Source organism: Nitrincola tibetensis (assembly GCF_003284585.1).
In the GTDB taxonomy this organism is placed as follows: Bacteria; Pseudomonadota; Gammaproteobacteria; order Pseudomonadales; family Balneatricaceae; genus Nitrincola; species Nitrincola tibetensis.
Genome location: NZ_QKRX01000005.1, coordinates 115,344 through 230,177 on the forward strand (window position 1 = coordinate 115,344; position 114,834 = coordinate 230,177).

Sequence of the window (114,834 nt, forward strand, 5' to 3'; positions counted from 1 at the left end):
ATTACGCGACGCGCATGTGCGTGCGCCAGCGGCTTCGGCCCATGAATTTACGGCTGCTTGTCCATTACTTGCAGCCACCACGCTATCCCCATCGCCATGGATCACCAGCAAGGACGGCCAATACTCAGCCATGGTTGTCGGTGTGGCCTCCAGACGTCCCGCCTCCAGCAGTCCATACATCGCACCGATCGCTGTCAGAGTCGAACGCGCAGTACCGATAGGGATGCCGGAATGCATCACCACCGCCTTGAAGCGCTTCGGGTTACGCGAAACCAGCAGTGCCGCCATGCTCGCCCCGGCGGACAGGCCCGCTACCGCGACTCGATCAGAATCCACTGGATAAAGCAGGTTGACCTGATTGATCGCATTCATGATCAAATCAACTTCACCAAACGCACACCCGATGACCGTCGTATCAAACCAGTTCCAGCAGCCCTGTGGATTGGACAAGCGATCCTGTTCAGGGTAAAGCACTAAAAAACGCTCACGATCCGCAATTTGATTCATGCGAGTACTTACCGCAAAGCTGCGGGCATCCTGACCACAGCCGTGGAGCATAACCAGCAGAGGTACGCGTTCATTCGCACGGATGCCTAGCGGTCGATACACATGGAAGCTGCGTGCGCCAGCTGTCCCTACAGCAAGTCCGCTAATCCAGCTGCCAGCACCTGGTGGTGGTTTTTTCGCGTCCACGCGCCGCTTGATCGCCTTGGTAACTGTGTTACTGCTCGCTCGCTTGACTGCTCGAGTTCCTGCGCGTAGCGCCTTTTTCGTAGCCGTCGAGAGTCCGCGTGACATGATCTTGTTCCAGCTTGGTGCGCGATAATCTTTAGGCATAGTTTGTACTCCAGTACTTGAACGAGCCAAGCTCGCCCGATTGGCAGTCGATCAGACTCAAGTCCTACGGCTTGCCTCCTACTCGCCGATTTCATGACCGATGATGCCACCAATGGCTGCACCACCCACGGTTCCAGTCGCACTGCCGCCAGTCAATACTGAACCGCCAACTGCACCAATACCTGCACCCGCTGCAGTACTCTTGTCTTGACTAGACATTCCGGCACAACCACCGAGTCCAAGCAGCACCACAAGGGTAGCAACGCCGAACAGAAGATTGCGCGATGAATTGATCGAACGATTGTTGAAAATGCTCATGATAATACCTCGATGGTGATACTTGGAAAGCATGTCGCGACGAATGTCTGCGATAACAAAGTATGAAGGACGGACGCAATATGATCTGTCTATTACCACACATATAGGGTACTCACGCGGGGTGACTCACGTACAAAACTACCTGTGTATGAGCTCCAAAGGCAAAAATCACTGTTTGTTCTAGAGTAAGGCTGGTTGTGTACGGTAGCCAGTACACAGAGCCTTAGACCAGAAATAAAACTGAATTAATGCAACTTCAAACGTGGCCGTATCACACGATTAATACGATCCACCAAGGTCACTAAAGCGGTTTTAAAGAACCCATAGAGTGCCAATTGATGAAGTCGATACAAGGACACATAGACAATACGCGCAATGCGTCCTTCGACCATCATGCTGCCTTTGCTCAGGTTCCCCATCAAGCTTCCTACCGTAGAGTATTGACTAAGTGAGACCATCGACCCGTAATCTTTGTATTGATAGGCTGGAACCTCGGTGCCCTCAAGCACTTTTCGAAAGTGTTTATAGACAAAACTGGCCATTTGATGTGCCGCTTGAGCACGAGGGGGGACGAGGCTTTTTCCATCAGGCATCAAGCAGGCGGCGCAATCACCGATGGCGAAAATGCAGGGGTCAAGTGTTGTTCTCAGATCCGGGTGGACAACCAATTGATTGCGACCATTCACCTCTAATCCATCAAGTGTTTTTAATAGGTCAGGTGCCTTGATGCCAGCTGCCCAGACCTTTAAGTCGGCTTGAATTTCCTCACCGGATTGCGTAATAAGGTGAGTGGCCGTGACCGAGGCGACTTGTGTGCTGGTTTTGATTTTGACTCCCAGTTTTTCCAACTCAAAATGCGCAGCGCTTGAAAGACGTTCAGGCAATGCAACAAGAATTCGAGGCCCAGCTTCAATGAGCGTGACTTCTAGTTGGCTGCGATTCAGCTTGGATAAACCATAGGCGCTCAGTTCTTTGGCCGTGTTGAAAATCTCGGCAGAAAGCTCCACACCTGTTGCACCTGCACCCACGATGGCGATGCGCAAATGTCCCTCAGATACAGAACTCGCTCGAAGCCAAGCTTCGAGCAGGTGGTGATGAAAGCGCTCAGCTTGATAGCGATTGTCCAAGAACGCACAGTGATTACGAACCCCTTCGATACCAAAGTCATGGGTTTGACTGCCCACGGCAAGCACTAGGTAGTCATAATTAAGGGTACGAACGGGGAGTACAACTTCGCCATCGATGCCTTTTACGGCGGCTAAGTTGAGTGTTTTTTGGGTGCGGTCAATGCTTTCTAAGCGACCTATCTGAAATTTGAAGCGTGCACTGCGCGCTTGGGCTCGATAGCTGAGTTCATCAATTCCCGGGTCAAGGGAGCCTGTAGCCACCTCATGCAGTAAGGGTTTCCAAATATGGGTGGGGTCTTCATCAACAAGTGTAACCAGTAATCCCTTGCGGGAGTATTTACGGCCCAAGCGGGTGGCAAGTTCCAAACCACCCGCACCACCGCCGACAATCACAACATGTTTATCGAAGATTTTGCGATCAGACATAGCTAACCTCTCTTCAAAAATAAAAGCATTATCCTCTTCTTTATAAGGAATAACACTGCCGATCAGTATTCATTTAATGCGACTTGCGGTTAATTTTTTGCGACTGCGGGATAACACGCATCGACTCAAACATTGTTAATGTTATATCATACCAATTATTAATGATTCTTGTTTCTTTAAATAAGGAAAGCTGCATGAAAACTCAACGCTTTTTTTTGAAAAGCTGTCTTGCGTTGCTCTTGTCTGGAGTGGTTTGCGTATCGACACAAACCTTCGCACAAGGTCCAACGAAAGCGAACACCCTATCGATCGGTGGTCCATTTGAATTTACCAGCCAAGATCCTTCACAACAGGGTTACTTATTTACAAGAATGCAAGTCGCAGAAACCCTAGTGGATGTCGCGCCGGATGGACGCTTATTGCCAGGACTCGCCGAGGCTTGGCAGGTGGACGATACCGGTTTGATTTGGCAATTTGCGCTGCGTGAGGGAGTGGCGTTTCACGATGGACATTTGCTAGATGCACATGCCGTGTTAAACAGTATTGAGCAGGCGCTGAATAAGCATGGACCTTTAGCGCAGGTTCCAATCGCATCCTTAGCGGTGCTATCGGATCAAACGCTGCAGATAACCTTGGAGCAGCCTTACACCCTGCTTCCGGCCGTATTGGCACATTACTCCACGGTGATCATATCACCCAAGACGTATAACCCTGAGGGGCAGGTTGATCAATTGCATGCAACGGGCCCTTATCAAATTGAAACCATCCAACCTCCACATAAACTACTTGTGAAGCGCTTTGATGGCTATTGGGGGCAGGCGGCGTCGATTGAGTATGCGGAGTATTTGACGGGGCATCGCGGTGAAAGCCGCACCTTACAAGCGCGCAGTGGCCAAGCCGATATCACACTCACACTAGACCCTGCGAGTATGAATAGCTTAAAGCGCGAGCGTTATTTAAACCTACACTCTGATCTTATTCCTCGCAGTATTCTGATTAAACTGAACAACGGCCATCCGTTTCTTGATCATATAGATGCTCGTCAGGCATTAAGTTTAGCCTTAGATCGAACAGGCATCGCCAATGCGATTTTACGTGTCCCTGGCTCAGAGGCCAATCAGCTGGTGCCCTCATCACTTGCCGCTTGGCATCGCCAAGACTTACCGCCAGCGGTACGCGACTTACAGAGGGCAAAAGCATTATTGGCCGAGTTAGGTTGGCAGGCAGGTGCGGATGGCGTGTTGGTTCGCGAGGGAGAGCGCTTTAGTCTTAAGCTCATTACCTATGCCGATCGTCCTGAGTTGACTACAGTGGCAACCGCTATTCAGGCGCAGTTAGCTGAGCTGGGCGTAGAAGTGAACGTTGAGGTCACTAATTCCAGTGCGATCCCTTCCGGCCATCAAGATGGCAGTTTAGAAATGGCATTGATAGCGCGTAACTACGGGTTTATTGCTGACCCTTTGGGCGTGATGATTGCAGATTTTGGTCAGCTCGGTGGCGGTGATTGGGGGGCGATGAATTGGCAGCATCCTGAAGTGGTTGAGTTGATTTCTGAGTTAAAAGTTGAACAGGATGCCGATGCGTATTTTCAGAAGTCGCAACGCGTTGCCGAAGTCTTGGCTCAGGAGTTACCTCTGATCCCTGTGACGTTTTACACTCAGCAGACAGCGGTGAATACGCGAGTTAAACACTTTCGCTTTGATCCCTTTGAGCGTAATTATTACTTGAATGAGATGGAGCTTTCTAAGTAATGAAGTCAATTCTCCTCAACCGTCTAATGCAGGCGGTTATGGTGGCTTGGGGTGTGGGTACCCTAACCTTTATTTTTATGCGAACGCTACCGGGCGATATGGCGTATCGTATTGCGGCGGGCCGCTATGGTCAGGACAATGTGACAGCGGAGGCGGCCGAGTTGGTTCGGCAAGAGCTTAATTTAGATGTATCGCCTTGGTTGGCCTATTTGAATTGGCTATGGGATTTGGTGCAGTTGAATTTCGGAACTTCTCTGATCAGTGGCGCCCCAGTGATACATGAAGTGCAGCATCAGCTTGGACATTCGTTAGGCCTTGCTTTCGTCGCGATTCTACTCTCAGCGATCATCGCTTTCCCTCTAGGAGTATTATCTGGCATGAGGGTAGGGGGGCTGTTTGATCGATGTTTACTGATCATATCCGCTTTATTACGTGCACAACCTGTGTTTGTCATAGGCTTGTTGTTAATCTTGCTCTTTGCGGTTAATTGGCGAATTTTTCCAGTTGCTGGCTTTGGAACCCCCGCTCACATTGTCTTGCCGGCTCTGGCGTTGGCCTTGGTTTTAGCGTCTGTTTCCAGTCGTGTGATCCGCGACAGTACGCATCGTGTTATTCATTCCTCTTTTTATACCTTCGCTCGGGTAAAAGGTTTATCAGCCTCTCAAACCTTTGCTCGGCATGGTTTGCGTAACCTGTCTGTCCCTGTAGTTGCGTTTATGGGGATTCAGTTGGTGGGGCTGATTGAAGGAATTGTCATGGTCGAGTCTTTGTTTTCTTGGCCTGGTATTGGGCATGGCTTGGCACATGCTATTTTTTCGCGCGATGTACCGATGATTCAAGGTACTGCGTTAATGATGGGATTAATCTTTGTTTGTTTAAATACGGTGATTGATATTGCCTGTTATCAATTGGATCCAAGAGGGCGTTTACAATGAGCCTTGTCACTCTTCGTTTGCGTCCCTCTCAATGGGTCGGGGCTGCAATGATTTTAAGCCTATTGATATTTGCCCTATTAGAAGCTTGGTTGCATTCAGGTCATTATGCGAAACAAAATCTTGCCAATTATTTGATGATGCCAAACGTTCAAGAATGGTTGGGCACGGATCAGTTTGGGCGCAGTATGATGGCTCGTATGGGTTCTGCGATACGTTTGTCCTTTTTGCTGAGCTTCTTTTGTGTGCTGACATCGGTGTTGCTCGGCTCTTTTCTGGGGGTGATGGCGGGCTGGTACGGCGGTTGGATTGATAGAGTATTAAACTGGGTTGTGAATATTTTGATGGCATTGCCCGGGTTGATTCTGGTGCTGCTTTTGGCTGCGATCCTGCCAGGGTCCTTTTTGATGCTGTATTTTGCCATTTCGTTGGTGCTATGGCTCGAATACTACCGAGTGGTGAGAGCGCTTACCCAAGTCGCAGTGAGCAGCCCACAAATGGAAGCCTCGCGCCAGCTGGGCTTTGGGCGTTTTTATCTGTTCAAACGCCACATTTGGCCAAGCTTGCAATCTTCTGTTCTAACCCTTGCCGCGTTTGGGGCGGCCAATTCGATTCTTGCCTTGGCATCCCTCGGTTTTATTTATGTTGGTTTACAGCCGCCTGTGGCTGAGTTGGGCTTGATGGTGGTTGAGCTCCTCCCTTACTTCGATGAAGCGCCTTGGATTCTTATGCAGCCCCTTGTTGCGATTTTTATGTTGGTGCTTGGGTTTAACTTGTTGGCAGGAAAAGCGAAATGACGCCCAGTATAGAAGTAAATGAGCTTTCGATCTTTGTTGGTCAACAGTGTTTGGTTGAGTCACTTTCTCTGCGTTTAATGCAAGGCACTCCGCTCACGATTTTAGGGCAAACGGGGTCTGGGAAAAGTTTATTGGCACAAGCGATCATGGGGCTTTTGCCGGAAGAAATGTCGTTGCAAGGTGAAATTCTGTATGAAGGACAACCCTTGTTAACCTTGCCGAAAGCAAAGCGCCAAGCACTTTGGGGGCGAGCCTTGGCCATGCTGCCGCAAGAGCCTTGGCATGCGTTAGATCCTGTGATGAAAAGTCAGCAACAAGTGGCAGAGGTCTTTGAACTGGTGGGAGGCTTAGAAGAGGAGCAAGCCCAAGACAAGGCAGGTCAAGCACTGGCTGAGATGGGGCTTGCACCTGCGAAGGATAAAATTCCCAGTCAGTTGTCGGGTGGGATGGCACAGCGCTTGGCATTTTTAGCCGCCACGGCGGCCGGTGGCGATCTCATTCTTGCGGATGAGCCGACCAAGGGTTTAGATTATTCGCGTCGTGATCAGATCGTGGCCTTGTTGCAATCGCGGCTCGTCAACGGCAGTTTGCTCACCATCACTCACGATGTTGATGTCGCACGTCAACTCGGTGGTGAGCTGATTGTTATGTGCCAAGGGCAGGTGGTTGAGCAGGGCGATGCCGCCACGATTTTGGCCCATCCGCAAGCGGACTATACACGGCAGTTACTCGCCGCTGAGCCCAGCAGCTGGAACAAAGTATCGGCACGAACTCAATCCAGCGCAGAGCCAATTGTGACGCTGGATAAAGTGGCATTGAGTCGAGGTGGAAATCGTTTGTTTAGTGATCTTTCCTTTCAACTTCATGCCGGAGAAATCCTTGGCATTGCCGGAGACAGTGGCACGGGTAAAAGCTCGTTAGGCGATCTTTTACTGGGCCATTTGCAACCCGATCAAGGTCGTATTCGCTACGCAGAGACATACAAACGCCATCAATTACTGAAGCTTTATCAAGACCCGCCCGCTGCATTTTCACCTCATATTCCGCTGGGGCGTTTATTGCAAGAAGTGATTGATTTACATGGTTTAGATGCGGCCCAGATTCCACGTCTGATGACACGTTTAAAGTTGTCCGAAGGATTGTTGTCTAGAACCGCTCTCGAAGTCTCTGGAGGCGAGTTGCAGCGCATCGCTTTACTGCGCATCTTACTGTTAAAGCCTGTGTTGCTCTTTGCAGATGAGCCCACCTCACGCTTGGACTTGATCAGTGCTCAACGAATCATGGAATTACTGGTTGAGGTAGCACGTGAAGAAGGATGCGCGTTGGTGCTGGTCAGCCATGACCCGATTCTGGTTGAAAAGGTGTGTGATCAGGTGATTCGGATTGCCTAGGCAATATAGTACTAAAGATTGGGTCGTAACGCTTACTGATGAGACGGATTAACACTTAAGCTGAATAAGCAAAAGGCAATGGAATTAACGACTTGGGTTGAATGTTACCTAAGTTAAAAGCCCTTGATAATCACACAGCGTTGAATTCTAGACGAGTGATTTATCCAGCTATCGAGGGCTTTTATGAAAAATAAGAACATACTTAAAGCGTTACTTCCCACCTTAATTTCAGCGGTTTGTGTTGGCCATGCCAATGCTGGTATTACGCTGTATGATCAAGACGGCACGACTTTCTCAGCCGATGGTTTTTTGAACGCTTTTTATACCTATCAAGATCAAGGGGATAAAGAGACCTCTCGTGTACGCATGGGTTTTTTGCCGAACTATATCGGGTTTAATGCCGGAAAAGAGTTGGATGGGCTGACACTAGGCGCACGCTCTTCTTTCTGGGTCACCATTAATGATGTGAACAGTGACAATAACAAAACGGACAACGGCATCGATGTTCGTCAGTTCTATGCCACGGTGGATGGTGATTTTGGTCAAGTTTTGTTTGGTAAAGATTTTGGTCTTTATGCACGCAGCAATATTTTTAATGATGAGTTGCTGATGGGGGTTGGTTTAGCCCCTCAGGGTACGAGCGGGACGACCTTTGGCAATATCACAACGGGCTATCCTTATGCGAATCCGAACGCTCAGATTACTTACCGCACCCCTGATTTTAATGGCTTTAAACTGGCTGCCGGTATTCTGGACCCCAATAATGAGTCAGGCCGCAACAGCTCCAAACCACGATTTGAAACAGAGCTGACCTATGCGCTGGACATGAATGGTCTGGGCTTAATGACCTGGTTGAGTGCAGCGGCAGGCAAGACCGATGACGTGAGTTCACGTGGTGTTGCCTACGGCGCACGAATCTCCTACGAGGGACTTGCCTTAACCGCATCTGGATTTAACCAGAAAGGCATTAGTGCGGCGTTTGCCAGTGACAATCTGACGTCAGCTGATAAGACATCAGGTTACCTAACACAAGTCTCTTATGAATACGGCAAAGCCAAGGGCGTGTTGTCGTATGGCTTAACCGACAACAAAAACGGCACCAAGAATAACCTTCGCGGTGGCGCACTGTTTTACAGTTTAAATAGCAACTTGAAGCTAGTCGGTGAGTACACAGTGCATAAGGCCAAAGGCACTCAAACAGACAACACGGATACCTTTGCAGTGGGTGCGGTGTTTAGCTGGTAGCTTTATCTAAACGCGTAAGGGCAACACACATAACTTCCCCCTTCATTATGTGAGTTGCCTTTATCACTTTACTACTAAAGTACCGATTTTTGATCCGCAAGTAGAATTACGATTCATTTAGCTGCCTAATATAATTACAGTATCTACTAATATATCTGCTGAATTATGACGGCTCAGAAATTTACGTGTATCTTAAAGGTAAAACTGTCAGAGTCAGCTAGGGAGCTGTATACATGAACGCGCCCTTTAGGTTACAACCCATTCAAACGGCCATGTCCGATTCGTCCAATGCTCAGGCGGCGGCACAGGAATTAGCGACTCAATTACGTCATCCGGACTTAGGGTTTGTGCTCTTCTTTTGCTCAGCTGAATACGATCTTACTCTTTTAGGTGATGCGTTAGATCAGGTCTTTCAAGGCGTTCAGGTTGCAGGATGTACAACGGCGGGCGAAATCACTCCTTTTGGGTATGCAAGAGGAACCGTGACGGCTATCGGCTTTGACCGACACTATTTTTCAATCGAAACAGCCTTAATTGAAGATCTTCAAAGTTTTGGTTTGCAAAAAGCACAACATTTAGTGGACGATCTTATTTTGCGTGGGCGTCGTCAGCATATCGCGCCAACAAAAGGCCATACCTTCAGCCTGACCCTTCTGGATGGGCTGTCGAGTCAAGAAGAAATGGTGCTGGTCGCCTTGGATTCGGCTTTGGGCAGTATTCCTCATTTTGGTGGCTCGGCAGGTGACGATATTCAGTTAGCCAATACACATATCTATGTGAATGGACGTTTTAGAACCGAAGCCGCCGTTGTGATTCTAATCAATACGCCCTTGGACTTTGAAGTGTTTACGACGCATCACATGCGCAGTCGTGGCCAGAAATTGATCGTAACGGAAGCCGACCCTGCGACACGGACCGTGTTAGAACTCAATGCGAGCCCAGCGGCGATTGAATATGCGGAAATGGTTGGGTTAACGCCAGAGGAATTAAATCCAGACGTGTTTGCACTCAATCCTTTAGCGGTTCGGATTGGGAGTGAATATTATGTTCGGTCAATCCAACGCGTGAATGCCGATATGAGTCTGACGTTTTATTGCGCAGTGGGTAAAGGCATTGTATTAACCTCGATGGAACCTCAGCCGATCTTGCCTGATCTTGAACGGCGTTTTCGAGACATAGAACAACGTATAGGAGCGCCGCTTATCACCATTGGTTGTGACTGTTTCTTAAGACGCCTAGAAACAGAGCATTTAGGTGCTTTGGATGAAGCGTCAGCCTTTTTGGTGAAACATAAGGTTGTCGGCTTTAATACCTACGGTGAGCACTTTGATGGAGTGCATATCAATCAAACATTTACAGGTGTTGTGATCGGTGGAGCGCGTTAATGAACAATTTAACGGATGCGTCGGCTGCTACTATACGGATTGCGCAGTTAGAACAGGAAAATCAAAAGTTAAAGCGGATCAATCAGGCCTTAATCGAGCGTGTCGAAGCAGGCAGCTCCATGAGCGCGGCGCCTTATGCGGCGTTTGAACACTCAGCCGCCTTAGCCGAACAGGTTCGAGATCGAACGGAGGCCTTGTCGATCGCCTTGTCTGAGTTAAAGCGCAGCAATCAGGCGCTAAAGCAAGCGAACCAAGAAGCGGCTACGGCTCATCAGCGTTTGATCGACGCCATTGAAAGTATTTCAGATGCCTTTGTGTTGTTTGATCAAGATCGACGTATTCTTCTCTTTAACAGTCGTTTTAGTGAGTACTGGGAGCAGACGGGTGTTCAAATTGGGCGAGGCACATCGATCAGTGACTTAAGGCGTTTGACCCGTGAAAAAGGGCTGATTCTTGAAGAGTACTGTGATGAAGGCAGTGTCGCCACGATTTTTCGTTTATCCAATGGTCGCTGGGTTCAGGTCTCTGAGCGACTGACGGGTGACGGCGGTTTGGTGATTTTGTATACCGACATCACCGAACTTAAAGCCAGTGAAGCCGTGAGACGTGAAAAAGCCCTTGAGCAGAAATCCAAGCTCCTGCAGCGAACCGTTGATAACTTGTCTCAAGGCGTTGCTCTGGTTAACCATGAAGGGCGTTTAGAGGTTTGGAATCAGCGCTTTTTAGAGCTCACCTCATTATCGCCATTAGACTTGACCAGCTCCTCTCAGTTCTCCGATCTTATGCAACTGTCAGAAGTGGTGCTGTTAACCCCTCAATCTGAGCAGGACAATGCTGAACCGCTGTTAGAGCTTGAGCAACGCTTAAAAGATGGCCGTGTATTGGAAATTAAAACGCATCCTATGCCTTCCGGTGGTTTTGTTAACACCTATACGGATATTACCGAGCATTACCGATACGCTGAGAACCTTCGAGAAAGTGAGCGCTGGATACGCTTAATCACTGACCATGTGCCAGCGTTGATTGCCTATCTTGGCAGTGATATGTGCTATCGCTTTACGAATCAGGTCTACGATGATTTTTATGGTTGGCCGCGCGGTTCATTATTGGGCGAAAGCATTGGTCGGGCACATGGCGAGGCGTCCTTCACTAAACTCTTACCCTATGTTGAGCGTGCCTTAACTGGCGAAAGTGTGACCTTCGAAATTGAGGAGCAAAATGCGGCGGGTGAAGACCGTCATATGCTCAAATCCTATGTTCCCAACCTGGATGCAACGGGTGTGGCGGTTGGCTTCTTCGTGTTGATTCGTGATATTACGGACAGAAAACGCACGTCTGAAGCACTTAAACAGGCGTATCAAAACCTCGAGTTGCGTGTTAGAGAGCGTACTTCAGAGTTAACGGAATTAAATCAGCAATTGCGTTTAGAAATTAACGAGCGCAAAACCATAGAAGCACGTTTACGAGAAGCCAAGCAAGAAGCGGAACAAGCGAACCTATCTAAAACCAAATTTTTGGCGGCGGTTAGCCATGATTTGCTGCAACCTTTGAACGCAGCACGCTTGTTTACAGGTGCCCTGCTGGATCAAAAGGTACCGGAGCGAATTTTTTCGTTAATTAACTCTGTCAGTCATTCGTTAGAGGATGTCGAAAGCTTATTGGGAACCCTTGTGGATATCTCTAAGCTCGATGCTGGGGTCATTAAGCCCGATATTTCATCGTTTCGCTTGAGCGACTTGTTGGACAATTTAGCGTCTGAATATCGCCATGTTGCCGCCGCCGAGGGCATTGAATTTAGGTATGTGGGCAGTCAGTCAGTGGTGGCCTCGGATGCGACACTCTTGGCACGTATTCTAAGGAATTTACTTACCAATGCCATGCGCTATACGGAGCCAGGTGGGCGCGTTTTACTGGGGTGTCGGCGTATTGGTGGCCATGTGTTCTTACAAGTGCATGACACGGGAAGAGGGATTCCTTCGGATAAACTCCTTGAAATTTTTGAGGAATTTAAACGCGTTGATGCCAATAAAAATCGGCAAGATAAGGGCTTAGGTCTTGGCTTGGCAATTGTTGATAAAATATCACGAATGCTTGCTCATCCTGTGTCTGTCATTTCGCGTGAAGGCGTTGGGTCCATTTTCAGTGTTCAACTACCCTTAGGTGAATTGGTGCCACATAGCTTGATTCCGGTGTGTGAACGAGAAGGATATGACCAGAATTTATTGGGTGCCCAAATCTGGATGATTGATAACGATGCGGCCATTTGCAATGCAATGAGTGTCTTATTGGAGGGGTGGGGGTGTGAGCTGTTAACGGCGCAAAGCTTAGATGAGCTGAATGAAAAAGTTAGTGTAGGTAGTGATCCTGTTGACTTGCTCATCGCCGATTACCACCTGGATAATGGCGTTGTTGGCACAGATGTTGTCAATGAAATTCTTGGGCGTCGTCGGGAGGTGCCACCGGTGTTAATGATCACCGCCAACTACACCAACGAGTTGAAGCAGCAAATTCGTGAATCTGGGTACTTGTTGATGAATAAACCCGTCAAACCCATGAAGTTAAAGGCGACACTGACCCACTTGCTAAGAACGAGATCCACCGAATAGGAAGATCTCGTGCTTGTTAGCGACGAAGGTAGTTGGAAAAATCGATATCACTTGCCGCTAAGATGGCTTGTACGCGATTGTGTACGCCAAGCTTAGATAATATAGCGGAGACATGGGCCTTCACCGTTGTTTCTGCAATATTAAGGTTGTACGCAATCTGCTTATTGGATTCGCCTTTCACCATCCGCTCAAGAACCAAGAGTTGACGTCGTGTTAGTGACTGCAATAACTCGGTTGGAACATCTTTTTGCATAAGTTGGCGGCGGTTGCGACGACTGTCCTGTTCGCTGCTTTGTCGGATAATATCGGGGGGGAGGTAAACATTGCCATTCAAAATCTGTTGCAATGCTTCTGTCATTTGAGCGCGGGGCGATGACTTGGAGATAAAGCCGACGGCTCCACAGGTAATGGCCTGTAATACAACTTGTTTTTCATCTTCTGCCGAAACGATAACGACTGGGATCGTTGGGGCTTCGTTGCGAATTGAAATGAGGCCATTGAGTCCATTCATGCCTGGCATATTCAGATCTAACAGGACTAAGTCCAGTTCATCATCTTGCTTTGCGATTTCAAGGGCATTGTCGAGATTCTCGGTTTCGATGATTTCAGCCCCTTCAAAGGCAGACTGAATTACGCCGCAGATGGCATCTCGAAATAATGGGTGATCATCGGCTATTAATATTTTATACACAATTATACCTGTTTATGATTATTATCAGGGTTATTTACAGTCAACTCTACTCGGCGATATTAAGGAACCTCGCCTGTAGCGTATAAAAGTGCGTCCACTGCTAAGGGTTCTGGATGAGCGTCTTTTAAAGCATACCCTGCCTCAAGCCATCCGTCACTGCCTTCGGCATACCACAATAGTTGTGTATACCCCCAAGAATGTGCGCGTTTCACCGCATTCCACGACATCCAACAGTCGGCGGTGCAAAAAAGGGCGATTGGATGGTTTCGATTGCCTTGGCTTAATTCGAACAAATGCTTGGCAAAGTACTCGATCCAATGATCCTCCAATTCTCCCCAACCAACATTCGGAAGCCAGATGCTGTTTGGGAGTGTTTGTCTTGGTGTGTCATAAATAAATATGCCATTTCGCCAAGTGACAGGCTGCACGTCGATGAGCCGCGTTTCAGGATGTTTTAGTAACTGGAGACTGAGCTCTTCGGTTGTGAGTGTGACTCCACCCTCAACCTCAAGAGGTGTGGCACTGCGATAGTAGCTGATGCGATAACCATCTGGTGAGAAGTGTGCATTTTGAGTGTCTAGGATTGTTGCCAACCCCGAAATGCTATATAGCATGAGTATTGCACCGATTGATCTGCGCCGTCTCATACCTCAGTACTCGTCTTGAAGGTTTATATTTCATATAAACCATTACACTCCTGTTGCGTAAATGGCATAAGTAGACGTTCGAATAAAAAAAATACGACCTAAGTACTGTTTTGCAGGTTTGTATAAGAGTTTAGCAGTCTTTGACCTATTTTAAGGTAAAATAAGCATTTGTTAATGCAATAAGGATGGAAGGGGTATGATGTATCTTTGGGTTAAACTATTACACATCGTGGCAATGACCAGTTGGATGGCTGGCATTTTTTACTTGCCCCGTATTTATGTTCATTACGTGGAAGGGCGCGCTGCGGGACAGGATGTTGCACGTTTGGCAATTATGGCGCGTAAGCTGTTTGGATTTATGAGCATTATGGCTGTTTTTACACTGATTTTTGGTGTGGTGTTATGGCTGGGCTTTGGTTTCAGTGGGGGGTGGATACACGCTAAACTGTTATTCGTCGCATTTTTGATTGGATATCACGGGTGGTGCTTTGCTTATTTGAAAAGGCTACAAAGAGGGGAGTTGAATCAAAGCGGTCGTTATTTCAGATTATTTAACGAGCTGCCGTTATTGATCTTTATCCCGATATTGTATTTTGTTTTATTTAAACCTTTTTAACATTGGAATCACGCCACGGCTCAGATCCAGCTAGATTTGAGCCGAATTTAGGTGGCTCTAGCCAATAAACGCTGGATACGCGCTTCAAGCCGGGCGACATCGTCTCTTAAACTCTCAACCTCGCATGTAAAGCCTTCGACTTCAGCGGGTGGCGGTAATATACGAGACTCTTCTTGAAAAAACTCTTTGGTGTTGAGCGCAAAACTGGATGCGCTTTGTTTAAGGTAGCGTGACTGTGCGGCAAAAACCTCGGCGACTGGATGGGCCAAGGTGTCGCCTAGCAGTTCGGCTAACCCAGCTTCCCAATCAATTGAGAAATCCCTCAACAGCACTTTAAGTGCCTGCGCTAAATTAAGGTCACCTTCAAGATCGATCCCCTGGCCAAAGAGTTTTCCTTGCGATTGTTCAGATTGTGCCATGATCAGTAAGTCGGCCGCAGAGCCAGTTAATGTCAAGTCAGCAGGCGTTTCGCTGTGGTGCAGTAAATCAATCCCTTGCTCATGCATAAGCACAAAGAAAGAGTAGTGAGGAGCCGTTAGCGTGATATGGATCGATTTGCCCGCTAATGACTTAACTTGCCTTAAGGCTGGAGTATTATGCTTCAACAATAGATTGAGACTGCTTTCGGCACTACTCAGTAGTGCTGCCTCTAACATGGCCTGCATACAAAATACTCCTTACGTAGAGTCGTTTAAGGTTTGATGCCTGTGTGAAGTGCGACGACACCACCGGTCATATTTTCATAATGACAGTTTACTAATCCGGCCATTTCCATCATTTCCTTAAGCGTTTCTTGGTCCGGATGCATGCGAATGGACTCTGCTAAATAACGGTAGCTCTCGGCATCATTAGCAATCAGTTTGCCCATTTGCGGTAATATATTAAAGGAATAAACGTCGTACAGTTTTGATAAAACTGGGTTATTGGTCTTAGAGAATTCTAACACCATAAGTTTTCCGCCCGGCTTGAGCACACGGTGCATCGACTTGAGGGCCGCATCTTTATCGGTAACATTGCGCAGGCCAAATGCGATGGTGATAATATCAAAGGTATTGTCAGCGAAGGGGAGGCATTCGGCATTGGCCTGAATGTACTCAACATTGCCTGCTGTACCTGAGTCAATCAGCTTGTCGCGCCCAACCTTGAGCATCGAGTCATTAATGTCGGCCAGAATAACTTTGCCGTCGCGGCCAACAATTCGAGAAAACTTTTTGGTGAGATCGCCAGTACCGCCTGCGATATCAAGAATCTTATGGCCAGGACGTGCACCGCTGCGCTCAATAGTGATTCGTTTCCAAAGACGATGAACCCCACCCGACATTAAATCATTCATCAGGTCATACTTCCCCGCCACTGAATGAAAGACATCAGCAACACGTTTGACTTTTTCATCAACAGGAACTTCGGAAAAACCGAAATGGGTGGTGTTGTCTTTATTGGATTCGCTCATAGTACTCGATCTGCCTGATGGATAAGGTTCAAGATGAAGAATAGATTGTAACCTCAGTGAGACGCAATGTCCTGCATCAATGTGATGTCTTAACAATCAAACCTTCATCACGCGATGCGCCAGCGTCTTCCAAGGCTTTTAAGTACAGTGTCCAGTAAGTCTCTGCATTATGGGTTAAATCATGCAGATACTCCCAAGTATAGAGCCCTGAGTCATGCCCATCATCAAACACGATTTTCAAGGCATAATTTCCGCTTGGGATAATCTCTTTGATGGCGACCCATTTTTTACCTGTTTGTAACGTGCCTTGACCGACACCATGGCCTCTCACCTCTGCAGATGGGGAGTGCACCCTTAAAAACTCTGCGGTTAGTTCAAAGCTTCCATCTGGGTAGATCAACTCAAGGGTCCTGGACTTCAAATGAAGACGTATATCGGTCGGTAATGGAATCTGAAGCATATACAAAAACCCCTTGCGTTGGTTTGAATCTTAGGGCCGAGAAGGTGGCCCTAAGAAAAGGTCTTTTTAGAGGATATAATGACTTAAATCTTCATTGCCACTGAGTTCAGCCAACTGCTCATTTACAAAGGCTTCGTCAATGGTAATGAGTTCACCGTTTTTGTCCGATGCCGAGAAGGATAGCTCATCCAGCAAGCGCTCCATCATAGTGTGCAGACGGCGTGCACCGATGTTCTCAGTTTTTTCATTGACCTGGAAGGCCAGCTCTGCAATGCGACGGATACCATCATCGGTAAAATCAATGATTAAACCTTCCGTTGCAAGCAAGGCTTTGTACTGTTCGGTTAGGGATGCCGTTGGCTCAGTTAGGATACGCCTAAAGTCATCGGGCGTGAGGGCTTGCAACTCAACGCGGATCGGCAAACGACCTTGTAGTTCAGGAATCAGGTCAGACGGTTTCGCTAAATGGAAAGCGCCAGAGGCGATAAATAAGATATGGTCGGTTTTGACCATGCCGTATTTGGTCGTGACGGTTGAGCCTTCGATGAGTGGAAGCAAGTCACGCTGTACTCCTTCGCGAGACACATCACCGCCGCCACCGCTGTCGCTACGCTTACAGACCTTATCGATTTCATCTAAAAAGACTATTCCGTTTTGCTCAACCAGATCAACCGCTTGCTGTTTGATATCGTCTTCTTTAACAAGATTGGCTGCTTCTTCATCGATTAAAAGCTTGAATGCGTCTTTGACTTTTAAACGACGAGATTGTTTTTTCGCCTGGCCAAGGCTAGAGAACATGCTTTGCAATTGGTTGGTCATTTCCTCCATGCCTGGAGGCGCCATAATTTCAACGCCAACTTTGGGTTGCGCCACTTCGATTTCAATTTCTTTATCGTCGAGTTGGCCTTCACGTAGTTTTTTACGGAAGATCTGACGTGTGGCCGTGTCTGTTTTAGCGGGTTCGTCGTAGCCTGTACTGCGCGCAGGTGGCAGTAAAGCATCTAGAATGCGGTCTTCAGCAGCGTCTTCTGCACGCGTGCGCATCTTGACCATGGCTTGTTCGCGTACCATCTTAACCGACATTTCGACCAAATCACGAATAATAGTCTCGACATCACGACCGACGTAGCCGACTTCTGTAAACTTGGTGGCCTCAACTTTAATGAAGGGCGCATTGGCGAGTTTAGCCAATCGACGTGCAATTTCGGTTTTACCGACACCCGTTGGACCGATCATTAAAATATTTTTAGGCGTGACTTCTGGGCGTAATGCATCACTCAGTTGCATACGACGCCAGCGATTACGCAGAGCAATCGCAACTGAGCGTTTAGCCTGATCTTGACCGACAATATGACGGTTGAGTTCGTGGACAATTTCTCTGGGGGTCATTTCGGACATCAGGCTTCTCCTTGATTGACAGATTCGAGTTGCTCAATGGTTAGGTTATGGTTTGTAAATACGCAAATATCGCCGGCAATGTGCAAACTTTTCTCGACGATTTCTCTAGCACTCAGTTCGGTGTTCTCAACGAGTGCACGTGCGGCGGCTAGTGCATAATTACCACCTGAGCCAATGGCAACCACTCCGTCTTCAGGGTCAATGACATCGCCATTGCCTGAAATTAAAAAGGTTCGGTCTTTATTGGCGACAAGCATCAAGGCTTCAAGTCGTCTTAGAACGCGATCGCTGCGCCATTCACGTGCTAGGTAGATAACCGCATTGACGATATTGCCTTGATGTTTGTCGAGCTGTTGCTCGAATAAATCTCTAAGGGTGATGGCGTCGGCCGTTCCGCCAGCAAATCCGGTGATGACTTGGTGTTTAGCAAGGACATTTACTTTTTTAGCTGTCCCTTTCATAACGGTGTTGCCCAGTGAAACTTGGCCATCACCCCCAACTACCACTTGGTTGCCACGACGTACCGAAACGATTGTTGTCATATTAAAAAATCCCATTGCGCTTCAATTCATCATGATATGGATGCGTAATGGGATTTTTCAAGGGTTAGGCGCCTGAGCGTTACGAAAAAACGCTCAAACGGTCGATTAGTTGAGTGGAATGGGCATGGGGGTGATGCCGAGGCTTGTTAACTGGTTGCGAGCACTGTTGAGCTCCGAGCGATTATTGAAGGGGCCGGTGCGTACTCGATACCAGATGCCGTTCTCACCATCAACACGTGATGTATGAACATTCGGTAGACCTGATAGCAGTAACTGTGCACGCATGCGCTCAGCATCAGTTTCTGAACGGAAGGAGCCTGCTTGTAATAGAAAGCGTTCCTGAATAGCGCCTGGTGCATTGGCATTACGAGGTGTTGACCGATACACATTCTGCGGCGCTTGAACTTCACTTCTGGGTAGAATGTCATAAAAATCAAATCGATTTTCACGAACATCAGGTATAGGGTCAGCTTCCGGCTCTGCTGGCTCAGGCAGAACTGCAACGGGTGCGGTCGTTGCAGGTGCAGCCTGAGTGGGGGTAGGAAGCGCAGAGACAGGCGGTTGCTTTGGCGCTGGCTGTTTAATTCTAGCGTCAGGATGTTCGGCTTGAAGCAACACGTAAAGCAGAGTGCCAAGTCCACCTAGCGCCAGCAGAGTCAATAAGGGACGTTTGTACGACCCTTTTGCTGACGGCGCTGACGGTTTTTTTTTGCTCGGCTTAGTGGCCGCCATGGGAGGGGGGCTTTTGGGACGAGCGGGTGCACGACTGGCCGAGCTATTACTGCGACGCTTTTGAGCGAAATCCTGCCTAGCCATAATTTACATTTGCTCCGGAGCCGAAACACCCAGTAAGTTAAGACCGTTTGCCAATACCTGTCGAACGGCGACACTTAGGGTGAGTCGAGCATTTCTCAATGCAACATCGTCAATGATCATTTTGTGGCCATTATACCAAGTATGGTAATCGCTGGCTAAATCGCGCAAATAGTTGGCGAGAACATGAGGCTCAAAGTTTAACGCTGCGTTGCGAAGCACTTCTGGATATTTGGTCAGTTGTGTAATCAGATCTTTTTCTGTTTCGCTATCAAGACGACTAAGCTCAGCTACGCCTTGCGCCTGATCCCAACTCATACTTTCGTCTTCTAGTTTTCTGAGTACGGAGCAAACACGCGCATGCGCATATTGGATGTAGTACACAGGGTTATCTTTTGACTCTGATTTTGCCAACTCTAAATCAAAGTCCATGTGCTGTTCGGCCTTGCGAGTGACGTAGAAAAAGCGGCAGGCATCGCTGCCAACTTCATCGCGTAATTCGCGTAATGTAACAAATGATCCTGAACGTGTGGACATTTGTACGCGCTCTTCACCGCGGTAGAGAATAGCAAACTGGACGAGGCGAACCACTAAATTGTCTGGGTTGTAGCCAAGCGCTTGAATCGCTGCTTTCACACGTGTGATGTAACCATGGTGGTCGGCACCCCAAATGTTGACGACTTGATCGAAACCACGATCAAATTTATTCATGTGGTACGCAATATCAGACGCGAAATAGGTGGTTTGACCGTTGGCACGTTTTACAACGCGATCTTTATCATCGCCAAAGGCGGTTGATCTAAACCAAATATTGCCTTCAGCTTCATAAAGGTGGCCTTTTTCCTGAAGAATGTTTAAAGCAACATCGACATCGCCGCTGTGGGTTAACGAACGCTCTGAGAACCAGACTTGGTAATTAATGCCAAACTCACTCAGGTCTTCACGAATATCACCAAGAATCGACTCTAAGCCCGCACGGAAAATGACTTCGTAGCCCTCATCGCCTAGCAGTTCCTTAGCGCGATCAATCAGGGCATCGATATAGATGTCTTTATCGCCACCCTCAGGCTCATCAGCAGGAAGGTTGTCAAACACTTGCGCGTGGGTGCGTAAAAAGCGATTGCCATGCTCTTGCTGCAATACATGCGCTATATCACGAATATAGTGTCCCTGGTAGGCATTGGTCGGGAAGACCAAATCCATGTCAAGGTCTTCTAAATAGCGTAACCATACGCTGGCCGCTAAGATATTCATCTGGCGACCGGCATCGTTGACGTAATACTCACGCTCAACTTCAAGGCCCGCGGCTTCAAGCAAATCAGCAACGCTGGCACCATACGCTGCCCCACGTCCATGACCGACGTGCAAGGGTCCCGTTGGGTTTGCTGAGACAAACTCTACTTGTACACGTGTGCCAGAATTGGCGGGTGCACGTCCAAATTCAGTGCCTTCGGCTAGGATTTTTTCAACGACCGAATAAATAGAGGACTGATTGATGAAAAAGTTAATAAAACCAGGGCCTGCGATCTCGGTTCGAACGACCTGATCTGATTGAGGGAGCGCCGCGCAGATTTTTTCAGCCAGTTGTCGAGGGTTGCATCGCGCCGCTTTTGCCAGAGTTAATGCAACATTGCTGGCGAGATCGCCATGGGCTTTGTCGCGTGTATTTTCAATATGAATACTGGCGCTGGTGTCGGCGGGTAAGGTCCCCTCTGAGATCAGGTTTGTCAACGCTGATTGAATAAGATCTGCTATATGCTCTTTCATTAGATTACCGTTGGGTGAAAAAGATGCGCTTGCCGGCGCGACCGGAATACTTACTAACCCGCTATTATAATTCGTCTAGGCCCTAGAATGCCAATCTCATCAATAACTATCGATAGGATCTACATCAATTGACCATCTGACTTTATTTTTCATGGGGTTATGTTCAACTTCTTGCATGATCATGCGCAATAGTGTGTGTAAATGTCGACGCTCTCGACCCTGAATCAGCATTTGCGAGCGAAAAAGCCCCGCACGCTTTTCCATAGGTGATGGAAAAGGTCCCGACCAGTGGTTACCAGGAGGGAGCGATAAGTGTGTCTCAATGGCTTCCCGAATCGAGCGTAAAAAAGCTTCGGCCCAGCCTTGACGACTGGCTTCTGCACGAATCAGAGCATGATGATGAAAAGGTGGGAGTCCTGCCCCTTGGCGTAAAACGAGCTCGCTTTTCGCAAAGGCCTCATAACCCTGAGTGACAAGTGCGGCCAACATTGGATGATCAGGGTGGTGGGTTTGCAGGAGTACCTCGCCGGAAAGTTCGGCGCGTCCCGCCCGTCCGGCTACTTGCAGAATCAACTGGGCTGTTTTCTCCATGCCACGAAAATCAGCACTGAAGAGCCCGGCATCCGCATCGAGTACGGCCACCAGCGTAACTCTAGGAAAATGATGCCCCTTTGCCAACATCTGTGTCCCAATCATGATGCAGGGTTGGCCTGTGTGAATTTGCTTCATCATGTTTTCTAAGGCGTGTTTGCGTGAAGTGCTGTCGCGGTCAATTCGCAGCACAGGTATGTTCGGGAAAAGGGATTTTAGTTGCTCTTCTGTGCGTTCAGTTCCGGCACCTGATGGCCTTAAATCCTCGCTGTGGCACTGATGGCAGCGCTTGGGAATAGGGGTTTGACGGTCACAATGATGACAATGCATATGGGCTGGTGAGCGATGCAATGTCATGCGAGCATCACAGCGGGTGCATTCATTTACTGCACCACAATCATGGCAAATCAGGGATGGTGAAAAGCCACGGCGGTTAAGAAAAATCAGGACTTGCGTCTGCGCCGATAAATGCTGGCGTATATGATGGATTAACTCAGGAGCCATTCCGGCCTGCAATGCCTCACCGCGAATATCTAAAAATTTGAACTTAGGGGCACTGGCATTGCCCGCACGTTGGCGAAGATGCAAATGCTGGTAGCGACCATCAAGAGCATTGTGCAGGCTTTCAAGAGAAGGCGTAGCGGTTGTGAGCAGCAGTGGAATGTCCTCTTTCTTCGCCCTTAATACCGCTAGATCACGGGCATGATAACGAAACCCCTCTTGTTGCTTAAAAGAAGGGTCATGTTCTTCATCGACGATGATGATACCGGGGTTCTTCATCGGTGTGAAAATCGCGGATCGAGTGCCGATTAAAATGCGTGCGCTCCCATCCCTGGCCATTAACCAAGCGTCCAGTCGTTGTCGATCCGTGAGCCCTGAATGAAGTGCCATAACAGGCACCTGAAAGCGCGCTTTAAAACGACTCAACGTTTGAGGGGTTAAGCCGATCTCAGGCACCAAAATGAGCGCTTGTTTCCCAACTTTTAAAATGGCCTCTATCGCTTGTAAATAGACCTCTGTTTTACCGGACCCAGTAATTCCTTCTAACAACAGGGTATGAAAATGAGAAGGGTTGAGAAGGCTGTAGAGAGCAGAGGCTTGTTCTTCATTGAGCGTTAAGGGCGCTTCCTTAAGAATCGTTTCGGAGCCTGTTGCAAATTGATAGGGTCTTGGATGGCTGGCAAAGGATTCAGCCAAGTGTTTATCCGCAAGGGCTTTAAGCAGAGGTGTGGAAAATCCCTCAATTTTTATGGCTTCGGTACTAACCCCTTGTGGGTTACGCAGCAGGAGTTCTAAGAGTTCTCGCTGACGTTTGGCACTGGTGGCCAATGAGCTGAGTGTCGCATGGGCTGTGGCACGCCACAGTGTTGCATGGGCAAAGGTTGGCTCCTGTCCTTTTCGTAATAAAACTGGGAGTGCTTGCTGCAGGGCTTCACCCTCGGGGTAAAAGTAGTAATGCGCTGCCCAGCGAGCTAGCCAGAACTGAGTGGCATCCAAAACAGGGTCTGCATCTAAGAGCATCAAGGCGGTTTTAAGCTGTTTGCTGGAATAGTCTGAATGCACATCGGTATCGATAACAATGCCGATAATTTCCCTAGATCCAAACGGAACTTTGATGCGCATGCCTGGCTTGGCTAACCCTTCTAGCTCGACTGGACACAGATAGTCAAAAAGCTTGTGAAGGGGAGATGGAATAGCAACTCGTAGAATCACGTAAAAAACCATTAAGATCGATAATTGCATTACAGTCTAGAGGCTTTTGAAAAAGGGATAAACCCTGATTTTTTGCTTGCGAGAAAATAGGGGAGTCCGTATAATTTGCGGCCTTGCTGAATATGTGGCTAGCGAAAGTCAATACTTTATGCTATCCGACCCCGTTAGTGCGGTGCCTGGCAACAACGATTATGACCAGGTGGCGGCACACCCATAACTCTATTGAGGTTTTTTGAAATGAAAGCTGGTATCCACCCAAATTATGTCGATATAACTATCACCTGTTCTTGCGGTAACGTAATGCAGACCAAATCTACGTTAGGCCAGAGCGCTATGCTTGTCGACGTATGCAGCCAGTGTCACCCTTTCTACACTGGTAAGCAAAAAGAAGCTACCAGCGGTGGTCGTGTGGATCGCTTTAACAAGCGTTTCGGTGGCCGCTCTATCAGCAAATAAGCTAAGTATTAGGCTTGATTTGCTAAAAAAGCACTCTGTTGAGTGCTTTTTTTATGGAAAATTTTTCTAAGTTTTTGCTGTTTTCAAAGAAAGCCTTTCTTGTTTCTTTGCTAAATCTAGCGTTTCGTTAGGCGTATTAGCCTAAAGGCGTATTTTCTCTTAATGTCTTCTTAAATGAGCGGTTGTCGCATACAGGTGTTTTGGTTATGATGCATGACCGTATAACTTCAACCTTTAGTTGGAAAAGCAACCATGTCTCAAGATTTTAAACAAGCTGCTCTTGATTACCACGAGTTTCCTCGTCCAGGTAAGATCAGTATTGAACTCTCAACTTCGGCTGAGACCGCTAAAGATCTTGCACTGGCATACTCTCCGGGTGTGGCAGAGCCTGTACGTGCGATCGCAGCCGATCCTGAAGCCGCGTATCGTTACACAGCAAAGGGTAACTTGGTTGCCGTCATTTCCAATGGTACTGCTATTTTGGGCCTAGGTGACTTAGGTCCTTTAGCATCTAAACCTGTCATGGAAGGCAAAGCATTGCTGTTTAAGCGTTTCGCCAATATCGATTCTATCGATATTGAAGTTGACGCTGAAAGCCCACAAGCCTTTATCGATACAGTTGCACGTATTGCTGAAACCTTCGGCGGAATTAACTTGGAAGATATCAAAGCGCCTGAGTGCTTTGAAATTGAACGTACCTTGATTGAGCGTTGCAATATTCCTGTTTTCCACGATGATCAGCATGGTACTGCGATTGTAACGGCTGCAGGCATGATTAATGCGCTTGAACTAGCAGGCAAGAAGCTTGAAGAAGCTTCAATTGTGTGTCTAGGTGCAGGCGCAGCAGCAAGTGCATGTATGAAGTTGCTCATCAACATGGGCGCGAAAGTCGAGAATATTTACATGATCGATCGTAAGGGTGTGATCCACTCCGGTCGTGATGACCTGACTGCCGAAAAAGCGGCATTCGCAACTGAAACGGATAAGCGTACCCTTGATGATGCCATTGATGGCGCTGATGTTTTCCTAGGTCTGTCTGGTCCAGACCTGCTGTCACCTGAACAGCTTAAGAAAATGGCGGCTAACCCCGTCGTATTCGCCTGTGCGAACCCAGATCCTGAAATCAGACCGGAAGTTGCGAATGCAGTCCGTGATGATGTGATTATGGCGACAGGTCGCTCTGACTTCCCGAACCAAGTAAATAACGTGTTGGGCTTCCCATTCATTTTCCGCGGTGCACTCGATGTTCGTGCGTCTGCGATTAATGAAGAGATGAAAGCAGCTGCAGTAAAAGCTTTAGCTGAATTGGCGCGTGAGCCAGTGACGCAAGAGGTTTTAATCGCTTATGGTTTAGAATCATTGGAATTCGGTCGTGAGTATATCCTGCCTAAAGCAACTGATTCGCGTTTGTTAGGCCGTATTTCTTATGCGGTTGCTCAAGCGGCGATTGACAGTGGTGTGGCGCGTTTACCTATGCCAGAGCATTACCCGATTCGTAGCAGCGCTGAACTAGCGAACTAATACAATTGTGTATCTAGCTAGATGTTCCTAGCTTTGAATATTATCGCTAGGAACGTCTGAAGCCGCTGTAACCCCAATAAAGTATTGAACTTTTATGTGGGTTACAGCGGCTTTTTTATTGTATGTAGCTTATTCGGGCGTTAGCCCGAATAGTGCTTATCCAAGTAAAGGCTTGAGAAAACGCCCTGTGTGAGATAGCTTAACTTCTGCTACTTCTTCAGGTGTTCCTGCGGCAATGATTTGCCCTCCGCCCGTACCGCCCTCCGGTCCTAGGTCAACAATCCAATCTGCCGTTTTAATGACATCAAGGTTGTGTTCAATCACCACGATGGTGTTGCCATGGTCGCGCAGTCGATACAAAACATTTAACAGCTGTTGAATATCGTAAAAGTGCAGGCCCGTTGTAGGTTCATCTAGAATATACAGAGTATTGCCGGTATCGCGTTTAGAGAGTTCTTTGGCAAGCTTTACGCGCTGGGCTTCACCGCCAGATAAGGTCGTTGCACTTTGTCCTAGCCGAATATAGCTCAACCCCACATCGATTAGGGTTTGTAACTTACGAGCAAGCGCTGGGATCGCGTCAAAGAACTCTCGTGCATCCTCCACGGTCATGTTCAATACTTCATCAATGGTTTTGCCTTTATAACGAACTTCAAGTGTTTCGCGGTTGTAGCGTTTTCCGTGGCAGACATCGCAGGGCACGAAAATATCGGGTAAGAAATGCATTTCGACCTTAATCACCCCATCGCCTTGACAGGCTTCGCAGCGACCGCCTTTGACGTTAAAACTAAAGCGTCCGGGTTTATAGCCACGTGATCGAGCTTCTTGAGTGCCTGCAAACAGGTCGCGAATGGTGGTGAAAATTCCCGTATAGGTTGCTGGGTTTGAACGCGGAGTACGGCCTATCGGACTTTGGTCAATATCGATGACTTTATCAAAGTGTGAAAGGCCCTCAATGGAGTCGTATTCAGATGCTTCTAGAGTCGTGGCGTGATTTAATTCAGTCGCTGTGATTGGGTAAAGCGTACTGTTAATCAACGTTGATTTGCCAGAGCCCGATACGCCGGTAACACAGGTCATCAAGCCGACTGGAATTTCCAAGGTCACATTTTTGAGGTTATTGCCACGCGCGCCTGATAGCCTAAGCACCTTATCAGGATTGAATGCGCCTCTTTCTGTTGGAACCGCGATTTTGCGAGTGCCCGAGAGGTATTGTCCGGTCATGGACTCTGCACATTGCATCACATCGGCTGGTGTTCCGGACGCAATGACTTGGCCACCATGGACACCTGCGCCAGGACCTATATCAATCACGTGATCGGCTAAGCGTATTGCATCTTCATCATGCTCGACGACAATGACGGTATTTCCTAAATCACGTAAATGCCGAAGGGTATCCAAAAGGCGGTCATTGTCGCGCTGATGCAGGCCAATCGAGGGTTCGTCCAGAATATACATAACACCGACAAGGCCAGCGCCAATCTGGCTGGCCAAACGAATACGTTGAGCCTCGCCACCGGATAGGGTTTCTGCACTGCGATCAAGCGATAGATAATCCAACCCGACATTCACTAAAAACGCCAGACGCAAGCGGATTTCTTTTAAGATCTTATCTGCGATTTCGCCTTGTTTACCAGAAAGGGTCAGTTGGTCAAAATAGGCTTTGCTGTCGCCAATGGCAAGCTTAACAATATCCGGCAGCGTGCGTTCATCAATATAGACGTGCCGTGCTTCTTTTCGTAAGCGCGTACCCTGGCAACTAGGGCAGGGCTGCATGTTTAAATAGCGTGCCAAATCTTCGCGCACAACATCCGACTCAGTTTCTTTATATCGACGTTCGAGATTGTTTAAGACGCCTTCAAAGGGATGCTGTTTGCTAACAACGGTGCCGCGATCATTGGTGTAGCGAAATTCGATATTTTCCTGTCCGCTGCCATGCAAAATCACTTGTTGATGCTGTGCCGATAACGCTTCGAAGGGCGTGTCCATATCGAAACCATAGTGCTGTGCAACGGCTTGCAGTTGTTGAAAGTAATACAAGCTGCGCCTATCCCAGCCACGTATGGCTCCTTGAGATAAGTTAAGTGTCGCATCCTGAACCACTTTTGCTGGATCGAAAAACTGTTTAACCCCTAAGCCATCGCAGCTCGGACAAGCACCATGAGGGTTGTTGAAGGAGAACATGCGCGGTTCAAGTTCTTGAATACTGTAACCACATTCAGGGCAGGCAAAGCGAGCCGAGAAAATCAGTTCTTCTTTTCCTTCTTCATCCATCCAAGCAATACGTGCGATACCATCTGTTAGCTGAATAGCCGTTTCAAAGGATTCGGCAAGGCGTGTTTGCAGATCTGCACGTACTTTGAAGCGATCAATGACCACCTCAATCGTATGTTTTTTGTTTTTTTCTAAATCAGGGGCTGTGTCTAAATCGACGACGATACCGTTAATTCGTGCCCTGACAAACCCTTGGGCTTTAAGCTCGCTGAGCGTATGTAGATGTTCACCTTTACGTCCCTGAACAACAGGCGCAAGTAACATTAGCTTGCTGCCTTCAGGAAGGGTTAATACTTGATCCACCATTTGTGAAATGGTTTGAGCGGCCAATGGCAAATCATGATCGGGGCAGCGAGGCTCGCCAGCACGGGCAAAGAGTAGGCGTAAATAGTCGTAAATTTCCGTGATGGTGCCCACCGTTGAGCGTGGGTTATGAGACGTGGACTTTTGCTCAATCGAAATAGCAGGCGACAGCCCTTCGATATGATCCACATCTGGTTTTTCCATCATGGATAGGAATTGGCGGGCGTAGGTTGAAAGTGATTCGACATAACGCCGCTGCCCTTCTGCATACAGGGTATCGAAGGCTAATGAGGATTTTCCTGAACCAGATAATCCTGTGATGACGATGAGCTTGTCACGCGGAATGTCTAGGTCGATATTCTTCAGGTTATGCGTGCGCGCGCCTCTGACCAGTATTTTATCCATTACCGCTCCGTGTGGGTGATGTAAAAAAGACATATTATAAGCCTTAACTTGTTCAGCCTAAACCTAAGCTTGTGTTATTCTCATGTTTCTACGCAAGGTTGGGTGCAGGGAGCACTGATCTGTAGCAAATTATTTGATTTGGAGAGAACAATGGCACGCGGTATTAATAAAGTAATCCTGGTGGGCAACCTAGGACAAGATCCTGAGGTTAAATACATGCCGTCAGGCAATGCAGTCACGAATGTAACCCTGGCAACCAGCGACACATGGAAAGATAAGCAAACAGGGCAAGCGCAAGAGCGTACCGAGTGGCACCGTGTCGTATTTTTTAACCGTTTAGCCGAGATTGCTGGTGAGTATCTGCGTAAAGGCTCTAAAGTTTACGTAGAAGGCGCGTTGAGAACGCGTAAGTGGCAAGATCAGGCGGGTCAGGATCGTTATACAACGGAAATCGTTGCTAGCGAAATGCAAATGCTAGATGGCCGTGGCAGCGATAGTGGCATGGGTGGCGGTATGGGCGCAAATGCAGGTGGATATTCACAGCAGCCAGATCCAATGGGCTATGGTCAGCCACCTCAGCAAGCGGCTCCGCAGCAGCGTCCGCAACAAGCGCCACGTCAGCAGCCGCAACAATCACCACCGCCAGCACCTCCAGCTGGGTTTGATGATTTTGATGACGATATCCCCTTCTGACCTAAGACAAAAATAAATTAAGCGACCATTGGTCGCTTTTTTTATAAGAAGGTTATGATGGTGCTTGTTCATTAACAGAGATGCACAGTTATAATGCACTGTGAAACCATTGCTAGGAGATATAGCATGTATAAACTGGCTTTTTATGTTCCCGTAGCAGATGCTGAAAGCGTTAAGCGAGCTGTTTTTGAGGCGGGTGCGGGGTGTGTTGGAGCCTATGAGCATGTCTGTTTTCAAACCCGTGGTGTCGGCCAGTTTCGTCCTTTAGAAGGTGCTCGCCCACATATCGGTTCAGTCGGTGAATTGGAGCGCGTTGAAGAGTTTAAAGTTGAAATGGTGTGCGATGATTTACATATTTACCGCGCGATTTCGGCCTTAAAATTGGCTCATCCCTACGAAGAGGTTGCTTACGAAGTCTGGCGACTGGCAGATTTATAGTGGTAATGGGACGTTTTTTGATTGTAAGTAAGCTTTTAGTCGTAGCAGTAAAAAATATACGCTTAACGCCAGCCTCATACTTGACTCTAAAAAGGTGAGCTGACTTAATGTAAGCAACTCACCACTACTCTGTTTAATTAACACAGGGACGTCAAGATGTCACAGTCGTTTCAGTTGCAAAAGAATCTAGACGTAAGTCCTTCCGTTAACGAACTTATCAGTGTGTACGACAGTATCACTGGGCGGATGAATGGATTTTTGTATCGCTGCATGAATGATCCTAATTACACGATGGAATTAATGTCGGGTCAGGTAAAAAAACTCACGGGGTATGAGTCGCAGGATCTTGTTCAAAATCGACGTGCCTCATATATTTCGTTAATTTATCAAGATGACGTTGAGAAAGTTGATCATGCGGTTGGTAAGGCGTTAGAAGCTCACCAAAACTGGGATGTCGATTACCGTTTAGTCCGTCCAGATAAAAGTCTACAGTGGGTTAACGAGCATGGTGGCGGTGTTTTTGATGGGCAAGGCGAGTTGAAGTTTCTAGAGGGTGTTGTTGTCGATATATCTCATCGGATGCAATCTGAAACATCGCGTTTAGAGCGTATGTCCAAAGTAGAGTCGGTCAGTGGCGAGATCATTACGGAAACTCAAAAAATCCTACAAATGTTAAAGTCACTGCGTCTATTGAGCCTAAATGCCAGCATCGAGGCCGCACGTGCAGGAGAGGCCGGCAGAGGGTTTGCCGTGGTTGCTGAGCATGTAAAGGAGTTGGCCGAAAATACAGGTAAGTCTGCTGAAAGTATTAATAAGCTTATTAAGGAACTTGAGTCTCAACTAGAGTGAAAATTTGAGTTTTTACCTCCGAAAACAATAAGAGCTAAAACCTCCCACTTCCTATATCTTATATCTCTTATATTAAATGTATATTTGAAATACAAGATTTACGTAATTTTCCAAAGAAGTGTTTCATTTTTTATTCAAATGTTTCATTTCCCTTCAAATGTTAGGTCTTTAAAGACAAGACGTCTGTCCAGTAATACCGCCTTTTAGTTAATGTGTCTTATCTCCTATGTTTAAGGTACATAATAATGAGAATCAACACTCCTGTTACCAATCGTGATTTTCCAGTTCGTTCTGACTGTGCAATTATCTCGCATACAAATGATAAAGGTATGATTACCTACGTTAATGATGAGTTTGTGGAGTATGCTGGGTTTTCACGTGAAGAGTTAATAGGTCAGCCTCATAACATCATTCGCCACCCTGATATGCCATCAGAAGCTTATCGTGACATGTGGAATACATTGAAGTCCGGTAGAGCTTGGCAGGGAATTGTTAAAAATCGTAGAAAAAATGGCGATCATTATTGGGTGAAAGCCACCGCGACGCCTCTTGCAGAAGGTGGGTATATGAGCGTTCGCCTTAAAGCAACCGATGAAGAAATTAAAGCAGCTCAAATTTTGTATCGTGAGATGAAGGAGGGCAGTGGGCATCGTTTGGACGGTGGTTATATTATTGAACCGGGCATTAAAAGTTATCTGAGTAAGCCTAAACGCATTTTTCAATCTCTAAGTTTTTCATGGAAATTAATTTTCCCTACCTGTTTAGTTTGCTTAGTTTTAATTGGCGTTATGACGGATGGTTTGCGCCGTTTGCATTCAGAAACCCTAGATAGAGCTGGTTTTCAAAATGCAAACGATTTAATTGTGATGGCTTTTAACGCTAGACGATTTTACAGTGAGCAAATACTTCCAAAGGCTCAAGCGGCTGGTTTGACGATCTCACATGACCATGCCAATACGCCTATGACACTTCCACTTCCTGCTACTGTTATGCGTTCCTTAGGCGATATGACGAGCGGTGATGATGGTTCAACCTTCCGTTTATACAGTGATCAGCCATTTAAGTTTCGTGAAGGTGGAGAGGCAAGTCTTGATTCTTTCGAGCGAGATGCCATTGCATTTCTTAAGCAAAATCCACAAGAGAGTTATGGGCGTCGTATTGAAATTAATGGTCAGCCTTTTTATCGAGTCGCCAAAGCAGACATTATGAATCAATCAAGCTGTTTAGCTTGCCATAATAATCATCCAGACAGTCCAAAGCGAGATTGGCAAATAGGTGATGTCAGAGGTGTCGCACAAGCAACAGTGCCCTTAGAGGCTTTAAATAATGCATTTATGCATCCAGTAAAACAATTAGGTGTGTCAGTCATTACGATGGTTAGCGTATTAATTCTAATTATTGTGCTACTTACAAAAGGATTGCTCAAGCGTCTATTGAAATTAAAAGCGGCAACACGTGAAATTGCAGCGGGCAATCTAGTCGCCTCTATTCCTCTAGGACGTAAAGATGAGATTGGATCCCTATTTAATTCTGTTGTGATTATGCGTAATCGATTATATGAAATTCTTTTTCAAATTAATGTATCAACACGTGCACTAAGCGGTGCTGTTAGTGAGATGGCAAGTGCCAGCCAAGAAACCTCCCGAGGGGCATTGGAACAATCCAGTGCTTCTTCGAGTATGGCGGCAGCATTAGAAGAATTAAGTGCTTCGGTGTCCCACATAAGGGACAACTCCGATGCAGCCTTTCAGTCGTCTTTACAGGCTGGAAATGTGGCTCGTGAAGGTGCTCAAGCTGTGTATGCCAATAGCAATGAAATGACTAATATTGCCGATGCAGTCCAGCATGCTGCTGACCGTCTTAAATCCCTTGAGAGTCTTTCTGAAAGTATTGGTAAGATTGTTTCCACGATTCGCGGAATTGCCGAACAAACAAATTTACTTGCTCTCAATGCAGCTATTGAAGCTGCGCGCGCTGGCGAACATGGGCGAGGATTTGCAGTGGTTGCAGATGAGGTGCGAAGTCTTGCTGAACGTACAGCAATCTCCACCGTCGAGATTTCGAACATGGTGCAGCAGATCCAAAAAGAAACTGAAGCGGCTGTCATCGAAATGAACTCTGGCGTTACCCGCGTTGTTGACGGAGTTAAGAAAGCGAATGTGGCTGGTCAGTCTGTTGCTGAGATTGAAAAGCAAACTCAGAGCGTTGTTAAGGCTACGCAAGAAATTCAGCAAGTGCTTGATGAGCAGGCGCAGGCATCAAGAGAAGTTGCGAATACGGTAGAAAATATAGCTCAACTTGCTGAAAACAATGCAGTACAAGCAGAGCAAGCATTGCAAGCATGTGTCCAAGTACAAAGAGTGACTCAAGTGCTAGATGGTCTTGGAAAAGAATTTAGGATTTATAAAGACTAGTGCAGTGTTTAAAGGTCAGGGTTGTATTCCAACATATAACCCTGACGATATTGGTTGATAATCTTAAAGGGAGTAGGATCGAATTGATTAAGTTTGGCACGAAGTCGACAGATCATTAGATCTAATGCTCGACTATTGTCGTGTGTGTTCGTGTTGCTCCACAGAGCATCGATTAAATCTGCTCGACTAAAAACCGTGTTTGCATTCGAATGTAAAAATAGAGACAAAAACTGGTATTCTTTTTTTGAAAGTCGAAGGCTCTGCTGTTGGAAGTGCAGCATGGGTTTTGTCTGGTCAAGATGCACTGAGTCATTGAATTGATGCGTCACATGACCATAACGTCTGAGTAACGCCCAGGTTTTTGCAATTAAGACAGTTTTACTTAAGGGTTTGCTGATAAAGTCATCTGCACCTGCATGAAGTGCGGAGGCCAATTCAAACTCTTTATTTTTAAGCGTCACAAAGATGGTAGGAGGAAGTGAAAAATGGGATGAAACCGCTTTGATTAAGCTTAAACCGTCCATACCGGGTAAAACCCAGTCAACCAACAAAAGATCAAATTTGACACCTGCTTGGATTGACTCAAGAAACAACTCTGCACTAATAAACAAACATGGTTCAAATCCGTACGGCCTTAACCAATAGGCAATGAGTCGAGCCTGATCCATGTCATCTTCTACGATTGCAATTTTCTTTATCATTGTGCTTTATAAGTTGGTAGAAAACTAAGTAAAGATATTAGCATGGTGGAGGTTTAAGTACTATGTTTGCATACTCTTGTTTGATTTTTTAATCTACCTTAGTTCAAGTTAACGATGGAGTGCATAATGAAAGAGTTAATGCCAGCAGATGACTTTGTATCGCTTCGCAGTGCGTTTTTGACTCGAGTTGAGCTGAGATTGCAATGTATGAATAGCCAGTATGAAGAGTGGATAGGCTCACCCAGTTCACGAGAATCAATCCCACTACGTGACCTTTATTACGAAGCCCATAAATTATCTGGAGCTGCCTCTTGTTATCAGGTACATGATCTAGCTATAGCGGCTCAACAACTTGAAGAGTTCGTTTATTCTATCAGCCAGGTAATGTTATTAGCGCCTGAAAAGGCGCATAAGGCCGATGAAGTGAGAAGGCAGCTCGATAGCATAGACAGTGTATACAGAAATTATCAGAGATAGGGTCTAACCTAGAACGAATAGTATTTAAGGGTTGAGTGCCCCCAACTGGTTAAATTTTAAGTAGTGACAACTATCCTGCCAGAGGGGGTAACTCCCCCGATAACTGAATTGATTTAATTCTACTGGCTTCTTGATGAACATCAATATGAAGATGCCCAATGCGTCTCGGCTCAATACTGCTTGAAAAACTATGAAAATTGAACATCCGGTAGGCACTGAAATCCAGGCTTCGCAAAGTAGTAGCCTTGCATTAACTCAACATTCAGTGATTTGAAGTAGAGCATCTCTGCTTCTGTCTCGATGCCTTCAGCCAGCACCGTAATCGAGAGTTGCTGGCAGATATCAATCAGCCCTTTAACCAGTATTTGTTTGACTGAGTTTGTATCGATATTACGTACTAACTCCATATCAATTTTTAAAATTTTGGGGATAAAGTTGGCCAGCATATTGAAGCCTGCGTGCCCGGCCCCAAAATCATCGATAGCCGTAATGAAACCTTGCTTTTCATAGTGTTCGAATATGTTACGTAAGTGTGCTGGATCTAATACGACCTCTGACTCTGTGATTTCAAACATGAGTTTATGGATCGGAAATCCAGTATCTGTTGCCGCCTGTAAGGTGCTCTGGATACAGTGTTCAGGCTCATACACAGCATTGGGTAAAAAGTTAATACTTAATACTTTGTCTAAGCCTAGGTGGCTGGCCAGAGTAATGGCTTTGACTCGGCAGGCTTGGTCAAAGGCATAGCGGTTTTCATCGTTGACACGAGAAAGGACACTGTAAGCCGACTCCCCCGCAATACCTCGAACAAGGGCTTCATAACCGAAGATGGATTGTTCACGGACATTGACGATGGGCTGAAAGGCAAAGCTGAACTCAAAATCGAGAGGTGTTTGACAGTCTTTACAACCTTTTTGCTTCGCTCTGTTTGAAATCATGTACAAAATCACCTTCAGGTCGAGAAAATTCCAAGCTACCAATACAGCGTCTTGTTTAATAATATAGATTAGTCAATTTTGAAGTAAACCGCTATGTCTGTGAGACCTGACGGTCCACTATTTATTGATGATCATGTGTTTAGAGTGCGCTAGAAGATCCTCTATTCGTGAGATACGTCTGTGTTATGATCCATTAGTCTAATTCTGTCAACTTGAGTCGAGATGAACCTGAACTGTGTCGAATATTAACCTCATCTTTTTAATTGTATCTGTGTTGTTGTGCCTGAGCATCTTGGCCACGATTATCTCTGCGCGTGTCGGAATGCCGTTGCTTTTGGTGTTTTTAGGCATTGGCATGTTAGCAGGAGAAGACGGCATAGGTGGGTTGAACTTTCAGGATTTTGAGGTTGCTTACCTGATAGGGCATTTAGCCTTGGCGATTATTCTGTTAGACGGCGGCATGCGAACTCGAATGAAAACCTTTCGAGTGGGGCTTAAACCCGCGTTGTCTTTAGCAACCTTAGGGGTTGTTGTCACCAGCGGTCTAACAGGGTTGTTGGCCATGCTCATTTTTGAACTGTCGTTGCTGCAAGGCATGCTGATTGGTGCAATCGTGGGCTCGACGGATGCGGCGGCCGTTTTCTCGATGTTGGGTGGCAAGGGGGTTCATTTGAACGAGAGGGTCAGCGCAACACTTGAGATTGAGTCAGGTACCAACGACCCAATGGCGATCTTTTTAACCATTACCTTTATTACCTTATTAATGAATCCAGGTGATGACTGGTACAGCAGTCTTATCCTGTTTGCCGAGCAGTTTGGGATAGGGTTACCGATTGGAATACTCGGTGGATGGTTATTTGCGCATACCTTGAAGCGCCTAGATCTGGCAACCGGTCTTTATCCCTTGTTGGTAACAGGTGTTGGACTGTGTATTTTCGCAGGTGCCAATATGTTGGGCGGCAGTGGGTTTTTAGCCATTTATCTTGCGGGATTAATGATTGGTAACAGTGGCAGTCGCCATCTTTTGCATATCCTACCGGTACACGATGGTTTAGCCTGGTTGAGCCAAATCGGTTTGTTCTTGATTTTAGGGTTGTTAGTGACACCCCATGAAATGCTCGCCATTGCTTGGCCGGCTACCTTCTTGGCATTGGGGCTGATTTTTGTGGCACGACCGATTGCCGTGGTCTTGTGCCTTAAGCCTTTCTTTCATTTTTCTTGGCGAGAACTCGGTTTCATTTCCTGGGTTGGCTTACGGGGTGCGGTGCCGATTGTATTGGCAATTTTCCCGATCATAGCAGGTGTTGAGTCCGCCAGCTTGTTGTTTAATATGGCATTTTACGTCGTTTTGATTTCACTGTTGATTCAAGGCAGCAGCTTGCCTTGGGTGGCCAAATGGTTAAAGGTCGAAGTGCCGATGGCGACAGCACCTTGTCATCGTATGCCTTTAGGAATCTTCCCTGAAAATGACTATGAAGCATTTATGTACACGGTGAAAGAGGATACGGTGCAGGGGGTAGAGCTCAGAAGGCTGCATTTTCCATCCGGTGCCCGTGTGGGTGCATTATTTAGAGACCATCAATTGATTCATCCATCAGGCAGTACGCGTTTGCAGGTGAATGATGTGCTTTGCATTATTGGCCGCGATGCAGATGTTCCGATTCTAAATAAGCTCTTTAATCAGGAGCCCTTGCCCTTTAAACAACAAGCGCGAAGCTTCTTTGGTTACTTCACCCTAGATGGCAGTGCCCCCCTGAAAGATGTGGCTGCACTCTATGGGCTCGTGATTAGCCCTGATCAAACGCATTTAACCCTTGATCAATTTTTGAGTCAGCGTTTTGGTGGCCATCCCGTTGTTGGTGATCGAATGGAGTGGAATGGGATTCAATGGGTCGTTAATGAGGTGGAAGGCGATAGAATCACTAAAGTGGGCTTGCGCCTGATTTAATCAACACCAGTTGTACTCTCAAAACGATATTTTCATGATTAAGGGGAAGGAGGGCGTTGTTTACGGCGCTCTCTCAGTTCGTTGAGTTTAAGCCCTTCTTCTGTAGGCTGATGCTTTCCATCGCCTATGCGCTGTGAGCCATAAATACCTGAATGCCCCGAAAAAAGGTAACTGACAATACAAGCAGTGGCTGCAAAAACGCCAATCTCTGCACCAAACAGCTCCATCGCCATTAAAGTGGAGGCTAGAGGAGTATTGGCCGCCCCCGCAAATACAGCCACAAAGCCGATACCTGCCAGAAACGCAAAAGGCATATCAAATAAGGGTGAAAGTGCATTGCCAAGGGTTGCACCAATGAAAAATAAGGGAGTGACTTCTCCACCTTTGAATCCAGCTCCTAAGGACAGGACTGTGAAAAAGAATTTACCGATACTGTCCGTGATGGAGAGGGGGGCATCAAAGGCTTCTAAAATGACGGGTATGCCTAAACCTAAATAACGATCCGCTTCAAAGAATCCCAAGCCAACCAATAACGCGATGATCAAGCCGCCAATAAAAGGTCGTAAGGGGCTGTAGTGTATTCGGCGCTTCATAAAGCTGCTGATGGAGTGAATGACCTCAGCAAAGGCGCGCGCCGTAAGGCCGAAAATGGCACCACAGACAATCATGACACCAAGGCTCCATGCGGATATGGATGGAAAAAGAGTGATGGTGAAATAGTCATGATGCACGCCCCACATGAGTGCGACTTGATCACCAACAATTGCGGCAATAATACAGGGCAGTAAGGCTTCATAGCGAAGTCGGCCCGTTGCTAAGACTTCGAGGCCAAATACGGCGGCACCGATGGGTGTGCCGAAGACCGAAGCAAAGCCTGCACTAATACCCGCCATTAGTAAGATACGCCGATCATCATTCGAGAGTTGAAAAACACGGGTGAGTTGATCCGCAAGCGCCCCCCCCATTTGCACGGCAGTGCCTTCTCGGCCAACCGAAGCCCCGAAAAGGTGGGAAATGAGCGTGCCACCAAGTACCAGTGGCACCATGCGCAATGGAATGACACGTTTAGTGTCGTGAATTTCATCCAGCAGTAGATTGTTACCCGCTTCAACACTTTGGCCAAAGCGAAGATACATCCAGCCCACAAAAAAGCCCGCAAAGGGCAGAAGCCATAGTAGCCAAGGGTGGCTAGAAAAGGTGCTCGAAACCCAGCTCAACGAGAATAAAAAGAGAGCCGCTGCACTGCCCGCCAAGACAGCAACCCCACAGGCCAGAGCCAGCCATTTAGCAAGGTGCTTGAATAATCCGAAAGGGATTGGCGAGCGATGCATGGTGGTATTCTCAGTCGAAAGGTGGTTTATGGGAGTCTATCACTATTATCCTCCCCCAGAAAACCGCCGGATTGCCGCGCCCAAAGTTGAGCGTACAAACCCGGTTGGGCCACCAGCTCATCATGTGTGCCCATTTGAATAATCTGCCCCTTATCCATCACAATTAAACGATCCATGGCCGCGATTGTCGATAAACGATGGGCAATCGCAATCACGGTTTTGCCTTCCATAAGTTTGTACAGGTTTTCTTGAATGGCAGATTCCACCTCGGAATCCAGTGCAGAGGTGGCCTCATCAAGAATAAGAATCGGTGCATCCTTCAGCATGACCCGCGCAATCGCAACCCGTTGTCGTTGGCCGCCAGAGAGTTTGACTCCGCGCTCACCCACTTGCGCGTCATAGCCAGTGCGTCCCTTGATATCTTTTAAGCCGAGAATGAAGTCATGGGCTTTTGCACGTTTGGCGGCTTCTATTACGTCCTCGTCTGATGCATCAGGGCGGCCGTAGGCAATATTGTCTCGGACGGATCGGTGCAGTAACGAAGTGTCTTGACTCACCATGCCGATATTGGCGCGTAAAGACTCTTGCTGCACTTCATGGATGGCTTGTCCGTCGATCAGGATTCGACCTTTTTCAACATCGTAGAATCGCAGAAGTAGGTTAACAAGCGTTGATTTCCCCGCACCAGAACGCCCGACAATACCGACCTTTTCACCCGATTTGATCGACAATTTAAGTCCTTCGATAACACCAGAGGTTTGGCCATAATGAAAATCAATATGATCAAATTCTATTGCACCTTTTGATGCGTGTAACACCGGAGCATTGGGTTGATCTTGCACCTCATGCGCGACAGAAATCGAGCCGATGCCATCTTTGACAGTGCCAATATTTTCAAATAAAGACGATACTTCCCACATAATCCATTGCGACATACCTGAAAGGCGAAGGACTAAGCCGAGCGCAACAGCGACAGCACCAATGCTGATCAAGTCTGATAACCAAAGATAGATGCTGAGGCTAGCAACCGATAGCAGCAACAACGAATTCAACAGATACAGGCAAGTATTAAACAACGTGACTAAGCGCATTTGCTTATGAACCGTGCCTAAAAAGCCCTGCATGCTTTCTTGGGCATAGTCGGATTCTCGTTGAGAGTGAGAAAAGAGCATAACGGTTTGAATGTTCGTGTAGGCGTCCACAATGCGCCCAGTCATGATCGAACGTGCATCCGCTTGGAGTTGCGAAACTTTTCCCATTAACGGCACAAAAAAACGTAACATGACAATATAGGCAACTATCCATACTAGCAAGGGTAGCATCAGACGTCGATCAGCACTGCCAAGAATAAACAGGGTGCCAATGAAGTAGACCGTGACATAGTTGAGTACATCAATCATTTTGATCACGCACTCGCGTACGGCAAGAGCGGTTTGCATGAGCTTGGTTGCGATACGTCCTGCAAATTCTTCTTGGTAAAAGCTCATGGATTGTTTGAGCAAGTAACGGTGAACCAGCCAGCGGATGCGCATGGGGTAGTTGCCCATCAGCACTTGGAAGTTCAGTAAGGAGTGAATGAACACCAATAATGGCAGCCCCATAATGACAGCGGCCATTCCGATCAGTTTCCAGCCCTCGGTGGCTAAAAAACTCTCTTTGTCTTGCTCAGACAACCAATTCACAATATTGCCAAGGAAGCTAAATAACCAGACTTCGACTAAGGCAACGCATGCCATCAAAACAGCTGCGCAGGCGATCCAAGGCCACATTCCGCGAGAGTAGTGCAGGCAGAAGCGGACAAGGCTTTTGGGAGGTTGACCTAATTGTTCATCGGGAAAGGGGTTAAGTCGGCTTTCGAACCAGCGAAACATGTGAGCTCTCTGTTTTTGTGTCTGTTGAGTTGTGCAGGAAATTACATCAAGGCTGGGCTAGCCATGATTTTGATAGGCATTGAGCGAACGATTTAACACTAATTTAGACTGAATAGTCCAGTTTTTGTGCGAAAGAAAATCATTTAATGCGCGCACTACATCAAAAACCACACTCATGATTCAAGGCCTCATTCCACTCAAGTTTTTACTCAGAGTGAATGAGGCTTTGGGTTTCTAAGCAGCGAACTTAATAGTACTTCAAACCATCTGCCTTACCCCGGAAAGCGTAGTAAGCGACGGCGGTGTAGGCCGCAATAATCGGGATTACGATCACCGCGCCAAAGAAGATAATCGTTAAGGATTCTTTTGAGCTGGCGGCTTCATACAAGGTCATTTGGTTTGGAACGACAAAGGGGTAAAAGCTCAGTGCTAATCCTGCAAAGCTGCAGACGAAGATCACCTTGCAAATGAAAAAGGGTATCCAAGCGCCTTGATCATTCGGTAAGGGCAGCCGCTTAAGTGCCAGATACCCCAATGCAAACATGGCAAAGCACAAGAGAGGAATGGCGGCGAATAAATACGCCAAAGGCGGTTCTGTCCATACTTGATACACGTTGGCATTTACCAGCGGGTTAATCGCGCTGACCGTTAAAATACCCGCGAATGTCCAGACGCCCGCTCGTTTGCATTGACGAATCGCGTGAAGCTGTAAATCACCAGTCGTTTTCCCGATCAACCATGCGTTGCCGATCATTGCATAAGCAGCGGTAACACAGAGACCGCTAAAGCAGGCAAAGATCACACTGCCTAAGTGGTACTCTAGACCCATGACATAGATACCCAGCATAAAACCCTGGCTAAAGGTTGCGAGTAAGGATCCACACTTAAAGGTCCAGTCCCAGTGGATTTTACGCTCGGGTTTGACTTTAGCACGAAAATCGAACGCCACCCCTCGAAGAATAAGTCCAATTAACAGCAATGCTGCAGGCAGGTAAAGTGCATGAAGAATGGCACTGTGTGCCGCAGGAAAGGCCACCAGCAGTAAACCTACAGCCAATACAAGCCATGTTTCGTTGGCATCCCAGAAGGGGCCAATCGATGCAATTGATGTATCGCGCCAAGCTTCTTGTTTCATGGGTAATGTAATGCCCACACCCAAATCGTATCCATCCAGAATGGCATATAAAAGCACGGCCAGAGCCGTTAGGGCGGCAAATACCAACGCCAAATTCTCCGCTGTTAATAGGCTCATACACTGGCTCCTTCTGTTGCAATTTGCGTTTTCTTTTCGGGTAAACCGGGAAGAGATAAGTCGTACTCCTCTACATCAATCGCTCGTTTGGCCAACCAGAATAGAGTTTTGATATAGGCCACCAACAACACGGCATAAAGTAAGAGATACATAATTAAGGTGAGTGCAACCTGCTCACTGGCGACAGTTGTCACCGCTTCGTTGGTGCGTAATACGCCATAGACTAAGTAGGGTTGACGCCCAATTTCGGTGACATACCAGCCTGCTAGCGTAGCGAGCCAACCTGAAAATGACATACCTATTAACACCTTGTACTGCAGGGGTGTGAGCTCATTTTTACGATAGAGCCGCAGACTGCACCACCAAGCCACTAATAACATGGCTATGCCAGTTGCCACCATGATGCGGAAGCTATAAAAAACGGGCGCAACGGGGGGGTGGGCATCTTCGAAGTCACTGATCCCTTTTAGTTCACCCTCTAATTCATGTGTGAGGATCAAACTCGCCAGTTTTGGAATTTCAATCGCAAAGCGGTTCGTTTGGGTTTCAGCATCCGGTATACCAAACAGCACTAAAGGTGCGCCATTTTGGGTGTGCCAAAGTCCTTCCATGGCGGCTACTTTCTGAGGTTGATGCTCTAAAGTGTTTAAACCATGCAAATCCCCTATAAATGCTTGGGTAGGGGCCAACACTGCCGCACTAAACAGAGCGGTTTTGAGCGTTAGGCGAGGTGCCTTTTTATTGTCGCCTCGGTACAAGCGATAGGCAGAAATACCTGCAACTAAAAAACACACGGTTAATGCGGAGGCGAATAGCATATGTGTGAAGCGGTAGGGGAAAGATGGGTTGAAAATGATCGCCAACCAATCCGTTGCATGGGCCACGCCATCGCGCATTTCGAACCCGACCGGTGTTTGCATCCATGAGTTCAGTACTAGAATCCAGAAGGCTGATAGGGTCGTGCCGAGCGCAACCAGTAACGTGGCTGAGGTATGCAGCCAGCGAGGGACTTTATTAAACCCAAACAACATAATGCCTAGCATCGTGGCTTCTAGGAAAAAAGCCGTCAGAATCTCATAGGCCAGCAAGGGGCCCGCTATATTTCCAACCGTTTCCATAAAGCCAGGCCAGTTGGTACCAAACTGGAACGACATGGTAATGCCACTGACCACGCCTAAGGCAAAGGTCAGGGCAAAAACTTTCACCCAAAAACGGTAGGCTCGCATCCAAACGGGATGTTGAGACAAATCAAAACGAACTTTGAAGTACACCAGCAACCAGCCAAGGGCGATGGTAATTGTGGGAAATAAAATATGAAAGCTGATATTGGCCGCGAACTGGATACGCGAAAGTAACAGTGTGTCTAACATAAGTACCTCACAGGTAGATAAGAGCCTATCAACGCACTAGGTTTTTTTTGCGGGCTCTTTTTTACTTAAGAACGTATCCGTAAACTCCAGCACTTTGCCGACCCCAGAGCCTAATTTCATTAAAGTATTTAGCTTATCGGGTGAAAGCGATTGTAGGCTTTGAGTCCACTCCGTAATGTTTTCCAACAGATCATGAATTTCGGTGATGCGTTTCTGAGCGTAAATTTCTTCTTGGTTAGCGGCTTCATCCATCATGATGTCGCGCAGCAAACTGAGGGTGGGGTCCATTTCACGTTTGCGCCGCTCTTCAAATACCCTGTTGGCCATGTCCCAGATGCTGCCTCGGCTTTGATAAAATTCGCGTCGCTCGCCTTGTTTGTGAATAACCTGAACCAGTTGCCAACTTCCTAGCTCTTTTAAGCCCATACTAACGTTGCCTCGGGAAATACCGAGTAGATCCCCGATTTCGTTAGCACATAAGGGCTCTTCGCTGATGACCAGTAAGGCGTAAATCTGACCCACGGTGCGGTTGAAGCCCCAGCGGCTGCCCATTTCGCCAAAGTGGTAAACAAAGGATTCAATCATTGGTGTTAATTGCATTGTTGTGCCTTTATTGAACTTTCAGAATTTTCTGAAAGAATAATACGCTCATGAATTGATCTAGATCAACGCTTTTAAAAAAAATTTGTGATGGGTGTTTTTGTGGTGTCGAAGAAGTCTATATACCTATGCAGGATATAGACGGGTAGCGATCTAAGAATTCGCTCCTATAATAAATATACATTTCAAAAAAAGGGGGCCACATGCGTATCGGTGTTTTGGGGGTTGGGGCATTAACAGAGGCAATTGTTACGGGTGTGCAGAAATCAAAATCCCCTTACAGTTGGTGCTTATCACCTCGTTCGGCGTTTCGGGTTGAGCGCTTACTGAGTTTGCCACAGGTATCCGTTGCTCAAGACAATCAATCAGTTGTGGATCAGTGCTCGACAGTGATTATTGGCGTTAGACCCGACGATTTGCAGTCTTTGGCGACGCAGATCAAGTTGACTTCAGATCATCATCTACTGTGTTTGGCGGCAGGTGTACATTTAGAAACCCTGCAGAAAATGTTTTACCCCGCAAAAGTGACTCGTATGATGGCAAGTATTGCAGCGGAATATCCAGGAGCGAGTGTTTTTTTCTTTCCAAAAGACCTGCAACTGTCCACTTGTTTTTCGAATGCAGGCTTTGGAGTTCAGAGCTTTACGACAGAGTTGCAGTTCGAAGCATCAATGCTTAGTGTTTGTGTGAATGCATGGTGGTTAGATCAAGTTCACGCATTGGCGCAGACCTTTGCGGATGAAACGGGTATGCCTTTGGCGGAAGCTGTTGAATTGCTGGCCAGAGCTCAGCAAGAGTCAGTGACCTTACTAAAGGAGCGCAGGCAGACGACGCCCACCGTTTTAGCGCGAGAAATTGGCACCCCCGGCACCTTTACAGCTCGGGGCCTTTACCATCTTAAAGAACGGCAAGCCGAAAAACCCTGGGTGGATATTTTGAGTCAATTGCTGAAAGAGTTAAAGTCTAAGGAATGATTCACGAGTAAACTGAACTAGCGATCTCAACCTGTCTTTAAAACAGAAAAAGGCACTAAAGGGGGATTATCAAAAATATCTAGCGTTTTCCTTGCAAGGAGGAGCAAATACATCTCGTTTTCGACAATTGATCTTGTTCACAAAGCTTTTATAGATATCGCTTTATCTAGAAAAGCTTTTCGGGTAGATTTTCAGATATATTCGCATCAAATACCTTCCGTTAGGAGATGTTCATGGGCTGCTTTCGAAAATCATTGGCTTCGGCTGTCGCTGTCTCGTGTTTAAGTTTGGCAGCCTTTGCTGTTCAAGCAAAAGATTTTCGCTTAGGGTTAATTACCCCTCCGTCTCATCATTGGACGCAAGCCGCTCAAGCCTTTGCTGATGAACTCAAGCAGGCATCAGACGGAAAGCACAGTGTTGCAATTTTCCCAGCTCAGCAGTTGGGTAACGAAGCCCAGATGGTGCAGCAGTTACAAGCGGGCTCTTTGGATATGGCTTTTTTGACCATTGCTGAGGTATCGAATCGTGTTCCAGAATTCGGTGCGCTATATGCGCCTTACTTGGTGGATAATGTTGATGAAGCAGCAGGTCTGCTAAAAACCGATGAAGCGAAGCGTTTATTCGATCTGCTGCCTCAACAAGCGGGTTTAATTGGTATCGGCTACGGCATGGCGGGCATGAGGCAAGTCATGAGCCGAGTGCCAGTTGAAAGTCCCGCAGACCTTCGGGGTAAAAAGCTCCGGATCACCCCTTTTGAACCCATACGTGATTTTTACAACGCGCTAGGTGCCGCGCCAACACCCTTGCCTTTGCCTGCTGTCTATGACGCCTTAGCCAACCGCCAAATTGATGCCATCGACATGGATTACGATTCAATATTAATCTTTAAGTTCTATGAGCGTGCCGAACACTTAATGATTTCTAACCATATGATGTTTCCGATGGTGGGAGTTGTTTCGGCTCGCGTTTGGAGAACCTTAGATGAAGAAGACAAGGTGTTAATTACCGAGTTGATGCAAGCGCAGCTAGATGGCGTATTAGAAACCTTTAGGCTGCAAGAAAAAGATCAAGAAGCCGAGCTAAGGGCATTGAACATAACGATTACGGAAGCCAATCGTGAAGATTTTGCTGAAAGCGTCGCCGCGTGGGAAGCGATTTGGTCAGAAAAAGCGCCATCATTAAGTATATTAAGAGATGCAGTGAATAGGCTGCGTACCCCCTAAATCGCAGCCTGTTTGCGAGATATTTAAGACCCTAATCAATATTAGGGTCGGTATTCAACAATGCAGTTATTACGACAACTCTCACATTGGATCGCTAAGTTTGAAATGGCTTTAGCGGCTATGATGGCACTATTAATTAGTGTGCTGATCTTAGTGAACGTGGTCAGCCGGGCGCTGGGAATGGCGATTTACTGGATTGACGAACTGGCTATCTATGCCATGATTTGGATGACCTTTTTGGCAACGTCTGTTGTGATTAAACAGCGCCAAACCCTTGCTGTGACTTTCTTAGTGGATAAATTACCTGCTAAAGGACGTTATTTTTTAGCCGTGTTTAGTGATTTGACGATTTGGGGGTTTGCGCTTTTATTATGCATCTTGTGTTACCGATGGTACGACCCTTGGCACTTCTTTCAAGCGGGATTTAATGTATTGGAGTACCAATCGCAAACCTTCAATTTTATTTATTCAGAAAACACCAACACCTTGGGGATAAAAAAAGTCTGGGTGTGGATGTGTCTACCCTTAGTTGCTCTCACACTGATGATTCACAGCAGTGTTAATTTGCTTGATCGACTTTCTTATTGGAAAACGCCTGAAACATTTGAGCAAAAGGGAACGTCTGCATGATTTTAGCTGTCTTTTTGATCTTATTGTTTGCCGCTGTGCCGATTGCGCTCGTGTTGACCTTGACGTCTGCAAGCTATATTGCAAGTTCGGGCAATCATCTTTTGTTTGACTCATTTGCTCAGCAGCTCTTTGGTGCAATTGAAAATTACGGATTGTTGGCCATCCCTTTGTTTATGCTTGCAGGCGAGTTGATGAATGAGGGTGGGCTTACGTCTCGCTTAATTAATATGGCTCGCATTCTTGTTGGCGGTTTTAGAGGCGGGCTAGCCTATATCAACCTAGTGGCAAATATGATGATGGCGGCGATTATGGGTTCGGCCGCTTCGCAGATTGCGATTATGTCGAGAGCGATGGTTCCTGCGATGGAGAAAGAAGGCTATTCTCCGGCCTATGCGGCGGCAATTACGTCTGCTGGGGGGCTTCTATCGCCTATTATTCCACCCTCAATGCTATTTGTGTTGTTTGGGGTGTTGGCCCAAGTGCCAATTGCGGATATGTTTATAGCTGGCATTTTACCGGGCTTACTCATGTCGGCGTTGTTTTTTCTGACCATAGCGCTGATGGGGTTAGTGCACGAATACCCCAAGGGCGAGTGGTTAACGGCAGCGCAGGCTAAAAAAGCCTTTTGGATGGGACTCCCTGCCTGTTTGATTCCGGTCTTGATAATAGGGGGGATTCTGACAGGACTGGTGACCCCAACTGAGTCGGCGGCCTTGGCATCCTTAGGGGCTTTGCTAATTGGTACCTGTGTTTATAAAGAATTAAAACTCAGTCATTTGCCTGAAATTATGAAGCGAACAGCCTTGAACTCAGGCATGGTGATTATTTTGATCTCAGCTGCGGGAGTCTTTGGCTGGGTGTTAATCTACGAACAAATTCCGCAAGCGGTTGCTGCTTGGATCGTGCAGCAAACATCAGATCCATTTGTCTTTTTGTTGATGGTGGTTGCTGCGTTGATTTTAGTGGGTATGCTTTTGGATGGTATTGCCGCTTTAATCTTGGTTGTGCCAATACTGTTACCCGTTGCGCAAGCCGATTTTGGCATCAGCCCGTATCAGTTTGGTGTGGTGGTATGTCTGACTCTAGTGATGGGGCTTTTGACACCGCCAGTGGGAGCCGGCTTGTTCATTGGTTCGGCCATGACCGGTGTGCCGCCAATGAAGATCTTTAGAGCGCTGTTACCCTTTTTGATGATGACGTTACTCTCACTGATCATTATTAGTGGTATCCCGAGTATTGTCTTGATTTTGCTTTGAATCCATCTATTTATGACTTTTCGTTACTCGGGATTGTCTGTAAAGTAGAGTGAGATTTTAGTGGCAACACACCTCGAGGTTGAGCACGAATGGCTAATCGCTTAGGAGTAAAATGATTGTTCGCTGATCCAGTTAAAGTGCTAATTACAGGTGCCGATGGGCAGGCTGGCTATGCTATCACGCATTTGGCTAAGTCAGATCCCTTTTTTGCCGTTACGGCGCTTAGCCGTAAACAGCTCGATATCACTCAGCCTGAAAAAGTGATAGAGCAATTGGATGCGTGTCTTCCTGATTATGTCATTAACTGTGCTGGATTAAACAGCGCTGATCGTGCTGAGCGAGAACCAGAGCGTGCCCATAAGCTCAATGCCGAGGGTGTAAAAAATCTGGCGCATGCCTGTGCGGGTTTGTCGATCCCAGTCATTCATTTATCCACGGATTATGTTTTCGATGGGCACTATGCCACGGGGTACAGCGAAAAAGATCAAACAGCGCCTCTTGGGGTGTATGGCTTAAGTAAGTTTCAGGGTGAAGAGTATCTACGAGCAGGTTGGCCACAGCATATTATACTGAGAGTGAGTTGGTTATTCAGTGAACGGGGCGATAACTTCATGTTGCGCTTACTTGACGAAGCGCGTCATCAGGAAGAAATTTGCGCCGTGGATGATCGACGAGGTTGCCCGACGAGTGCCTATGATCTCGCCCGAGTAGTGGTGGCGATTCTTAAGCAGATCAGTAATGGTGCGGATGCGTGGGGAACCTATCACTATTGCGGTGCTGAGGTAACCACTCGATATGGTTTCAGTGAAGCGGTGATTGCCGCTGCGCGACAGTATGAAAATTTGAAAGCCACCCATCTTCTCCCCGTTTCAACCAAAGATTATCCCTCCGAAACTCAGCGTCCCTCCACCTCTGTTTTAAAATGTCAGAAAATTCTGAATGTCTTTGGTATTCGACAACGTCCGTGGCGCAGTGAACTGCAGCGGTTAATTCGCATTTATTATGATCAAGTGGAAACCTGAATTTGGCGTGACTCCAGTGAGGGTCACGCCTTTATCAAGCAGATGGGGTTAGAACAGTCCTAGCGTCGCTGAACGTGCTAAGGCAACTTTGGCAATGTAAATTAAGGCTGTGCCAGCTAAGGCCAAGCCAAGAATCTTTTCTCCCAATGAGTTAGCCTTTTTGAACGCGTAGACAGCAAAGGCGATATACAGGAGGAGTCCAACGATTTTTGCCAACACCCAGCCAACGTGCAAAGGGTTCATCTGCATGGCGACCAAAAGGCCTATGGCTGATAGAATCAATAGTGTATCAACTACGTGGGGTAGGATTTTAAATAGCTTTTTCTGAAGTCCTTTTGGCCATGCCAGCAACATCACTGCACGAATCAAAAAGAGTAAAATCGTGATAGCAACCATCGTGAGATGAAGGTGTTTAAACGCCATGTACATAAGACAGGATTCTCATATTATTAATCAAGGAAAGTAGACTTTGGCACAAGCTCGATCTGCTAGCAACTGCTGGATTCAGTTGAAGTGAAAATGAAAAGTGGAATAGAAGCAGCAGAATTTCGTTTTTACTTAGTGCCTGTGACCTTTTCAGGGCGAAAGCCTATGATCGCCATTCCGCCAAAGAACAAGGTTGTCGCCAGCGTCACCCATAAGGCTTCGAGGTTTAGCTGCGAGTACATGGCGAAGCGAACCAATTCAACGGCATAGGTAAATGGATTTAGGCTGCACACCCAGTAGAGCCATTCACTGCTTTCGCGCATGCGCCACAGAGGATAAAGCGCGGACGACATAAAAAACATCGGGAAAATTACAAAGTTCATGACCCCTGCAAAGTTTTCCAACTGCCGGATTTTAGACGATAAAAACAAACCGATTGCGCCTAGTTCAAGGGCTGTGAGCAATAAGGCAGGCAGTGCATAAAGAAGCCCAATCAAGGGTAAACGTATGTCGAGCGCTAAGGTAATCCCATAAAAGGCATACACCTGAATCAGTGAAATCAGAGCAATGGCAAAGAGTTTACAAAAGAGCAACCAGCTGCGCGGGAGAGGGCTCATTAACAATACGCGCATACTGCCCATCTCTCGATCATAGACCATTGACAGAGCACTTTGCATGCCATTAAACAAAAGAATCATGCAGGCTAGGCCTGGAATGATATAGGTTTCATAGGTGATGTAGGTTTGGTATGGGGGCGTAATCGACAAGCCGAGCGCCGCACGAAACCCCGCCGCAAATACAATCAGCCAAAGCAAGGGGCGAACCAGCGAACTAAAAAAGCGTGAACGTTGGTGAATAAAACGTAAAAACTCTCGCTTTAAAACGCCCAAAAAACTGTAGGCATAGACAGAAAGGTTCATGTGACTGTTTCCCTAAGGCCTGTGATCTGTTCAAACGCATCGGATAGAAGATGCGTATTGGTGAGCGATAATAATGCGGCTCCGGAGTTTGCAAACAGCAAATGACCTTTATTCAACACAAGAAGATGATCCTCAGGACGAATTTCATCCATCAAGTGAGTGGTCCAGAGTAGGGTGAGCCCATGTGTTTCGCATAAGCTTCGAACATATTCATTGAGTTCTAGGCGTGTGCGAGTGTCCAACCCCACGCTGGGTTCGTCAAGGAGTAAGACTTTAGGTCGGTGCAATAGAGCTCGTGCAATTTCGACACGGCGCCGATGCCCTCCGTTTAAGCTGCGCACCTTGTCATTGAGCCGATCCGAGAGACTCATGCGTGCCAATTCTTCTAGCGCCCGGTTCTTGACTTGTTGTCGTGATAAACCATGAAGGGCACCGTGATATTCAAGATTTTGTAAGACACTGAGATCTAAATCGAGTGTGCTTTGTTGGAAGACGACGCCAAGTGATGCCATGATCCGTCTGGGCGCTTGGCGCAGGTCGTCTTCTTGGATTTTGATGGAACCTGACTGTAAGGCGAGAAGACGTGTCAGAAGTGAAATAAGTGTGGTTTTTCCCGCACCATTAGGGCCAAGCAGGGCGTTGAATCCTCCGGCTGTGAGGGAAAACGTCAGGTCGTGAAGGACCTGACGTTTTCCATACCGGAAGTTGACGGCATTGAGTTCAATGCTCATTTACGGAGCTGCCACGACGCCCCAAGGGTAACGGCCCACCTTGAGGGTTTTAATCACTTCGCGCTTCTCAACATCAATGACCGACACATCACCGCTCACACCATTGGTCGAGATCACGTATTTGTCATCAGGTGTTAGCCCCACTCCCCACACACGACGCCCTACCAAGAAATACTCAAGGACCTCATAGGTTTGCTGATCGATCATGGCTACGTGATTGGCAGGTCCCAAGGCGACAAAGGCGTAGCGACCGTCTTGAGTTAACTGAATACCAACGGGTTGGATTCGATCCGGGTGAACTCCTTTGATTTCGAAATTAATTTTGTGAATTTCGTCGCGGCTATCGACATCGTAAATGGTGACAGTTCCACCAATTTCTGCAGAGGCCCACAGGCGTTGACTGTCATGGGTGAATTCAACGTGTCGAGGACGTTGGTCAATCACCGTGTTGTCGACGAGTTCAAGCGTTTCAGTATCGATCCAGTGTAACATGTTGGTCGTTTCACTGGTATTTACGGCCCATTTTCCGTCAGGACTAACGCCCATGCCTTCAGGCTCAATGCCTACTTCAATTTGCGCGAGGACTTGGTGTGTTTCCGTATCGACAACTGAGACAATATCGTCATCTTCATTGGCAATAAACAGCAAACGATCATTGGGGTGTAGGGCAAATTGTTCTGGGTCATCACCCGATGGGAGGTCGGTTATAAACTCAAAGGTTTTCGCATCATAAATTTCAACCCGATCTGAGTCACTTGCACAGATATAGAGTTTTGAATAGTCGCTACTTAAGAGAATACCTCTGGGGCGCATGCCTACATCAAAGGTTTTGACGACTTCCCAGCTGTTAGTATCAATCACCGAAATGGTGTTATCTCGCTCATTGGAGATAAAAGCAGTCCCTGCAAACAGAGGTGTACTAAATAATGCCCCTGCGATTAAGCCTGTTAGTAGACGTTTTTTAAACATAGTTATTCTCCACTTTATTTATTATTTTACGTGGCATTGACTTTCGGGAGCGTCAAAACCAAGTGTATCCAAGTCGGTTACCGGATGTAAAAAGCCTTCCTGAGGCGATTGTGAAACAAGTGCTCGCGGGTGTACCAATGGAATGGGCTGTTTTAACTGCCCACTCCAAGGCCGGTATTCCAAGCGTCGACCCTTAAAGCCTGCTAGTTGAAAATCATCCGATAAAATAAACGCTCGAACATCCTTTAACTCAGTTGTCTTGATGGCGGCGACGGCCTCACCAACGGTACGAACTCCTGCCCAAGAGGCATAGTCCAATTCGTTCATCCAGCGGTCTGCATGTCGTTCAAAGCGGCTATGCAATTGCGCAGCACCCCAGGCTTCAACCGCTTTGTGCCAGCCAGTTGGCATTAAACCCTGCGTACCTGCAACAGGGCGGGGCAGCCAAGTGTTGTACAGTAGATATTCGCCAAAATCACCACGTTCATCAGCAACAATCACGACATCATAATCGCTGGCACGCGTAAACATAGGCAGCTCTTGTTGTGCCGTGCGACGCAGGTCTGTGTCAAAGTCCCATTCTTTTTCGGCCACGATACGGCCACCGAAACGGTCCGCTGCACGCCTAATGGCAGCCGCATAGGCTTTATCATCTTCCGTTTGCCCTGTGACGAGCAGCCATTTATTCCAGCGCCGTGCAGCTAACCACTGCCCAAGTGCATCGGCGAGCATCGCACGGGATGGCAGAGTATGCAGAAGTCCAGGGATGCATTCATTGACTCTTAAGGCATCGTCTTTGCTACCGGCATTAAACAATAAGGCATCATCGCCGAAGGTTTCGTGCAGGCGTCGTATTTGTTCGGCAGGTAAGTTAGCAACGAAAAACCGAACACCGTCCGCATGTAGCTGCGTGGCAAACTCATAGAGTTCGTCTGCATCATCCGTGTGTAAGGCATCTAAATGATAGGTTTGCTTTAAAAAGCGTCCCGTACTGTTGTTGTCTCGCAATGCCACCTCAGCGCCTTTCAGTCCTGAGTCTTCGGGGTCTGGAAATGAGTTAGACAGCAGTGGGCCTTTGTCTTCTTCAAACCCCAAATAAGCAATGCGTACCTCTAGCCCTTCACTGTGAGCCGATGTTGAAAAGGCAATTGCACTGGCAAGAAGGCAAGTTGCAACGGGAGCAGTTATCAGTTTTTTTATCTTTTTCATGGCTGATTCTTCTGCATTTATAAACTTGGCATTCAGCTTAGAGCCTTGGCGTATAAATCTGAATGTTTAGAAAGTAGTAATTATTTAGTTCTTAAGTAGCATTTTTTTTGAGCGGTCCTGAGATAGTCTAGAAAAGAGCATACTTACAAAAATAAATGAGGTGATAAAAATGCTATCTAAAAAACACCTAGGTGTTAAATCGCTATTAGCCGCTATGGCTATATCTGTATCGGGTTTAGCTTGGTCTGCTGGTGACTTGACTCAACGCCCAGAAAGATTAGAGCCTATACAGCTTGGTAAGTTAACCGATACCGAGTTGCTGGATTATTTCATGGAACCTAAGGAGTTTACTTTTGAGACGGGTAAGTCCTATCGCTTGAAAATACAAGCCTCTGGGTTAAAAGAATACGCATTTCAGGCACCTAAGTTTTTTGAATCTATCTATATCCGTAAAGTTGAAGCAGGTGGCGTTGAAATAAAAGGGGTTGGGCTATCAGAGCTTGAGTTTGAGGATAAAGGCGAAGCTGAAATATTCTTTGTGCCTATCCGTCCTGGCGAGTTTCCATTCTATATCAAAGGTCACGAAGAGCGTGGCATGACTGGCGTCTTTAAGGTTGAGTAAAGTTTCTATTTATATTGTTATTGAGCACTTAGTACTTAAGTATCAAAAAAAACAGTCTAATGACGAATCTTAAAATAATTTAAAAGACAGCACTATCTACCCATAAAAACATTTTTAAGTTTAATAAATCTAATAATGGGTGATTAAAAATGAAAACCAAGCAAAAAGCATTCAGCCTTATCGCTGCGTCAATGATCACAATGGGTCTTTCTACTTTAGCAATTGGACATGGTGACGTGACGCCGCAAGCCGTCGATACCAAAGGATTGTCACCGCTCGGTTCCGATTGGTTGGAGGAAAACCCCTACCGTCCAGGTCATGCTGAATATGACACAGCCGTGCGCATTGGTGCATCTGCATACAATCAAAACTGCGCCCGCTGCCATGGCTTAGAAGGCATTTCCGGCGGTATCGCCCCCGATCTTCGTGAAATGGAAGACGGGCTAGAGGGTGACGAGTGGTATATCTACCGTGTTCGAGAAGGTGCGGTGAGAGATGGCCGTGTTTACATGCCGCGTATGGCTGATCATATGGATCAAGAAGCTGTGTGGGCAATTCGTGCTTGGCTGGAGACTGTGAGTCATGGGCATTAACCAACGAATTTTTCTTCCTTTTCTAATTGTCCTGACCCTGCTTAGTGCAGGGCAGGCGTTTTCTCGTCCCTATGATGAACTCTTGGCATCTGGATATTTACGCGTAGGTGTTTACGAAAATTTCCCTCCTTACTCGTTTAAAAATGTAGAAGGTGAAGCAGTCGGTATTGATGTTGATATTGCACAGCATATTGCCGACGAAATGGGACTTGAACTCGACCTGTTCTGGATGCTTCCCGATGAAGATCTTGCCGATGATTTAAGAAATTATCTGTGGCGTGGGCATGTGCTTGATCATGAACACAAACATGAACGCTTATCGGGTAAGAAAGTGGCGGATGTTATGTTGCGTGTTCCATACGATCGAAACTTTAACTATGCACGAGGCTATATCGGTGAGGGCGTCTTCGCATACGAGAATGACTTGATCGTGATGATGATGCCCTACCAGCGCGAGACTTGGAAATTGGCTCTCAATACGGATCGCCTTGAGGCCGCCAGAACCTTAGCGGTTTTCCAATATCACCCGATTGGTGTTGAAATGGAAACCGTGCCGGCATTTATGCTGACGTCCGTTTTTAACGGGAACTTACGTAGCCAAGTGCATCATTTCCGGTCACCTGCGCAAGCGTTTCAAGCGATGGTCGAAGGAGAGGTTTCTGCCATGATGGCGATCAGGGGAGAGCTTGAGTGGCTTCTAGCTCAAGAGGCATCTGAGTCATTAAAAATGGGAGAAACAACCTTTCCAGCCATGGGAAAACAACATTGGGACATTGGCATTGCGGTTAGAGAAGCGGACCGTCAACTGGGTTATCACATCGAGGGGATTTTAGAGCCCCTGGTGATGAGCGGTGATATTGCCAGCATTTTTGAACGCTATGGCGTCACTTGGGAAGTGCCCGCTTTTTACGATTTCTAGACAGTCATGCGGGTACTGATGATCAACATAACAATAAAAGATACTGCCCATGAAAAGACTACTCATACTCTACTGCTCAATGTGTTGCTGGATGTTACCTAACCTTGTCGTTGCTCAAGCGCACGACAGTGTGATGTGGGATTACACTCGTAAGATGTTCTTAGGCGATGCGCTTTATCAATTTGATGATCGCATACGTGTGTCCTTGCCTGAGTTTGCTGAAGACTCGATGCAAGTCCCCGTGTCGGTGGATGCTAGTGCCATCGATGAGTCCATTGTAAAAATGATTACCTGGGCGGATTACAACCCTATTCAACATATCTTCACTTACCATCCAGAGCCTGGAATGCTGCCACAAGTATCCATTACGTTTAAGGTCCAGCAAAGCACGCCTGTGCGAGCGGCGGTGTTGACTGAATCAGGACAGTGGTTAGTGGGGTCTGGCTATGTGAGTGCGGCGGGTGGGGGTTGTACACTGCCAAGCGAGTCGCGCATGAATGACGATTGGCAGTCCAGTCTTGGGCAGATCCGTGCAGGTCGATTTTCAAGTACTGATCAGCCAGGTGCTGACCGTTATAAGTTCCGCATCATGCATCCGATGGACTCAGGCCTCGTTGCAAATATTCCCAGCTTTTATTTAGAGCAAGTGGAATTAAGAAGTGCCAATGGCGACCTTCAGGTGCGTTTGGAGTTATCGCCTGCCGTTTCCGAGAACCCCAGTATTAGTTTTGATCTGCTGAGCTCTGATCAGAATTATCAATTATGGGTCAGGGATAACGATGGCAATGAATTCCAACGAGCACTTTGAGGGGGTTGCCATGGTTTTTAAACACCTGCGTTATGCACTGATGGGGTTGGTCTTTTGTGGCAGTTGGGTACAGGCCAATCCTTTAGACTATGCCCTTACGCCAAAAGAAATAGCTCCAAATACTTGGGTTGTGACAGGTTTAACGGAAGACTTTACCACGCAAAATGGCGGCAATATCGTTAATACCGCCTTTATCGTTACGCAAGAGGGGGTACTTGTATTGGATACTGGACCGTCTAAACGCTATGGCGAGGCGTTGCGGCAGGTCATTAGTGAAGTAACGGAACAGCCAATTGCTCGTGTCTATAACAGCCATCACCATCCTGATCATTTCTTAGGCAATCAAGCGTTTGCGGATGTCGATATTTATGCCTTAGCGACAACCATCGACTTAATTAAAAGCCGAGGGGAAGCCTACACCGAGAATATGTATAGGATGGTCGGAGATTGGATGCGTGGCACGGATGTTTTGTTGCCCAACCAGATACAAACGTCAGGCCAAGAGATAATTGGTGGACATTCACTTAGATTCATGGCGTTTTCGGGACACAGCGGAGCTCAGGCCGACCTAGTCATACTGGATGAAACCACAGGCGTACTATTTGCTTTTGATTTGGTTTTTTATGACCGAGCACTCACCACTCCAGACACACCAGGCCTCATGCAATGGCTTGAGGATATCGAGGCCCTATCTCTACTTGATTTTAAAACCCTTGTGCCTGGGCATGGAGAAGTGACGTCTTCAACTAAACCTTTAGAACAGATGCGCGAGTACCTCAAGTGGTTGGATCAGGTGTTAACCGACTCTGCCGCGCAAGGGCTCGTGGCGACGGAGGTGATGAGGGTGGGCATTCCTGAGCGTTTTTCTTCAGTGGCTTTAGCTGCTCAGGAGCTTCAACGCACAGTGAGCCATTTGTACCCCAACTACGAAGACGCCTTCTTTGCAGAGAGTTTTTAGAGGTAGTACGACTAATGTACCGCTAATACAAGACGAGCGGTCAATGGTTGATATTGAGTAACTGGCCAAAATAAAAGCATTCCTAAGTACACCGGGAAAACAGCCCAGTCTATACCGGGAAAACAACAATAATCCGTAAAGGTGATCAACATGAAACCAAGCCATGGTAAATATTTTGCAATCAGCGCTTTGGTCGCTGCTATGTCTTTGAGCTGGCAAGCTCACGCGGTAACCAATGACGATTTATTGCAAGACCATCTGACCACAGACCGCATTGTGACAGATGGTATGGGGCTCCAAAAACAGCGCTATAGCCCTTTAACAAAATTAAATGCGGATAATGTTAAAGATTTACGTCCGGTTTGGGCGTTTTCGTTCGGTGGTGAAAAACAACGTGGACAAGAAGCGCAACCCATTATTGTTGATGGGGTGATGTATGTGTCGGCGTCTTACTCGCGCGTCTTCGCAGTTGATGCGAGAACGGGTGAGGAGCTTTGGGAATACAATGCTCGTTTACCGGATGGCATCATGCCGTGCTGTGACGTGATTAACCGTGGTGTGGGCGTGTACGACAATCTGGTGATATTCGGCACCTTGGATGCACGTCTGGTGGCTCTGGATAAAGATACGGGTCGTGTTGTATGGCGCAAAACCGTTGGTGACTATCAAGAGGGCTATTCAATCACAGCGGCTCCGCTGATCGTTAATGACAAAATCATCACAGGGGTAGCCGGTGGTGAGTTTGGTATTGTCGGTAAAGTGGAAGCCTATGATGCCAAAACAGGCAATTTGCTTTGGACGCGTCCAACGGTAGAAGGGCACATGGGCTACATCTGGAAGGATGGCCAGCAGGTTGAAAATGGCATCACCGGTGGCGAGGCTGGAAAAACCTGGCCAGGCGACCTATGGAAAACAGGTGGAGCGGCCACTTGGTTGGGCGGAAGTTATGATCCAGACACCAATCTGCTGTTCTTTGGAACAGGTAACCCGGCTCCTTGGAACTCACATTTACGTCCGGGCGACAACCTGTATTCTGCCTCTCGTTTAGCGCTTAATCCTGATACGGGTGAAATTGTTTGGTCCTTCCAAACCACACCAAATGACGGTTGGGATTACGATGGTGTGAACGAGGTGATCTCATTCGATTACGAAGAAGACGGTAAGACGGTTAAAGCGGTTGCAACGGCGGATCGTAACGGCTTCTTCTACGTGTTAGAGCGTGAATCCGGTGACTTTATTCGTGGTTTCCCCTTTGTCGATAAAATCACTTGGGCATCTGGCCTAGATGAAAATGGACGCCCTATCTTTAACGATGATAACCGTCCTGGCAATCCTGCCAAAACGGAAGGTACTCAGGGTGAAACGGTTACAACAGCGCCCTCTTTCTTAGGCGGTAAAAACTGGATGCCGATGGCCTATAGCCAAGAGACAGGTCTTTTCTATGTGCCATCCAATGAGTGGGAAATGGATATCTGGAACGAAGATGTAACCTACCGTAAGGGGGCTGCGTATCTGGGTGCTGGTTTCACGATTCGTCCAATTAATGAAGACTATATCGGTGTTCTCCGTGCCATGGACCCAAAAACGGGTGAAGAGGTATGGCGTTACAACAACTATGCGCCTTTATGGGGCGGCGTTATGACGACCAAATCAAACCTAGTGTTCACGGGTAACCCTGAAGGCTACTTGATGGCGTTCGATGCTAAGACAGGTGAAATGCTCTATCGCTTCAATACAGGCTCTGGCATTGTTGGAACACCTGTTACTTGGGAAATGGATGACGAGCAGTATGTGTCGGTTGTCTCTGGATGGGGTGGAGCTGTTCCTTTGTGGGGCGGCGAGGTGGCTCAGCGCGTCAGCAATTTCAACCAAGGCGGCTCAATCTTTACCTTTAAACTTCCTAAAGCCTACGAATAAAAGCTGAACGGATTTTTCGTACACTAAACACCCCCTTCTTTTGTAAACGAAGAAGGGGGTGTTTTTTACTAGACAGCGCTAATCAGTGTTTGAACGAGGTGCTGCTTGTTCGAAGGACATTAATCTTCCCATGTCTTCGTTATACCAAGTCCAATAAGGCCCCTCAAGACTGACATAAGTGGCTTGTTCGAGCTTTTGCAAAAATTGGGTTTCCAAATCGGCCGTTTGCATGCAGAACATGCGCGTGGTGGCCACAGGGCCTAGCGTTAATCGATTGTTTTCCAAGGTGATTGAGCCTGCGAGCGTGTTACAGCCAGTATGTCCGGATAGCTGTTGACCGCTGACCTTGATAAAGGGTTTACTCTCTTCGGGCAAGTCTTGGTTAAATGTCCCCGCCAACTCTCGGATGCGCCATTCATGATGCTCGATCTTGTCCAGGGAGGTGCCGCAAGTCGTTGCAGGTGTGAAGGATGTCAGATTGTGAAAGGCTAAGTAGTAATTTGCAGGTCCTTCCTCAGGTGTTTTCCAGTTGAGCGCTACGTCGGCATTAATTTGTAAATAGCTGCCAGGGGCGCTAATAGAGGATAAGTAGGTGCGTTCTATATCAAGCCAAGCGTCTGTCATTTCGACAGGAAAGCGAGTTCCGGTAGAGCAGTCGACGACACTCGCGGCATCTGCGTAATAGATCAGCATTCCCGTAATGTTCATTGCTAAGGGCTTAGGTGCCCACTGAGTGGGGCGTATTTCGTAGTTTAAGTTTGACTGAATAGGGCGGCCTTCAGTATCGGCTTGCAGCCAGCCACCACTGTCCGTCGCAAAAAAGACCAGACTGCTATCCTCATGCTGCAGTAATAAGCGTGTTTCGTCTATTTCCCAATATCCAGCCCGCGTAAAAGTCGCATTGGGTCGATCTTGATAGGTTTCAGTTAAGAAGTAGCGACCATCAGGAAGCAGATCAAGCTGAGTTTCAATGCCTGGACAACTGGCGCATGGCAACAGCCCAGAAAAAGATTGAGGCTCTAAAGGAGAGCTGACTTGATCAGACGTGGCAAGGGCTGAGGGGGCAACTGTGTTTTGGCTGCTGCACCCAGCAAGCATCAATAAACAGGTGGATAAGGCTAAGGTACTACTTGTATGAATACGCATTGTTTACAATTCCTATTGTATAGTCATTCTGCATTTTACTCGTTGAAGTGCCTGGATGTCAGACACTTACACAAAGACGCCTTCCGAGTCGATTGCTTAGTGTTCAGCTTCTTTTTGGATCTTGATCCTGAATGTTAGGAAACAATATTTTCAGACGATTAATTGCATGAAACAATCGAAACAATTAGATTAATACCATCGAAGTCTATGATGATCGGTTTTAGCTGATTATCCAAGAATTCCGTTCCCTATTTCTCATCTTATTCTCAATAAACCTGTCATTTTGTATGGAGTCAGTTGTATGCGAGGCTTTTGGCTAGCGTTGGCCGCCTATGTCATATGGGGATGCTTTCCACTGTATTTTAATTTGCTGAAAGAGATACCCGCGATAGAGGTGTTATCCAATCGCGTGATTTGGTCGCTAGTGGCAACGATGACGATTGTATTGGTGATGGGACGTTTTCAATCCTTCTGGCAGTTGTTTCAGCAACGAGCGATGATGCCTTGGTTAATCCTTAGCTCGCTTTTGATCGGTGCGAATTGGTTAATTTACATTTGGGCGGTGGGTCAAGGGCGTGTTCTTGAAGCAAGTTTAGGCTATTACATGACCCCCTTGGTAAGCTTGTTTTTGGCTCGCGTGCTGCTAAAAGAGAAACTGCACCCCTTACAGGCGATTGCAGGGGGGATTGCGGCCATTGCCGTGGCGTGGGAGTTGTATAGTTTGGGTTCACTCCCTTGGATTCCTTTAACCTTGGCGCTGTCCTTTGGTTTTTACGGATTGGTCAGAAAGCACTTTCCGGTTGATAGTCTCAATGGTCTAACCGTTGAAACGCTATGGTTGTTCCCTCTGGCCTTACTTTGGATGGGATGGCAATTTGTTCAGGTGGACGTCGACCTGGCTTTTGGTGAAGACTTAACGACGAGTTTGCTTTTGTTTGCCTCGGGAATTTTGACCGCTATTCCCTTGCTATTGTTTGCAGCGGCTGCCAAACGACTGGATTTATCGATTGTTGGCTTTATTATGTACATTAACCCGACTTTGCAGTTTTTGATTGCCGTATTGATTCTACAAGAGGACTACCCACCGCAACGTTTAGTGACGTTTGGACTTGTGTGGGCAGCCTTGTTGGTGTTTATGCTGGGTCTTTGGCTGGGTCGTAACCAAAGAGGTACAGTTGTCAGCGTTGAACGATAACCGTCACCGAGTTGGCCATTCGATGTGTTCAGGGCTGAACCACTCTGTATTGATATGTGATTGGCAGTTGTCAGTCAGGAACATTTGGCCTTGTGAAGGAGAATGTCGATATTGGTAGTGTATCGAGTTGAACTCAAAACTTAAGCAATAGGCATGTAGATAACCTCTATCCGCTTCACCACCTCCATAGCGTTGATCGCCAAGGATGGGGGTTCCTAGGCTGGCCAGTGCGACACGTAACTGGTGAGTTTTGCCTGTTTCGGGCTTTAATAAGTAAAGACGTAAACCATCCTGTAATGCATGTGAGTAGAAGCGCGTAATTGCTGGGTTGTCTTGGCTGCGCATCAGTTTGTATTGGCCACGTCGTGATTTGGCCATGTCGCCTTGTATCTTTCCTTGCTTTTTAGTGGGTTTGCCTTTCGCAATCGCTAAGTAGAACTTTTGGATGCGTCGCTCTGAAAAGCGCTTGGAAAGCTGGTGTGCACTTTCTGAGGATTTGGCAAACAGAAGTAAGCCCGACGTCAGTGTGTCGAGCCGATGAACGGCAAACAATGGATAACCAAGATCCTGTTGCAGCTGTGCCGCCAATCCAGCATTTCCAGACTGGCTGTGAAAGTCGACTCCTGGGTATTTAGCAACAACTAAGAAATCCGTTTCGTTCGCGACAAGGTCATACATATTTAAATCTCTTAAAGAAGTTTTGCGTTGAGTCTGTGGGCATTTTATCCTGTTGTAGGCGGAACTGCCTTAAGTGAATTGTGTTTGATAATAAGTGAGAGAAAGCGACATGAACCGCTGGGACTGTATTGATGCGTTTGTAGAAGTGGTAAAGCTCGGTAGTTTTTCAGCAGCGGCTAAGCATCTTAAAGTATCGGGCTCGCATGTCAGTCGTTTGGTCGCTCGCTTGGAGGAACAACTCGGGACGCAGCTTTTGTATCGAACCACTCGGCACATACGCTTAACGGATGCTGGCCAAGTGTATTTTGAGCATTGTCGTCACATGTTGGATGGCTTTTTGGAAGCGGAAGCGGCCATCAATGATTTGCAAAGCAGCCCTAAAGGTATTTTACGCCTGACGGCTGGAACCACTTTTGGTGAGCATTTTATTGCGCCCATTGTGAATGATTTCATGTTGAAGTACCCCCTGTTGGAAGTGCGTATGCACTTTACGAATCGTTGCGTTGAATTGGTTGAAGAGGGGTATGATGTCGCAATTCGCATGGGCGTTCTGGATGATTCTTCTTTAATTGCACGACGAATCCTAGATCGTAATGAACGCTTAGTGGCATCTCCGGAGTATCTCCAGCACCATGCTACACCTGAGTGTTTACAGGATTTATATCAACACCAGTGTTTAGTGGGTACGAAAGATCGCTGGTTATTTTCCGTTGATGGCCAGCGTCGCGAGATACGCATCAGTGGGCGCTACCATGCCAATTCAGGATTGGCGCTAGTGGATGCCGCTTTGAAGGGAATGGGGATTACCCAGCTTCCTGGTTATTACATTGATGAATACATTGAGACGGGACGGTTAGTACCCGTGCTAGATGAATACCGTTTTCGTGAATCAGCGGTATGGATTATGTACCCTCATCATCGCTATCTCTCGCCTAAAGTTAGATTGTTCATTGATTTTTTGGTTGAGCGTACGCAACAGCCTGATATTTTGCGCTTATTTGCTCAGGTATAAGTGCATTATTTCTCAGTAACAAAAGTCATTTGCTGACCAACCCCTAATACCGAGTCACTTAATCTCTATAATGGTTAGCTATTAAGATAATTTGTTATGCTAAGAAAATCAGGAGTTAAGATGGACATGATCAAAACAAGAGCAGCCGTTGCCTGGGGGCCAGGTCAACCTTTAAGCATTGAAGAAGTGGACTTGATGCCGCCTCAAAAAGGCGAAGTGTTGGTGCGCATTGTTGCTACGGGTGTCTGTCATACTGATGCCTTTACGTTGTCAGGTGATGACCCAGAAGGTATTTTCCCTGCAATTCTCGGCCACGAGGGTGCAGGCATAGTTGAAGCGGTTGGCGAAGGTGTTACCAGCCTTGCGGTGGGTGACCATGTGATTCCGCTCTACACCGCTGAATGTGGCGTTTGTAAATTCTGTAAATCAGGAAAAACCAACCTATGTCAAGCGGTCCGTGCGACGCAAGGTAAGGGCTTGATGCCGGATGGCACGACGCGTTTTTATAAAGATGGTCAACCTATTTATCACTACATGGGAACGTCTACGTTTTCTGAGTACACCGTGGTTCCCGAAATATCGCTAGCAAAAATAAACAAAGAGGCACCCTTAGAAAAAGTTTGTTTGCTAGGCTGTGGTGTGACCACAGGAATGGGGGCTGTGCACAATACCGCCAAAGTAAAAGAGGGCGATACGGTAGCGGTCTTTGGCTTAGGGGGAATAGGTTTAGCGGTCATTATTGGCGCGGTTCAAGCAAAAGCCAGCCGAATTATTGCCATCGATCTAAATGAAGATAAGTTTGAAATAGCAAAAAAACTAGGTGCAACAGACTTCATTAATCCAAGCAAGTATGACCGCCCTGTTCAAGAGGTCATCGTTGAGCTCACAGATGGTGGTGTCGACTTCTCATTTGAATGTATCGGCAATGTGAATGTCATGCGAGCGGCCTTAGAGTGCTGTCATAAAGGCTGGGGTGAGTCCGTCATTATAGGCGTTGCCGGAGCTGGACAGGAAATCTCGACACGTCCGTTCCAATTGGTGACAGGGCGCGTATGGCGTGGCAGTGCATTCGGTGGTGTTAAGGGCCGTTCGGAGCTACCAGGCTATGTTGAGCGTTTTATGCAAGGTGAATATGAGTTGGATACTTTTATTACCCATACACTGCCTCTCGAACAAATCAACGAAGCCTTTGATTTGATGCATGAAGGCAAATCGATTCGAACCGTTATTCATTATTAACAGGGAGCTGGCATGTCAACATCCTTTGTTCTGAAGAGCTCTGTTCGGTGTTTTGGTGGGCAGCAAAACCAATATGAACACTATTCAGACACGCTGAATTGCACGATGCAGTTCAGCGTCTATTTACCGCCTCAGTCCTGCGTTGGAACGCCAGTGCCCGCTGTGTATTGGCTATCGGGTTTGACCTGCAATGATCAGAACTTTACAACAAAAGCGGGTGCTCAACGTGTGGCCGCTGAGTTGGGAATTGCCCTGATTATACCCGACACTAGCCCAAGAGGTGATCAGGTTCCGGATGATGCCGAGGGTGCCTATGATTTTGGTTTGGGTGCAGGCTTTTATGTCAATGCAACCGAAGCACCCTGGTCTGAGCATTATCGGATGTATGATTACATTGTTGCTGAGCTGCCAGCCTTGGTTGAAAAAGAGTTGCCTGTGACCCAGGTGCGCTCGATTTCAGGACACTCCATGGGGGGCCATGGAGCCATCATGATTGCTCTGCGAAATGCGGGGCGTTATCAAAGCGTCTCGGCATTTTCGCCGATTGTGAATCCAAGCGATTGCCCTTGGGGACAAAAAGCCTTTTCGGGGTATTTAGGGTCCCATGTTGAGTCTTGGAAAGACTATGATAGTGTTGAGTTGATCCGTCATGGTGCGGCTCAGATCCCACTGCTAGTTGATCAAGGCTTATCGGATACCTTTTTATCTGAGCAGTTAAAAACATCGGTGCTAGAGACTGTTTGCCAAGAAATGAACTTCGAAGCAGCGATTCGCTATCAAGATGGCTATGACCATAGCTATTACTTTATTGCGAGCTTCATTGAAGAGCATTTACGCTTTCATGCTCAGCATTTGTTTGACTGACACTGTTGCTTTTATGCTAAAAGGTGTGCGCTTGCGCACCTTTTGGTGACGTTAAAAAGTCTTTTTGGCACCTAGTTAGGGCGTATAAAGTCCAAATTGCTCGGCCTAATATCAATTTTCTCCCCTTTTTTCTTTCCTGACTGCTATTTATCACAATTGGTATGTATTATGCAGCCTCTTCTTCGCAGTCTTTGCAAACATTCTGCTTCCACAAGAAGCACTTTTATTAATCTCTATACCCGACCAGCCATAAGCTGAGGTGAATAGTGAGGATTTGTTATGAGTACTACCCATCGTTGGCTCTCAATTTTTGAGGGCTGCTTGTTAGTTGCGCTTGGCGTACATCTACTTAATGCTTCCGGCTTGTTAATCAGTGGCACCGCAGGCATGGGCATGATTTTAACACGCTTAACTGAACTGTCATTTGGACAGCTTTTCTTTCTTATAAACCTTCCTTTTTACGTGCTGGCTGTCCGGACATTGGGTTGGGCCTTTACTCTGCGAACATTTTGCAGCATTAGTCTCTTGTCGGTGATGTCCGAGCTTATGCATCGTTATATCCATATCGAAATTGATCCATTGATGGCGGCTGTTTTAGGTGGAATGTTAGTGGGATTTGGGCTGATTATCCTTTTCCGTCACAATGCGTCCTTGGGCGGATTAAATATTCTTGCTGTGTATCTTGAGCGACGCTTTTCGATACATGCAGGTAAGACGACGTTAGTCGGTGATTGTTGTGTTTTAATTTGTGCGTTGGTGTTTTTTGAATTAGTGCAGGTGGGGTATTCGCTGATAGCATTTTTACTATTGAGTTCGGTAGTGGGGCGATATCATCGGCCACCCGTTTGGGCGATCGTTAAACCTGTATCCTGAGATAGAAAACGCCAGTATTGACTGGCGTTTTTTACAGAAAGATGAGTCTTGGAGCCTTTGCGGTTGCTGCTTTCTTAACGTTTAAAGCGAACAACGAGTTCATGAAGTTCATCAGATGTCTTCTGCAGCTGCTCTACAGAGCCATAGGCACTGCCAGCGCTGGATTGGCTGCTCTGAGCTAAGGTAGAGATATTGACCACTTGTCGATTAATATCCTCGGCAACATGGGCTTGCTCTTCAACAGCGGCGGCCATTTGTGTGGCCATGTTATCAATCACGCTAATGGCTTCTGAAATACCGTTTAACACCTCTGAGGTTTCAGCAACGCGTTGCATGCCTGTGTCTGCATCTTCACGGCCTGAATCTGCGACTCGAACGGCATCTTCAGCAGCGGTGGTTAGCTGTTTGATAATGATATAAATCTCTTTTGTTGACTCTTGTGTGCGGCTGGCTAAGGATCTTACTTCATCGGCAACAACCGCAAATCCACGGCCTTGTTCGCCTGCACGAGCCGCTTCAATGGCTGCATTTAATGCAAGAAGGTTGGTTTGCTCTGCAATTTTTTCAATGATTTGTGCCGCCTCGGAAATGAGTTTTGTTTGCTCCGCAACATCAAGAACAGACTGGCTGATATTGGCGACAGTGTCGCGCAGTTCTTGTATGGCTTTTAACGTCGTTTGAGCAACACTGCGCCCCTCATTGGCCAGTCGGTTGGCTGTTTCAGCTTCAGAAGCTGTGCTTTGTAAGTGATTTGAGACTTCGGCAATCGTCATGGTCATTTCATTCATGGCCGTTGCAACAAGTTCTGTTTCATTATGTTGGCGATTAATCTCGGCATGGGTATGTGCCATGAGCTTTAGACCATTTTTGGACTCTTTAGACACCAGTTGCGCTGCATTTTCAATCCTCGTGAGCACGGTGGTTAAGTGAGCCTTTTCACTTTTTATCGCAACCGAAAGCGCGCCTAAATCGGCATGATGGTCTGAATAGCTTTGCACGGCCAGCGGGTGTTTAAAGGAGCTGGCAGTTAACTCATTTAAATAACGTAACATTTGTTTTTGACGATAAGTGACCCAGATACCATAAATAATGACAGATGTTGATAGAATAATCTGAGTGACTTCTTTATAGCCGTAAACAAATAATAGTCCGGTGATGAGTAACGCTAAGGCTATGAATAAGGTTTCAGGCTTAAAAGGAAGCGTGAATTTAGTCCCTTTGCCTGCATTGATACGTTGATACAAGGCATCCGCTCGTTCAACATCTTGTCGAGACGGGCAGGAGCGTACAGATTCGTAGCCAACCACTTTTCCATGTTCTGTGATTGGGGTGATGTAGGCATCGACCCAATAAAAGTCACCGTTTTTGCAGCGATTTTTGACCAGCCCCATCCAAGGCTTGCCTTGTTTTAAATGCTCCCACATGATTTGGTAGGCCAACGGCGGCATGTCTGGGTGACGAACCAAGTTATGAGGCTGACCGATAAGTTCCTCTTTAGAGTAACCACTGATCTCAACGAAGGCGTCATTGCAATGTAAAATAGTGCCATTAAGATCGGTTGCCGAAATGAGCCTGATATCCTGAGGAAAGGTCTTCTCTGTACGCGTTGTGGGGCCGTTGTTTCTCATCACTTGATCCTTCAAAAAATTGCAGATGTATAAAGCATAGAAGATATAGGGTTATTATGTGTCATGTTGTATAGGAAAGGTCACAATAAAGTTGTATATAAAAGATAAAGAGCATTTTTATCAGTTATTTATAGGTGGAGTTACTTAGATTAGAGCATTATAGAATGAATAGGAGCAACTTACTAAGGTTGCTGTCATTTTAGAGTCAATTAATACTGAGGTTGCTGTTTCTGCTATGCGGAACAATGTTTGATTTTTTGACGTTTAATAGATAAAGTTTTTTATTTAAGTTATTGAAATTTAATAAAAAATCCGTTCTCATTTTGAGTTCGAAAACGGATTGTCAAAAATCTTAATGTAATTTGGTCAGACCATTTTACTTGTCTTTATACTTATCAAATGCCTTATCTTCATGGTGTTTAATTGAGGCAATAACCCCTATGATTATTGTGGCTACTCCGATTGAAAATAAAACCAGTGCTAGAGGATTATCGGCAAACGTAAAATAGGCCGCCGCATTTTCCCACTCTGTTATTGATGCGCCCATGATTGTTTTCTCCAGTTATTAATTGTTTAAAGGGTGTTTTCAAACATTGGCCAGCTTGTTGGGCACTTCACTTGGGCGAGTGGCCGGAACACTGGTTTCGGGATAAGGCTTGGCTAAAATTTCCACTTCATCTATGCCTAAGTCTTCAACGGCATCAGGTACACGCAACATGCTCATCTTCTTAAGCAGCAAAGAAATACCGTAGCCGGGTATGAAACCGACTAGAGCCATCACGATTGCAGCAATAGATTGTCCTTGAAGAGAAATGGCGGGATTGCCATCAACATTAGGAGTGCCGTCCGCAAAAACACCGACAAGAATAACGGCGACAAAACCGGTAAATCCATGGACCGCAACAGCCCCTACAGCATCATCGATTCCCTTGTTTTCAAGGATTTTTGCAAACTTAACGGCAAGAACACCCATACAGGTCGCAATCATGAAGGCAAGAGCTGGGTCGTAAAGGTCAAGACCAGCGGCAACAGAGATGATACCGACCAGTCCGCCTGACATCGTCCAAAAAGGGTCACGTGTGGCGATATAGCATCCAATCACACCACCGGAAAAGCCCATCAGGGTATTAAATGCAAAGGCTGAAAGGTTAGTCGGAGTGTTGTAAATCGTCGTCCAGCCAATATCGCCGCCGTTGAAAATAATGCAACCGCCTAAAAAGCCGAAGAAGCCGAAGATGATCATCATGAGGCCAATTAGGGTCATGGGTAGGCTGTGAGGTGCAATTGTTTGTGCAACACCATTAATAAATTTGCCCTTACGAGCGCCTAAATTGATCAAGACTCCCAACGTAAAGAAGCCAGCAACAGCATGTACAACACCCGATGCGCCAACATCATGATAGCCCAGTTTAGTCAATAGCCATCCGTCTGGGTGCCAGCCCCAAGCACCTGCCAGTATCCAAGCGACACTGCCAACTGTGATGGTTAATATTAGGAAGGCGCTGACCCGAATACGCTCAATAACGGCGCCTGATAGAATTGACCCTGTTGTGGCTCCGAACAGAGCGAATGCACCCCAAAAAATGCCTGTTGCCATATCGCTGACATTCGGCCCCATGCTGTCTGACCAAGGCAAGGCTTCAGGAACACTTGCCGGTAATAAACCACCTGGAAAAGCGTTGTAAATCCACCAGCCAAATAAGTAAAACGCTGGAATAATTGTCGCCAAAGCCAAAATGTTTTTGATACCTGCAGCTAGGGCATTTTTACTGCGTGAAGCGCCCATCTCATACGCAAGAAAGCCTGCATGAATCATGAGCATGATTGCGGTGCACCACCAGTAAAAAACTTCCATATTCATGGACTGGTGCATAGCAAAGACTGCCTGCTGCGCATCCAGCGCTGCCTGCAGACTTTCTAAGGTTGGTGTTTCTAAGGCCATAGGATTTATCCTCTTAGTCTATCAATTTAGATATATCGTCAGTGGTGAAATCATTTTTTCGAACCCCTTAGCCGTGTCTTTTTTGGAATCATCATAAAAAGGCACAGCTTTTGCTGTATTTAAAACAGTTCAACTGAAACCCAAGGATTGGTTTAGGTTCATAGTAGTCTCGGTTTTAAATACAGCAGCAATCGCGGATTTTTTAGCTTAACAATTGCTAAAGTTGGGGCGTTAACAAAATTTGGCAAAGTAAAAGTTCTTTTATATCAATGGTTTTATATTTTTTGTATCAGGCTGGCAAAGTGCTTCACCAAAAGGAGGCAAAAAATGTCCTATCAATATGAGAGCGCACAAAAACAGACCAAATATCAACAATGGACACCAGGAACTGCGCCCACGGTGATAGAAACATTTGACGTTAATCTGCAAGCTGAGAGTTTAAAATCATGGCGTCAGCAGTACGATCAAATCAGTGATGGCGAGTTTTTTGGTAAGTTGACAGAGCTGACACTAGAGCAGGTGCATGTTTTCAAGGAAGAGACTGAGCAGGCATTGCAGCAGGCCTGCGAGGTGTCGGCGGATTCATTTTGGCTGGGTTTGCCCGTGCAAACATCATCGACAAGTCGTGTGAATGGTTTGGAGGTTGAACATAACAAAATTATTTGCCGTCCAGGAGGAGTTGCCTTTGAATTAACAACACCAGAGCACTTTGAAATATTTGGTATTGTGATTTCTCAATCTGATTTTCATGCGATCGCCGATCGTCATGATATTGCTTTACCAAAGGAATTATTTGATACACCACGAATTCAGTTGCCTTCTAAAGTGTTGCAGCAAGCACATTATTTATTGGATCATCTACTTAAAGCACGTGATCTTCGACCTCCTGATCACCTTCAGTATGATTTGATTTGTCTGATGTTGTTGGATATTTTTGATCAATACTCATTAGTCTGCACGCAAAAATCAGGATTTAAACATCGAAAGAAAGTGGTTGATCAAGTCAGAGGGTATTTACAGGAGAATAAAGATACCCCTATTTCCGTAACGGAACTCTGTGACTTGGCAAATGTAAGCCGCCGCACTCTTCAGTATAGCTTTATGACTGTTCTCGGCATCAGTCCTTTGCAATATTTGCGTTTGTCGCGCTTAAATGCGGTTCGACGTGCTCTTCAGGCGAACCATGAGCAGCGAACAGTGGGGGAGATTGCCAGTGAATGGGGATTTTGGCATTTAAGCCAATTTTCATGTGATTACAAACGATTATTTGGTGAATGCCCTTCGATGACAAAGCGTATTGAGTGACAAAAAATAGATGCATAATTCATGGTGATGAATTAAGGTAGTCGATTATTTTTTAATCGAATGGGCCATGGCTGGAGTCGGTCTATGGGTTCGTAAAATCAGGGACAGTCTATACATTCGTCGAGATATCGTATTCATGCAATCAGCGCCAAATAAAGCGATCCCATCACTCTATCGAATTACTCGCCTAATGTTGGGTGTATTCATTCCAATTTTAATTTTAATTGGTGTGTTTAATGGCGTTCGAATGTCCAGTGACTTCGAAAAAATGATTAATCAGGTTGAGCAAGATGTTGTCCATTCTTTGCACTTGATCGACGATGCCTTAGAGATTCTTGAGACAGTGTTTGATCGGCAAATGTCTGATGGCTTAAATGAGTTTATGCAGGCCTATCATGATGCAGGCCAGTCACCGCAAGATATTGACCTTATGGCATTAAAGAGCTCGTTTAAGGACACAATGGATGTGTATATTATCAACCGTAATGGGGTTGTTGAGTTTTCAACCATTGAGCAGGATTTAGGTCTAGATTTAACCCAGTGGGCTGATTTTCATGAGTATTTAGAAGCCATTAGAGAAGAAGGGCTACCTGTCGTCGACCGCATGAGTCGAGAAACACTTACGGGGCTGTTTCGTAAATATGCGTATTATCCGACTCCCGATAAAGAGTGGATATTAGAGTTAGGCATTAAGCCCGAAGTCATCGCTGAGTACATGACAAAACTGGATCCAGTTCAGGTGGGTCGTAGAATTGCGCTAAGCAATGATGTGATTGATAGTATCCGCATTATAGATCGTTTGGGTTGGGAACTCTCTATGTCCAGCCCTGAACAGGTGGATGCCTCAATAATGGACAAGGCTAACCAAGTAAGGGAAACGCGACAATCTTTAGAGTTCATCAGTTGGAATACGTCGACACGCTACATTTTACAGGAAAATCGTGGGCATATGATGTCCTTCGGCGCACCTGATCAGGTTATTGAGCTGGTCTACAGCCGTACCCGTCTTATCACTGGAATAGTGACCAATATTTTAGTTACTTTGGCAGGAATTATCGTGTCATTAGTATTAGGTTATTGGCTTAAAACGGTGGAAGAAGAATTACGAAATCACGCTATATACGATGGATTAACAGGAGTGTTTAATCGTCGCTATGGTATGAGTCTACTGGAAATTGAAATCAATAAGGCCTCTCGTTTAAATAGCCCTTTGTCCTGCTTATTGATCGATATTGATAATTTTAAGAAAATTAACGACTCCTTCGGGCATGATGTTGGTGATCAGGTCTTGAGTAAAGTTGCTAACGAATTGAACCAAACGTTGCGTGCATATGATGTTTTTTTCCGCTACGGAGGTGAGGAGTTTGTTATCGTTTTCCCTGGGTTGAGCCTAGAAGATGCGGAAATGTGTTCAGATCGTATTCGACAACTCTGCGCCCAGGTAAGCGTTCCGGTTGGAAAGGATAAAACAATTCAAACGACGTTAAGTGCAGGGTTAGTCTTGTTGAATGCAAATGAAACCAGCAAAGAGCTCTTGAAACGCGCAGATATGGCCTTATATGAAGCTAAGCAGGGCGGACGAAACTTGATTAAGATTGCCGCATAAACTTAATTCTAGAATACTTGTCCAACCCTATTAGAATTTTCAGAGCTTGATTAAAAAGCGAAAGGTATCTTTATGAAAAAGAGTCAGTTTTATAAATCCTGTGTAGCGGGTTTGTTGATCATAGGAAGTGCGGCAGTTGCTGATGATGTTCGCATCGATGAAGCACTAAGATTGGTCGAAACCGGTGTCATCAAGCATTTAGATGAACTAAACGACATTGCCTTGGCTGTACAGCCTGGTTCAATTAATGACACAGAATTGGAAACAGAATACGGTCGTTACATTTACAAAGTCGAAATACGTGATGCTATGGGTGTTGAGTGGGATGTTGAGGTCGATGCCATCTCGGGTGATATTCTGAAGCGCTCGAAGGATGATTGAATCTTAATTTTGGCTATAGATACGATCCGTCTCCGCAGCACATAAAAAATCGCCCACTTGAACACCTTGAATCTTGTGGGTATACCAAACAACAATGACCTTCCCCCAGGCTGTGTATAAGTCCGGGTGATGGCCGATTTTTTCAGCGAATTCTCCAACTTGATTGGTAAAATGAAGTGCGCTGGCAAAATCAGGAAAGGGGAATTGGCGTTGTAGCTTTAGCCTTTCCTGATTTTCATCAATCAATGACCAGCCAATTAAGGCTTTTAGTTCGTGCTCAGCTTCCTCTTGGCTAAGACGTTTTGCATCGGGCCGACAGTAGTCGCAAGCGTTTGACATGTGAGCCTCTCGTGGGTGCTGGTTGTGGTCGCAGGTGTACAGTTCCTTTCAAGTGTTGCTTAATTATTTTGAAAATCAAGGGAACGAGTGAAAAAGGACGTATTTAATTGCCGACTCATTCCATGTCCTTCAACCAGAAAGCCGACTTCAGATCGTGGTGAGCTGATTTGATTAGAACACACTCGATAGGCGACCCACTGTGCATTTTGGTCTGTTAAGTCCAATTTTGTGGGGCCAAAAAGCTCAAATACGTTGGGCTCTGTCAGGCGAATACTGACGTTGCGCAAATCGGGATGAAAACGCTCAACCTTTACATTGTAAAGATTACAGAAGGTGTGCTCATCCAGCTGCATGAATAAGGGGCCTCGATCACGGGCAATATCGACACGTAGGCTTTCTTTTGCAGCAAACCCAAACAGAACCGCACCCATTGCAATCAACATAACACAGCCATAACCCAGTAACCTAAGTCGAATCATAGGTGACGGTTGTTTTTGCAGTTGGGCCTCTGATGCAAAACGAATAAGTCCTTTAGGGCGATCCAAGGTTTGCATGACGGTATCACAGGCGTCAACGCAAGCTGCACAATCGATGCAGGCTGCTTGTAACCCTTCACGAATATCAATACCTGTTGGACAAACCTGCACACAGATCCCACAGTCAACACAGTCACCAATGGGTTGTTTTAGCGCTTCAGCTTGACGGCGTTTGCCTCTAGGTTCCCCTCGTTCGACATCATAGGTGACAGTTCGCGTGTGTTGATCAAACATTACTGCCTGAAAACGTGAGTAAGGGCAGGCATGCAAACAAATTTTTTCACGGACTAAGCCTGCATTCAAATAGGTTAAGGTTGCCATGATGACCAACCAGCCTAAGGTGGTTGACGATTGAAACACCTCTAGGCTGACTAAATCACGAATAGGAATAAAGTAACCTGTGAAGGTGATAGCGGTTAGGCTAGCGACACCTATCCATAGCAGATGCTTAGCGACACGCCTGAAGATGTCTTTAGGTGTTAACACTCGTTTCTCGCGGCGTGAGCGCTGCTGAGCGGATCCTTCTATCCAATCTTCGATCCGAATAAAAATCCAGGTCCAGATGCTTTGTGGGCAGGCAAATCCACACCAAACTCGTCCCCATGCGACGGCGGCGAAGAAAAGTAAACTGGCACCCGCAATCATGACCCCCGCTAATAAAGGCAAGTCATGCCAAGATAGTTGAATGCCAAAAAAAAGTATCTGGCGCTGCTCAAACGAAAAGAGTAGCAATGGCGTGCCTTCCCACTCTAACCAGACGACTAAAAAAAACAGCACAATTAATGGCCAGCTGGTCATGCGCCGCAAATTCTGAAAATACCCTTGCGTTAAGCGCACATGAAACTTACCGTCCTGTGCATAGCTGGGTGTATTGACTTGAACATGGTTGATTTTATCCATGACGGCGCATCCGAACAGTTTAATTGGATGCAGAATACACTTGCCTATCTGTTCATATCAGGTATAAATAAATTAATATTTATAGGTACAGATGAGGGGCTTGTCCGTGTCACGTTCTCCTTTGCGGTATCGTTATCAACAAGTCGAGGCTTGGTTGTTTGAAGGGATTGAACAGAAGCGCTGGCGCTTGGGAGAAAAGCTGCCCTCTATTCGTCGTTTATGCCAACTTCATCAGGTGTCTAAAGCCACCGTGTTGCATGCGCTGACCCATTTAGAAGCGCAAGGGTGGATAGAGGCGCGACCTAAGTCCGGGTATTTTGTCACCTATCAAGTCAACCCTCCCAAGGCTGTTCAGTCTAATAACACAATTGACGCACCACGTTTGGCAACTCTGAGCGATCTCTTTCTCGATATTATGCAGCGCAGTGCGGCATTTGATCTATTGCCTTCCAGCTTAACGCTGGAGGAGTCGCCGGGAATTCGCACCTTGAATCGCTCAATCGCGCGTGCGCTGCGCCAGCAAAAGACTCAGGAGAGCCAATATTATGACTCGCCAGCGGGTGATGCGTCGTTGCGATCTCAATTGTCGATTCATCAAGCAAGGCGGGGTTGGCAGGTGGGATGTGATCAACTCTGTATCACCTCTGGGACTCAGCATGGTTTATTTTTAGCCTTGATGGCCAGTTGTCAGCGTGGCGATATTGTGGCAGTTGAGTCTCCTGGCTTTTATGGTGTTTTGCAATTGCTAGAGTCGTTAGGGTTGCAAGTTATAGAAGTGCCAAGTTCCGCAAGTCATGGTATGGATATGGAGGTGTTAGAGACGATGTTACAACGCTGGCCAATCCGAGCCTGTGTTGTCTCTCCATCCTTTTCGACACCCAGTGGTGCGCTGATGCCCATCGATAGACAACGTCGACTGTTAGACTTAGCAGAGAGTCATGATGTTGTTGTCATTGAAGATGATATCTACTCCGACACGGCACTGGGTGAGATTCCAGCCCCCTTAAAAGCCTTAGATACGACAGAGCGTGTGATTTTATGCAGCTCTTTTTCAAAAAGTTTATCGCGTGATTTACGAGTAGGCTGGGTCTGCGGAGGGCGTTGGCATCAACAAATACAACAGCTCAAGGTTGTGACACAGTTGGCCAACAGTCGTTTTTTGCAACAAGGTATCGCACATTTCATGGCAGAGGGCGGGTTTGCCGCTCACCTTCGACGACAGCGTCAAGTCTTGCAAGGACGGCGAGATCAATTAATAACCTCTTTAAACGATTGGCCTATTCAGCCGATGACCTTAAGCCGTCCCTTAGGCGGATTATCAATCTGGTTAGAGTTACCAGAAACAGTGAATACCCTTAATGCCTATTCGGATGCTTTGCGTCAGGGAATCGTGATCACACCTGGACCGTTATTTTCTATATCGGGACGTTATACAAATTGTTTACGATTAAGTTTTGCCCATCCTTGGAATGAACAGCGCCTACAAGCACTCGCGCAATTGAAAACCCTATTGTTCGAATGAGCGTCTTCGTTAGGCGAAAGAAAGAGGTTGTCATGTCGTCAGAGACCTTAAAACACATGATTTGGCAGGTGGTGTATTCTATACCTGAGGGGGAGGTGATGAGCTATGGTCAGATTGCAAAACTCTGTGGCTACCCAGGTTATGCACGTTATGTGGGCACGGTTTTAAAGCAATTACCGGAAGACTCGCAATTGCCTTGGCACCGAGTGATCAACGCTCAAGGACGACTGTCCTTTCCTCAAGATTCATCTAGTTTTGATCGGCAAAAAACTCTATTAGAAGCCGAAGGTTGGTGTTTGGACGGAAATAAAGTGCGTCGTGCTAGAGGGGCAAGTGAAGCGGTGTGACCTCGTTCATCTTGGCTTAAATGCTATTAGCCAAGATGAATACACTACCGAATCATAAACGAAAATAAATCAATGCTGGGGGGAACGTCAGAGCTGACTTTACCTGAGGTCCGCATATCCTCAAGTGATTTGTCTTGGCGTATCCAGCCCTTTTCTTGTGCGAAGGCATCTCCGTAGCCTGGGAGGAGGATACGATAATCAAGCAGGTGCCGCCATACACGATAATCAGGATCATGTTGTAAAAGACGTGTGACACAGTTATGCATCACCGTGTTGTAAAATGCAGGGCGGGTTTCTAAGTCGAGTACCTCCATCATAATGCCATGAAACAAATAGTGCTGCTGCTCTTTAGGTAGGGTCAGTTCGTAAAGATAAACCTGCTCTTGACGAACATGGCTGCGAAGGCCTATGACATCTTCTTCTGTCCCGAGCACAACCATGCGATGATACTGTTGGAATAGACCTTTCAGTGGGCTATAGCCTTGGTCTGGGCGTAACCTGGCCTCGATTGAAACCACTAAAAACTGCGGCTCAGTGTCCGCTTCAGGGTTCCAAAACTCGAAGCTAAGAAAGGCGTGTGCCATGCCATATTCTGCAAAATGCGAGAGCCCAAGCCAAACGCGTTGAAGGTGCTTAAGATCGTAGCTTCCATTTACGTAAGCGGTATCGACTGGGGCTCCGCTTGCATCATAGCGAAAATCACGAATATTGCTGATAGCATAGCGGGTGTCGTGCAACTCAACACTTGGCAAGCGCGTTTGCAGAGGATGCCAGTTGCCCTCATGTGTGGGTTGTTGAAAACCTAACCATGCGATTAGCATGATTGGGATTAAGACGAATAACCATTTGATAGTTCGGGCCAACAGGACACCTGATTTTAATGAGATCGATTAGACCAAGAGTAATCTACAGAGTGAGTTCAACACAATACCAAGAGTCTATCCGCCTGACCTGATTACAAAAGGCTGAGACTCATTTACTGTGATGACCTTTGACCCGTCGACTCAGCCAGCTTAATAAGACAACCACACCCGACACTAACACAGGCACGCTGATGGCTTGCCAAAATGCCAAATTAATCTGTGGAAACCAATAGGCTAGGGCATCTAACATTTTATGGCCCACTTGTATTGCATAATAACTAATGGCGACTAATGAAAGGCCTTCCACCATTTGTTGCATTTTCAATTGTAACTTGGCCTTTTGCTCCATTGAGAGCAGTAGTTGTTGGTTCTGTTGCTCCAGCTTTAGGTTGATGCGAGTCCGAAGCAATTCGGTGGAGCGACCCAGTCGCCCCGATAAGCTATTTTGCCGCAATTGAACGGATTCACTGGTACGAAAAGCGGGCGTGAGGCGTCGTGCAGTGAAGTCCTGCAGAGAGAGTTGATCATCAATCGCCTGTTCCTCCAGCGCCTTTAAGCGGTCCAGCGTGAGTTGGTAATAGGCCGCCGTTGCTTGCAAGCGCGAGTTGTTTTCAGCAATTAACCGTTCAGTCGCGGCCGCCAGTTGGATAATCTCATTGAGTAATTGTTCATCATTGTGTGGTTCTTGTTCAATCCGTTGCGTTAATATTGCGAGATCTTGCTCTAACTGGTTGAGCTTCAGTAAGCTTTGTCGTGACACAGGCCAGCCCAGTAACGACAGTTTTCGGTAGTTTCCTAAATCAAACAATTGCTGGGCTAAGCGTCCCAGTGCTGAGGCAGATAACCCCTTATTGATGAGCAGCATACGGCCTGCGCCCTCAGCGTGTTTCTGAAAGTCGGTCCAGATTCGTGCTTTGCCCGCGGCCAAATGACTGCTAATACAGTTCTCGGGATTAAATAACATGGCGATTTCTGCATCAGGCAGACTTTGTTCTTCGGGGAGGACTGTTAACTGTATGATCCGAAAGATTTGACCGGGAATATCGTTAAACCAATCTCGTGCAGGTAAGAAGTCTAATGGATCATCAAACCAGGGTTGATTCGCTCCAGTACGAATAAAGGTATAGCTAGAAAACTCACCGTGACGCTCCCAGCGCAGCCATTGGCCATAGAGTGGCAGGGTTATATCTTGCGCTGTGTCAGCAAGGACTTGGCCCAGTTGTGTTGAGAGTTGTTGCATTAACTGTAACTCCAACGTGCGGGAGGAGGGATCGACTGTTAAGGTAAAGTGGCAGAGGCTGCAGGGAGTGTTGATGGGCGGGAAAGTCCGTTGTTGAAGCTCTTTATCTAGGACATCTCGTAATGGGTGGCTGCGACTCGATAGACTTTCCATTGTTTCCCTCTCCGTGTTTAATCGGATTTAAAGCTGTGTTAATTGTTTGAAGTATTTGCAGTTTGTGTGCCAGCCGACTTGAATCTACTAAGACTAGTGCAAATTGATGACAAATTATTAAAATCGCGTCCAATGTGTGTATTCAGGTGTGGAAAGATTTATCAATCAAATCCTTCATTAGCACTTTACTCATAATATTTGCTTGTTTTTGGTGCATTGAGACGTCGATCGAGTGATAGGGTATAATCAATCGCCCTCTTACAATTTGAACTCTTTCATAATTCGACAGACTTCAAAGCCATCCATATTGGGCATGATGGCGTCTAACAGTAGGGTGTTTTAAATTAATCATGCTTATCTGTACAACCTAGACGCACAATCCCTCATTTGGGTTCTGTTTAAAATAAGTCCTCACCAAAACCAGTTTGGATTCATTTGCTTGTATCGAGTCAATATAAATTTAGATCATGACTTGGCTCTTGCAAGATAAAAATAAACGTCTTAGTATAATTGCTGGTGGTACTTCATCTAACTATTTAAATTGGCTTAGTGAACTCTACCAATCACCATCGGAGTAATAGGTGATTTTAAATAGACATTACATGGACAAGGATAGGGTGTAACTCATATGTTATCTGCTCAAATTCAATCAGTATCATGAGATATATCGCCGCTATTATCCTAACTGCGGGTACTCTAAGCCTAAATGGCTGTGCTGCAGAAGTAAGGGAGATAGAAAATACCAATTTTGAGCCAGTTGTGCAGTGGTATGAAGGCTTTATGCTTCCCAACTATTTGGCAACACCCAGAAAGGTGGAAAATCAAAAAGAAGTTCACTCAATGCTTTTTGAGCAGTGGAATACAGCATACGATATCGTTACTGAACATAACCCTGATGAAGTTGTTTCTATATCTTCTTGCAATGAATATTTATCGCGGCAGTATGACGGGCTATCAACGGTACTTGAGTATGGATATGCGTACTTCAGGATGGTTGCGACGATGTGCCACGCTGCTGAACTCATTGCGAGTGCACAACCACCAACAGCATCTACTCTAACGTATCCGATCGATGGCAAGATGTTACCTCAGCAACTTCCATCGGAGGTGGCGTTTATTGCATCAGAGAGTTATAGAGCGGATTTGTTACGGAATCCAAAAGTTCAGACCTGGGCTGATGTTCTCGAAGTGCTTGATAATCAGATTGTCGAATTCTCTTCTGAAAGCCCCAATCAGTTTCACTTTGAATAAAAAATCTAATTTGATGTAGATCTTGAACTGTAGAGTTCTCCGATAGATCTTGCTGAGTTTTGAGTATCGGGTTGCTCGCCCCCAGAGCAGGAGCGAGCGATGCACGAAGATGATTACTGAGCCGACAAGAATGTGTCGGTGCTAACGACCTCAGCATAGGCGAAGGCCAGTGCAGCCATAAAGGCAGCATGCACTTGAGGCGCTGGAACATGCACACCATTGAACTCAACACTGAGTGTAGCGCAGGCATCGTGTACAAGTGTGTTGCTGTAACCTAAATCGGAAGCGGCGCGGGTGATGGCATCAATGCAGATATGGCTCATGGCACCCGTGATCACTAGGCGAGTAATGTCCTCGCGCTGAAGTAGCGCTTGTAGTTCAGTGCCCTTGAAACTGTTGACCTCATTTTTCAAAATTTGGAACTCACCATCCGCAGGTTGCAGGCTTTGATGGATGTTAGCTCCTTCGCTGCCAGGCACAAAAAAGGGTGCATCGCTGGATGGGAATTCATGACGCACATGGATGACTGGCAGTCCACGCTCGCGAAAGTCAGCCAATACTCGAGCGGCATTGATGGCCGCTGCTTCTACGCCCTCCAGAATCCACTTGCCACCGGGAAAATAATCGTTCTGCATATCGACGATGATCAGTGCTGTTTTACTCATGCTTTTCTCCTGTTAAAGGGTTGTCGCTCATCATAGCCTTTCCTGTTACCCTGTTCGGGTGGCAAAACTGACATTAACAAGGCTAAAACTGACATGTCTAAGACTATACTTGTCGCTATACTCATGGTGCCGGGTACTGCACTTTCCGCAGTCCACGGTTTGATCGACCTATTCATGTCGGCTAACCGCATGTTGGCTCAATTGCAGCAGGCGCCTGATCTTCAGTTTAAGGTTGTCCGTTGGAAACTTGAGCAGGGGCAATTGTTACCCTTGGATGAGATGGAGTCTTCGCCGTCGTTAGTCATTGTGCCACCGATACTGGAAGGGCAGGCCTACCTTGAACCTCAACCGTTGGTTTGCTCTTTTCTGCAAGACTGGCATCGACAGGGGGCTATGATCTGTTCCGCCTGCGCGGGCTCTTTCCTGTTGGCACAAGCGGGGCTGTTGGATGGGCGTAAAGCGACAACACATTGGCAATTGGAAAGCGTTTTTCGTTATCACTATCCCGAGATTGATCTTGATACCAATGCACTGCTCTTGTCAGACTCGGATCTGGTGACCGCGGGTGGAGTGATGGCTTGGATCGATCTTGCACTGCATTTAATTGGGCGTTATGTTCCTCCTTCAGTCGTCCAAGCATTGGGACGCTTTCTGGTGGTGGATACTGGGGCGCGTCAGCAAAGCTATTACCGTTCATTCATGCCATTGATGTCGCACGGAGATGCGTCGGTTCTGAGAGTGCAGCATCATCTACATAAAGAGTATCGACACAAACAATCTACCCGAGAAATGGCGGAGCTAGCTGGCCTGACGGAGCGCACGTTTATGCGACGCTTTCACCGAGCAACGGGTTTTCGTCCCACTGAGTATCTGCAGCAACAGCGGTTGCTTAAAGCTCGCGAGGCGCTTGAGAACAGTCGAGTAACGGTCGAGCGTGTTGCGTGGGAAGTGGGATACGAAGATGTGAGCGCTTTTCGTAAGATGTTTCATAAACAAACAGGGCTAACACCTAGCCAATATCGGGAAAGGTTTGGTATTTAATCTTGGAAAAGCCCTCCTATAGATATGTTCTAAGAGAGGGCTCATTATCGTGTAATTATTCAGGAATCAGTACAGTGTCGATGACGTGGATCACTCCATTTGATGCCTTAACGTCAGCCATAACAACCGTCGCGTTGTTAATCATGACGCTGTCACCCGTTGCATTAACATTTAAGCTGCTGCCTTGTACGGTTTCGGCAGACAGCTGTTGACCTGCAATATCACCGCTCATCACCAAGCCAGGGACAACATGGTACGTCAAAATAGCCGTCAGCTGATCGCGGTTTTCGGGTTCAAGGAGGCTTTCAACAGTGCCTGCTGGCAAAGCAGCAAAAGCATCGTCAGTTGGCGCAAAAACGGTGAAAGGCCCTTCTCCACTTAATACTTCAACCAGTTCAGCTGCGCTAAGTGCGGCCACGAGTGTTTCAAAACTGCCATTGCTAACAGCTATCTCGGTGATGGTGCCAACTTTTTCTTCTTGGCTATAACCATTACCACTGGATTCTTTGTTGCCGCCATGGTTATGCGCAAAGGCCATACCTGTTAAAGCGAGTGAACTGGCGATGGCAATTGCAAGAGTCTTCATTTTTCTCATTGGTGTCTCCAAATTGATCGAGTTGCAGCGTTTAAAATATTGCTGTTGGTGATCAGGATGCATCTGAGTCAATGAACATTACGTGCATAACTGCAATTTTGGATTTATTAAATTTCAAATTTTATCTGCTGCGATCACGTCTACAATTACAGCGAGTATTGGCATAGGTGGCGGTATCTTGCTTTTAGCAATTATGGCTCTAGTGATCTCTCCTGCAGCAATTATTCCTGTTCACGGCATTGGTGAACTAGGCTCGAACTTCAATCGAGTAATCCTGACGCTCAAACATGTAGATTGGACGATTTTATTTTTCTTTGAAAGGCTGACCTGACGGTCTGAAAGTGGCATTGTACCCTCTGCTAATTCGATTGAGGGCATCGATTTAGGGGTATAAGAATTTTTAAATAGTAATATGCCCCCAATAATACCCCCATTATGCCTTGAAATTGGTGACACACGTTGGGATTCTATGGAGTTCAAAATAGGCTGGAAGGCCTTTGTTTACAAGGGGTGTGGGAAGGTATGGGAAGTGTTGAGAAGGGTGTCTGGTGGAGGTGGCGGGTTTCGAACCCGCGTCCGCCAATCCTCTGCCTTAAGATCTACATGCTTAGGCTTCTCTATTTAATTAACCCGTCACGACCCGAGAGCCAGGGTGTTATGGGCGAGCTCTTTTAGTTTTAACCGTTCAGCTTAGAGCAAAGCATCCGGGCGATTCTGTCTCATATGACACCGCGAACCTCTGAGTTACAGACACCTTAGAGTGCGGCGCTAGCCGACTTAAGCGGCTAGAGCGTAGTTATCGTCGTTTGCAACTATAACAATGTGATGAGGGATTTACGAGAATCATCACGTTCTCGACATGCACCCAAGGGTTCGTAACCAGCGTCGAAGCCATGTCACCCCCAGATAAGAGCAGAAGTATAGACGAATCTATAGGATAACGCCAACCTTCTCTTCAGCTCCGTCCAATATTTTTTCGATCTATACTTTGAATTTCTCTGCTTCACTTTGTAGTTGCTGGGCCAACTCAGCCAATTGTTGGCTGGCCATGGCGCTTTGCTCAGCGCCACTGACCACCTCAGATACGCTTCTTGCAACCATGGTGACATTTTCATTAATTTCATTTGCAACAGCTGTTTGCTCTTCTGTCGCACTGGAAATTTGTACGTTCATATCGGCAATGGTGCCGATAGCTGCCCCCACATGCTCGAAAGACTCCCCATTTTCACGCGCATCAAGGACGCCAGCTTGTGCCTGTTGGGTTGATTTTCTCATGTCCTCAACCGCTTCTCTGGCAACTTTTTGCAGCGTATTAATGGTTTTCTGGATACGTTCAGTCGATTGCTGAGTATTGGCAGCTAGGCTTCTAACCTCATCCGCGACTACGGAGAAGCCGCGGCCCGCGTCTCCAGCTCGTGCTGCTTCAATTGCAGCATTCAGAGCCAAGAGGTTCGTTTGTTCGGCAATCCCTTCAATCACGTCTAATACTTCGGTGATTCGTTGAGTTTGCTCGTCAAGCGCAGATATTTGTACAGCGGATTGCTCAATGCTTTGTGCAAGGGACTCTATTGCCGAAACTGTACGACGAGAGCGATCTTGCCCTTTTTTGGCGAGTTCATTGGCTTGCTCGGCAGAGTAAGAGGCATTCTGTGCATTGCTTGCAACTTCGGAGATAGCGGCTGTCATTTGATTGATTGCGGTGGCGATCATCGTAGTTTGTTGCTCTTGCTCCTGAGCTGTACCGCTAACCTGCTGGCTGATGGCGCTCATTTCCTCTGCGGAGGCTGCGAGTTGGTGAGTCGCACGGACTAAGTTTTCAATTAGGCTTTGAAAATGATTCATCATGCCATTGAATGATTTGCTTAGGAGAGCGATCTCATCTTTGCCAGCGACATCGGCTCGTATTCTTAAATCTGACTCTGCGCTAATACGTGACATGCTGTTAGATAAAGATGCAATTGGTTTTTTAATCGATGATGAAATGCGCCATCCAAAAACCAATAAGAGAATGATGACTGCTGTGCCAATTGATATAAACAGGATCAAATTTTTTGAAAATTGTTCAACAGATTGGTCTTTTAGAGCCGATGCTTCATTAAGTTGATATTCAACCAAATTATCAAGCCCAGTCCTTAACGGACCAAACGTAGCATTTAACCTAAAGTTGAAAGAGTTGAAGTCCATTAACACCAATGCGCCTGATTCGGCTTGGTTCGTAAAATCTGAGATTAAAGACTGGCTACGCTCAATTAGTTTTGTGACGTCGTTCGCGAGTGCCAGCTCCTCTTCGGAGCTACCAATGCTTTCTAAGTAGCTTGCCCAGTATTGTTGGTAAGTGGATTGTGCTTTATTTAAATCCGACATAAGCTGGTTGTACGTGAGTGTTTCTTGATGAAAGCTTTGAAAGAGGTTAACAGTCTCGACTGTTAACGCATCAGAGACAAGCTTAAGATCTCGCGATGGGACGACGGCCTCTGAATAAATCGATTCAGTGCTTTTGATCAGTGAGCGCATATCAGAGATAGCGATTAATATGATGCTGGTGACTGCTAAAATTGGAAGCAAAGTAAGTAGCAGAAGGCGAATTGATATGGACAGGTTTCGTAGCATTGTCTTACACCTTTCGTAATTATTGATGTAAGACTATCGTTCCTGGGAATTTAGGTAAAGCTTAAAATGCTTATTGAGCTGCCATTACACGCTGTTTTTGACGATCCCAGTCTTTGTCTTTTTCAGCAGCGCGTTTATCGTGAAGCTTTTTGCCTTTAACCAAAGCAATTTCGCACTTTACTCGGCCGTTTTTCCAATACAAAGCAAGTGCTACACAGGTATAGCCTTTTGCTTGTGTCGCCCCGATAAGCCTATCGATTTCGCGTCTGTTTAGCAGCAGTTTTCTCTCACGTTTTGGCTCTGCTAAAACGTGAGTACAGGCTGAAAGAAGAGGTGTGAAGTGAGCACCAACAAGCCAAGCCTCACTATTTTTGAGGACAACATATGAATCGACCAGTTGCGCGCGCCCATCTCTTAGGCTTTTTACTTCCCATCCAGTCAGCACGAGGCCTGCTTCGAACTTTTGTTCAATGCTGAATTCATGGCGTGCCTTTCGGTTTTGGCAAATGGTTGAGCTGGTAGGTTTTGCTTTCTTTTTTGACATGCGCGCATTATATAGAGGCTCTAGAAGGTTTAAAAGCAGTTTGTGTCCTGAAGATGTTGTTATCTTTAAAAGAAAATATAACAATTCAACCACTCAATAAGAACGTCCACTCAAAAGGCAGATATAACGTTATGCCCTCATTTAGTTCAATACATGGGAGCTGGTCTCATCGCTGGGTGTTCATACTGGCAGTCACTGGGTCATCGGTTGGATTAGGAAATATCTGGAAATTCCCCTACATGGCCGGTGAAAATGGAGGTGGAACCTTCTTATTGATTTACATCATTTGTGTTTGTCTCATTGGCTTGCCTCTTATGATGGCTGAAGTCATCATCGGGCGTCACGGACGTTTAAGTCCTGTCAACTCATTGAAAGCAGCAGCATTTGTTTCCAATAAAAACCCGCGTTGGCGCTATCTAGGTGCTATGGGGATGTTTACTGGATTCTTAATATTCTCTTTTTACTCCGTTGTTGCTGCATGGATTTTGCATTATTTATTGGCCCTTTTGACAGGTCGTATTGCGGATGTCGGGGTTGATCAAGCGACGCGATATTTTGGCGAGCTACTGTTGAACACTGAGATTTTGCTCGTTGGTCATACATTTTTTGTGTGCTTGGTTGTGTGGGTTTTGAGCTTCGGTGTTCGACGTGGACTTGATAGAGCCATTCGATACATGATGCCAATCCTGATTATGCTGTTGATAATGTTGGTCGTCTATGCAACAAGTACAGGCTACATGCCCCATGCCATCTCCTTTCTGTTTCATTTTGATTGGTACTATGTAACGGCGGAGGTGTTGCTTGTTGCAATGGGGCATGCTTTTTTTACGCTGTCATTGGGCATGGGGACGGTAATGGCGTATGGCGCGTATTTGTCGGAGAAAGAGTCAATAGGGCGCTCAGTGATAATGATAGGGGCGTTGGATACGTTGATTGCTATTTTGGTTGGATTAGCCATTTTCCCCATCGTGTTTGCGTATCAAATGGCACCAGCAAGTGGTCCAAGTTTATTGTTTGTTACCCTGCCAGTTGTGTTTGCACAAATGCCTGGAGGGCAAGTGATCGGTTTTATGTTCTTTCTAATGGTTGCGCTGACCGCCTGGTCTTCAGCCATTTCGCTGATGGAACCCATTACGGCATGGATGATCGAAAAGTTTCGTGTAAAGCGCTATCAAGCCGCAGTGTTAATGGGGTTCGCTGCTTGGGTGTTGGGTGTGGCGACACTCTATTCGTTTGGTGCTTTGTCACACTGGACAGTGTTTTCATTGAACCTGTTTGATCTATTAAACTTTGTTACCACTAATATACTTTTACCTATTGGAGGAATGCTGTTGGCGATCTTTTCAGGGTGGTTTATGTCTGAATCAGTGGCAAAAAAAGAATTAAATTTGCCTTCAAATGGCGCTTTTGAGATCTGGCAGGGGTGCATTCGTTTTATAGTCCCGATTTCAATAGGCGTCATCTTTGTAATGAATCTGTATAATGTCACTTTGTAGTTTAGCCAGCGGATCTAAAGCGGATGACAGAAGTCCATAAAACAGCACTTGTACTGCATACAGCTGAGCAAATGTTCGACCTTATTAATGATGTAGCTCGCTATCCTGATTTTGTGCCTTGGTGCTCCAAAGTTGAAGTTAAGCATGATACAGAGGACTCAATTGAGGCCACTCTTTACGTATCTAAGGCTGGCCTCAACTATCATTTCACTACTCGAAACAATAAAAAGCGTCCTGTCTATATGGATATGGCCTTGATCGAAGGACCTTTCTCGACTTTTAGCGCAGTATGGATATTGACGCCATTGAGTGATGAGGCCTGTAAAGTTGAGTTTTCGATGAAGTTCGATTTTTCAGGTAAGTTGGCTAGCTTTGCCATGGGCAAGGTGTTTAATTCAGTGGCAACCACGATGGTAGATGTGTTTGTACAGAGAGCTGATGATTTGTACGGGTCAGGTTTTTAGGAGATAGCAAGCATGATTAAGGTTGAAGTGGCGTATGCTATGCCAAATGAGCAAAAAATCATTTCAGTGAATGTAAACGAAAATACAACGATATTTGAAGCAGTGATTCAATCGAAAATTGTTGAGGCTTTTCCGGAAATCGATGTCGAAACGGCTCCAATGGGAATTTTTAGTAAATCAGTTAAAGATGTTAAAAACACTCTTGTACGTGAAGGGGATCGTATTGAAATATATCGTCCCTTAATTGCAGATCCAAAAGAGATACGAGCACGCAAGGCCGCTGAGAAGGCAAAAGAAGAAAAAGCCAACCAAAACAGCTAGTCTTGGTTGGCGTTCACAAAAGGCTTAACTTACTGAGCTGGAACAGAAGATGGTTTATAATCCCCTGTGATGCCAGATAAGCGGCCGTCTTCAAAGAACAGGGTTACTCGTTCTTTTGACGTTGTTTTGCCGCCTTTTTTAAGGCTGTAGATGTAATCCCAGCGCTCGTCGTTGAATGTATCCGTGACAAGGGGGGTACCTAATACAAACCTAACTTGGTTGTAAGTCATTCCGGGTCGGAGCTGGTCAACCATCTCTTGTGTGACTATATTTCCTTGAGGGATATCAATTTTATATACCCCTGGAAAACATCCGGAAATTAATAAGGTGGTTAACAGGACAGTTAAAACTTTGCGCATTTGTAAATAACTTCCACTTTGCTGTCTAAACATTGATAATGAAGTCTACCACCGCATAACCCAAACCGCATAGTGAATAGAGACAGATTATGGCACTCGAAAATCAAGAACTCCGTAAAGCGGGTCTTAAAGTCACCTTACCTAGGGTAAAAATCTACCAGCTTCTAGAAAAAGCAGGTGAAAGTGAGCACTTTAGTGCAGAAGATATCTACAAGATGCTGATGGAGCAAGGTGAAGATGTTGGGCTGGCAACCGTTTATCGTGTGTTAACTCAATTCGAATCAGCAGGTTTAGTGTGTCGTCATCACTTTGAGGGCGGTCATTCCGTCTTTGAATTGGCTCGCGATGATGATCATGATCATATGGTTTGCATTAAAACCGGACGAGTTTGTGAGTTCACAGACCCAAGATTGAATGAACTCTTAGATGAGATCGCTAAGACGAATGGCTTTAACATCTCAGATAGAACCTTGTATCTCTACGGTCAGTTTGAAGACGATAAAGCCTAAAGAATTGGCAAAAGCGGGTAAGAACACTTACTCGCTTTATTTTTTATGCTGTTACTTATAAAGCTTAGAAATTCTTAATATTGGCTTGTATTTCTTCATGTGAAGAAATTAATGCACTCTAAGCATTTCTCTCGCGTGTTCAAAGGATGTGTCAGTGAGCTCTATCCCCCCGAGCATTCGCGCCACTTCATGCACTCTTCTGTCATCATTTAGAAGATCAATTCGTGTTTGCGTTTGATTTTTTTGGCTTGTTTTGCTGACAAACAAATGCTGGTGTCCCTGTGAAGCAACCTGAGGCTGGTGTGTTACGCATAAAACCTGTGTGCGGTCACCAAGTTTTCTCAGCATTCGCCCCACGACCTCTGCTATAGCTCCGCCAATCCCTACATCAACTTCATCGAAGACCAGTGTTGGTGTGTTGGATGTTTCAGCAGTGACAACCTGAATGGCGAGACTGATACGAGACAACTCACCTCCTGATGCAACCTTGGCGAGCGGCTTGGCTTTTTGGCCTTTATTGGTGCTAATTAAGAACTCAACCTCTTCCAGACCTGCTGCATTGTAGGTTTTTTGAGAATTTGGCGTGAGTTGAACAGTAAAATGGGCCGCTAGCATACCAAGGTTATGCAGTTGGCTATCTACTGCCTTACTGAGTTTTTCTGAAAACTGCTGTCTCTTTTTACTTAGGCTTTCCGCAAGCTTAAGGTAAGAGGTTAAGGCTTGATCAACCTCTGTTTTGAGCTCGGCAATTGCTTCGTCTGAGCGGCTGATGTTGCTCATTTCGTCTTGCAACTGTTGATGTAAAGCGGGAAGTTGCTCTGGCAATACCCGATGTTTGCGAGCAACATCATAGATGCTGGTCAAGCGCTCGGTCACTTCTTGCAAGCGTTCGGGATTGATTTCGACGCAGTCGACATAATGTCGAATCTCGTGCCCGGCTTCATCAATTTGAATTAACGCGCTATTGAGAAGCTCATTGGCTTGCTGCAAACGCGGTGACTGGCTTTGAATATTATCAAGCAATTGTAAGCAGTGGTTCAGGATTGCGATCGCATTTTCGTCTTCGCTGTCGCTTGTTAATGCTAGTAATTGATGGCCAGAGCGAAGAATGTCACCCGCATTTTCCAGCGTTTGTTGTTCTTCTTCTAGAGCCGATAGTTCGGTTTCGGTTAGGCCAAGTTGTTCTAGCTCTTCCAGTTGATAACTTAGGAGTTGAATCCGAGCATTTTTCTCGCTGCTTTGCTCTGTCGCAACGTTTAACTCATTTTGTAAGTGATGCCAGCGTGAAAAGTGACGTTTAACCTCGTCAGCCAGTGATGTGTGGTTGGCATAGGCATCCAATAATACACGGTGGTGATCTTTTTTGAGTAAGCGTTGATGCTCGTGTTGACCATGAATATCAACCAAGAGTTGCCCAAGCTCCTTCAGCATGGCTAAGGGAGTCGGTTGGCCATTAATATAGCTACGGCTGCGGCCTTCGCTCGTGATAATGCGTCTGACCAGGCATTCTGAATCCTGCTCGAGATCATGTTCTTTAAGCCAATTGAGAGCTTCGGGAATGAGGGTGATGTCATAGCTGGCAGCAATTTCAGCCCGCTCGGCGCCGACTCTGACTGTGTCTGAGTCGGCGCGATCACCTAGGGTTAAGCCCAATGCGTCTAGCATAATGGATTTGCCTGCGCCAGTTTCCCCGCTGATTACAGTCATCCCAGCATTTAGATCTAAGTCAAGGCGTTCAACAATGGCAAAATTTCGGATTGATAATTGAGTCAGCATAATGATCAACACATGGTTATTTATACAGTAGTTAATGTATAAGCCATTTTGAAAAAACTCGCAAGCCTTGGGAGAAAAAAACTTTTCTTGGCCCTTGAAGATGAAGCTGATGCCCCCATTTAGAGTATTAAGTTTTTCGCTGGCATTTTGATTAGTTAATGGGAGAAGTAAGATGGCGACTGAGCAACAGAAGCAGTCTGAACAGCAGCATGCAGAGTCACGTGATGAGAGCCTAGTCGATCAGGTTGAGTCTTCTGTAAACGAGGCCGATCTTGCTGAAGAAATCAGCGAAGCATCTGCGCAACAAGGAGCAGAGCCAGCTGAGTTGCTTGTGTTGGCACAAGCGCGTATTGATGAATTGAGCCATGAGTTGAGTGAGCAAAAATTAAGAACAGCGGCTGAAGTTCAAAATATTCGCCGTCGTGCAGAGCAGGATGTTGAGAAAGCACATAAATTTGCACTGGATAAGTTTGCTCAAGAATTGTTGCCAGTGGTTGACAGTTTGGAGAGAGCGATTGATGCCTGCCAAGCTGAAGATGAAGCGACGGTCTCATTGCGCCAAGGGGTGGAAATGACCCTGTCCCTTTTCTTAAATAGTGTTGCCAAGTTCAATCTGGAACCTGTTAATCCGATCGAGCAACCTTTTGATCCGGAGTTGCATCAGGCTATTTCGATGGTTGATGTTCCGAATATGGCGGCCAACACGGTTGTTTCCGTGATGCAGAAGGGCTATACGTTGAATGGCCGCTTAGTGCGCCCTGCCATGGTCGTTGTCGCAAAAGGTTAATTTTTAGGCTTGAAATGCCTTGATTAAACCCCATATACAATTCATCGAAAAAATACGTTTTTATAACGATTACAGAATTTAAACCGCATGGCGGTTATGAAACAGACGGAGCATAAAATGGGCAGAATTATCGGTATTGATTTAGGTACAACCAACTCATGCGTTGCAATTCTTGATGGCGACAAAACACGCGTAATCGAAAACGCAGAAGGGGATCGTACCACACCGTCGATTATCGCCTTTACTAACGATGGCGAGACGCTTGTTGGGCAGTCGGCCAAACGTCAGGCGGTTACCAACCCAGATAACACGCTATTTGCGATCAAACGACTCATTGGTCGTCGTTTTGAAGACGATGTCGTACAGAAAGACATCAAAATGGTGCCTTACAAAATTGTCAAAGCTGACAATGGCGATGCTTGGGTACAAGTGCGCGACAAAAAAATGGCGCCACCACAGGTCTCTGCAGAGATCCTAAAGAAAATGAAAAAAACCGCTGAAGACTTCTTAGGTGAAGCCGTAACAGAAGCGGTTATTACAGTACCTGCGTACTTCAATGACTCTCAGCGTCAGGCGACAAAAGATGCGGGTCGAATTGCAGGTCTAGAAGTTAAGCGTATCATCAACGAGCCAACCGCTGCAGCCTTGGCTTACGGTATGGATCAGTCTAAAGGCGATAAAACTATCGCTGTATTTGACTTGGGTGGTGGTACCTTCGACGTATCCATCATTGAAATTGCAGACGTTGATGGCGAACATCAATTCGAAGTATTGGCTACTAACGGTGATACGTTCTTAGGTGGTGAAGACTTCGATTTGGCTATCATCAACTACTTGGCTGATCAATTCAAAAAAGAATCTGGCATCGATCTGCATCACGATCCTTTAGCTCTGCAGCGTTTGAAAGAAGCCGCTGAGAAAGCGAAAGTTGAGTTGTCATCGTCACAGCAAACCGACGTTAACTTGCCGTATATTACGGCTGATGCAAGTGGTCCAAAACACTTAAACGTTAAATTGACACGTGCTAAATTGGAATCGCTGGTTGAAGATCTTGTTGAGCGTTCATTAGAGCCTTGCCGTATTGCGATGAAAGATGCAGGTTTATCTGCGTCTGAAATCAACGAAGTGATTTTAGTTGGCGGCCAGACACGTATGCCACTGGTTCAAAAGCGTGTTAGCGAGTTCTTTGGTAAAGAGCCACGCAAAGACGTTAACCCAGATGAAGCCGTTGCCATCGGTGCAGCCATTCAAGGCGCGGTTCTGTCCGGTGATGTTAAAGATGTTCTGCTGCTTGACGTAACGCCTCTAAGCTTAGGTATTGAAACCATGGGTGGTGTTGCCACGCCATTGATTGAGAAAAACACCACGATCCCAACCAAAAAATCGCAGGTGTTCTCAACAGCGGATGATAAGCAAACAGCTGTGACCATTCACGTTGTTCAAGGTGAGCGTAAGCAGGCTTCACAAAATAAATCACTGGGACGTTTTGATTTGGCTGATATTCCACCGGCTCCACGTGGCGTACCGCAAATCGAAGTGACGTTTGATATAGACGCTAACGGTATCTTGAACGTGTCCGCTAAGGACAAAGCGACTGGCAAGCAACAATCAATCGTGATCAAAGCCTCTTCAGGTTTGAGTGATGAAGAAGTTGAACAAATGGTACGTGATGCTGAGGCGCATGCTGAAGAAGACCGTAAATTTGAAGAGTTGTCGCAAGCACGTAACCAAGGCGATGCCATGGTTCACACGGCTAAGAAGACTCTGAAAGATGCAGGTGATAAAGTATCTGCTGAAGAGAAAACCAATATTGAAAGCGCTATTTCAGCACTAGAAGACGTCCTGAAAGGCGATGACAAAGCTGAGATTGAAAGCAAAACTGAAGCACTGACAGAAGCGATTTCGGCAGTGGCTCAGAAAATGTATGCAGATGCGGCAGCAGCTGAAGGTTCAGCGGATACCACCGCTGAGCAAAAGCCAGCCGATGATGTTGTTGATGCAGAGTTTGAAGAAGTTAAGGATGATAAAAAATAAGCATCCGCTGCTGTAAAGTAAAATAGTGTGGCAGCGCGGGCAAAGGCCCGCGTTGTCGTGTCCGGCTCCCGGAGGAGTCATAGATAACCGGATCAGATTCGGACTATGTCAAAAACAGACTACTACGAACTACTGGGTGTCTCTCGTGATGCCTCAGACCGCGATATTAAAAAAGCGTATCGCCGCCTTGCAATGAAATATCATCCGGATCGTAATCCTGGAGATAAAGAGTCAGAAGATAAATTCAAAGAGCTGAGTGAAGCTTATGAAGTATTGTCTGACAATCAGAAAAAAGCAGCCTATGACCGCTTTGGTCATGCCGGTGTTGATGGCCAGGCTGGCGGCTTTGGCGGTGGTGGCGGTGGCTTTGAAGGTAACTTCTCAGATATCTTTGGTGATGTCTTTGGGGATATTTTCGGCGGAGGGCAGCGTCGCAGCAGTGTGCAGCGCGGTGCTGATCTGCGTTACAACCTAGACCTTACGCTTGAAGAAGCCGTGCGTGGTTGCGAGAAAAGCTTGCGTGTGCCATCTCTGGCCAGTTGCGATGTCTGCAACGGCAGTGGGGCAAAGCCCGGAACCAGTGCCAAAACCTGTTCAACTTGTGGTGGTGTTGGTCAAGTTAGAATGCAGCAGGGCTTTTTCTCTGTTCAGCAAACCTGTCCCAGCTGTCATGGTTCGGGCAAGATTATTCCAGATCCTTGCACGGCGTGTCATGGACATGGACGTGTTGAAAAGGTCAAAACGCTTCAGGTTAAAATTCCTGCTGGTGTGGACACAGGCGATCGTATTCGCTTAGCCGGAGAAGGCGAAGCGGGCGCAAATGGTGGTCCAACGGGCGATCTTTATGTTCAGGTTAATGTGCGTGAACATCCAATCTTCCAGCGTGATGGAAAGCACTTATACTGTGAAGTTCCGATCAGCTTCGTGGATGCCGCGCTTGGTGGCGAGCTTGATGTGCCTACTTTAGATGGCCGTGTCAAACTTAAAGTGCCTGCAGAGACCCAAAGCGGTAAGTTATTCCGTTTGCGTGGCAAAGGCATAACGCCTGTTCGTGGGGGTGGCGTCGGTGATTTAATGGTCAAGGTGATTGTTGAAACACCTGTTAATCTGAACAGTCGTCAGAAAGAGTTGTTACGTGAGTTCCAGGATGCAACCGAAGAGGGGCAGCATAAGCACAGCCCTAAACGTCACGGTTTTTTTGACTCGGTTAAGAAATTTTTTGAAGACATGACCTGAGCCATTAGGGGCAGTAAGGATAAATAATGATCAAAATAGCAGTCACCGGTGCCGCTGGGCGCATGGGTAAAACCTTAATCGAAGCGGTCACACAAGCAGAAGGAGTCACCCTGTCTGCAGCTATTGTTGAGCCAAGCAGCTCGCTATTGGGTGCTGATGCTGGGGAATTGGCAGGTGTCGGTAAGCTTGGCGTCACGCTCGTGTCGTCCTTGGCTGAAGTGGTGAAGGATTTTGATGTGCTAATTGACTTTACCGCCCCCGATGTCACGCTCCAAAACTTGGCTTTTTGTGTAGAACATAAAAAGCAAATAGTGATTGGAACGACGGGCTTATCCGACGTACAAAAAGAAACCCTCGCAGGTGCAGGTGAGCAAATAGCGATTGTATTTGCGCCGAACATGAGCGTGGGTGTGAATTTGTGCTTCAAGCTCCTTGAAATTGCTGCAAAAGCCTTGGGTGATGACGGTGGTTATGATATTGAAGTGATTGAAGCGCATCATCGACATAAAGTGGATGCGCCTTCAGGCACGGCTATTAGAATGGGAGAGGTCGTTGCAGACGCTCTAGGTCGTGATCTAAAAACCTGTGCAGTCTATGGCAGAGAAGGGTATACAGGGCCAAGATCAGCAAAAGAAATAGGCTTTGAGACCATTCGTGCTGGAGATGTCGTCGGAGATCACACCGTTCTGTTTGCAACAGAGGGCGAGCGCATCGAAATTACACACAAAGCCTCAAGTCGAATGACCTTCGCAAAGGGTGCGGTTCGAGCAGCGGGTTGGTTACAGGATAAGTCTGCCGGTCTTTATGATATGCAGGATGTATTATCGCTCAGATAAGCTAGTATCAGCAGACTCTCAATTAAATTGATGAGTCTGCTGTGCATTTATTGATGGCTGCCAAGTTCACAGTACCATTCTCCCGAGGCGTTACGGCCCATCTGTAAATGCCGCATTGGGAACACCCCTTCTTTCCTGTCTTCAAAATAAAAGCGCAACGCGTTGGTAATAGTGGGGAATGCGAGTTCGTCCCAGGGTATTTCATCTTCTGAAAACAACTTAACTTCAAGCGATTCTTCACTGATACTGAAATGAGGTTCCGGCAATGTTGCTAGGTAAATTATTTGCACCTGATCCACATGCAGTATGGAGGTTAGTGTGTAGAGCTTTTCGATATGAACCTTTGCATTCGCTTCTTCGTAAGTTTCCCTAAGAGCCGCTTGCTCAGTTGATTCTCCATTTTCCATAAAGCCCGCAGGCAGCGTCCATAGCCCATAGCGAGGTTCGATTGCACGCTTGCACAGCAGTACCTGATTCTTGTAGACAGGAAGGCAGCCTGCAATGATGCGCGGGTTTTCATAATGCACTGTATGGCAGTTATCACAAACATAGCGATGTCGGTTATCGCCCGCGGGTATTTTATGTGAGACGTTTGCGCCGCACTGAGAGCAAAATTTCATAGGATCTTCCTTTTTTGTTCAACCGTATTTTAGACAGGAGAGAACAGACTAGTCGACCCCCTTTTTACGCGTTATCATGAATTAAGTTCAGGAGGTGGTATGCTTGCAGGTGCATTAAAACAATTATCCACACATCGTCCTTGGCGTCTTCGTACACAAGGAGAGGAAGCGGCTATATTAGTCCCCCTTACGCTTGATGAGAACAATCCTGAGTTGATCTTGACGGTAAGGGCACATCATTTAAACACGCATAAGGGTGAAGTCTGTTTTCCAGGAGGAAAACGTGATGCCATTGATTGCTGTTTAAAAACCACTGCGCTACGTGAGGCCCATGAAGAAATTGGACTGATTCCAGATCAGGTCAAGGTGCAAATGACGTTGAGTCAGGTTGTGTCTAAGCATGGTTTACAAGTCACCCCCTGGGTTGCTTTAATTCCACCACAAGCCGAGTTAATTCCTAATCCGGCTGAAATCGCGCGAATTTTTCGTGTTCCGATTCGTTATTTTCTAGAATGTCCAGCGCCCATTACGCATCGATTTGAACGTAATGGTCAAGAATGGCTTGTACCGGCGTGGCCCTATGAGGGGGAGCTGATCTGGGGGTTAACAGCCCATGTGATCAATGAACTTCTCACCGTGGGCTTTAACAAACCATCTGAGTTTCCTATTCGTCCAGAAAGAGTTTTAGCCGAAAAAGAGGCTTAGTTCTTTTTGGCCATACGTGCTGTTTGAATAAATTTATCGTGTATTTGTAAGGTTTCAACGCGATAGCCATTAATGTCCAAGCAGACATTTGCATCGGGTAGTGACTCTAACGTCTCTGTAATTAAGCCATTGAGTGTTTTGGGGCCATCGGTAGGCAGGTCCCAATCCAATGCGCGATTAATGTCACGAACATAGGCACCGCCATCAATAAAGAAGCTGCCATCTTCTTGCGGGTGGATGTCTTCAATCAAATCGTTGTTTTGCTCAGAGAGCTCACCAACAATTTCTTCAAGAATATCTTCAAGCGTGACGATCCCTTCGACATCACCATATTCATCAACCACGATACCAATGCGACGGCTTTCCTTTTGGAAGTTAAGCAATTGCGTTTGTAAGGGGGTGCTTTCAGGAACGAAATAGGGATCACGCGCTACTGCCAGAATCGCTTCTTTCGTAACCTCGCCTTTTTGGATGAGTTGGGCAAGGTTGCGCATATGTAAAAGGCCGACAACCTGATTAATATCGCCATGAAAGATAGGTAAACGTGTATGCTGAGTCTTAGACAGCTGAGTTAGAATAGTGTCTAAGCTTTCATCGAGGTCGATACCCTCGACCTCATTGCGCGGAATCATAATGTCATTGACAGTTACTGCTTCTAATTCCAGTACGCCTAACAGCATTGATTGATTGCGTTTGGGCAATAAAGCCCCCGCTTCATTTACTAAGGTTCTGAGTTCTTCTGTACTTAAATGATCACTGCCTTGGCCATTCATGTTGATGCGAAGCATGCGCATGAGGCCGTTGGTGATGGTGTTGATGATCCACACCACAGGGTACATGATTTTAAGCAGTGGCCTGAGTATAAACGCGGCAGGGAAGGCGATGCGCTCTGGATGAATAGCTGCAATCGTTTTTGGGGTCACTTCTGCAAAAATCAGGATGATCAGCGTAAGTAGACCCGTCGCGATCGCAATACCTGCATCTCCCCACAAACGAACCGCAATGATCGTTGCAATGGCTGAGGCGAGGATGTTAACGAAATTGTTACCAATTAAAATAACCCCAATCAATCGATCAGGACGCTCTAGCAACTGACTGGCTTGGCAAGCACCGCGGTGCTTCTGTTTGACCAAGTGCCTAAGTCGATAACGATTCAGTGCCATCATCGACGTTTCGGAGCTAGAAAAAAAGGCTGAAAGAAAAATTAAACATAAAAGTAGAATCAGCAAAGAACCTATCGACGCGTCTTCCAAGAGATCAGACCTTTTTTATTGAATGGTCTTGTATTTTCTGAGTCGAGCCCAGTTCTGTCAATAGTTATATGTTAATTCGTTAGAATGAGTTCTAGTACGAGTTTGGAGCCGAAGAAACCCAGCATTAACAAGATAAATCCCCCAATTGTCCAACGAATGGCTGTATTACCACGCCAACCCAGTGTCGATCGCCCAATGAGTAAGCCTGCAAAAATGATCCAAGCACCAATAGACAGAAGTGTTTTATGAACTAAGTGTTGTGCAAACAGGTTATCGACAAACAAAAAGCCACTTAAAAGTGCGGCACTCAGTAAAACAGTGCCCACCCAGATCATTTCAAATAATAGGCGTTCCATGACCTGTAGCGGCGGTAAGCTCGAGACGAGCCCACGAGTATGATGTTGTTTAAGTGCAAGTTGCTGTCGAGACAATAGCAAGGCTTGGAGTACAGCTAAGGTGAAAATACTGTAGGCCAAAATCGACAATAGAATATGGACAATTAACCCACCCTCATATGGGCGATGGACACCTGATGATGGAATAAAGGCCGCACAGAGGGTGGCGAGCATTGCCATCGGTAGCACGCCAATAAAAAGGTTGTCTACGCGTTGCCTAAAGCTGCTGCCTATAACTAGCGCCGTGACAAGCCAAGCGATTAGCGATCCAACGCTGAAAATACCTAAATCTATCCCCTTTGCATGATGAAGCGTGAAATACACGGAGATACCATGTGCTAAAAAGCCAAGGATCGCCAAGATAAGAACCTTGATGCGAACATCTGAGGTTTTACCCTTGGCGCGCTGCCACTGAAGCCAGGATGCGATGGCGTAAAAAAAAGAGGTTGCAAGTGTGGTACTGATCAGCATCTTAGAAAATCTCCTTATCGGAGTGCAAGTTTGGCATAAAGTCCTCTCAGAAGAAATATAAGCTGCCGTCTTGAGAACAGCTTCTGTATAATGTTCCCCATAAAAGAATGACAGCTTTGACTTCATTGTGTTGCTGATTCCAGCCATGGCGGGGCAAAGACACAAATCAGGGGCACCCGATGTTTGATAATTTAACAGATAGACTAACGCAAACCCTGCGTAGTGTGACCGGTCAGGCGCGTCTGACTGAAGAAAATATTAAAGGCACCTTGCGTGAGGTTCGCATGGCGTTGCTGGAAGCGGATGTCGCGCTTCCGGTTGTAAAAGAGTTTATTAACGGCGTTAAAGAGCGTGCCGTAGGACAAGAAGTGAGCAAAAGCCTCAGTCCTGGGCAGGTCTTTGTAAAGATCGTTAATGAAGAGCTGATTAAAGTGATGGGCGAGGCCAATGCCGAGCTTAATCTCAGTGTGACACCCCCTGCGGTTATCATGATGGCCGGTCTTCAAGGTGCGGGTAAAACCACGTCGGTTGCCAAGCTGGCTCGCTTTTTGAAAGAGCGTAAGAAGAAAAAAGTGCTAGTCGTCTCGGCAGACGTATACCGTCCTGCCGCGATACGCCAGCTCGAAACCTTGGCTTTGGATGTGGGAGTTGATTTTTTCCCGTCATCTGCCGATCAAAAGCCGATTGATATCGTTGAAGGCGCGATACGTCATGCGCGTTTACAACATCACGATGTGCTATTGGTGGATACAGCCGGTCGTTTAGCCATTGATGAAGCGATGATGGAAGAAATCCGTCAGTTGCATGCAGCGGTCAAACCGATTGAAACGCTGTTTGTTGTTGACTCAATGACTGGCCAAGATGCTGCAAACACAGCCAAAGCCTTTAACGAAGTACTGCCGCTGACGGGTGTGATACTAACAAAGACCGACGGTGATGCCCGAGGGGGCGCTGCTCTATCGGTACGTCACATAACAGGGCAGCCGATAAAATTCTTAGGGGTTGGTGAAAAAACAGATGCCTTAGAGCCTTTTTATCCTGAGCGAGTCGCCTCCCGAATTCTTGGAATGGGCGATGTACTGAGCTTGATAGAAGAAGCTGAGCACAAGATTGATAAGGTTAAAGCGGAAAAGCTTGCCAAGAAGATCACGAAAGGAAAGCTTTTCGACCTTGAAGATTTCCGCGAACAGTTGCAGCAGATGAACAATATGGGCGGCATGATGAACATGCTTGAAAAGCTGCCCGGTATGGGGCAGATGGCTCAGGCGGCCCAAACGGCACAAGCTGAAAAAGGCATGAAACAGTTTGAAGTAATTATCAACTCCATGACGCCAGGTGAAAGACGCAATCCTGATATTATTTCAGGCTCGCGCAAGCGTCGAATTGCGATGGGCTCAGGGACACAGATTCAAGATGTGAACCGTTTGCTCAAACAGCATAAGCAAATGGCCAAAATGATGAAGAAATTTGGCAGCAAGTCAGGTATGGCTAAACTGGCCAGAGGAATGAAAGGCATGCTGCCGCCTGGTATGGGTGGCGGTGGTGGCTTCCCGCGCATGTGATGTTTGTGTGCTGGCCTGGGGTGTCTAATAACGCTCCAGGCCAGCACTACTCAGTTACCCTTGCGCAGCTCGGTGAGAATTTTTAAGCCTGCACGTCCATCATCTGCAAGTCCTAAGCGTCGCTGTTCCAATTGAATGGCTCCGCGCGTCCTATCTCCAATCAACCCATCGACAGCACCAATATCATGCCCACGATCAAGCAGTAATTGTTGCAACTCGCGTCGTTCTGAGCGTGAAATCGGTGGATCGTCAGTAGGCCAAGGCGTGCTAAAGCCAGGCGCCCCTAAAATTCTATCGGAGAGATGACCAATTGCTAATGCATAGCTTTCGGCCGCATTGTAGCTAAATAGAGCATCAAAATTACGAAAAACAAGGAAACTAGGGCCCTCAGGACCTGCTGGCATTATCAGGCCTGCTTGCATGTCGGCTCTTAATCCTTGAGAGGTAAGAGCTGAACCATCGACCCGAGTAAGGCCCCGCTGCACCCAGGTTGAAAGTGGGCGCTTGCTGCGGCGGCCTTCATCGTTTGTGTTCAGGTTGGCCGGGAGTTTAACTTCAAATCCCCAAGGTTGATTGGCTTGCCAATTTGAACGCTTAAGATAGTTTGCCGTAGAAGCAAGTGCATCAGGAATGCTGCCAACGATATCGCGTTTGCCATCACCGGTAAAATCGACCGCGATACGCTCAAAGGTCGATGGAATAAACTGGGTATGGCCGAAAGCACCAGCCCAAGAGCCTTTGAAGTCATCAGGATTAACGTGTCCACCCTGAAGGATGCGTAACGCACTGTTTAGCTCGTTACGGAAAAATGTCTGACGACGACCGATACAGCTCAGAGTAGTCAGAGCATCAACAACGGTGTAGCGACCTGAAATCGCTCCATAGTTGGTTTCAACCCCCCAAATGGCTAAAACAATATGGCCTTCTATGCCGTATTTCTGCTCAATTTCTCGTAATAGGTGCGCATGTTCTTCTCGCATCTGCTGACCTTTTTCAACACGCTCTTCGTCGACTAAGCCTGCCATATAGTCCCAGATGGGGGTTCGGAACTCAGGTTGGAAATTGAGACGATCAATAACGGTCATGTCGGGTTTTACACCGCTAACGTATTGATCAAAAATCTGAGCGGAGATCTGATTGCTAATGGCGGAGCGGCGCAGTTCATTCTTACAATCCTCAAATGAGGCGTCCGCATAAGCAAAAGAAACAGACATCCAGCCTGCACAGAGCAGGCCGGGCAAATAGCGACGTAAGTTTGACATCCTTAATCCTTGTTCAAGAGGTTGTTCAGGTGAGTTGATTTAATGACACTTAAATCGATTCACCATGGTATTCAACTCAGATGATACCTGATTTAACTCGTGAACACTCTCAGCGGTTGCGCGCATGGCTTGGCTCGTGCTTTCAACCATGACTGCAATCTGATCGACTTTTTCCGCAATACTACTGCTTGCCAATCCTTGCTCTCGTGTCGCGTTGGCGACTTCGGAAATTCTCTTTAAGGTGGATTGTGACTCTTGTTTAATGTGAGCGAGAATTTGCGATGCTGTTTCCGTTGCGCTAACACCTGACTCAACTTGAGGCAGGGCTGTTTTCATAGTATCCACCACCTGACCTGTTTCGGTTAATACGCCAGCGATCATAGCTTCGATATCGCTTGTGGCATTTGCAGTTCGTCCCGCTAATGTCCTAACTTCATCAGCAACAACGGCAAAGCCTCGGCCTTGATCGCCAGCACGAGCGGCTTCAATAGCTGCGTTCAATGCCAGTAGGTTTGTTTGTTCGGCAATGTCTCGGATGACACTGGCAATCGATGAGATTTGTGTCGCACGGTTGTTGAGATTTTCAACTTTGGTTGAGGCTTCACGAACGGTATTGGCAATTTTGTGAATTTCCGTATTGGCAAGTCCAACTTGTTGAACGCCTTGCTCTGCTAGTTGAGCCGATGATTTCGAGCTATCTTCCGTGTCTCGAGCACTGTCGGAAATATGTGAAATGCTAACGGTCATTTCTTCAATGGCTGCGGCCATTGAGGTAATCGCTTCTGATTGATCATACGCGGCGCTTGCAACATTGGCCGTCGCTTGATTGATTGTATTTGCGTTGTCGTTAACGCGTGCTGATTCATCACGAATGTGATTCATGGTGTCTCGTAAAGAGGCTACCATTTTTGCCAGTTCATCTAATACGCTGTGTTTAGGTGCTTGATCGATTTTGATGGTTAAGTTGCCTGCCGCTGCGCTGGACATGAAGCTAATGGCATCAGCCGGTTCACCCCCTATTTGTCGCAGTACACTTCGTGCAATCAATAAAGCTAAGGCCGTAATTAGGATAATAATGACTAAAGCGGTGCTGGTATCGGCAATAATTTGTTTGCGCATGTCTGATGAAAGGTCATCCATGTAGATGCCTGTGCCAATAAACCAATCCCAAGGCTCAAACATCTTCGTAAATTGCAGTTTTTCAACGGCTTCGGTTGTGCCTGGGCGAGGAAATAAGCTATCAACAAAAGCGCCTTTCGGTGATTGACGAGCGGCACTGGCAATATCTTGCAGTGTGTATCGGCCTTTAACGTCACGTACTTGGTTCATCATATTTTTGCCGATGAAATTAGGATTAACGTGGGCGACACCGACTCCATCCATGGTCCAAGCGTATACATATTCTGTTTTCCCATCTAATCCACCGTAGCGACCCGCCAAAAAGGCAGCAACGGTTGCCTGTTGTGCTTCTGCGCGGGTCATGCTGCCATCACGTTCTTTACTGTGATAGAACTCGGCAATACTATAAGCAGATTCTAAAACGGCCGTTATCACGTCTTTTCGGCCTTGGGTTAGATCGCGTTGCGTTGACAGGATCGAGGTAAGGGTGAGTAAACTTAACCCCAAGATAATAAGCACAATCAAGATCAACATGCGTGTGCGAAGCTTCATTTTTACTAACATGGCTGGGGCTCCAGTGGCTCAGATCCTAAGAGAGGATAGGCTGGTGAGTGTTAAGGGCGCTAAGCTTAAACCTTGCTTATAGCGAGAGCTAACAGTTTGAATATCAGACTAATATTAAGTTTAACTAATACTAAGTATATGTGATCCCTCACTAAAAGTAGTACTTTTGCGTATTCGACTTTAGTTGGGCTTATGCTCGATCAATTGAAAAAGGGATGACTTCTCGGATCTGGTTACAGTTTAACGCAAGCATAATAAGGCGATCGACACCCAGTGCAACACCCGAGCAATCAGGTAGACCGTGCTCAAGTGCCTGGACCAATCGCATTTCAAGAGGATAAGTCGGAAGACCGAGTTGTTTGCGCTGATCATGATCTGCTTTGAGACGTTTTTGTTGCTCTTGTGCGTCAGTTAGTTCGTGATAGCCATTGGCAAGTTCTATGCCTTGTACGTACACCTCAAAACGTGCGGCGATAGGGGTTCCATAATCGTCCTGGGTGATTTTAGCCAATGCGGCCTGAGAGGGGGGGTAGCTGTGGACAAAGGTCGCGTTTAATTGGGGCTCAATAAAATGAGACATCAGTAGATTTAGCCAAGTGTCGCGGTCTTCATCTTCAAAAGAGGCCTCGACCTGTTCTCGGCAAGCTGACTTTAACTCTGCTAGACTTGCGGTAAAGGGGTCAAGCTGTAGTGTTCTTTGAAAAACATCGCGATAGCTAATATATTCAAAGGGTTGGTAGGGTAAAATAGACTGAATAAGCGCTTCAACTTCTTGCATCAATTGCGGCAGATTAAACCCCGTTTGATACCATTCTAGCAAGGTGAACTCGGGGTTGTGTCGACGACCTGATTCTCCATTTCTGAAGACTTTGGCGAGCTGGTATATGGGACCGCTACCCGCACAGAGTAGGCGCTTCATCGCATACTCAGGTGATGTTTGTAAAAACATCGGTGTGATATCGCCGCCCGCTAAGCTTTGATAGTTGACCTGCATTGAGTCAATAAATGGATCACTGACGGCACAATGAGATAAGAGGTGGGTGTCCACCTCCATCACATTACGCTTGGCAAAGAATGCGCGTATTTGGCTCAGAATCTCAGCACGGCGCTGTAAATTCTGGATCGTTGCTGTCGGTTGCCAACTATTATGCACGGCTGACATATTCACCTGTACGAGTGTCGATGCGCAGCTTTTGACCTATTTCGATAAACAACGGAACGCGAACAACTGCACCAGTGGTCAGTGTTGCAGGCTTAGAGCCTCCTTGAGCAGTGTCACCTTTGACACCAGGATCTGTTTCGACAACCTCAAGCTCAACAAAGTTAGCGGGTGTAATAGCGATTGGGTTACCATTCCAAAGGGTAATGGTCGCTTTGTCTTGTTCTCTAAGCCATTTGTAATTATCACCCACTGCATTTTTGTCGGCGGCGAATTGCTCGAAGGTATGGTTGTCCATGAAATGCCACATTTCGCCATCGTTGTATAGATACTCCATATCGGTATCCATTACATCAGCGCCTTCCAGTGTTTCATTGGACTTGAAGGTTCTTTCCCAGACACGGCCAGTAATCAAGTTGCGAAGTCTGACACGAGTGAAGGCTTGACCTTTACCGGGTTTCACGAATTCAACATCCAGCATCGTACATGGGTCGCCATCAAGCATTACTTTGAGGCCATTCTTAAGCTGGTTACTAGAATAAGTTGCCATTAGGGTTCCTTGAAACAAATTGAAACAGAAAATGAGTCCGTAATTTTACTCTAAACCGAGCTTAAGGCACAATTTTAGTGTTTTTGGAAGATTAAAAACCCATAAGCATAAAGCCTGCAGAGTAAGCGGCTTATGGGTTTTTGTTCAAGGCTATATTAACTGCAACTATTATTGTCTTCACTGCCTGGCAGTAAGGCGATCCGATCTGACTCATAAAATTCGACCATACCATCCATGTAAATCAACTCAACGCCTTCAATTTCAAAGCAGCGAAGATTGCGGTTTTGCCAGAGTTGCTCCCAATGACGGCTACCGCTGGCTTGTCCCGGTGCAAAGGGGCCTGCGACACGAAGCCAAGTATTAGAATCACCGGAACGTTTCGCGGGCACAATGCGACCGCTTTCATCGTAAGCCGTGGTTTTAAACATGACATATTCAACGGTTAGGTCCGTGCCATTGATGAAATCAATGTATGCGCCCACATCGCCTCTAGATTGAGGAGGTTCCGCCACCATGCGACTGATAATCAATGCGGGCTTAGGTAAAGCAGGAGGGGGTGGAATCACTTCAACCACTTCTTCAACGGGTGCTGATTTACGAGCAAACATACTAAAGTCAAGGCTGCCACAGGCTGACAGCAAAGAGGCGGTGCTTAGTAAGGCAGCAGTGCGTATAAAGCGAGGGGATAAAAGAGGGCTGCGGCGAATGCCGAATGCAGAGCCTGCTTTCATGTAACTACTCCGGTTTATTAGGTGTTCAGTAGTGGCGCCAGCAAGGTTTTTGCGGGCTTGCCAGGAATTTCTCTTGCTAAGCGAGGCACAAGGTAACCCGGAAGTTCCGCTTGCAGTTGGCCGACCAGCTCTTTAGCAACGGATTCTTCTAGGTCAAAGTGCGCGGCTCCAGCGACTTTATCAAATAGGAATAGATAATACGGTAGAATGCCGGCGGCGAAAAGCCTTTCGCTGAGTGTTTTTTGTACAGAAACATCATCATTGACGTCTTTTAGCAAAACAGCTTGATTCAATAAGGTAATATCGTGGGATTTAATTCGTTGGCATGTCTGAATAACATCCTCATCAATTTCATTGGGATGATTGATGTGAAGCACGATGACAACTTTAAGGCGCGATGCTTGTAATCCAGTGAGTAGCCTACTTGTCATTCGTTGTGGGATGACAACCGGAAGGCGCGTATGGATTCGAAGCCGTATGAGTTGCGGCAGTTTGTTTAGATCGGCTAAGAAGTTAAGTAAGCGCTGATCACTGGTCGCAAGTGGGTCACCCCCAGAAAGAATCACCTCGTTGACCTGAGGATTTTTTTTTAAATATTCAAGAACAGATGCCCACTGTTGGCGCCCAATTTGGTTGTCGTCATAGGCAAAGTGACGTCTAAAGCAATAGCGACAGTTGATCGCACAGGCCCCGCTTAAAATGAGTAAAACTCGATTTTTGTATTTGTGAATCAGCCCCGATTGATGATTGGCGGACGTTTCTGCTAAGGGGTCTGAGACGTATCCTGGAACAGTCGAGGCTTCTTCTTTAATGGGCAATATTTGTTTTAGCAACGGGTCGTTGGGATTGCCTTTCTCTATCCGATTTAAATAGGGTCTAGGTACGCGCAAGGAAAATAAAGCATCACCTAACTTGGCACCTGTAAGAAGATTGCTGGGCAGTTGAAGCTCTTTAAGCAGCATCTCGGGGCAGGTGATGGCATTTTTTAATTCGTCTTGCCATGAAGTTAAAGGAGTCAGCGCTATGTTCATTGGTTGTTTTCTCAAAAAATATGACGCCATTTTAGCGCTTGCGAAAGACTTGTTCACTAAAATTCAAAATGTAGGTTTCTTCATAGAGGTAAAATGTACCTTGACCTAGGCGCGAGTCTGGCCTAACTTCCCATTTGTCACCCCAAAAGGGTGATTTCATGTGGGCCGGGTATATCTGGCGCACCTATAATAAAAATCAAGTTACAACTGAGATCCAGTTGTAGGAGAAACGCTATGTCAGTATTTCAGCATGTTGAGTTTGAACAGCATGAACAAGTGGTCTTTTTTCATGATGCAAGCTCAGGTCTTAAAGCAATTGTTGCCATTCATGATACGCAGTTAGGGCCCGCCTTAGGTGGTTGTCGTATGTGGCCTTATGAAAGCGAATCTCAAGCCATCACTGACGTACTTCGTCTTTCAAAAGGAATGACCTACAAATCTGCCTTGGCAAATTTGAAATTAGGTGGCGGTAAATCCGTTATTATAGGCAACCCGCGCAGGGATAAAACCCAAGCACTCCTGGAATCAATGGGGCGCTGTTTGGAGTCTTTAGGTGGGCGTTATATCGCCGCTGAGGATTCTGGAACTGGAGTTGCTGACCTTAAAGTGATGTCTAAGCATACGTCATATGTTGCTGGAATCCATGATCGTCCTGGTTTAATGGGAGGGCGAAATAATGGTGACCCATCCCCCGCAACTGCATATGGTGTATTTGTGGGTTTGCAAGCGGCGGTGCAGGCGCGTTTTGGTAACCAAAGTTTGCAGGGGTTGAAAGTAGCGATTCAAGGTGTCGGGAATGTGGGTTATCGTTTAGCACAGCATCTTCATGCTGCGGGCGCACAGCTCTATGTCAGTGATATATATCCAGATGCAGTCGCGAAAGCGCAAGCAGAGCTAGGCGCCAGAGTTGTTTCCTCAGAAGAAATTGTGTCCCTTGATGTGGATGTCTTTGCGCCATGTGCCATGGGAGCGGTGTTGAATGACACGTCCATCAGTGCACTAAAAGCAAAAGTGGTAGCAGGGGCTGCAAATAATCAGTTGGAAAGTGAATATCATGACCGCAAATTGCACGAAAAAGGTATTTTGTACGCCCCAGATTTTGCCATAAATGCGGGTGGTATCATTGATATCTATTATGAACGCGTAGGGTATGACCCTCAGCAGGTAAAAAAACATGTCGAAGGTATATCAAGTACCCTAAGCATGATTTTTGACAGAAGTCGTGTGGAATCAAGACCCACTGGCGCCATTGCCTTGGAATTGGCAAAAGAAAAAATTAGTAATACGCGCTGATAAGACGCGCTACAGCGCTTATCGGGCTTTTAATGTGTGTGCGTTTAACGTACAATTCGCGCCTCAATTTTGATTTGGCCCTCGTTCAGCCGGCTTGCATAGCGAACTGAACGGGGATTACTAACGATGGGCGATCCTAAAACCCATCCTTGCGAAATAAAGGGGTCCAGCGCATGGTCACTATTCGTTTGTCTCGCGGCGGCGCTAAAAAGCGTCCGTTCTATCATATCACCGTTGCCGATTCGCGCTTTGCGCGTGACAGCCGCTTTATTGAGCGGGTGGGCTTTTTTAACCCTGTTGCTCGGGGTCAGGAAGAGCGTTTACGCGTCAACCTAGAGCGTGTTGATTACTGGATCAGCAAAGGTGCACAGCCGTCTGAGCGTGTTGCCCAGCTGGTTAAAGATGCACGTAAGGCCGCACAGTAATTAGCTTGGCGGACCTGTCAGATATGCAAGGTGAATCAACCGATAAGCGTGTAGTCATAGCTCGGTTCAGTGCTCCTTATGGAGTAAAGGGCTGGGTCAAAATTTATTCTTACACGGATCCAATCGAAAACGTGTTCACCTATACACCTTGGCAGGTAAACCATGGGGGGCAATGGAAAGCGTTAAAGCTTGAATCCTTTAAACCTCATGGAAAAGGCTTGATTGCCAAGTTGGCTGGTGTTGATACTCCTGAAGAGGTTCGTGCGTTCGTTGGTGCTGAAATTAGTGTTTTTGCATCGCAAATGCCCGATCTAGAAGACGGTGAGTACTACTGGAGTCAGCTTGAAAATCTTTTGGTTTATACCGAATCCGGCGTTTTGCTGGGGCGGGTTGATCACTTGATTGAAACGGGCTCAAACGATGTGTTAGTTGTTAAAGCGACTAAAGAAAGCATTGATGATGCTGAGCGTTTGATTCCCTATTTGCCGGATCAAGTGATAACAAAGATAAATCTAGAATCGGGTGAGCTTCGGGTCAACTGGGATCCAGAGTTTTAACGAATGTGGTTCGGGATAGTCAGTTTGTTTCCTGAAATGTTTGAGGCTGTTACAGGCTATGGCATTACAGGAAGGGCTGTGCGTTCAGGTGCTTTAAATATAGAGTGTTGGAATCCTAGAGATTTTACGCTCGATAAGCACCGTACTGTGGATGATCGCCCTTACGGCGGTGGTCCGGGAATGCTAATGAAAGTGCAGCCGTTGCGTGATGCGATCCAAGCAGCTAAGGCGCAAGCGCCTGGGTTGGTAAAGGTGATTTATTTATCGCCTCAAGGACGCAAACTCAACCAAGCGGGCGTAGAAGAGTTAGCGACTCAAGATAGTCTTATTTTGGTGGCGGGACGTTATGAAGGTATTGACGAGCGCCTGATACAAGCCGAAATAGACGAAGAATGGTCGTTGGGTGATTTCGTTCTCAGTGGAGGCGAGTTGCCCGCAATGGTGATGATCGACGCAGTGTCTAGAATGTTGCCCGGTGTATTGGGCCATGAGTTATCAGCACAGGAAGATTCTTTTGCTGATGGTCTGCTAGATTGTCCACATTATACTCGTCCTGAACAGCTTGATGGCATGAATGTGCCTGAGGTGTTGTTGAGTGGTAATCACGCTGAAATTAAGCGTTGGCGCTTGAAACAACAACTTGGTAGAACTTGGCAGCGTCGACCTGATTTGCTTGAACAGATGAATCTAAGCCCAGAACAGCAAACGCTGTTAAGCGAATATATCCGCGAAGCCCAAGCGGCGTGCGGTTGAAAAAATAGGAGCGAGCGATGAGCAGCAAAAGCACAATTATTCAGCAGATTGAAGCTGAACAAATGAACAAAGAGGTGCCTGCATTTGCACCGGGTGATACCGTTGTAGTTCAGGTTAAAGTGGTTGAGGGTGAGCGTACTCGTTTACAGTCTTTCGAAGGCGTTGTAATCGGTAAGCGTAACCGTGGTTTAAACTCAGCTTTCACTGTTCGTAAGATCTCTCACGGTGTAGGTGTTGAGCGTACGTTCCAGACGTATAGCCCTGTCATTGACAGCATCAGCGTTAAACGTCGTGGTGATGTTCGTCAGGCTAAACTCTACTATCTTCGTGAGCGTAGTGGTAAGTCTGCACGTATCAAAGAAAAATTGGGTTAATTCCAGCTTTTCGATAAGTGATGAAAAAAAGCGGCTGAGAAGCCGCTTTTTTGTTGTCATTGTCCTGAAATCCGTCTTGAATATAGAAAAGTCTCTTTTTTTATAGAAATCTTACTTGATCTATTCGCTATAATGTATCCCGTCAAATAGAATGGAATAAGTGGTTGTGAACACACAGGGTAGTTTTGATGCGTACAGTTAAATGGGTTTTTGCCTTTTTGGGGTTGATGGTCGCTTTTGTGCTAATGGCCTATGGTCTTTATTGGTATCAGTTAAAGCGAGAGCTAGATAGTACCTTGAATGGGCTCAATCCGTTACTTCAAGTGAGCTATAATCGCTTAGTCTTATCGCCTTTCGGTGAAGTAAAGATTCAAGGAATTCGAATCATGCCGCTAGGGCAGGCAAGCCCCTTCTTAATCGACACCTTATTGATGCGCAGTCGCGATCCAGCATTTTGGTTGAACCCTGGCGCAACCTTAAACCGTGAAAGCGTACCGAATGATCTGCATGTGAGTATGACGGGCTTAACGCTGGATTTTAACTCGCCTCTGTTTACGTCATTTGAGCACATGGCTAAGCAATTAATGAGTGACAGCCCTCCTTCTCACATAAGCCCGATTGCTTTGGGGTGCGGAAATGTCCGCAGTTTTGATTTAACGACATTGCGCATGATTGGAATGCGTTTAGTGCAGACTGATTTCTACTTTAATTGGCAGCGCCTTGATGAAAATCGTGTGCAGTTAGACGTCAATGCCAATGTTAAAGATTGGTGGCAAATTGATTTTTCGGCTGTATTAGGTCTAACACTCCGTCAAGCGTCTAATTTACGTGAAGTTCCAGGTGTTTTGGCTGCAGAGTTGCGTTACTCGGATGAAGGGTTTAATCGACGTCGTGGTGAGTTCTGTTCGACCCAGTCGCAAGTGTCGCCTGCGCAATTTTATTTGAATCATGGCTTAATGATACAGGACTGGTTACGAGAGCGTGGTGTCGAACCGACACGGCCAATGATTGCAGGCTATGACGCGATGAGCCGACCAGACGCTCAGTTAGAAATCAGCCTATCACCAACCGAATTAGTGATTCCATTAACGTTTGCTCGCTCACATGAGCCTGCTGATTATGTTGGCTTGCTGAGGCCTAGTATCAAGGTAAATGATACTCACATTGAATTAACCGATGACGAATGGGTTGCATTGTTTGAAGCCTTTTCAATGCAGATCGAAGTCCCTGAGGCAGAGCTGCCGGAGCTGAATCCTAGGCGGCGATCAATGCCAGTTGAAGCAGAAAATATTTTTGTACCACGCCAGTTTCGCGAGACAGATACGAGTGAGTTTTTCAATTACGTAGGTCATCCAGTTCGTTTCTATACCTTCTTTGGCAAGCGTGTAGAGGGTATCCTGGTGGCGGTTGAGGGTAACAATATTCGTGTGATTGAACGGGTGGATCGTGGTGTTGCCGAATACCCGTTTGAGTTGGATAAAATTCAAGCGACAGAGGTTTATCGTTAATGGTGGATCGGCGTTTTGTTGCCATTTTGCCGAGCGATCAAGATCAAGTTTTGATTGAGCGCTATTGTCGTAACCTTTGGTTAGAAAAAGGGCTTAGCCCCAATACCCTGAGTAACTATAAACGTGACTTGTGTCATTTCGCATGCTGGCTCAATGATCGTTCTATGCACTTGTTAAGTGCCCGTCGATCCCAGCTGCAAGCCTATTTAGCTTGGCGAGTTTCAGAGCATTTCAAATCCATTTCTTCGGCAAGAGCCTTGTCTTGCTTGCGTGGTTTTTATCGTTATTGCTTGCGAGAGGGCGATCTTGAAGAGGATCCTACGCTGACCCTTGCAAGTCCTAAGCCTGGCCGCCCCTTACCTAAAACCTTGACTGAGCGAGATGTTGAGGCATTGCTGGCGGCGCCAGATGTGAGTGATTGCTTAGGGTTGCGTGATAAAACTATGATGGAGCTACTGTATGCGTCCGGTTTGCGAGTAACTGAGTTGGTTGACTTGGAGTTGGACCAGTTAAATCTTCGTTTAGGTGTTGTACGGGTGGTCGGTAAAGGAAATAAAGAGCGCTTGGTGCCTGTTGGTGATACGGCTGTCGAATGGTGTTATCGTTATTTACGTGAGTCTCGTCCTCTGTTGATTCGATCTTCATCCGACGTCCTGTTTCCAAGCCAACGAGGCAGTGCAATGACGCGGCAAACGTTTTGGCATAGAATCAAGTATCATGCTCAGGTGGCAGCGCTTGATAAACCTTTGTCTCCTCATGTCTTGCGTCATGCGTTTGCGACCCATCTGCTGAATCATGGTGCGGACTTGCGTGTTGTGCAAATGTTGTTGGGGCATTCTGATTTATCCACAACCCAGATATACACCCATGTGGCGACACACCGACTGAATGCAATTCATCAGGCGCATCATCCGCGAGGTTGAACTAAAGCCTGTTTTGTGACTCTTATCCCTGTAATTAATGACGATCTGAGGATGTTATGAAAAAAAGTTCGCTGGCTGTTTTGCTAACCGCAATCTTCTTGAGTGTTGCGGTTTGGGCCTCTGATGCTGAGGAAACCATCCGTTCGCAGCTAAATAAAGCAGATGCCAGAATTCCTGTACAGTCGATAGAGCCTGCGGTGCTAGAGGGGTTTTATCAAGTGACGTTGGAGAGCGGTGAGATTTTGTATGCCGAGTCAACAGGGCGCTATTTATTGGTGGGTCACCTATACGAAATTGATGATACTCAAGGATTGGTGAATTTAACTGAGCAAGCACAAAATCGCCTCAGACTGGATGCGTTAGCTGAAGTGCCCGAGGCTGATATTATCAATTACCCTGCAGAGGGTGATCGTAAAGCGCATTTGTGGGTGTTTACAGATGTTGACTGTCCTTACTGCCGACGTATGCATGAAGAAATCCCAGCATTAAATAAAATGGGGGTTGAAGTCAGTTACTTGGCGTTTCCGCGAGGAGGGCCAAACACTGCAACTTATAACACGATGGTGTCTATCTGGTGTGGTAAGGATGGACAAGAACGCAATCAGCGAATGGATCTTGTCAAAGCGGGTAAAACCATTACACAGGAAACCTGTGAAAATCCAGTTGTGGGCCAGTTAGTCATGGGGCAAAAGATTGGTGTGACGGGAACACCTGCATTGGTTTTAGAAGATGGAACCCTGTTACCCGGTTATCTACCAGCTGAACGTTTAGCACCTATGTTAGGTCTCAACTAATATCTTATCAATTGAGTGTTGATTACTGGGGCTTTGCATAGTGCAACGCCCCTGTTTTCGTTATACTAAGACCCATTTTTTACTCTTTCTTCAGAAAGGGTGCGTCCTGAGTAAGCAATCTGCGAGGTGTCGTTTGAAGCCTGTAAAAGTAGGGATCTGTGGTCTGGGTACAGTTGGCGGTGGCACGTTTAACGTCTTGACCCGCAATGCACAAGAAATTGCCCGTCGAGCGGGCCGTTCAATTGAAATTAAAGCGATCGCTTCACGCCGTCATAATCCGGCGTGCGATACATCTGCTTATACATTACAAAAAGATGTGATTGCATTAGCCAGAGATCCTGAAATTGACATTATTGTCGAATTGATTGGTGGGTATGAAGTTGCCAAAGAGTTGGTAATGACCGCAATTGAAAATGGCAAGCACGTTGTCACGGCCAATAAAGCCTTGATCGCGGTTCATGGTAATGAGATTTTTGCCGCAGCAGCCAAGAAAAATGTGGTTGTTGCCTTTGAAGCATCTGTTGCTGGAGGTATTCCAATTATCAAAGCGATTCGTGAAGGCTTAGCCGCGAATCGCATTAATTGGTTGGCGGGTATCATCAACGGTACTGGCAACTTCATCATGACAGAAATGCGTGAAAAAGGACGTGCCTTTGCCGATGTGCTTGTTGAAGCACAAGCCTTAGGCTACGCCGAAGCCGACCCGACCTTCGATGTTGAAGGGATCGATGCGGCTCATAAACTGACCATCCTTGCATCAATTGCCTATGGTATTCCTTTGCAGTTCAGCAAAGCTTATACCGAAGGGATCAGTAAAGTGACGCCGGATGATGTCCAGTACGCCGAAGAATTAGGGTATCGCATTAAGCATTTAGGCATCAGTCGCCATACCGATAAAGGCATAGAGTTACGGGTTCATCCAACCTTGATTCCTAAGTCCTCTTTACTCGCCAGCGTGAATGGCGTGATGAATGCTGTGATGGTATCGGGCGATGCGGTTGGACAAACACTTTATTACGGACCGGGTGCTGGTGCTGAACCAACGGCTTCTGCGGTGGTATCGGATCTGATTGACGTTGCGCGGATGCTGGATGCAACGGCAGAAAGTCGTGTCCCTCCATTGGCCTTCCAAAGTTCTGAGTTATCAGAAACACCTGTTTTGTCGGTTGAAGACACGGTCAGTGGTTATTACCTGCGCTTGCAAGCAGTTGAGCGTCCAGGTGTATTGGCACATGTCACGCGGATTCTGGGTGAAAAGGGCATTAACATTGAAGCCATCGTTCAAAAAGAAACGAAAGAAGCTCAAGTGCCTGTGATTATGCTCACCCAGCGTGTTGCTGAGCGAATGATGAATGAAGCCATTCGCGAAATCGAAGCCTTGCCTGATATTTTGGGTGAAGTGATCCGTATCCGTGTAGACCATTTAGCCGATTAAGGAGGCCGTTATGAACTATATCTCGACTCGTGGTCAGGCACCTGTCCTTAATTTTGCTGACGTGCTTTTGGCTGGATTGGCGGAAGACGGTGGGCTTTATGTGCCTGAAACCCTTCCAAAATTCACCCAGGAAGAAATTGCGTCTTGGGCAGGGCTTCCTTATAACGAATTAGCCTTTAATGTCATCAAGCCGTTTGTAGATGACTGTATTAAAGAAGCTGACTTGAAAACCATGATTGATGAAACCTATGCTGGGTTTAATCACATTGGTGTGGCACCGATGATACAGCTCGGTGGAAATGAATGGGTTTTAGAACTTTTTCATGGTCCAACACTGGCGTTTAAAGATTTTGCTCTGCAGTTGCTAGGACGCTTAATGGACCATGTCTTGTCTGAACGTGGCGAGCGTTTAGTGATCATGGGGGCGACTTCAGGTGACACTGGATCGGCCGCTATTGAGGGCTGCAGACACAGCAAACACCTCGATATTTTTATTATGCACCCTTATAACCGAGTGTCTGAGGTTCAGCGTCGTC

The 114,834-nt window shown here is 46.5% G+C and carries 110 protein-coding genes and 1 other RNA gene (2 of these 111 running past the window's edge); 60 read left to right on the forward strand and 51 right to left on the reverse strand.

The window, feature by feature from the left end; all coding sequences use genetic code 11:
- The 3 genes from DN062_RS08515 to DN062_RS08525 form a co-directional block, all read right to left on the reverse strand.
- A protein-coding gene (locus DN062_RS08515; RefSeq protein ID WP_205126693.1) for an extracellular catalytic domain type 1 short-chain-length polyhydroxyalkanoate depolymerase crosses the window boundary here: on the reverse strand, positions 1-837 show its 5' portion. Its footprint begins 201 nt before the window's first position; only the first 837 of its 1,038 coding nucleotides appear in the window; the start codon lies at positions 835-837; its stop codon lies beyond the left edge, outside the window.
- A 78-nt stretch (positions 838-915) separates the two neighbouring features.
- Complete coding sequence (locus DN062_RS08520) at positions 916-1,155, reverse strand: glycine zipper 2TM domain-containing protein (RefSeq protein ID WP_112158907.1); 240 nt, start codon at positions 1,153-1,155, stop codon at positions 916-918.
- Positions 1,156-1,400: 245 nt separating this feature from the next.
- On the reverse strand, positions 1,401-2,708 hold the full coding sequence (locus DN062_RS08525) for an NAD(P)/FAD-dependent oxidoreductase (RefSeq protein ID WP_112158908.1): 1,308 nt from the start codon (positions 2,706-2,708) through the stop codon (positions 1,401-1,403).
- Positions 2,709-2,902: 194 nt separating this feature from the next.
- Between DN062_RS08525 and DN062_RS08530 the strand changes: the two genes are divergently transcribed.
- The 7 genes from DN062_RS08530 (at position 2,903) to DN062_RS08560 (ending at position 12,815) form a co-directional block, all read left to right on the forward strand.
- The gene (locus DN062_RS08530) at positions 2,903-4,459 is read left to right on the forward strand and encodes an ABC transporter substrate-binding protein (RefSeq protein ID WP_112158909.1); all 1,557 of its coding nucleotides are present in this window, start codon (positions 2,903-2,905) and stop codon (positions 4,457-4,459) included.
- Positions 4,459-5,394 (forward strand): ABC transporter permease, encoded by a 936-nt coding sequence (locus DN062_RS08535; protein WP_112158910.1) that lies wholly within the window; start codon positions 4,459-4,461, stop codon positions 5,392-5,394. The genes DN062_RS08530 and DN062_RS08535 overlap by 1 nt, the downstream gene beginning before the upstream one ends.
- Entirely contained in the window at positions 5,391-6,188 is a 798-nt protein-coding gene (locus DN062_RS08540) for an ABC transporter permease (RefSeq protein WP_112158911.1), read from the forward strand. The genes DN062_RS08535 and DN062_RS08540 overlap by 4 nt, the downstream gene beginning before the upstream one ends.
- Entirely contained in the window at positions 6,185-7,579 is a 1,395-nt protein-coding gene (locus tag DN062_RS08545; protein WP_112158912.1) for an ABC transporter ATP-binding protein, read from the forward strand. Before DN062_RS08540 ends, DN062_RS08545 begins: the two co-directional genes overlap by 4 nt.
- 183 nt (positions 7,580-7,762) lie before the next feature.
- On the forward strand, positions 7,763-8,824 hold the full coding sequence (locus DN062_RS08550) for a porin (protein ID WP_112158913.1): 1,062 nt from the start codon (positions 7,763-7,765) through the stop codon (positions 8,822-8,824).
- Positions 8,825-9,057: 233 nt separating this feature from the next.
- Positions 9,058-10,209: a nitric oxide-sensing protein NosP gene (nosP, locus tag DN062_RS08555; RefSeq protein ID WP_112158914.1), complete on the forward strand. Its 1,152-nt coding sequence runs from the start codon at positions 9,058-9,060 to the stop codon at positions 10,207-10,209.
- A complete protein-coding gene (locus tag DN062_RS08560) occupies positions 10,209-12,815 on the forward strand; it encodes a hybrid sensor histidine kinase/response regulator (RefSeq protein ID WP_112158915.1) in 2,607 nt (868 codons plus the stop codon). The genes nosP and DN062_RS08560 overlap by 1 nt, the downstream gene beginning before the upstream one ends.
- A gap of 16 nt (positions 12,816-12,831) precedes the next feature.
- On the opposite strand, the gene DN062_RS08565 is transcribed toward DN062_RS08560, so the two are convergent.
- Entirely contained in the window at positions 12,832-13,506 is a 675-nt protein-coding gene (locus DN062_RS08565; protein WP_112158916.1) for a response regulator, read from the reverse strand.
- Positions 13,507-13,565: 59 nt separating this feature from the next.
- Positions 13,566-14,120: a rhodanese-like domain-containing protein gene (locus DN062_RS08570; protein ID WP_162301279.1), complete on the reverse strand. Its 555-nt coding sequence runs from the start codon at positions 14,118-14,120 to the stop codon at positions 13,566-13,568.
- Between the two features lie 229 nt (positions 14,121-14,349).
- On the opposite strand from DN062_RS08570, the gene DN062_RS08575 reads away from it, so the two are divergent.
- Positions 14,350-14,769 carry a CopD family protein gene (locus tag DN062_RS08575; RefSeq protein ID WP_112158918.1) on the forward strand — a complete coding sequence of 140 codons (420 nt, stop codon included), beginning with the start codon at positions 14,350-14,352 and terminating at the stop codon, positions 14,767-14,769.
- Positions 14,770-14,816: 47 nt separating this feature from the next.
- Here the strand turns inward: DN062_RS08575 and DN062_RS08580 are convergent, their stop codons facing one another.
- The 8 genes from DN062_RS08580 to DN062_RS08615 all read right to left on the reverse strand — a co-directional run bounded on the left by DN062_RS08580 (position 14,817) and on the right by DN062_RS08615 (position 23,503).
- Positions 14,817-15,434 carry a ubiquinone biosynthesis accessory factor UbiJ gene (locus DN062_RS08580; protein ID WP_112158919.1) on the reverse strand — a complete coding sequence of 206 codons (618 nt, stop codon included), beginning with the start codon at positions 15,432-15,434 and terminating at the stop codon, positions 14,817-14,819.
- 26 nt (positions 15,435-15,460) lie between these two features.
- Positions 15,461-16,219: a bifunctional demethylmenaquinone methyltransferase/2-methoxy-6-polyprenyl-1,4-benzoquinol methylase UbiE gene (gene ubiE / locus DN062_RS08585; protein ID WP_112158920.1), complete on the reverse strand. Its 759-nt coding sequence runs from the start codon at positions 16,217-16,219 to the stop codon at positions 15,461-15,463.
- Positions 16,220-16,295: 76 nt separating this feature from the next.
- Entirely contained in the window at positions 16,296-16,679 is a 384-nt protein-coding gene (locus DN062_RS08590; protein WP_112158921.1) for a gamma-butyrobetaine hydroxylase family protein, read from the reverse strand.
- A gap of 66 nt (positions 16,680-16,745) precedes the next feature.
- Positions 16,746-18,077 carry an ATP-dependent protease ATPase subunit HslU gene (hslU, locus tag DN062_RS08595; RefSeq protein ID WP_112158922.1) on the reverse strand — a complete coding sequence of 444 codons (1,332 nt, stop codon included), beginning with the start codon at positions 18,075-18,077 and terminating at the stop codon, positions 16,746-16,748.
- Entirely contained in the window at positions 18,077-18,619 is a 543-nt protein-coding gene (hslV, locus tag DN062_RS08600) for an ATP-dependent protease subunit HslV (protein WP_112159037.1), read from the reverse strand. Before hslV ends, hslU begins: the two co-directional genes overlap by 1 nt.
- Positions 18,620-18,724: 105 nt before the next feature.
- Positions 18,725-19,435 carry an SPOR domain-containing protein gene (locus DN062_RS08605; protein WP_112158923.1) on the reverse strand — a complete coding sequence of 237 codons (711 nt, stop codon included), beginning with the start codon at positions 19,433-19,435 and terminating at the stop codon, positions 18,725-18,727.
- Between the two features lie 3 nt (positions 19,436-19,438).
- Positions 19,439-21,199: an arginine--tRNA ligase gene (gene argS / locus DN062_RS08610; RefSeq protein ID WP_112158924.1), complete on the reverse strand. Its 1,761-nt coding sequence runs from the start codon at positions 21,197-21,199 to the stop codon at positions 19,439-19,441.
- Between the two features lie 99 nt (positions 21,200-21,298).
- Positions 21,299-23,503, reverse strand: a complete 2,205-nt coding sequence (locus tag DN062_RS08615) for a primosomal protein N' (RefSeq protein WP_338039972.1) — start codon at positions 23,501-23,503, stop codon at positions 21,299-21,301.
- Positions 23,504-23,740: 237 nt separating this feature from the next.
- Here DN062_RS08615 and rpmE point away from each other — a divergent pair, with 237 nt between their 5' ends.
- Both rpmE and DN062_RS08625 read left to right on the forward strand, forming a co-directional pair.
- Complete coding sequence (rpmE, locus tag DN062_RS08620; RefSeq protein WP_112158925.1) at positions 23,741-23,959, forward strand: 50S ribosomal protein L31; 219 nt, start codon at positions 23,741-23,743, stop codon at positions 23,957-23,959.
- A gap of 252 nt (positions 23,960-24,211) precedes the next feature.
- Complete coding sequence (locus DN062_RS08625; protein ID WP_112158926.1) at positions 24,212-25,480, forward strand: malic enzyme-like NAD(P)-binding protein; 1,269 nt, start codon at positions 24,212-24,214, stop codon at positions 25,478-25,480.
- Between the two features lie 156 nt (positions 25,481-25,636).
- On the opposite strand, the gene uvrA is transcribed toward DN062_RS08625, so the two are convergent.
- Positions 25,637-28,462 carry an excinuclease ABC subunit UvrA gene (uvrA, locus tag DN062_RS08630; RefSeq protein WP_112158927.1) on the reverse strand — a complete coding sequence of 942 codons (2,826 nt, stop codon included), beginning with the start codon at positions 28,460-28,462 and terminating at the stop codon, positions 25,637-25,639.
- 150 nt (positions 28,463-28,612) lie between these two features.
- On the opposite strand from uvrA, the gene ssb reads away from it, so the two are divergent.
- The 4 genes from ssb (at position 28,613) to DN062_RS08650 (ending at position 32,856) form a co-directional block, all read left to right on the forward strand.
- A complete protein-coding gene (ssb, locus tag DN062_RS08635; protein ID WP_112158928.1) occupies positions 28,613-29,155 on the forward strand; it encodes a single-stranded DNA-binding protein in 543 nt (180 codons plus the stop codon).
- A gap of 126 nt (positions 29,156-29,281) precedes the next feature.
- The gene (locus DN062_RS08640; protein ID WP_112158929.1) at positions 29,282-29,593 is read left to right on the forward strand and encodes a YqfO family protein; all 312 of its coding nucleotides are present in this window, start codon (positions 29,282-29,284) and stop codon (positions 29,591-29,593) included.
- Between the two features lie 156 nt (positions 29,594-29,749).
- Complete coding sequence (locus DN062_RS19065; protein ID WP_112158930.1) at positions 29,750-30,442, forward strand: methyl-accepting chemotaxis protein; 693 nt, start codon at positions 29,750-29,752, stop codon at positions 30,440-30,442.
- Positions 30,443-30,687: 245 nt separating this feature from the next.
- On the forward strand, positions 30,688-32,856 hold the full coding sequence (locus DN062_RS08650; RefSeq protein ID WP_112158931.1) for a methyl-accepting chemotaxis protein: 2,169 nt from the start codon (positions 30,688-30,690) through the stop codon (positions 32,854-32,856).
- Between the two features lie 8 nt (positions 32,857-32,864).
- Here the strand turns inward: DN062_RS08650 and DN062_RS08655 are convergent, their stop codons facing one another.
- Complete coding sequence (locus tag DN062_RS08655) at positions 32,865-33,557, reverse strand: response regulator transcription factor (protein ID WP_112158932.1); 693 nt, start codon at positions 33,555-33,557, stop codon at positions 32,865-32,867.
- A 126-nt stretch (positions 33,558-33,683) separates the two neighbouring features.
- Here DN062_RS08655 and DN062_RS08660 point away from each other — a divergent pair, with 126 nt between their 5' ends.
- Positions 33,684-34,034, forward strand: a complete 351-nt coding sequence (locus DN062_RS08660; protein ID WP_112158933.1) for a hypothetical protein — start codon at positions 33,684-33,686, stop codon at positions 34,032-34,034.
- Between the two features lie 188 nt (positions 34,035-34,222).
- On the opposite strand, the gene DN062_RS08665 is transcribed toward DN062_RS08660, so the two are convergent.
- Entirely contained in the window at positions 34,223-34,972 is a 750-nt protein-coding gene (locus tag DN062_RS08665) for an EAL domain-containing protein (RefSeq protein WP_112158934.1), read from the reverse strand.
- Between the two features lie 235 nt (positions 34,973-35,207).
- On the opposite strand from DN062_RS08665, the gene DN062_RS08670 reads away from it, so the two are divergent.
- Positions 35,208-36,920, forward strand: coding sequence for a potassium/proton antiporter (locus tag DN062_RS08670; protein WP_112158935.1), 1,713 nt, complete (start codon positions 35,208-35,210; stop codon positions 36,918-36,920).
- 38 nt (positions 36,921-36,958) lie between these two features.
- Here DN062_RS08670 and DN062_RS08675 read toward each other — a convergent pair whose 3' ends face one another.
- The 5 genes from DN062_RS08675 to DN062_RS08695 form a co-directional block, all read right to left on the reverse strand.
- Positions 36,959-38,251 carry a voltage-gated chloride channel family protein gene (locus DN062_RS08675; protein WP_112158936.1) on the reverse strand — a complete coding sequence of 431 codons (1,293 nt, stop codon included), beginning with the start codon at positions 38,249-38,251 and terminating at the stop codon, positions 36,959-36,961.
- A 26-nt stretch (positions 38,252-38,277) separates the two neighbouring features.
- Positions 38,278-40,122, reverse strand: coding sequence for an ABC transporter ATP-binding protein (locus tag DN062_RS08680; RefSeq protein ID WP_112158937.1), 1,845 nt, complete (start codon positions 40,120-40,122; stop codon positions 38,278-38,280).
- Positions 40,123-40,369: 247 nt separating this feature from the next.
- Positions 40,370-41,374 carry a cytochrome d ubiquinol oxidase subunit II gene (locus DN062_RS08685; protein WP_112158938.1) on the reverse strand — a complete coding sequence of 335 codons (1,005 nt, stop codon included), beginning with the start codon at positions 41,372-41,374 and terminating at the stop codon, positions 40,370-40,372.
- Positions 41,371-42,744 carry a cytochrome ubiquinol oxidase subunit I gene (locus DN062_RS08690; protein ID WP_112158939.1) on the reverse strand — a complete coding sequence of 458 codons (1,374 nt, stop codon included), beginning with the start codon at positions 42,742-42,744 and terminating at the stop codon, positions 41,371-41,373. Before DN062_RS08690 ends, DN062_RS08685 begins: the two co-directional genes overlap by 4 nt.
- A 36-nt stretch (positions 42,745-42,780) precedes the next feature.
- Positions 42,781-43,344, reverse strand: coding sequence for a GbsR/MarR family transcriptional regulator (locus tag DN062_RS08695; RefSeq protein WP_112158940.1), 564 nt, complete (start codon positions 43,342-43,344; stop codon positions 42,781-42,783).
- Between the two features lie 203 nt (positions 43,345-43,547).
- On the opposite strand from DN062_RS08695, the gene DN062_RS08700 reads away from it, so the two are divergent.
- The 5 genes from DN062_RS08700 (at position 43,548) to rfbD (ending at position 48,449) form a co-directional block, all read left to right on the forward strand.
- The gene (locus tag DN062_RS08700) at positions 43,548-44,318 is read left to right on the forward strand and encodes a pyrroline-5-carboxylate reductase family protein (RefSeq protein WP_112158941.1); all 771 of its coding nucleotides are present in this window, start codon (positions 43,548-43,550) and stop codon (positions 44,316-44,318) included.
- Positions 44,319-44,551: 233 nt separating this feature from the next.
- Positions 44,552-45,541: a TRAP transporter substrate-binding protein gene (locus DN062_RS08705; protein ID WP_112158942.1), complete on the forward strand. Its 990-nt coding sequence runs from the start codon at positions 44,552-44,554 to the stop codon at positions 45,539-45,541.
- A gap of 60 nt (positions 45,542-45,601) precedes the next feature.
- Entirely contained in the window at positions 45,602-46,171 is a 570-nt protein-coding gene (locus DN062_RS08710) for a TRAP transporter small permease (RefSeq protein ID WP_112158943.1), read from the forward strand.
- Entirely contained in the window at positions 46,168-47,427 is a 1,260-nt protein-coding gene (locus DN062_RS08715) for a TRAP transporter large permease (RefSeq protein ID WP_112158944.1), read from the forward strand. The genes DN062_RS08710 and DN062_RS08715 overlap by 4 nt, the downstream gene beginning before the upstream one ends.
- 116 nt (positions 47,428-47,543) lie before the next feature.
- Positions 47,544-48,449: a dTDP-4-dehydrorhamnose reductase gene (rfbD, locus tag DN062_RS08720; protein ID WP_112158945.1), complete on the forward strand. Its 906-nt coding sequence runs from the start codon at positions 47,544-47,546 to the stop codon at positions 48,447-48,449.
- 48 nt (positions 48,450-48,497) lie between these two features.
- Here the strand turns inward: rfbD and DN062_RS08725 are convergent, their stop codons facing one another.
- The 5 genes from DN062_RS08725 to DN062_RS08745 all read right to left on the reverse strand — a co-directional run bounded on the left by DN062_RS08725 (position 48,498) and on the right by DN062_RS08745 (position 52,704).
- Complete coding sequence (locus tag DN062_RS08725; protein ID WP_205126694.1) at positions 48,498-48,872, reverse strand: SirB2 family protein; 375 nt, start codon at positions 48,870-48,872, stop codon at positions 48,498-48,500.
- A gap of 131 nt (positions 48,873-49,003) precedes the next feature.
- On the reverse strand, positions 49,004-49,795 hold the full coding sequence (locus DN062_RS08730) for an ABC transporter permease (RefSeq protein ID WP_112158947.1): 792 nt from the start codon (positions 49,793-49,795) through the stop codon (positions 49,004-49,006).
- On the reverse strand, positions 49,792-50,526 hold the full coding sequence (locus DN062_RS08735; RefSeq protein WP_112158948.1) for an ABC transporter ATP-binding protein: 735 nt from the start codon (positions 50,524-50,526) through the stop codon (positions 49,792-49,794). Before DN062_RS08735 ends, DN062_RS08730 begins: the two co-directional genes overlap by 4 nt.
- Positions 50,527-51,495: a YVTN family beta-propeller repeat protein gene (locus DN062_RS08740; protein WP_112158949.1), complete on the reverse strand. Its 969-nt coding sequence runs from the start codon at positions 51,493-51,495 to the stop codon at positions 50,527-50,529.
- Positions 51,496-51,516: 21 nt separating this feature from the next.
- Positions 51,517-52,704, reverse strand: coding sequence for an ABC transporter substrate-binding protein (locus DN062_RS08745; RefSeq protein ID WP_112158950.1), 1,188 nt, complete (start codon positions 52,702-52,704; stop codon positions 51,517-51,519).
- 169 nt (positions 52,705-52,873) lie between these two features.
- Between DN062_RS08745 and DN062_RS08750 the strand changes: the two genes are divergently transcribed.
- The 6 genes from DN062_RS08750 to DN062_RS08775 all read left to right on the forward strand — a co-directional run bounded on the left by DN062_RS08750 (position 52,874) and on the right by DN062_RS08775 (position 58,521).
- A complete protein-coding gene (locus tag DN062_RS08750) occupies positions 52,874-53,326 on the forward strand; it encodes a cupredoxin domain-containing protein (RefSeq protein WP_112158951.1) in 453 nt (150 codons plus the stop codon).
- 149 nt (positions 53,327-53,475) lie between these two features.
- Positions 53,476-53,919 (forward strand): cytochrome c-550 PedF, encoded by a 444-nt coding sequence (pedF, locus tag DN062_RS08755; RefSeq protein ID WP_112158952.1) that lies wholly within the window; start codon positions 53,476-53,478, stop codon positions 53,917-53,919.
- Positions 53,909-54,838, forward strand: a complete 930-nt coding sequence (locus tag DN062_RS08760; protein ID WP_112158953.1) for a substrate-binding periplasmic protein — start codon at positions 53,909-53,911, stop codon at positions 54,836-54,838. The genes pedF and DN062_RS08760 overlap by 11 nt, the downstream gene beginning before the upstream one ends.
- Before the next feature lie 49 nt (positions 54,839-54,887).
- On the forward strand, positions 54,888-55,646 hold the full coding sequence (locus DN062_RS08765; protein WP_112158954.1) for a quinoprotein dehydrogenase-associated SoxYZ-like carrier: 759 nt from the start codon (positions 54,888-54,890) through the stop codon (positions 55,644-55,646).
- The gene (locus DN062_RS08770; protein ID WP_239995744.1) at positions 55,618-56,604 is read left to right on the forward strand and encodes a quinoprotein relay system zinc metallohydrolase 1; all 987 of its coding nucleotides are present in this window, start codon (positions 55,618-55,620) and stop codon (positions 56,602-56,604) included. Before DN062_RS08765 ends, DN062_RS08770 begins: the two co-directional genes overlap by 29 nt.
- 150 nt (positions 56,605-56,754) lie before the next feature.
- Positions 56,755-58,521 (forward strand): PQQ-dependent methanol/ethanol family dehydrogenase, encoded by a 1,767-nt coding sequence (locus tag DN062_RS08775; RefSeq protein WP_112158955.1) that lies wholly within the window; start codon positions 56,755-56,757, stop codon positions 58,519-58,521.
- Positions 58,522-58,599: 78 nt separating this feature from the next.
- On the opposite strand, the gene DN062_RS08780 is transcribed toward DN062_RS08775, so the two are convergent.
- Entirely contained in the window at positions 58,600-59,667 is a 1,068-nt protein-coding gene (locus DN062_RS08780) for an META domain-containing protein (RefSeq protein WP_112158956.1), read from the reverse strand.
- Positions 59,668-59,968: 301 nt separating this feature from the next.
- On the opposite strand from DN062_RS08780, the gene rarD reads away from it, so the two are divergent.
- Positions 59,969-60,862, forward strand: a complete 894-nt coding sequence (gene rarD, locus DN062_RS08785; RefSeq protein ID WP_112158957.1) for an EamA family transporter RarD — start codon at positions 59,969-59,971, stop codon at positions 60,860-60,862.
- 3 nt (positions 60,863-60,865) lie between these two features.
- Here the strand turns inward: rarD and DN062_RS08790 are convergent, their stop codons facing one another.
- Entirely contained in the window at positions 60,866-61,540 is a 675-nt protein-coding gene (locus DN062_RS08790; RefSeq protein WP_112158958.1) for a TIGR01621 family pseudouridine synthase, read from the reverse strand.
- A 109-nt stretch (positions 61,541-61,649) separates the two neighbouring features.
- On the opposite strand from DN062_RS08790, the gene DN062_RS08795 reads away from it, so the two are divergent.
- The 4 genes from DN062_RS08795 to DN062_RS08810 all read left to right on the forward strand — a co-directional run bounded on the left by DN062_RS08795 (position 61,650) and on the right by DN062_RS08810 (position 65,528).
- A complete protein-coding gene (locus DN062_RS08795) occupies positions 61,650-62,552 on the forward strand; it encodes a LysR substrate-binding domain-containing protein (RefSeq protein WP_112158959.1) in 903 nt (300 codons plus the stop codon).
- A 129-nt stretch (positions 62,553-62,681) separates the two neighbouring features.
- On the forward strand, positions 62,682-63,791 hold the full coding sequence (locus tag DN062_RS08800) for an S-(hydroxymethyl)glutathione dehydrogenase/class III alcohol dehydrogenase (protein WP_193483884.1): 1,110 nt from the start codon (positions 62,682-62,684) through the stop codon (positions 63,789-63,791).
- Positions 63,792-63,803: 12 nt separating this feature from the next.
- Complete coding sequence (gene fghA / locus DN062_RS08805; RefSeq protein ID WP_112158961.1) at positions 63,804-64,655, forward strand: S-formylglutathione hydrolase; 852 nt, start codon at positions 63,804-63,806, stop codon at positions 64,653-64,655.
- A gap of 279 nt (positions 64,656-64,934) precedes the next feature.
- Positions 64,935-65,528, forward strand: a complete 594-nt coding sequence (locus tag DN062_RS08810; protein ID WP_112158962.1) for a YitT family protein — start codon at positions 64,935-64,937, stop codon at positions 65,526-65,528.
- Between the two features lie 74 nt (positions 65,529-65,602).
- Here DN062_RS08810 and DN062_RS08815 read toward each other — a convergent pair whose 3' ends face one another.
- The 3 genes from DN062_RS08815 to DN062_RS08820 all read right to left on the reverse strand — a co-directional run bounded on the left by DN062_RS08815 (position 65,603) and on the right by DN062_RS08820 (position 69,098).
- On the reverse strand, positions 65,603-67,156 hold the full coding sequence (locus DN062_RS08815) for a methyl-accepting chemotaxis protein (protein ID WP_112158963.1): 1,554 nt from the start codon (positions 67,154-67,156) through the stop codon (positions 65,603-65,605).
- Between the two features lie 376 nt (positions 67,157-67,532).
- The gene (locus tag DN062_RS18650) at positions 67,533-67,703 is read right to left on the reverse strand and encodes a hypothetical protein (RefSeq protein ID WP_164498074.1); all 171 of its coding nucleotides are present in this window, start codon (positions 67,701-67,703) and stop codon (positions 67,533-67,535) included.
- Positions 67,704-67,742: 39 nt separating this feature from the next.
- A complete protein-coding gene (locus DN062_RS08820) occupies positions 67,743-69,098 on the reverse strand; it encodes an ammonium transporter (protein WP_112158964.1) in 1,356 nt (451 codons plus the stop codon).
- A 327-nt stretch (positions 69,099-69,425) separates the two neighbouring features.
- Between DN062_RS08820 and DN062_RS08825 the strand changes: the two genes are divergently transcribed.
- From DN062_RS08825 to DN062_RS08835, 3 genes are all read left to right on the forward strand, one after another.
- On the forward strand, positions 69,426-70,403 hold the full coding sequence (locus DN062_RS08825; protein WP_112158965.1) for a helix-turn-helix domain-containing protein: 978 nt from the start codon (positions 69,426-69,428) through the stop codon (positions 70,401-70,403).
- A gap of 67 nt (positions 70,404-70,470) precedes the next feature.
- Complete coding sequence (locus DN062_RS08830; RefSeq protein ID WP_112158966.1) at positions 70,471-72,009, forward strand: sensor domain-containing diguanylate cyclase; 1,539 nt, start codon at positions 70,471-70,473, stop codon at positions 72,007-72,009.
- 72 nt (positions 72,010-72,081) lie between these two features.
- Entirely contained in the window at positions 72,082-72,390 is a 309-nt protein-coding gene (locus tag DN062_RS08835; protein WP_112158967.1) for a PepSY domain-containing protein, read from the forward strand.
- A gap of 3 nt (positions 72,391-72,393) precedes the next feature.
- Here DN062_RS08835 and DN062_RS08840 read toward each other — a convergent pair whose 3' ends face one another.
- Together DN062_RS08840 and ccoG are read right to left on the reverse strand one after the other, a co-directional pair.
- A complete protein-coding gene (locus DN062_RS08840; RefSeq protein WP_112158968.1) occupies positions 72,394-72,729 on the reverse strand; it encodes a 4a-hydroxytetrahydrobiopterin dehydratase in 336 nt (111 codons plus the stop codon).
- A 59-nt stretch (positions 72,730-72,788) separates the two neighbouring features.
- Positions 72,789-74,165 (reverse strand): cytochrome c oxidase accessory protein CcoG, encoded by a 1,377-nt coding sequence (gene ccoG, locus DN062_RS08845; RefSeq protein WP_112158969.1) that lies wholly within the window; start codon positions 74,163-74,165, stop codon positions 72,789-72,791.
- A gap of 106 nt (positions 74,166-74,271) precedes the next feature.
- Between ccoG and DN062_RS08850 the strand changes: the two genes are divergently transcribed.
- Together DN062_RS08850 and DN062_RS08855 are read left to right on the forward strand one after the other, a co-directional pair.
- A complete protein-coding gene (locus tag DN062_RS08850) occupies positions 74,272-75,687 on the forward strand; it encodes an aminotransferase-like domain-containing protein (RefSeq protein ID WP_239995745.1) in 1,416 nt (471 codons plus the stop codon).
- A gap of 32 nt (positions 75,688-75,719) precedes the next feature.
- Entirely contained in the window at positions 75,720-76,034 is a 315-nt protein-coding gene (locus DN062_RS08855) for an MGMT family protein (protein ID WP_239995746.1), read from the forward strand.
- Positions 76,035-76,078: 44 nt separating this feature from the next.
- Here DN062_RS08855 and DN062_RS08860 read toward each other — a convergent pair whose 3' ends face one another.
- Together DN062_RS08860 and DN062_RS08865 are read right to left on the reverse strand one after the other, a co-directional pair.
- Positions 76,079-76,897 (reverse strand): lipoprotein N-acyltransferase Lnb domain-containing protein, encoded by an 819-nt coding sequence (locus DN062_RS08860; protein ID WP_112158971.1) that lies wholly within the window; start codon positions 76,895-76,897, stop codon positions 76,079-76,081.
- A gap of 109 nt (positions 76,898-77,006) precedes the next feature.
- Complete coding sequence (locus tag DN062_RS08865) at positions 77,007-78,290, reverse strand: DUF3422 domain-containing protein (RefSeq protein ID WP_112158972.1); 1,284 nt, start codon at positions 78,288-78,290, stop codon at positions 77,007-77,009.
- A 657-nt stretch (positions 78,291-78,947) separates the two neighbouring features.
- On the opposite strand from DN062_RS08865, the gene DN062_RS08870 reads away from it, so the two are divergent.
- Positions 78,948-79,541: a hypothetical protein gene (locus DN062_RS08870; RefSeq protein WP_133256756.1), complete on the forward strand. Its 594-nt coding sequence runs from the start codon at positions 78,948-78,950 to the stop codon at positions 79,539-79,541.
- A gap of 113 nt (positions 79,542-79,654) precedes the next feature.
- On the opposite strand, the gene DN062_RS08875 is transcribed toward DN062_RS08870, so the two are convergent.
- Entirely contained in the window at positions 79,655-80,206 is a 552-nt protein-coding gene (locus DN062_RS08875; protein WP_112158974.1) for a cysteine hydrolase family protein, read from the reverse strand.
- A gap of 93 nt (positions 80,207-80,299) precedes the next feature.
- Here DN062_RS08875 and DN062_RS08880 point away from each other — a divergent pair, with 93 nt between their 5' ends.
- On the forward strand, positions 80,300-81,247 hold the full coding sequence (locus tag DN062_RS08880) for a GlxA family transcriptional regulator (protein ID WP_112158975.1): 948 nt from the start codon (positions 80,300-80,302) through the stop codon (positions 81,245-81,247).
- 55 nt (positions 81,248-81,302) lie between these two features.
- Here the strand turns inward: DN062_RS08880 and DN062_RS08885 are convergent, their stop codons facing one another.
- On the reverse strand, positions 81,303-81,842 hold the full coding sequence (locus tag DN062_RS08885) for a fasciclin domain-containing protein (RefSeq protein ID WP_112158976.1): 540 nt from the start codon (positions 81,840-81,842) through the stop codon (positions 81,303-81,305).
- An 82-nt stretch (positions 81,843-81,924) separates the two neighbouring features.
- On the opposite strand from DN062_RS08885, the gene DN062_RS08890 reads away from it, so the two are divergent.
- Entirely contained in the window at positions 81,925-82,173 is a 249-nt protein-coding gene (locus tag DN062_RS08890; protein ID WP_112158977.1) for a hypothetical protein, read from the forward strand.
- A 215-nt stretch (positions 82,174-82,388) separates the two neighbouring features.
- On the opposite strand, the gene ssrA is transcribed toward DN062_RS08890, so the two are convergent.
- The 3 genes from ssrA to smpB all read right to left on the reverse strand — a co-directional run bounded on the left by ssrA (position 82,389) and on the right by smpB (position 84,996).
- Positions 82,389-82,746, reverse strand: a transfer-messenger RNA (tmRNA) gene (gene ssrA, locus DN062_RS08895).
- A 77-nt stretch (positions 82,747-82,823) separates the two neighbouring features.
- Positions 82,824-84,452, reverse strand: a complete 1,629-nt coding sequence (locus DN062_RS08900) for a methyl-accepting chemotaxis protein (RefSeq protein ID WP_112158978.1) — start codon at positions 84,450-84,452, stop codon at positions 82,824-82,826.
- 70 nt (positions 84,453-84,522) lie between these two features.
- On the reverse strand, positions 84,523-84,996 hold the full coding sequence (gene smpB / locus DN062_RS08905) for an SsrA-binding protein SmpB (protein ID WP_112158979.1): 474 nt from the start codon (positions 84,994-84,996) through the stop codon (positions 84,523-84,525).
- A 131-nt stretch (positions 84,997-85,127) separates the two neighbouring features.
- Between smpB and DN062_RS08910 the strand changes: the two genes are divergently transcribed.
- Genes DN062_RS08910 through DN062_RS08920 form a run of 3 tightly spaced genes read left to right on the forward strand, consistent with a single transcriptional unit; the run spans position 85,128 to position 87,277 of the window.
- On the forward strand, positions 85,128-86,492 hold the full coding sequence (locus DN062_RS08910; RefSeq protein WP_112159041.1) for a sodium-dependent transporter: 1,365 nt from the start codon (positions 85,128-85,130) through the stop codon (positions 86,490-86,492).
- 23 nt (positions 86,493-86,515) lie between these two features.
- Positions 86,516-86,956, forward strand: a complete 441-nt coding sequence (locus DN062_RS08915) for a type II toxin-antitoxin system RatA family toxin (protein ID WP_112158980.1) — start codon at positions 86,516-86,518, stop codon at positions 86,954-86,956.
- A gap of 12 nt (positions 86,957-86,968) precedes the next feature.
- Positions 86,969-87,277: an RnfH family protein gene (locus tag DN062_RS08920; RefSeq protein ID WP_112158981.1), complete on the forward strand. Its 309-nt coding sequence runs from the start codon at positions 86,969-86,971 to the stop codon at positions 87,275-87,277.
- 29 nt (positions 87,278-87,306) lie between these two features.
- Here the strand turns inward: DN062_RS08920 and DN062_RS08925 are convergent, their stop codons facing one another.
- Positions 87,307-87,636: an outer membrane protein assembly factor BamE gene (locus tag DN062_RS08925; RefSeq protein WP_112158982.1), complete on the reverse strand. Its 330-nt coding sequence runs from the start codon at positions 87,634-87,636 to the stop codon at positions 87,307-87,309.
- 89 nt (positions 87,637-87,725) lie between these two features.
- On the opposite strand from DN062_RS08925, the gene fur reads away from it, so the two are divergent.
- Positions 87,726-88,145: a ferric iron uptake transcriptional regulator gene (gene fur / locus DN062_RS08930; RefSeq protein ID WP_112158983.1), complete on the forward strand. Its 420-nt coding sequence runs from the start codon at positions 87,726-87,728 to the stop codon at positions 88,143-88,145.
- A gap of 108 nt (positions 88,146-88,253) precedes the next feature.
- On the opposite strand, the gene recN is transcribed toward fur, so the two are convergent.
- A complete protein-coding gene (gene recN / locus DN062_RS08935) occupies positions 88,254-89,921 on the reverse strand; it encodes a DNA repair protein RecN (protein WP_112158984.1) in 1,668 nt (555 codons plus the stop codon).
- A gap of 172 nt (positions 89,922-90,093) precedes the next feature.
- Here recN and grpE point away from each other — a divergent pair, with 172 nt between their 5' ends.
- The 4 genes from grpE to dapB all read left to right on the forward strand — a co-directional run bounded on the left by grpE (position 90,094) and on the right by dapB (position 94,814).
- Positions 90,094-90,708 (forward strand): nucleotide exchange factor GrpE, encoded by a 615-nt coding sequence (gene grpE / locus DN062_RS08940; protein WP_112158985.1) that lies wholly within the window; start codon positions 90,094-90,096, stop codon positions 90,706-90,708.
- 96 nt (positions 90,709-90,804) lie between these two features.
- The gene (dnaK, locus tag DN062_RS08945) at positions 90,805-92,742 is read left to right on the forward strand and encodes a molecular chaperone DnaK (protein WP_112159042.1); all 1,938 of its coding nucleotides are present in this window, start codon (positions 90,805-90,807) and stop codon (positions 92,740-92,742) included.
- A 105-nt stretch (positions 92,743-92,847) separates the two neighbouring features.
- On the forward strand, positions 92,848-93,978 hold the full coding sequence (dnaJ, locus tag DN062_RS08950) for a molecular chaperone DnaJ (protein WP_112158986.1): 1,131 nt from the start codon (positions 92,848-92,850) through the stop codon (positions 93,976-93,978).
- A gap of 26 nt (positions 93,979-94,004) precedes the next feature.
- Positions 94,005-94,814 carry a 4-hydroxy-tetrahydrodipicolinate reductase gene (dapB, locus tag DN062_RS08955; protein ID WP_205126695.1) on the forward strand — a complete coding sequence of 270 codons (810 nt, stop codon included), beginning with the start codon at positions 94,005-94,007 and terminating at the stop codon, positions 94,812-94,814.
- Positions 94,815-94,861: 47 nt separating this feature from the next.
- On the opposite strand, the gene DN062_RS08960 is transcribed toward dapB, so the two are convergent.
- Entirely contained in the window at positions 94,862-95,434 is a 573-nt protein-coding gene (locus DN062_RS08960) for an NUDIX hydrolase (protein WP_112158987.1), read from the reverse strand.
- A 99-nt stretch (positions 95,435-95,533) separates the two neighbouring features.
- Here DN062_RS08960 and DN062_RS08965 point away from each other — a divergent pair, with 99 nt between their 5' ends.
- Positions 95,534-96,139: a CoA pyrophosphatase gene (locus DN062_RS08965; RefSeq protein WP_112158988.1), complete on the forward strand. Its 606-nt coding sequence runs from the start codon at positions 95,534-95,536 to the stop codon at positions 96,137-96,139.
- Here the strand turns inward: DN062_RS08965 and DN062_RS08970 are convergent.
- Positions 96,136-97,392, reverse strand: a complete 1,257-nt coding sequence (locus tag DN062_RS08970; protein ID WP_112158989.1) for an HlyC/CorC family transporter — start codon at positions 97,390-97,392, stop codon at positions 96,136-96,138. The two genes, DN062_RS08965 and DN062_RS08970, sit on opposite strands and share 4 nt — an antisense overlap.
- A 71-nt stretch (positions 97,393-97,463) precedes the next feature.
- On the reverse strand, positions 97,464-98,258 hold the full coding sequence (locus DN062_RS08975) for a cytochrome C assembly family protein (protein WP_112158990.1): 795 nt from the start codon (positions 98,256-98,258) through the stop codon (positions 97,464-97,466).
- A 179-nt stretch (positions 98,259-98,437) separates the two neighbouring features.
- On the opposite strand from DN062_RS08975, the gene ffh reads away from it, so the two are divergent.
- The gene (gene ffh, locus DN062_RS08980; protein WP_112158991.1) at positions 98,438-99,820 is read left to right on the forward strand and encodes a signal recognition particle protein; all 1,383 of its coding nucleotides are present in this window, start codon (positions 98,438-98,440) and stop codon (positions 99,818-99,820) included.
- Positions 99,821-99,870: 50 nt separating this feature from the next.
- On the opposite strand, the gene DN062_RS08985 is transcribed toward ffh, so the two are convergent.
- The 6 genes from DN062_RS08985 to epmB form a co-directional block, all read right to left on the reverse strand.
- Positions 99,871-101,082, reverse strand: coding sequence for a lytic murein transglycosylase (locus tag DN062_RS08985; RefSeq protein ID WP_112158992.1), 1,212 nt, complete (start codon positions 101,080-101,082; stop codon positions 99,871-99,873).
- A gap of 39 nt (positions 101,083-101,121) precedes the next feature.
- On the reverse strand, positions 101,122-102,765 hold the full coding sequence (locus DN062_RS08990; RefSeq protein WP_112158993.1) for a methyl-accepting chemotaxis protein: 1,644 nt from the start codon (positions 102,763-102,765) through the stop codon (positions 101,122-101,124).
- Between the two features lie 190 nt (positions 102,766-102,955).
- The gene (gene epmA / locus DN062_RS08995) at positions 102,956-103,918 is read right to left on the reverse strand and encodes an EF-P lysine aminoacylase EpmA (protein WP_420811668.1); all 963 of its coding nucleotides are present in this window, start codon (positions 103,916-103,918) and stop codon (positions 102,956-102,958) included.
- Positions 103,911-104,474, reverse strand: coding sequence for an elongation factor P (gene efp, locus DN062_RS09000; protein WP_112158995.1), 564 nt, complete (start codon positions 104,472-104,474; stop codon positions 103,911-103,913). Before efp ends, epmA begins: the two co-directional genes overlap by 8 nt.
- 155 nt (positions 104,475-104,629) lie before the next feature.
- The gene (locus DN062_RS09005; RefSeq protein WP_112158996.1) at positions 104,630-105,205 is read right to left on the reverse strand and encodes a hypothetical protein; all 576 of its coding nucleotides are present in this window, start codon (positions 105,203-105,205) and stop codon (positions 104,630-104,632) included.
- 17 nt (positions 105,206-105,222) lie between these two features.
- Positions 105,223-106,236, reverse strand: a complete 1,014-nt coding sequence (gene epmB / locus DN062_RS09010; protein WP_112158997.1) for an EF-P beta-lysylation protein EpmB — start codon at positions 106,234-106,236, stop codon at positions 105,223-105,225.
- 234 nt (positions 106,237-106,470) lie between these two features.
- On the opposite strand from epmB, the gene DN062_RS09015 reads away from it, so the two are divergent.
- The 10 genes from DN062_RS09015 to thrC form a co-directional block, all read left to right on the forward strand.
- Positions 106,471-107,529 carry a Glu/Leu/Phe/Val dehydrogenase dimerization domain-containing protein gene (locus DN062_RS09015; RefSeq protein ID WP_112158998.1) on the forward strand — a complete coding sequence of 353 codons (1,059 nt, stop codon included), beginning with the start codon at positions 106,471-106,473 and terminating at the stop codon, positions 107,527-107,529.
- A 173-nt stretch (positions 107,530-107,702) separates the two neighbouring features.
- Entirely contained in the window at positions 107,703-107,954 is a 252-nt protein-coding gene (gene rpsP, locus DN062_RS09020) for a 30S ribosomal protein S16 (RefSeq protein ID WP_112158999.1), read from the forward strand.
- 23 nt (positions 107,955-107,977) lie between these two features.
- Entirely contained in the window at positions 107,978-108,511 is a 534-nt protein-coding gene (gene rimM / locus DN062_RS09025) for a ribosome maturation factor RimM (RefSeq protein WP_112159000.1), read from the forward strand.
- Between the two features lie 3 nt (positions 108,512-108,514).
- Positions 108,515-109,264 carry a tRNA (guanosine(37)-N1)-methyltransferase TrmD gene (gene trmD / locus DN062_RS09030; protein WP_112159001.1) on the forward strand — a complete coding sequence of 250 codons (750 nt, stop codon included), beginning with the start codon at positions 108,515-108,517 and terminating at the stop codon, positions 109,262-109,264.
- Between the two features lie 17 nt (positions 109,265-109,281).
- Entirely contained in the window at positions 109,282-109,638 is a 357-nt protein-coding gene (gene rplS, locus DN062_RS09035) for a 50S ribosomal protein L19 (protein ID WP_036513963.1), read from the forward strand.
- Between the two features lie 188 nt (positions 109,639-109,826).
- Positions 109,827-111,146, forward strand: coding sequence for an LSm family protein (locus tag DN062_RS09040; RefSeq protein WP_112159002.1), 1,320 nt, complete (start codon positions 109,827-109,829; stop codon positions 111,144-111,146).
- Positions 111,146-112,069: a site-specific tyrosine recombinase XerD gene (xerD, locus tag DN062_RS09045; RefSeq protein ID WP_112159003.1), complete on the forward strand. Its 924-nt coding sequence runs from the start codon at positions 111,146-111,148 to the stop codon at positions 112,067-112,069. The genes DN062_RS09040 and xerD overlap by 1 nt, the downstream gene beginning before the upstream one ends.
- 56 nt (positions 112,070-112,125) lie before the next feature.
- On the forward strand, positions 112,126-112,863 hold the full coding sequence (locus DN062_RS09050) for a DsbC family protein (protein WP_112159004.1): 738 nt from the start codon (positions 112,126-112,128) through the stop codon (positions 112,861-112,863).
- Between the two features lie 133 nt (positions 112,864-112,996).
- Complete coding sequence (locus DN062_RS09055; RefSeq protein WP_112159005.1) at positions 112,997-114,298, forward strand: homoserine dehydrogenase; 1,302 nt, start codon at positions 112,997-112,999, stop codon at positions 114,296-114,298.
- 10 nt (positions 114,299-114,308) lie between these two features.
- Positions 114,309-114,834: the start of a threonine synthase gene (gene thrC / locus DN062_RS09060; RefSeq protein ID WP_112159006.1), read on the forward strand. It continues 869 nt past the right edge of the window; 526 of the gene's 1,395 nt are visible here — the first part of the coding sequence; it begins with the start codon at positions 114,309-114,311; the stop codon falls past the right edge of the window.

Excerpts from the sequence above, each read along its gene's own strand:
- DN062_RS08520 (WP_112158907.1), bottom strand. The coding sequence starts at position 1,155 with ATGAGCATTTTCAACAATCGTTCGATCAATTCATCGCGCAATCTTCTG.
- DN062_RS08525 (WP_112158908.1), bottom strand. The coding sequence starts at position 2,708 with ATGTCTGATCGCAAAATCTTCGATAAACATGTTGTGATTGTCGGCGGT.
- DN062_RS08530 (WP_112158909.1), top strand. The coding sequence starts at position 2,903 with ATGAAAACTCAACGCTTTTTTTTGAAAAGCTGTCTTGCGTTGCTCTTG.
- DN062_RS08535 (WP_112158910.1), top strand. The coding sequence starts at position 4,459 with ATGAAGTCAATTCTCCTCAACCGTCTAATGCAGGCGGTTATGGTGGCT.
- DN062_RS08540 (WP_112158911.1), top strand. The coding sequence starts at position 5,391 with ATGAGCCTTGTCACTCTTCGTTTGCGTCCCTCTCAATGGGTCGGGGCT.
- DN062_RS08545 (WP_112158912.1), top strand. The coding sequence starts at position 6,185 with ATGACGCCCAGTATAGAAGTAAATGAGCTTTCGATCTTTGTTGGTCAA.
- DN062_RS08550 (WP_112158913.1), top strand. The coding sequence starts at position 7,763 with ATGAAAAATAAGAACATACTTAAAGCGTTACTTCCCACCTTAATTTCA.
- nosP (WP_112158914.1), top strand. The coding sequence starts at position 9,058 with ATGAACGCGCCCTTTAGGTTACAACCCATTCAAACGGCCATGTCCGAT.
- DN062_RS08560 (WP_112158915.1), top strand. The coding sequence starts at position 10,209 with ATGAACAATTTAACGGATGCGTCGGCTGCTACTATACGGATTGCGCAG.
- DN062_RS08570 (WP_162301279.1), bottom strand. The coding sequence starts at position 14,120 with ATGCTATATAGCATTTCGGGGTTGGCAACAATCCTAGACACTCAAAAT.
- DN062_RS08575 (WP_112158918.1), top strand. The coding sequence starts at position 14,350 with ATGATGTATCTTTGGGTTAAACTATTACACATCGTGGCAATGACCAGT.
- DN062_RS08580 (WP_112158919.1), bottom strand. The coding sequence starts at position 15,434 with ATGCAGGCCATGTTAGAGGCAGCACTACTGAGTAGTGCCGAAAGCAGT.
- ubiE (WP_112158920.1), bottom strand. The coding sequence starts at position 16,219 with ATGAGCGAATCCAATAAAGACAACACCACCCATTTCGGTTTTTCCGAA.
- DN062_RS08590 (WP_112158921.1), bottom strand. The coding sequence starts at position 16,679 with ATGCTTCAGATTCCATTACCGACCGATATACGTCTTCATTTGAAGTCC.
- hslU (WP_112158922.1), bottom strand. The coding sequence starts at position 18,077 with ATGTCCGAAATGACCCCCAGAGAAATTGTCCACGAACTCAACCGTCAT.
- hslV (WP_112159037.1), bottom strand. The coding sequence starts at position 18,619 with ATGACAACAATCGTTTCGGTACGTCGTGGCAACCAAGTGGTAGTTGGG.
- DN062_RS08605 (WP_112158923.1), bottom strand. The coding sequence starts at position 19,435 with ATGGCTAGGCAGGATTTCGCTCAAAAGCGTCGCAGTAATAGCTCGGCC.
- argS (WP_112158924.1), bottom strand. The coding sequence starts at position 21,199 with ATGAAAGAGCATATAGCAGATCTTATTCAATCAGCGTTGACAAACCTG.
- rpmE (WP_112158925.1), top strand. The coding sequence starts at position 23,741 with ATGAAAGCTGGTATCCACCCAAATTATGTCGATATAACTATCACCTGT.
- DN062_RS08625 (WP_112158926.1), top strand. The coding sequence starts at position 24,212 with ATGTCTCAAGATTTTAAACAAGCTGCTCTTGATTACCACGAGTTTCCT.
- uvrA (WP_112158927.1), bottom strand. The coding sequence starts at position 28,462 with ATGGATAAAATACTGGTCAGAGGCGCGCGCACGCATAACCTGAAGAAT.
- ssb (WP_112158928.1), top strand. The coding sequence starts at position 28,613 with ATGGCACGCGGTATTAATAAAGTAATCCTGGTGGGCAACCTAGGACAA.
- DN062_RS08640 (WP_112158929.1), top strand. The coding sequence starts at position 29,282 with ATGTATAAACTGGCTTTTTATGTTCCCGTAGCAGATGCTGAAAGCGTT.
- DN062_RS19065 (WP_112158930.1), top strand. The coding sequence starts at position 29,750 with ATGTCACAGTCGTTTCAGTTGCAAAAGAATCTAGACGTAAGTCCTTCC.
- DN062_RS08650 (WP_112158931.1), top strand. The coding sequence starts at position 30,688 with ATGAGAATCAACACTCCTGTTACCAATCGTGATTTTCCAGTTCGTTCT.
- DN062_RS08655 (WP_112158932.1), bottom strand. The coding sequence starts at position 33,557 with ATGATAAAGAAAATTGCAATCGTAGAAGATGACATGGATCAGGCTCGA.
- DN062_RS08660 (WP_112158933.1), top strand. The coding sequence starts at position 33,684 with ATGAAAGAGTTAATGCCAGCAGATGACTTTGTATCGCTTCGCAGTGCG.
- DN062_RS08665 (WP_112158934.1), bottom strand. The coding sequence starts at position 34,972 with ATGATTTCAAACAGAGCGAAGCAAAAAGGTTGTAAAGACTGTCAAACA.
- DN062_RS08675 (WP_112158936.1), bottom strand. The coding sequence starts at position 38,251 with ATGCATCGCTCGCCAATCCCTTTCGGATTATTCAAGCACCTTGCTAAA.
- DN062_RS08680 (WP_112158937.1), bottom strand. The coding sequence starts at position 40,122 with ATGTTTCGCTGGTTCGAAAGCCGACTTAACCCCTTTCCCGATGAACAA.
- DN062_RS08685 (WP_112158938.1), bottom strand. The coding sequence starts at position 41,374 with ATGAGCCTATTAACAGCGGAGAATTTGGCGTTGGTATTTGCCGCCCTA.
- DN062_RS08690 (WP_112158939.1), bottom strand. The coding sequence starts at position 42,744 with ATGTTAGACACACTGTTACTTTCGCGTATCCAGTTCGCGGCCAATATC.
- DN062_RS08695 (WP_112158940.1), bottom strand. The coding sequence starts at position 43,344 with ATGCAATTAACACCAATGATTGAATCCTTTGTTTACCACTTTGGCGAA.
- DN062_RS08700 (WP_112158941.1), top strand. The coding sequence starts at position 43,548 with ATGCGTATCGGTGTTTTGGGGGTTGGGGCATTAACAGAGGCAATTGTT.
- DN062_RS08705 (WP_112158942.1), top strand. The coding sequence starts at position 44,552 with ATGGGCTGCTTTCGAAAATCATTGGCTTCGGCTGTCGCTGTCTCGTGT.
- DN062_RS08710 (WP_112158943.1), top strand. The coding sequence starts at position 45,602 with ATGCAGTTATTACGACAACTCTCACATTGGATCGCTAAGTTTGAAATG.
- DN062_RS08715 (WP_112158944.1), top strand. The coding sequence starts at position 46,168 with ATGATTTTAGCTGTCTTTTTGATCTTATTGTTTGCCGCTGTGCCGATT.
- DN062_RS08725 (WP_205126694.1), bottom strand. The coding sequence starts at position 48,872 with ATGGCGTTTAAACACCTTCATCTCACGATGGTTGCTATCACGATTTTA.
- DN062_RS08730 (WP_112158947.1), bottom strand. The coding sequence starts at position 49,795 with ATGAACCTTTCTGTCTATGCCTACAGTTTTTTGGGCGTTTTAAAGCGA.
- DN062_RS08735 (WP_112158948.1), bottom strand. The coding sequence starts at position 50,526 with ATGAGCATTGAACTCAATGCCGTCAACTTCCGGTATGGAAAACGTCAG.
- DN062_RS08740 (WP_112158949.1), bottom strand. The coding sequence starts at position 51,495 with ATGTTTAAAAAACGTCTACTAACAGGCTTAATCGCAGGGGCATTATTT.
- DN062_RS08745 (WP_112158950.1), bottom strand. The coding sequence starts at position 52,704 with ATGAAAAAGATAAAAAAACTGATAACTGCTCCCGTTGCAACTTGCCTT.
- DN062_RS08750 (WP_112158951.1), top strand. The coding sequence starts at position 52,874 with ATGCTATCTAAAAAACACCTAGGTGTTAAATCGCTATTAGCCGCTATG.
- pedF (WP_112158952.1), top strand. The coding sequence starts at position 53,476 with ATGAAAACCAAGCAAAAAGCATTCAGCCTTATCGCTGCGTCAATGATC.
- DN062_RS08760 (WP_112158953.1), top strand. The coding sequence starts at position 53,909 with ATGGGCATTAACCAACGAATTTTTCTTCCTTTTCTAATTGTCCTGACC.
- DN062_RS08765 (WP_112158954.1), top strand. The coding sequence starts at position 54,888 with ATGAAAAGACTACTCATACTCTACTGCTCAATGTGTTGCTGGATGTTA.
- DN062_RS08770 (WP_239995744.1), top strand. The coding sequence starts at position 55,618 with ATGGCAATGAATTCCAACGAGCACTTTGAGGGGGTTGCCATGGTTTTT.
- DN062_RS08775 (WP_112158955.1), top strand. The coding sequence starts at position 56,755 with ATGAAACCAAGCCATGGTAAATATTTTGCAATCAGCGCTTTGGTCGCT.
- DN062_RS08780 (WP_112158956.1), bottom strand. The coding sequence starts at position 59,667 with ATGCGTATTCATACAAGTAGTACCTTAGCCTTATCCACCTGTTTATTG.
- rarD (WP_112158957.1), top strand. The coding sequence starts at position 59,969 with ATGCGAGGCTTTTGGCTAGCGTTGGCCGCCTATGTCATATGGGGATGC.
- DN062_RS08790 (WP_112158958.1), bottom strand. The coding sequence starts at position 61,540 with ATGTATGACCTTGTCGCGAACGAAACGGATTTCTTAGTTGTTGCTAAA.
- DN062_RS08795 (WP_112158959.1), top strand. The coding sequence starts at position 61,650 with ATGAACCGCTGGGACTGTATTGATGCGTTTGTAGAAGTGGTAAAGCTC.
- fghA (WP_112158961.1), top strand. The coding sequence starts at position 63,804 with ATGTCAACATCCTTTGTTCTGAAGAGCTCTGTTCGGTGTTTTGGTGGG.
- DN062_RS08810 (WP_112158962.1), top strand. The coding sequence starts at position 64,935 with ATGAGTACTACCCATCGTTGGCTCTCAATTTTTGAGGGCTGCTTGTTA.
- DN062_RS08815 (WP_112158963.1), bottom strand. The coding sequence starts at position 67,156 with ATGAGAAACAACGGCCCCACAACGCGTACAGAGAAGACCTTTCCTCAG.
- DN062_RS18650 (WP_164498074.1), bottom strand. The coding sequence starts at position 67,703 with ATGGGCGCATCAATAACAGAGTGGGAAAATGCGGCGGCCTATTTTACG.
- DN062_RS08820 (WP_112158964.1), bottom strand. The coding sequence starts at position 69,098 with ATGGCCTTAGAAACACCAACCTTAGAAAGTCTGCAGGCAGCGCTGGAT.
- DN062_RS08825 (WP_112158965.1), top strand. The coding sequence starts at position 69,426 with ATGTCCTATCAATATGAGAGCGCACAAAAACAGACCAAATATCAACAA.
- DN062_RS08830 (WP_112158966.1), top strand. The coding sequence starts at position 70,471 with ATGGCTGGAGTCGGTCTATGGGTTCGTAAAATCAGGGACAGTCTATAC.
- DN062_RS08835 (WP_112158967.1), top strand. The coding sequence starts at position 72,082 with ATGAAAAAGAGTCAGTTTTATAAATCCTGTGTAGCGGGTTTGTTGATC.
- DN062_RS08840 (WP_112158968.1), bottom strand. The coding sequence starts at position 72,729 with ATGTCAAACGCTTGCGACTACTGTCGGCCCGATGCAAAACGTCTTAGC.
- ccoG (WP_112158969.1), bottom strand. The coding sequence starts at position 74,165 with ATGGATAAAATCAACCATGTTCAAGTCAATACACCCAGCTATGCACAG.
- DN062_RS08855 (WP_239995746.1), top strand. The coding sequence starts at position 75,720 with ATGTCGTCAGAGACCTTAAAACACATGATTTGGCAGGTGGTGTATTCT.
- DN062_RS08865 (WP_112158972.1), bottom strand. The coding sequence starts at position 78,290 with ATGGAAAGTCTATCGAGTCGCAGCCACCCATTACGAGATGTCCTAGAT.
- DN062_RS08870 (WP_133256756.1), top strand. The coding sequence starts at position 78,948 with ATGAGATATATCGCCGCTATTATCCTAACTGCGGGTACTCTAAGCCTA.
- DN062_RS08875 (WP_112158974.1), bottom strand. The coding sequence starts at position 80,206 with ATGAGTAAAACAGCACTGATCATCGTCGATATGCAGAACGATTATTTT.
- DN062_RS08880 (WP_112158975.1), top strand. The coding sequence starts at position 80,300 with ATGTCTAAGACTATACTTGTCGCTATACTCATGGTGCCGGGTACTGCA.
- DN062_RS08885 (WP_112158976.1), bottom strand. The coding sequence starts at position 81,842 with ATGAGAAAAATGAAGACTCTTGCAATTGCCATCGCCAGTTCACTCGCT.
- DN062_RS08900 (WP_112158978.1), bottom strand. The coding sequence starts at position 84,452 with ATGCTACGAAACCTGTCCATATCAATTCGCCTTCTGCTACTTACTTTG.
- smpB (WP_112158979.1), bottom strand. The coding sequence starts at position 84,996 with ATGTCAAAAAAGAAAGCAAAACCTACCAGCTCAACCATTTGCCAAAAC.
- DN062_RS08910 (WP_112159041.1), top strand. The coding sequence starts at position 85,128 with ATGCCCTCATTTAGTTCAATACATGGGAGCTGGTCTCATCGCTGGGTG.
- DN062_RS08915 (WP_112158980.1), top strand. The coding sequence starts at position 86,516 with ATGACAGAAGTCCATAAAACAGCACTTGTACTGCATACAGCTGAGCAA.
- DN062_RS08920 (WP_112158981.1), top strand. The coding sequence starts at position 86,969 with ATGATTAAGGTTGAAGTGGCGTATGCTATGCCAAATGAGCAAAAAATC.
- DN062_RS08925 (WP_112158982.1), bottom strand. The coding sequence starts at position 87,636 with ATGCGCAAAGTTTTAACTGTCCTGTTAACCACCTTATTAATTTCCGGA.
- fur (WP_112158983.1), top strand. The coding sequence starts at position 87,726 with ATGGCACTCGAAAATCAAGAACTCCGTAAAGCGGGTCTTAAAGTCACC.
- recN (WP_112158984.1), bottom strand. The coding sequence starts at position 89,921 with ATGCTGACTCAATTATCAATCCGAAATTTTGCCATTGTTGAACGCCTT.
- grpE (WP_112158985.1), top strand. The coding sequence starts at position 90,094 with ATGGCGACTGAGCAACAGAAGCAGTCTGAACAGCAGCATGCAGAGTCA.
- dnaK (WP_112159042.1), top strand. The coding sequence starts at position 90,805 with ATGAAACAGACGGAGCATAAAATGGGCAGAATTATCGGTATTGATTTA.
- dnaJ (WP_112158986.1), top strand. The coding sequence starts at position 92,848 with ATGTCAAAAACAGACTACTACGAACTACTGGGTGTCTCTCGTGATGCC.
- dapB (WP_205126695.1), top strand. The coding sequence starts at position 94,005 with ATGATCAAAATAGCAGTCACCGGTGCCGCTGGGCGCATGGGTAAAACC.
- DN062_RS08960 (WP_112158987.1), bottom strand. The coding sequence starts at position 95,434 with ATGAAATTTTGCTCTCAGTGCGGCGCAAACGTCTCACATAAAATACCC.
- DN062_RS08965 (WP_112158988.1), top strand. The coding sequence starts at position 95,534 with ATGCTTGCAGGTGCATTAAAACAATTATCCACACATCGTCCTTGGCGT.
- DN062_RS08975 (WP_112158990.1), bottom strand. The coding sequence starts at position 98,258 with ATGCTGATCAGTACCACACTTGCAACCTCTTTTTTTTACGCCATCGCA.
- ffh (WP_112158991.1), top strand. The coding sequence starts at position 98,438 with ATGTTTGATAATTTAACAGATAGACTAACGCAAACCCTGCGTAGTGTG.
- DN062_RS08985 (WP_112158992.1), bottom strand. The coding sequence starts at position 101,082 with ATGTCAAACTTACGTCGCTATTTGCCCGGCCTGCTCTGTGCAGGCTGG.
- DN062_RS08990 (WP_112158993.1), bottom strand. The coding sequence starts at position 102,765 with ATGTTAGTAAAAATGAAGCTTCGCACACGCATGTTGATCTTGATTGTG.
- efp (WP_112158995.1), bottom strand. The coding sequence starts at position 104,474 with ATGGCAACTTATTCTAGTAACCAGCTTAAGAATGGCCTCAAAGTAATG.
- DN062_RS09005 (WP_112158996.1), bottom strand. The coding sequence starts at position 105,205 with ATGAAAGCAGGCTCTGCATTCGGCATTCGCCGCAGCCCTCTTTTATCC.
- epmB (WP_112158997.1), bottom strand. The coding sequence starts at position 106,236 with ATGAACATAGCGCTGACTCCTTTAACTTCATGGCAAGACGAATTAAAA.
- DN062_RS09015 (WP_112158998.1), top strand. The coding sequence starts at position 106,471 with ATGTCAGTATTTCAGCATGTTGAGTTTGAACAGCATGAACAAGTGGTC.
- rpsP (WP_112158999.1), top strand. The coding sequence starts at position 107,703 with ATGGTCACTATTCGTTTGTCTCGCGGCGGCGCTAAAAAGCGTCCGTTC.
- rimM (WP_112159000.1), top strand. The coding sequence starts at position 107,978 with ATGCAAGGTGAATCAACCGATAAGCGTGTAGTCATAGCTCGGTTCAGT.
- trmD (WP_112159001.1), top strand. The coding sequence starts at position 108,515 with ATGTGGTTCGGGATAGTCAGTTTGTTTCCTGAAATGTTTGAGGCTGTT.
- rplS (WP_036513963.1), top strand. The coding sequence starts at position 109,282 with ATGAGCAGCAAAAGCACAATTATTCAGCAGATTGAAGCTGAACAAATG.
- DN062_RS09040 (WP_112159002.1), top strand. The coding sequence starts at position 109,827 with ATGCGTACAGTTAAATGGGTTTTTGCCTTTTTGGGGTTGATGGTCGCT.
- xerD (WP_112159003.1), top strand. The coding sequence starts at position 111,146 with ATGGTGGATCGGCGTTTTGTTGCCATTTTGCCGAGCGATCAAGATCAA.
- DN062_RS09050 (WP_112159004.1), top strand. The coding sequence starts at position 112,126 with ATGAAAAAAAGTTCGCTGGCTGTTTTGCTAACCGCAATCTTCTTGAGT.